The following is a 114,106-nucleotide window of genomic DNA, read 5'->3' as shown; positions in this document are numbered from 1 at the left end:
ACCCTGCCTACTGTTGCGCTTGTAATTTGAATGTCAGAGGCTTCTTGGCTGATAATAACGGCTCCGCTTCCTGTCACTGTACTTGTTGCTGTATCGGGCTTTTGTCCGCCGTATTCTGTCGGATTACGAAATTGGCGTTCTGCCGTCGCATTATGGCTGCTTGTCGCTGCAATGGCTCTATTTGCAAATCCGCCATCAATGAGCGCTGACGCAATGGCAACCGATTCCATTGAAGTCGAGCAGGCCCCAAACAAACAAAGAAACGGGATCTTCAGCTCTCTTGCCACATAGTTTGCAGTGACGTTCTGATTGAGTAAATCTCCAGCCAGCAACAGGTCAATATCGCTTTTTTGCAAATTTGCTTTTGATAAAGCGGTTGATATCGCATCATCCATGAGCTTCCTTTCAGCCATTTCCCAATTCTTTTGATCACAGTGCATTTCATCGTACGTTTTATCGATTAAATGGCCAATCGGGCCTTCTTTTTCTTTCGGTCCTGCAGCAGTTCCTTCTGCATTGACATAAAGCTTGTGCTCAAATACCCAAGATTGTTTACCTGTTAGTTTCACCTTTCATTCCTCCTACGAAAACATCTTTTCAAAGACGTATCGAATGATCCCTACGACATATGCGGAAACGACACCGAACACAATGACGTTCCCAGCGAGTTTAAACATATTTGTGGCAACACCTAAAACAAGCCCTTCACTTTTATGCTCAAGGGCAGCACTTGTCATACTGTTAGCAAAGCCTGTCACCGGTACAGCTGATCCGGCTCCAGCAAACTGGCCGATTCTATCGTAAATACCGATACCCGTTAATAGAGAAGAAATTAAAATGAGGGTTGCTACCGTCGGATTCCCTGCTGTCTTTTCGTTAAAATCAAAAAAATGGATATAGAAATTTTGCAGCCCCTCACCTATCAGACAGATTAAGCCGCCAACTAAAAACGCCTTGATGCAGTTGAGGACATAAGGAGGTTTGGGCTGATATGTTTTCACCTTAGATGGATAGTTCTCTTTTAAACTCGACACGTGTTGTTCCCTCCAATTGATTAAATATAAATAAGCCAATGAAATAGTGAACCAAATACCTTTCCTAAGACGATGGCCATGAGCAGCAAAACAATTTTCCCGTCCATTCCAATTCTTTTCGTTAATATAGGAAGTACATTTAATACTTCAGTGAGTGCAGCTGCAAGCATGCCGACGAAGATGCCTGATAAAAGACCGACCGGCATCGCCAGCCATTTGGTTAAATGAAGATGTATTTGACTTAAGGTGGCCCAGCCGCCAACGACCGCTCCGCTAATGACAGCCGCCTCGTACCCTTGTATAAAGCGCTGCGTTTTGGTTAATTGCATTAAGCGGGGAATGATGCCAAGCACTGTAAGAAAAGCCACAAATCCTGCTCCGACCGTTAAACCGCCGCCAAGTCCAACGAGTACGACAAAAAGCCACTTACCGATCATGGATATCCTTCAATGTTTCTTTATTTTCATTGAGTGCGACATAATGATCGAGATCGAGCTGATATTTAAACATTTCCACTTCGAGCGGACTTGGTTCTTCATTTAAACGCTTTTTAAATACATGATTGAAAAACAAAATCATGCCAAAACCGAGTCCAAAGCTATATGGAATTTGTAATAAATACGGATGCTCAACCGTTTTCCCTGTGATCATTTCATATAGGCGGATATGAACGAGCCGCATACTGACATCCTCGTGGAAATTCATAATGGCAAGCGCCGCTCCAACAAATAATAGGAGCCATACAAACACAAATAAAACGGGAGAAAGCTGGCGTTTGCCTGTATCAATTTCAACAATGGCCTCAGAGCCGCCAACGGTTTGAATGTCGATATCTGGGCACGTTTTTTTGATCGTTTTGACGACATGCATGATATCAAGAACGGCGATGTGACGATCCTTTTTGCTGACATGATACACCGGCATTTTACTAAGCTTTTGCACAGCAAACTCATCACCAGTGATTTGGGCGATATCCTCTAAATAAATGAGCTGATCAATACCGGTCTTGATTCGATGACGCAGCCGAATAAAGATTTGTCCGTCCATCCAAGTCACTTCCTATACGATGGGTTAAAAATAGTATGTGGTGAAAAATGGTTCTCATACTGATAGAACTTGATTTACCGGTAATTACCACACAAAAAAAAGCCAGCCGAATTGGCTAGCTGTCTTTTTGATCCATTTGCATTTGGATTTGTTTTAAAATTTTCTTTTCAAGCCGTGAGACTTGTACTTGTGAAATGCCAAGTCTCTCTGCAACCTCAGATTGTGTCTGGTCTTTATAATACCTTAAATACACAATAAGTTTTTCCCGTTCTTCTAATTCCTTGATCGCTTCTTTCAGTGCGATTTTGTCAAACCATCTTTCCTCAGAATGATCGGCAATTTGATCAAGCAATGTAATCGGATCCCCATCATTTTCATACACCGTTTCATGAATGGATGATGGCGAGCGCACCGCTTCTTGGGCGAGGACGACATCCTCTGGTGTGATATCAAGGTATTCGGCAATTTCCTGAACGGTCGGCATTCTTCCATGAGACTTAGACAATTCATCCCTTGCCCGACGAATTTTATTTCCGAGTTCCTTTAATGACCGGCTGACTTTGACCGTTCCATCATCCCGAATAAATCGCTGAATTTCACCAATGATCATGGGGACGGCGTACGTTGAAAACTTTACATCATATGACAAATCAAATTTATCAACAGATTTCAGCAGTCCAATACAGCCAATCTGAAATAGATCATCTGGTTCATATCCCCTATTTAAAAAGCGCTGAACAACGGACCAAACAAGACGCATGTTTTTTTCTACGAGGAGGTCTCTTGCTTGCTGATCACCGTCTTGGCTTTTTTTGATGAGCTCTTTGACTTCATCATTTGACAGCTGGGCTTTTTTAGCTTGCTTTTTTACCTCCACATCCATATGAGCAGCTCCTTTAATTACAAAGCGCTTTGCTTTTTGATAGATGCTTTGTTAAACGGATGGTCGTGCCCATTTCTGGAGATGAGTCCACCATGACATCATCCATAAAATTCTCCATGATGGTAAAGCCCATTCCAGAGCGCTCTAAGTCTGGTTTTGTGGTGAAAAGCGGCTGTCTTGCTTCCTCAAGATCTGTAATACCCATACCTTCGTCACGGATGGTGAGGTAAACGACATGGTCATCAAGTGTGACATGAATATGCACCTTGCCATCTGGATTACCATCATAGCCATGGATGATGGAGTTGGTCACTGCCTCAGATACAACGGTCTTGATTTCTGTTAATTCATCTAAAGTCGGATCAAGCTGAGCGATAAATGCCGCGACTGTCACCCTCGCAAACGATTCATTTTGGCTTAATGCCGAAAACGTCAGGTTCATTTCATTTCTCATGATGCCACCCCCAATGTTTGCAAAGCCGTTTGCTCAGAAGGCTCCATCCGAATGATTTTAAACAAGCCAGACATATCAAATAACCGGTTCACTGCTGGCGAGATGGCACAGACGACCATTTCCCCGCCAAGCTGCTTAATTTCCTTATATCTTCCTAAAATCACTCCGAGTCCAGAGCTGTCCATAAACGATAAATCAGCCAGATTCAGCACAATGTGGCGAATGTCCTCTGTTTCCAAATAATTCGTCACCTTTTGTCTCAATGTTTCTGCGGAGTGATGATCGAGCTCTCCTGTTAACCGAATGCAAAGTACGCTCTCTTTTACTTGAAAATCAATACCAAGGCTCATTTTTTATTCCTCCTTGCTCTAATTTCGGATAAAGAGTGTTTCTCTTTTATATGAAATAAATCCTTCACCATGACAAAACTAGTGACCATTCGTCACATTTAGATGTTCTTTTCTTTTTCCTCATAGCAAAAAGACTGCCAATTACAGCAGCCTTTCGCCTTTTATTTCCATTTTACAAAATCAGCCATCGCCCGTTTGAAGAAAGTCCAAACGCTTGCCTTTTCCATTCCTTCTTTTGCTTCTACAGGACTTTCATGCAGCACTTTTCCATCTTTTTTCAAGACGATCGTACCAAGTTCCGTTCCTTTTGAAAATGGAGCCTTGACATCATGAGACAATTTGATTTCTTTTTTGATCTGATCCACATTTTCGCCTTTTTTCGTTAAAAGGGAGATCGGTTCAGAAGTAACGAGCTGAATGTTTTTCTTTTTCCCTTTGCTCACTTTGATCTCCGCCACATCTTGCCCTCTTTTGTAAAGCGGATGAGTCGCATATTGACTAAATGCGTAATCTAACATTTTGACTACCTGAGCGTTTCTGTCTTTCGGAGTGCTTGCGCCGAAGACAACCGCAATGACGCGCATGTTGCCTTTTTTAGCAGATGCAGTTAAACAGTATTTTGCTTCACCTGTAAAACCGGTTTTTACCCCATCGACACCTGGATAAAATTTAATCAGACGGTTTGTATTGACAAGCCAGAATTTTTTATCTGTGTTTTGCCGTAGATAGTCTTCGTAGACACCTGTGAATTTGGTGATTTGTTCATATTTCAACAGCTCTTTTGCCATTATTGCCATATCGTGAGCTGTGCTGTAATGGTCTTTTTCAGGAAGTCCTGTTGGGTTTTGAAAGACCGTTGAGGTGAGGCCAAGCTCTTTCGCCCTTTTGTTCATCTGCTCAACGAACTGTTCTTCAGATCCTGCAATATGCTCTGCCATGGCAACTGAAGCATCATTTCCTGACGCAATCGCAATGCCTTTCAGCATTTCTTTCACGGTCATTTCTTCTCCTGGTTCAAGGAAGATTTGTGAGCCTCCCATGGACGCTGCATAGTCGCTCGTTCTGACCTTGTCTGTCATTTTTAGTTTACCCTGATCAATGGCTTCCATGATCAGAAGCATCGTCATGATTTTGGTCATACTTGCGGGTGCAAGCTTTTCATCGCTGTTTTTGTTGTAAAGCACCTTTCCCGTGTCTCGTTCTATTAAGATCGCTGATTTGGCTTCGTGTGCCAATTCTGATGTTTGTTTTTCTCCTGGTTTTTCAATCTTTTCTTTTGCTATCGCTGATGGTGAAACCATTGAGATAAGGATCATTAAAATAAACAATGCACATATATGACGTTTCAAGTGGCAGACCTCCATTATCGTAATCCTTTCTATTTTTTCCTCATACAGGCTGTTTTATTCAGAGATCGTATGATTGCAAATAAAAAAAGCCTTCTGCTCGGGTAGCAGAAGGCTTCTGGACACATGCTATGAAAGTTGTTTGACAATGTCTTTTACTAAATCAAGAAAACTTGCTTTCACTTTTTCCGTTACTTCGATCACTTCATCATGAGACAGCGGCTGATCCAAAATACCAGATGCCGCATTGGAAATGCATGAAATGCCAAGCACTTTCATTCCTGCATGACGCGCAACAATCACTTCTGGAACAGTCGACATTCCAACAGCATCTGCTCCAAGTGTTCTTAAGAAACGAACTTCAGCAGGTGTTTCATATGAAGGGCCTGTCATCCCTGCATAAACCCCTTGCTGTACAGATATACCTAAACGCTGGGCTGTTTCTTCTGCAAGTGCCAGCAATTCTTTATCATACGGTGCAGACATATCAGGGAAACGAACGCCTTGACTGTCATTTGGGCCAATTAATGGATTGGTTCCCATCATATTGATATGATCTGTGATCAGCATGAGATCTCCTGGACGGAACGACGTATTCACACCGCCGGCTGCATTTGTGACAATACATGTGTCAATGCCAATTTCTTTCATCACACGGACAGGAAACGTCACTTGCTTCATATCATATCCTTCATAGAAATGAAAACGTCCTTGCATCGCACAAACGACAGTGCCTTTCAGCGTTCCGATCACGAGCTGCCCTGCATGTCCCTCTACTGTTGAAACAGGGAATCCGGGAATATCTTCATATTTTATTTTGATTGGATTTTCAATCTCATCTGCTAAAATGCCAAGCCCTGATCCTAAAATCAATCCAACTGTTGGTACATATGTCGATGCTTGTTTAATGTATGCCGCCGCTTCTGAAAACTGTGCTCCCACGAGATTTCCCCCTATTTAAGTTTAGATAAAAAGCTTGTTCCGTATTTTGGCATCGCTATCTTGAAATTATCTGCAACGGTTGCCCCAAGATCAGCAAACGTTTTTGCTGTTGGCAGTTCATTTGCTTCCTGATGCTTTTTGCTGTAAGCAATGAGCGGAACATATTCTCTTGTATGATCTGTTCCGTGATGAACCGGGTCATTTCCATGATCTGCTGTGATCACAAGAAGATCATCCTCTTTCAACAGGTCAAACACTTCAGGAAGACGTGCGTCAAATTCCTCTAATGCTTTTCCATAACCCTCTGGATCTCTTCTATGTCCGTAAAGAGCATCAAAATCAACAAGGTTTAAAAAGCTGAGTCCTGTAAAGTCTGTTTTAAGTGTATCGACCAGCTTGTCCATTCCATCCATGTTTGATTTTGTTCTAAGAGATGATGTGATCCCCTCGCCATCATAAATATCAGAGATTTTTCCGATCGCAATGACATCGAGTCCATCATCTTTCAGTTCATTCATGACTGTACGGTCAAATGGTTTTAACGCATAGTCATGACGGTTTGGCGTTCTAACAAATGCGCCAGGCTCTCCGACAAACGGACGAGCGATAATCCGTCCAACCATATATTTTTCATCTAATGTGAGTTCACGGGCAATTTCACAAATACGGTAAAGCTCATCTAATGGCACAACTTCTTCGTGCGCAGCAATTTGCAGCACAGAATCCGCAGATGTATAAACAATTAAATCGCCTGTTTTCATGTGCTCTTCGCCAAGCTCATCTAAAATTTCCGTACCAGACGCTGGTTTATTTCCAATAATACCCCTGCCTGTTTTTTCTTTTAGTTCATTTAATAGTTCATCTGGGAATCCTTCTGGAAAGACTTTGAACGGTGTGTCTATGTAAAGACCCATGATTTCCCAGTGTCCTGTCATTGTGTCTTTACCGTTTGATGCTTCTTGCATTTTTCCATAATACGCAAGCGGTTTTTCATCCGCTGGAATTCCTTTGATTTCTTTAATATGACTCAGCCCAAGCTTCGCCATATTCGGCATATGAAGCCCGTTCATTTTTTCAGCAATATGTCCAAGTGTATCTGCACCTACATCATTAAAATCAGCAGCATCTGGTGCTTCCCCAATTCCTACTGAATCCATGACGACGAGAAAAATGCGTTTATACTGATAATCAGGCATTAAAAAGCGCCTCCTTCAATATTCTTGTCTTTCGACCTTACAAACAGTGAGAGGTCAGACATCTCAAGTATAAACCGTTTACAAGCCAGTTGACAACCATAAACGGTGTAAACATGAAAAAGCATGACACCCATTCACTGTGTCATGCTTTACTTATGCCCTTGGATGGAATTTGTGATACACATCTTTCAGTCTTGTTTTCGTCACATGTGTATAAATTTGTGTTGTTGAGATATCGGCATGTCCGAGCATCTCCTGTACAGCTCTTAAGTCCGCACCGTTTTCAAGCAGGTGTGTAGCAAATGAATGTCTGAGCGTATGAGGCGTCAGTTCCTTTTGAATCCCTGCTTCGATGGCTCGTTTTTTTAAGTTCTTCCAGAAGCCCTGGCGCGACATTTTTTTCCCGTGATGATTGAGAAACAGAGCATCGGACGGCTGTTTTTTTAACAGCTTGCTTCTTCCCTTTTCGAGATATTCTTCAATCGCGCTTGCAGCAGCTTCACCGATTGGCACAATACGCTCTTTTCTTCCTTTTCCAAAACAACGGACAAAGCCCATTGTGAGGTGAACATCGGCAAGGGTCAGATCCAGCATTTCACTGACGCGAATCCCCGTTGCATATAAGAGCTCAAGCATCGCTTTGTCTCGGTAGTCAAAGGGGGTGTGCTGATTTGGTGTATCAAGCAGCTTTTCGACCTCCCCTAATGATAAAACTTTCGGTAAAGTCCGCTCTGTTTTTTGCGTTTCAATGTTCCATGACGGGTCATCCGTTGTCACTTTTTCCCGAAGCAGAAATTGATGAAAGGAACGGATCGATGATAGATGCCGTACAGACGTTTTACTCGATTTCCCTTCCTCTTTTAGCTGCTTTAAATAATGAATGATATGCAGACGCGTGACATCGCTAATATCCGTCAGCTGTTCATGTGTCATTAAAAAAGACAAGTAGTTCTGTAAATCTCTTTTATAAGAAACAATGGTATTTTCAGAGAGTCCTCTCTCTACGGTCATAAAATGAATAAAGTCGGATAATTGATCGTTCAATGATTTCTACTCCCCGTTTTGATAAAAATAAATCAATCGGTCTTGCCAATTGTCTTGATTCGGCTGATCCATTTCCATCACTTTAATTGCTGCACCCTCTGGTTTATCATAACGATGGTAGCTTTCATATTCTGAATTTATCCATATCATAGCATAATAGAACAGGACGGTAAAACCAGTGAACAAGATAAATACTTTGATCACTTCACCTGTTGTTTTGAGCCATTTTCGCATAAACTTCAAGTCCTTTCTCACCTTCTCATTACTTCAGCATATGCCAGGTGGGACAAGGAATATACAGCGAAAATGCAAAAAACCTCTTCATCTTAAATGAAAAGGTTCCAATTCGGATTATTTGCCGGATTCATCATCATGACATCGGTGACAAATACCATGGAATGTCAATCTATGATCCTTAATTTTAAATTTCCAGTCACGTTCAATAATCTCTTCGACATCTTCTAATAAATCATCTTCTATCTCATCGACTGTTCCGCATTCCATGCAGACAAGATGATGATGGAAGTGAGCGGCTCCTTCTTTGCGAAGATCATATCGCGAAACGCCGTCTCCAAAGTTAATTTTATCAACAACTTTCAGTTCAGTGAGCAATTCTAACGTCCGATAAACAGTAGCAAGACCAATTTCAGGAGACTTCTCTTTTACGAGGAGGTATACATCTTCTGCACTTAAATGGTCTTCTTCATTCTCAAGCAGTACTCTTACTGTGGCTTCACGCTGTGGCGTGAGCTTGTAGCTGGAAGAATGAAGCTGTTTCTTAATTCGATCAATCCTATTTTCCATTGACTTTCCCTCCTACGCCACATTACTTGATCATTATATCAAATGATGTGCTGAGAGCCAACTATAATCATTTTAAATTGATAAATAAATTGATTATTAATTAATAACAATTATAAAAGAACACCTGCCAGCTTTTTCATCAGCATGAATGATATGTACGATTCAAAAAAAGACGACAGTGCAGCAAGCGCTAAAATCATCAGCAGAACAGATGCATACCGGCCAAACCACTGGACGGGTGCTTGACTGATGGTTTTTTTCATGAAGAGCTGTCCAATGAGACGGATGGAAAACGCAATCGCACAAGTGCCAATTACTAAATAGGCTGGAATGAGCAAAATGTTTTGCGGAAGCACCGATACGAACGAGAGAAAAAATCCACTCAGCCCCATTTGATTCACGAGAAAACCAACAGTAAACCCAACAACAATTCCTTTTAAAAAGATCATAAGAAAGATAAGCGGCAGACCAACGATGGAGATTCCCAGTATCCACATAAGGCCTAAATATTTCATATGATGCAGGAAGCTTTGTAAAAACATTTCTTTTGATTCAGCTGCTTTCTCATTTGTCAGTTGACCAAAAAATTGATTTAAATAATAGAATAAATCCTCTTTCTGGCTGAATGTCATGCTATTGACAATGATTGCCCCGAAGATCACACCCATTAAAAAGAGTACAGAGACAAATAAATAAATCGAGAGATGATCTTTTACGTGCTGAAGAAGATGCTCCTTCCAAGACTTTTTCCGCATGTGTCTTCCTCCCAAATAGTAAGGTTACTAGATTCTATGAGAGAGATTACGAAACATGACAGTTTTATCGAAAGAAAAAAGAGAAAGCAGCCTGCTCACTGCTTTCTCTTTTTCATTTATCGTGCGGCTTTTTGTACGTTCACAAGCCCGGCACCGTAATAAAAAGGTTCTCCAAGCTTTGTCGCCGTTTTTGACAATCTCTCGCGTACTTCATCGTTTGTCAGATTCGGATGTTTTGATAGAATGACAGCCGCAGCGCCCGCTACATGCGGTGAAGCCATTGACGTTCCGCTCATGTAGCCATATTCATTATGAGGAATGGTGCTCAGCGTTGAAACGCCTGGTGCTGAGACTTCGATTTCCTCGCCAACAGATGAATCAAAGGCTCTTTGCTTTTTTTGGTCAACAGAGGCAACCGCCATCACTGAGCTGTATTTAGCCGGATAGTCAATCGTATTGAGAGAGCCATAGCTTCCTTCATTCCCTGCAGAAGCCACAATGAGAATCCCTTTATCATACGCTCGATCTACCGCTTCTTTCAGCGCCTCAGATTCACTTGCTCCCCCCATACTAATATTGATGACATCCATGTCATTCTCAATGGCCCATTCAATCCCTTTTATGATCCAGCTATAGTAGCCGTCACCATTTTCATCTGCCACCTTGACAGCATAGATAGAAGCTTTTGGCGCAACACCAACGACACCTACCTTATTATCTAATGCGGCAATTGTGCCTGCCACATGCGTTCCATGTTCATGCGGATCAACAAGCGGATCAGACTCTGCCGGTACAAAGCTCACCCCGCCGGTGACATGTAAATCCTCATGTTTACCGTCGATGCCGCTGTCAAGAACGGCTACTTTGACATTCTGTCCAGCGTATCCTTGTTTATGTACCTTTTGTGCTTTGATGCTTTTGATGCCGTATGGAACAGTTTGACCGCTAGTTTTTGCTTTTTGGTCTTCTTCGATGAAGGTCACTTCTTTTGCTTCATTCAGTTTCTTTTTCGAAGTCTCATTCAATGACACTTTCATCATATCTATTTGCTCTATGGATTCTTTCACATGCCCGCCAGCTTCTTTTACAAGCTGTTTTTGTGTTTTGTCTTGAACGGAAGAAGAAAAGCCGATCATGTACTCTTTTTTTGCTTGCTCCTTTGCAGAAATATCTGACGCGCCAAACATGACCAATGCCACAAGCACACTTGCCATACAAAGCCCTGCTCCAAATGACTTGACGTTCACGATACTCACTCTCCCTTTCGTATCTTTTTGTCATTTAACTACATTTTTAGACAAAAAGAAACGACCGTTTGTCCTATTTTTTAAAATTTTTCCATTTATTTGATCTAGTTGTCACAAAAAAGCAAAATAAAAATGCTTATGATCCTCTTGATAGTGATCATAAGCATTTCGTCCTTTATGTTTCTTCATCATGTGCTGCAAGGCTTCTTGTTTTGTTTTTGTCTTCCTTTCGTGTGTGCTAAAATGCGGCATGTTTCCTCTCGACAGTTCTGGATTTCGGCTCTGCTGCCTTTGGATATGCTCTCGTTTTTTCTTTGCTTTGCTTTTTCCCATTTGGCAAAACCCCTTTCGTTGACGTTATGATACACGATGTTACATAAAAAAGATAGACGTAAAAACGTCTATCTCAAATTGTTGACAAAGGGCTAAAATGATCTTTATTTTAACCCTTTGTCTTCTATTCAGCGTGATAGAAAACCTTTGCAGTCTAGGAAGGTCGAGCACTGGAGCGGAGCGAATTTGACATTCGTGAGCACCGGCGCGCAGACCTGACAACGAATGCAAGGGTTTGTCTACACGCTGAGATAGACGTATACACGCCTATCTTTCTGTTTTCACCATATCAAGATGCGGAATCCCATCTTCATCATAAACATCTGAGACGGCCTTGAAACCAAATGATTCGTAAAATGACTTCAGGTAGGCTTGCGCCTGTATTTTGACACTTGTTTCACCTAGTTCACTAAGCTTTTCCAAAGCCTTGATGAGCAGCATCTTTCCATACCCTTTTTTCCGGCCGGCCTGCGTCACAAGAATGCGGCCGATGGACGCCTCTTTGTACATGATCCCGTTTTGGAAAATTCGGCAATAAGCCACAATCGTGCCGTTCTCTTTTGCGATGAGATGAAGCGCTTCTTGGTCCCTGTGATCAATTTCAGGGTAAGGGCATGTTTGTTCTACAACAAACACGTTGACTCTTTCCATGAGAATCAAGTAAAGATCCTCTTTTGACAATTGTTCAAATGTGTGACATGTCCATTTAATGTGACTCATGATTGATATCCACCTTACCGTACACTCCGCCTCCACCAGCGATGAGTCCGACTTCGCCCTTCCTTGCTTTGATGATGTAGCCCGCTGTCTTTTCTGGCAGAACGGCTTTTAGTTCTTGTTCTGTTGCTTGATGTAAAATATTCATCTCTGTGTGAAACACGGCTTTTAGCTTCTCCAGTGTTTTAGGTCCAACCCCCGGAATAAACTGAAGCGGAAGCTGATGAACATAAGGAGGTCTCGTTCTTTTTTCACTTTCTTGGTCAGCAAGCTCTTCTAAACGTTCACTTACTCCTTTTGTCATCCGTGTATGTCCGCATACATGGCACTCTTTTTGATCTGGTGCGTGAGGTCTAACCCCGCATTTCTCGCAGGTCGTATGATAATACTTCCCAAGCCGCGGAGCAAGTCCATAATTTCCTGTGACAGCTCTGCCATCTTTTTCTTCAAGGGCTAGCTTGAATTCGGCAAAAGAGGCATGATCCATTTTGATTTTTGTATATTCTCGCGCGATTTTCCCTAAAGAATGAGCATCTGAATTCGTTAAAAAGGGATACCGGTTCAGCTCACTCAGCTGGGACGCCATTGACGTATCACAGCTAAGACCAAGCTCAACAGCATCAATAAGGTCAGGATCAAATACTTCCGTTAAAGAAGTGTTGACCCCTTTGCCGTATAGACTTTTATGCGGTGTAAAAATATGAGCAGGAATAAACAATCCTCCTAGCTCCTTAACCTTGCGCTGAAGTGTTTTCCCATCAACATAGAGGCGCTGTGAACTCAAATGCACATTTTTCATATGAAGCGAAAGCCATGCGGAAAACTCAGACATTTTGTGTAGTGTGGGCATAAATGCCAGCACATGAATCGGTCCCTTTGAATGGTCATCATTGATTTCTAATTCACTGCCTAAAAGTAGCACTGTCTGTCCAAATGATAGACCGCCGTCATTTAGTTCCGTGTACCTGCCTTCCTCTACACCTTCTATTAATTCTTCTAGGACTTCTGGAGATTGTGCATCAATCACACCAATCATCCCCATCCCTTTACTTTCTGCTGCTTCAATAAGAATTTGGTCAATTGTCAGTGACCTTGCACCTGTAATTTTGACAGCTCTGCCTGTTCTTGTTCTGCCAATATGGATATGGATGTCTGCAAAAAATTCCTTCATTTTGTTGACTCAAGTACCTCTTGCAGTTGTAAGTACTGAATGGCATAGGCTGTTTTTGCATCATAAATATGCTGATCTTCAATGAGGTGCAAGGCTTCTTCTAATGAAACTTCCATGACTTCGACAAATTCATCTTCATCCAGCTCTCTTTTTTCTTCAAGCGGAACTAGCTGATCTGCTAGATAGATGTGAACAATTTCATCTGCAAAACCAGGTGATGTATAAAAGGCCGTTAGCTTTTGAAGCTGCTGAGTTGTATATCCTGTTTCTTCTTCTAATTCTCTTAGTGCTGTATGTGCCGGCTCTTCCCCTTTTTCTAGTTTTCCGGCCGGAATTTCAACGATGGCTCTCTCTAGTGCTTTACGGTATTGTTTGACCAAGATGATTTTATTTTCGTCTGTACGTGCAATGACGGCTACTGCACCAGGATGTTTAATGATTTCGCGTTTGCCTTGTTTTCCGTTAGGCAATTCTACATCTTCAAGAACCAAATCAATGATTTTTCCGTTGTATAATTCTTTCGACGATAATGTTTTTTCTTCAAAGTCCTTCAAATTTGTCAGCTCCTCGTTCTACTTTCACTTTTTACTTCATTTATTTTAACATAGATGATTTAAGAGAAGCGAAAAGCGAAACGCTTGCTTCAATGCGCCATTTGAAATCAACTAGCTTGAATTCCTGATTTTTTTCACTTAATGTGAAAGGATAGGAGTGTGATGGAATTGAAAAAAAGACGAATTGGCACCTCAGATCTCTTAGTGAGCGAGGCGGCACTAGGATGCATGTCTCTTGGGACGGAAAAAGAAAAAGCGCTCTCTTTATTAGATGAGGCCATTGATCTCGGAATTAACTATTTGGATACAGCCGATTTATATGATTTTGGGACAAATGAGGAAATTGTCGGGGAAGCCATTAAAAACAGACGGCAGGATTTGATTTTGGCGACAAAAGGCGGCAACCGCTTTGAAAAAGGCAAACCAGGCTGGGACTGGGATCCTTCAAAAACGTACATAAAGGAAGCAGTAAAACAAAGCCTCAAGCGGCTTCAAACAGATTATATTGATTTATATCAATTGCACGGAGGCACGATTGATGACCCCATTGATGAAACGATTGAGGCTTTTGAAGAATTAGTAGAGGAAGGCGTAATTCGCTATTATGGCATTTCATCTATCCGTCCAAATGTCATTAAAGAATATGCCAAAAAGTCCAATATCGTAAGCGTGATGATGCAATATAGTTTACTCGACCGCCGCCCAGAAGAATGGTTCTCTCTACTTGAAGAACAAAGCATTAGTGTTGTCGCAAGAGGTCCTTTAGCGAAAGGATTATTAACTGAAAAGCCACTTTCTCAAGCAAGTGCAGCGATTCAAAAAAACGGCTATCTTCAATATTCATTTGAAGAGCTTCAGCAGATCATTCCTTCTTTAAAGAAAGTCGCTTATGACCTATCACTCACTGAACTGTCCATTCAGTATATACTGAAGCATTCTGCGGTCAGTTCCGTTGTATTTGGTGCAAGCTCAGTGGATCAGTTAAAAGAAAATATAGCAGCAGCAAATGCACGTTCATTAAGTGACCAAGAAGTCAAAGCATTAACTTACTATACAAAACCATCTGTGTATGAAACGCACCGGTTCAAATAACAAAAAAGATCACATGATGTGATCTCTCAGATTGTAGAAAAACTCATGTTTTTCTACAATCTTTTTATTTTAGCGTATGTAGGATGCTAGTGTTTCTCTATTAAAAATGAGGAGGGGCTAAAAGCCCCGTTGTCCTTATCTTGCACTTTCATAATATGCATAATTTCCAGATTTGCCTTTAAGATAAAATGTAGTACCAAAGCGACTGAAACTATTTGCAAAAGAACCATTATCTGAATACATACATAGTCGATTACTTGCGCCTTTAAAAGGGGTTACAGAACAATCTACAATTGAAGTTGCCTTTGTACTCAAATCAGCATTCGTTAATTCATTTGTAGCAAGAGCTTGTCCAGAAACAGGTAAAAGCAATCCTAAAGATAAAGCGACTCCAGCCATTGTTTTTCTCAATTTCATGTGAATCATCTCCATTACCAAATTTTGTAATACACCTTCATTATAAGGAGAATGATCCTCTACCAAAAGGGTCTTAATGACCATATTTTCAATAAAAAGGAATTTAAATAATTCAATACTCACCTTTTTACTCCTATTTTAAACATAAGTTATGGGATTTCGTTTCGTTTGAGTGTAAAGATCATACTGTCACAATTCTGAAATGAAGTGATGTGAAGGGGGAAGAAGTGCTTTTCTCTTTAAGCACTTCTATGTTTCTGCTGTGGATCTATCTTAAGATGATGGTATGAAAAAAGAGAGCATCATCGCCCTCTTTTTTAGCTTTTATACTTTCTCCAGTCTAAATGGCTTTCATCTAGCAGCTCTGAAAAACTTTTGTTTTTTTCTTTTTCTTTCTGCTGCCGAAGGAGGTCTTGTCGTTTTTGTTCTTCTCTTTTTTCTGTCTCGACGGCAAGGTTCTGCTTCATTTGAAGAAGCTGCTGTTTGACATCATCGTTTATGCCATCCTTTAATTTCGCTTGATCTTGTTTGGTCTTTTTCATTGTGCCTCTCTCCTTTTGACTTAGTGTATCACCCGTTTTATTTTCTGAGCAAGAGGCACGCCAATCTCCCAAGATGTGGTATGATCGTCATAGAAAAAACTCCGGAAAGGAAGAATCGGCTAGATGAAGAAATGGATCGCTATATTTGCCTTCATATTATGTCCACTCGCTGCAATCGGCATTTTTTTCACCAATAAAATGATGTATATTCGAAAATTAACGGATGAAGAGCTCATCAAACGAGAATCAGATGGAGGCCATTATCATCATGAGGAATTTCAACAGCTTAAAAAAGAGAAAGTGTGTATTCCTTCAGCATTTGGTTATGATCTCCATGGCTATTTTGTGCCGTATCCACATACAACACGCACAATCGTCCTTTGCCACGGTGTTACAGTCAGTTTGATTAACTCCGTTAAGTATATGAAATTATTCCAAAAGCTCGGATGGAATGTGATGCTTTATGATCATAGAAGACATGGAATGAGCGGCGGGAAAACCACAAGTTATGGATATTATGAAAAAGAAGATCTAGCAAAGATCGTAAAGTGGCTCAGACAAAAACTCGGAGAAAGTGCCATCATTGGGATACACGGAGAATCAATGGGTGCAGTCACGACCTTGTTATATGCTGCAAAGCCGGAAGCAAACGCCAATTTTTACATAGCAGACTGCCCTTTTGCTTCTTTTGAGGATCAGCTTCTTTATCGATTAAAAACAGACTTTCGCCTTTCAGGAGAGTGGATTCTTCCACTAAGTGATCAAGTGTTAAAATGGCGGGATGGATACCGCATCCGGCAAGTTTCCCCTCTTGATGTGATCGACCAGGTGAAAGAACCTGTACTTTTTATTCATAGCCGCCATGACGACTATATCCCCTGTGAGCAAAGTCAGCAGTTATATGCACGAAAAAAGGGTGACAAACAGTTATTTATTGCGCCACACGGTGCGCATGCAATGTCTTTTAGCGAAAATAAGGAAGCTTATGAGCAAGAAATTCAAGCATTTCTTCAAAGATTTGAATTGAATGAAAATAAAAGAGGAGAATGAACAGCAGTTCGTCCCCTCTTTTTGAGCTAACTTATGCGATAGTCACCACTGTTGTATGGTGTCTGCCCGCAAGCTCCATATGGCTCTCTTCCGATTGCTGCTGACTCATGACCGATAATCCTGCAGTTGCTGCCAATAAAAGAACTATCAAACTCGTTTTCATATAAATGACCCCCATTTTGGATTTTTGATATGGCTTGAATTTTCCTTTCGTAAAACCGGGTAGATACTTCAAACAGTCCAAGCTCATTGTAATAATGAGCCGCATCAAGTGCCAATTCCTCAATATCTGGGTATAAGCGCTTGTCCTCGAGCAGGTCTAATGTATCGTCTATGATTGTTATGTCTGCATCAACATATAATGCTTTTAAGAACTGAAATTTGCAGATGTAAATTTCATCTTCTAATTCACAGGCCTTCATAATACCTTGTTGATAGAGGGTTAACGACTCTTCTATTTGTTTTTGTTTAAACAGGATTTGTGTCAGCATAAATAGTGGGTCTAGAGAGCGATTAAGATGGGTTAAATTCTCCTTTTCAAACACTTCAATAGAGTCTCTCAGATAACGGCTTGCTTCCGCAAGATCGTTCATTTGATAATAACAGTTACCTAAGTTGAAAAGGGCCGAACCTATGACTCGAGGGTTTCCAATTGAGCGTGCTCGCTTTAGAGCATTTTTAAAGTAGGGCAATGCATGTTCATAGCATTTCAAATCATCATAGTTTGCACCAATGACAAATTCACAGTGGATGATTCTCAGCGTGTACGTTCTGTAGGCAGAGTACGTATCTAACGCTTGCAAGGCATAGTGCATCGAAAAGTGGGTTTGTTTCATGTGGTAGTAAATTTCTGCTAATTTAAAGTAAAATTCTGCTCTTTCTATATCATCTGATATGAGATTGAGCTTTTTTTCTGCTGAGCGGTAATAAGCAATGGCACTTAAATAGTTTCTCTGTTCAAATTCAAACATTCCTGTGAAAAAATGAACATAGTATTCAAGCATATCCGTTAATTTCGTTTGTGAATGTTCAATCGTTTCTAGCAAATTCTTAATCTCTTCATCATTCGAGGCTTTCTTTGCCGGTTCAAAATATTCAAGCATCACCTTGTGGCGAAAATCCATCAGCTGGTAAAACAATAACAAGTTTTGATCCTGCTCCATCTCCAGGATTTCCTGCTCGATCTCCGCCTTCAGCTTCTCTGCTTTCATCACATGAAATCCGCAAATCTGCCTATACCATTCGTTTATTTTGATTCCAACCTGAGGCGATGACAGCTTGAGCTTCAATTCACTTTAGCACCTCCCTTCTCATATACGATACATGTTGTATTCTATCACATTTCCTCGAATGGAAGAAATATGAAATGTCATTTTTCGCAAAGTTTTCGGTATCCCGCAATTAACGCTGCAAATGCCTATTTTTCGGCATTTACAGCCATTATTTTTTTATTTCTAGCTTGCTCATTTTGTCGAATTGTTTGTTGAAAAACGGCTTTTTCCGTTCCCAAAAGATCATTTTCCGGATTAGACAGCCATGCGGTTTGATGAGATGATGAACGCACGAAAAAAACCCTTCCGAAAAAGGGCTTTTATAATACATCTGTTACTTGGTCCATATTCTCTTTGATCCAATTGACAGCTAATTCGAGCGTTGGAAATTCTTCTGTTTCAAATGTGACTTCATCTTGAAGAAGCCAAACGTCCTTTTTCACCGAATCCATTCCACCTATTGACCAGTGCAAAAGGCTATAGGGATGATTGTTATTTAAAAACGACACCCATGTTTTATTTTGTGCCGTATTTTGTATCACTTTTAGCTTTTGATCCACTACATTTCCACCTTACTTTACAAGTATACCCATTCTCGGGCTGAGTATTTGTTGAGGACTTTTCAACATGAGTGTGTTGGCTTTTTCGTTAAAATCAATCGTCATTTCCTCGTCAAAAAAGACCTTTTGTGCTGTGTGTATGTACAGCTTAAAGAGCTGATTATGCTTGAGTTCTTCCCATTCGCCTGTTCTTTCACCTGTGAGCCAAATCATTGGGACACCGCTTACCGCACAGCCGCACCCATCTGAATCATATCGAAGGAGCAGTTCTTTTGTTTCATGCCCTGCTTGTTGTTTTGTAAGGAACGCTGCTGCTGGTTCTGTTATATGAATATACATGCCGAACATCCTTTTTTCGTTGATTGTTACATTGTAACATATCAGTCATCAATTAAACATGTTCACGCCCTGTCAGCTCTTATGTCTGATCATTTGCCTTTAGCTGGTCTGACCAATTGTACGCTTCTTGTTCAATTTCTTTAATGAGCTCATCTTTTCCTTTGATATAATTTGCCATATCTTCAGGATAGGTTTTTGCCAATTGACGCTTTTTATCTGCATAGGCTTTGGCACGATCAGGTGCAGCTTTTAAATAATCTCGGAACACCAAATGCCTTTTTACATCATCATGTCCGGCTTCATAGGCGTGAACGTGATGTGTTCGGTTCAAGCCGCCTTTTCTAAAAAAACGTCTTCCCTTGAGTCCATTTTCTCCGAGCGGTTCATATCCAAGCTGGCGAAACAGGTGGTTATACTCATCTAAGGTGCTGATATGCTTCACCTCTAGCAAGATATCAATAATTGGCTTAGCCGCCATTCCTATGACTGACGTACTGCCAATATGGTGGCCATATACCCAGTTGTCGCCAACTATCTTTTTCAGCTTGTTGTGCTCATCTTGAAATTGTTTTGGCCAGCTCGATTGGTATTCAATCACTTCCACCTTTCGAAGCATCAAACGTTCCATCTTTGTTAACATCAGATTGTTTTCCACCTGCAAACGGTCCTTCTGTTTAAACCCTAGTTTTTCATAAAGCTTGATTGCTGGTGTATTTGCCTCTGCTGTTGTGAGCTCGATTGTTTTTTGATGCTGGATAATGGATTGCAGGAGCGCTGTCCCGATTCCTTGATTGACATGATGTGGGTGCACAGCTAACCGGCTGAGGATGATCCGATCGTCATGCAGTTCATATGAAGCGATCCCTAACAAATGCCCCTCTTTTTCAAATCCTATGAAAATCTCATCTGTTTCTATTATGTCTTGAACCGTTTCTTTTAAGGGCGGTAAATCTTGATAGCCAATTTGTTCTGCCTCCCGCTGATATGCGGCTAATTGTATATGTAACAGCTCTTTTGCTATTTCTTTATTTTTTTGATCCAGTCTGATGATCATGCGTTCGCCTCCAGCCTTTTCACAAATAGTACCCGGTCTTCATGAATGCCGTCGTAATCTGAAAAAACTGAAATGCCATCCACTGTTTTATCTCCCTTTTCTATCTGAAAACCGAGCTTTGTATGGTAAGCAATCGAGACTTTATTCACAGGAGCTGTAACGGCCTTAATCGTTGTTCTTCCTTCCTTTTCAGCCGCTTCATAAAACGCTTGATAGAGAATTTTGCCAATCTTTAATTTCCGGTGGTCTGGATGTACCCCAACAAAGTGAATATACGCTTCATCTGAATGCGATTGCGATAAAAAACCGACTAAAAAGCCAATCAGTTCACCTTTTTCAACAACGACAAAACTTGTTTGCTGAAAATGTTCGAAAAATAGCTTTGGCAATTTCGCGCGTAAATCTCTGCCTCCCCACCAGCTTTGAATGACGGATGTGACCGCATAAAAATCTGACGGCTTTACTTGACGTATCATGATGGCCTCGCCCCTTTTTATTTTTAGCTGTACCGTTTCACAAAAATCAACTGTTTCAATAGTCTACCTGTCTGATCAATTGTTTGTAAAGGTGATGTATCAGCCTTTTTTCCCTTCAGCTTTGTTGGTTCTTCGTTCTTTCGCTGTCATCTCCTTTAAAATCTTCACACTTATTTCAAAAAGTTCACTTTTTGTGCGAAAGTTTTATTCTTTTGTTATGTTAAGATGGATCATATAGGAAATGGAACAAACGTTTATTGGAGATGATGATATTGGTTTGGATTGTTACTTCACTTGTTGTGTTTAGTCTTTTAAAGCTGCTTGTCACTTCGCTGCCTTCGGGTGTTGTTGAACGCCTTTTTAGTCGTTATGCGGTGCATGCAAAAGTAACAAGTGATCAAACAACGATGACGTTTCAAGGACGTCCACTCGATGATCAGCAAACATCCGAAATTATTCAACATTTTAATGATGCGATCTTTATTGAACGCTATTATATTTATCCTGGTGACGAAGAGCGTTTTCTTCATCCGCAGGAAGGGCCGGCGCCGCTTACCATGCAAACAAAGCTTGGCAAGCATGATGTAACCCTTTATCTGTATCATTACGATGACCACGTGGATGTGGTGCGGCAGTTTACCCATAAGCCTAAGAAAAAACTAACGGCCTATCGTTTGCGTTCTGAGCCGCTCCAAACATCCAACAACTTGGCACATGCTTAAAACGACTCATTTTCCCCAGATGAGACGAAGTGGAGACACTTCGTCTTTTTTGTATGGATTTACACTCTTCTCTTTGAATGATTTACCAGTATCAATTTCACCTTCGGGCGGTTAAAATGTATACAGAACATACGTTCTAAGAGGTGAAAATCATGAATGAACGAGCCATTCTGCTTGTGGATATGCAGTCGTTTTATGCGTCAGTCGAAAAAGTGGAGGCTCCCCATTTGAAGGATGTGCCGCTCATCGTCTCAGGAGATCCCGAGCGACGGAGCGGGGTCGTACTTGCGGCCTGCCCGCTCGCTAAAAAACGGGGCGTACAAAATGCATCAAGATTATGGGAAGCACAGGAGAAATGCCCTGAAGCCGTCGTCGTACGTCCACGTATGCAGCGCTACCTTGATGTCTCTGTCATGATGACAGAACTGCTTGAACAATACACGGATCTTGTCGAACCCTATTCAATTGATGAACAGTTTCTCGATATTACGGGAAGTGTGACACTACTCGGTTCGCCCCGCGAGATCGCTCAAAATATACAAACGACCATTATGAACCAGACAGGCATTTACGCACGTGTTGGCATTGGTCCTAATAAAGTGCTCGCTAAAATGGCCTGTGATCATTTTGCTAAAAAAAACAAATCTGGCATCTATGAACTTCGTGCAGACCGGGTTGCGGATGATTTATGGCCGCTTCCGATTGGAAAATTATTTGGTGTCGGCAAACGGATGGAGCATCATTTAAAACGAATGGGCATCAGTACCATCGGGACACTTGCTGCTTATCCGTTAGACCGGCTAAAAAAACGCTGGGGAATCAACGGGGAGCTTCTGCAGCGAACAGCTTTAGGACACGATCCCTCCCCGGTCACTCTTCACACACATGATCAGCAAAAAGCGGTTGGGCATCATATGACCCTTCCCCATGATTATGCGTCTTTTGAGGACATCAAAGTCGCCATTCTTGAATTGAGTGAAGAAGTGGCAAGACGTGCGCGCTTTAAGCATTATGTTGGACAAACGGTGGCTGTTGGCATAAGAGGCGCTGATTTTTCTCATCCGACTGGATTTCATAGACAAATCAAGCTCCATTCACCCACACAGTACGGGAGAGATATTGCAGACGCAGCCATTCAGCTATGCCAGCAGCACTGGGACGGCGAGCCCATTCGCAGTGTAGGCATTACTCTCTCGCAGCTGCAGCCTGACAGCCACTATCAGCTGAGTTTATTTGATCACCATTTCAAAAAAGACAGACTCAGCAAAGTATTTGATGCGATCCATATGAAGTATGGACCTGCTGCACTCTTGCACGCCTCGTCACTAACAAGCGCAGGGCAGGCGTATCACCGCGCCGAAAAAATTGGTGGACATTACAAATAACGGAGGCGAACAGCCATGAATCCCAATAAATTAACACCTGGATACAACATCATGTGGGAATCAAGCCGAATGATGCTCCCAGAGCACCGTGAACAGCTGCTTGCTCAAAAACGAAAGAAAAAAGAATACACGCCTCCTTCGCTGAGCACTGATCAGCTAGAGGAAATGAATTTTTTGATCACACAGTCGATTACAGAGGACCAAGCGATTTGCGTGACATATGCTGCAGCAGGTATGAAACAGCAGTTTTGGGGCTGGGTGAAAGCCATTCATTATGAAACCCGGCGCATAAAAATCGTCAATGATGAAGATGTTCTCCACCTGTCCTTGCAGCAAATTGTCGCGATTGATCTTGATTAAATTGTCTTTAAGTGACCATACGAATCAGAAGATCTAAAAGACATAGAAGCATCGGCAGAAAAAACATGCTCTCCAAATTTGCGAGCTATTCTGGCCTCCTCTGTCATATGGCGGATGTCTCCTCCATCAAATTGTGTATTTAATTTGCACAATTTTTCATGTATGATTGGAACATCTTAACACTCAGGGGAGAAACATCATGAAAAATAATTTACGTACTTTACATCCACTTAGTTGGACGATCATCATCGGCACCATATTCGGCCGAATGGCGACGTCCATGAGCATTCCTTTTTTGGCCGTTTATTTGACACAAGTCAAAGGGGCTTCAGCTTCTTCAGCTGGGTTAATCATTGCCGTCAGCTCCCTTATTGGGATCGTGGCGAGTTTTTACGGCGGCTATGTTTCTGACCGAATCGGCAGGAAAAAGGTCATGCTTCTATCCATCTTCGGCTGGACACTTGTCTTTGTTGGCTTTGCGTTTGCAGATGCCATTTGGGTCTTCTTTCTCATGAACGCTTTAAATGGACTGTGCCGGGCACTGTTTGAACCGACGTCTAAGGCACTCTTATCTGATGTCACCCCATCAAGTATTCGGTTGTTTGTTTTTAATTTACGGTATACGGCCATTAATATCGGGGTGATCTTCGGCCCGCTGCTTGGCTTATATCTAGGATCATCGAAAACAACATTTCCATTTCTTGTCGCTGCCTTCATTTATTTGTTATATGGATTAACACTGGCCTGGCAATTTCAGAAGCATCCAGTTGCTGCTCCAGAAAGTACGAAACAAATCAGCGTCAAAAAAGCCCTTTCCATTATCCAAAAAGATACGGTCTTTAGCATCATCCTCATCGGCGTTACCTTATGTTCGTTCGGGTATTCGCATTTAAGCTCAACGCTGCCTCAATACTTATCAGCGTCACCTATGATTGAGGATGGTCCTAAACTGTTTGGATATCTTTTATCTTTAAATGCAGTGGTTGTCATTGTCGTACAATATCCGCTCATCATGATTGCGAAGCGCTACTCCACCATTTTGTCGCTGACCACCGGGAATATTCTTCTTGCCGGCAGTTTGTTTGCCATTGCTTTTTCACAAAGTCTCGGCATGCTTGCTTTCATCATTGTCGTGTTTACGATTGGGGAGGTTCTGCTGTTTGCGATGATGGATCTTTTTGTAGACAATATTGCAAAGCCTGAAGTGAAGGGATCGTACTTTGGGGCGATGGGATTTTCTCAGCTCGGCAGTGTCATCGGACCATTTGTCGGCGGACTGTGCATTGACTATTTTGGCGCAGCCCATCCCCTCTCCATTTTTACGGTCTTGTCAATGATCACCATCGCAGGCGTTCCATTCTTACTCATTGGATATTACCGTCTAAAAAAGCGATCGGCAGCAGCCATAGCTGTTAAAGTAAGTGGAGATCATTAAAAAAACCGCTCTCTCGTTTGAGCGGTTTTTCATTTATACCCGGCGGATGGCGATCTCTTCCACCTTGTGCTGATCCCCTTTTTTCAAAATGAGATCAGCTCGATATTTTGTCGGTAAAATATTTTGATATAAATTAGGGCGGTTCACGGTATTCCAAATGGTGCTTGCCATTTGATCTGCCTCTTCATCCGTCAAATCTTTATATTGATGAAAGAAGGATTCAGGGTCTTGGAAGGCTGTTTCCCTTAGCAAACGAAATCGTTCTTTATACCATGATTGAATTTGCGTTTCAGCGGCGTCTACATAAATCGAAAAATCAAAGAAATCTGATACAAACACACGTGGTTCATCCTTCAAATCATCCAGCGCTGGTGATTGGAGTACATTGATTCCTTCAATAATGACAATATCCGCATCCTCTACTGTTTCATACACCCCTTCAAGCCGGTCATAGGTCAGATGCGAATATACCGGGGCATGCACAGTTTGTTTACCTGATTTTAATTCATTCAAAAAAGACAGCAGGGCTTTGACATCATAGCTTTCCGGGAAGCCTTTCTTTTCCATCAGCCCTCGATCCTTTAATTCTTTTTGAGGATATAAAAAGCCATCTGTTGTTACAAGACTTACCTTCAGCCCATCTCCAAGCCTCGATAAAAGCGTTTCAATGATACGAGCCGTTGTGCTTTTCCCGACAGCTACACTTCCAGCAATCCCAATTAAAAAAGGAATCTTGGCATGATGTGGGTAGTTTAAAAAGGCATTCACATGCTGGTTTTTTTGTTTTTCTGCAAAGACATGTAATGTCAGAAAACGAATAAGCGGTATGTAAATATCTCGAACTTCTTCAAGCGATAAATAGTCATTTAACCCTTGCAGCGCTCTCGCTTCTTCTTCAGAAACAGATACCGGCATATATTCTCCAAGAGCTGCCCAGGCCTCTCTCGTATGGCGCGTGTATAGCGTATTAAAATCTAGTCGCGTGTCACTCAAAGTCTTTCCCACCAATCTTCACTAAACTCGTAACCCAAAAAAGACGATAATCCGATTGTAGCTTAAAATGAAGGCGCTGTCTTTATTTTTCAACGAAAGTTTGCTTGTTTTGCAAAAAAAAGCATTAAAAAAAGGAATATGAGGGTAAATAAGAGTATTCAGTACGATAGATAGAAGGGAGCACACTAAATGAAATATGTGATGATTGGCGGAGACGCAGCTGGAATGAGCTGCGCTATGCAAATATATAGAGAGGATCCAGATGCATACATTGTTGCTTTTGAAAAAGGAGAGATTTTCTCATATGGACAGTGCGGACTCCCCTACTTGATCGGCGGTCTCATTGATGATCACAGAAAGCTGATCGCACGCAGTGCTGAAACCTTTCGTGAGAAATATGGAATTGACGCCAGATGCTTACACGAAGTGACCTCCATTGACCCAGAGCAGAAAACAGTGTCGGGTCATCATACGAAAACAAAGGAACCCTTTACAGAAAGCTACGACCGCCTCTTAATTGCGACAGGAGCAAGCCCTGTCACTCTGAATTTAGACAGCCAGCCATTAGAAGGCGTACACGTATTAAAAACCATCCCGCATGCGCTGTCCATTTTAGAACATTTAGAAAAGGACATCACACATGTCACGATCATTGGAGGTGGATATATCGGCCTTGAAATGGCTGAAAATTTAAAAGCGCTCGGAAAAAACGTACATATCATTCAGCGGGGAGCAGCACTCGGCCCGGGCTTTGACTCCGATATGGCAAAACACCTTAAAGAAGAGGCTGACGCCAAGGGCATTCACGTATCGCTCGGAGAAACGGTACAGCAATTAGAAGGCAAGTCACATGTCACAGCTGTTATCACAGACAAACAAACCATTCAAACAGATATGGTCATCATGGCCATCGGTATCACTCCGCAAACCTCCTTTTTACATCATACCGGAATCAAGCGTCTTCAAAATGGCGCTATTGCAGTAAATCAATACATGCAAACCAATATAAAAGACATTTATGCTGCCGGTGATTGCGCAGCAACCTATCACCGCATCAAAAAATCATTGGATTATATTCCGCTCGGCACAACGGCGAATAAACAAGGGAGAATCGCAGGCTTTCATATGACAGGGACAAACCGGGCGTTTCAAGGCGTGACTGGAACAGCCGTCATGAAATTTATGGACGTGACAGCGGGACGAACAGGCTTATCAGAAAAAGAAGCAAAAGAGGCGGACATTCCTTTCTCCGTCATCACCATTGATAGTACAGATCACGCGAAGTATTACCCAGAAGCGCAGAAAATGAAAGTGAAACTGATTTACAGAAGCGATAACCATACCTTGCTTGGTGCCCAAATCATCGGCAGAAACGGTGTAGATAAACGGATCGATATCGTGGCGGCTGCCCTTTACCAAGAGCTGACCATAACAGATCTTGAAGATTTAGATATTAGCTATGCACCGCCTTTTAACAGTGTATGGGACCCGCTTCAGCAAGCGGCAAGACGGATATAGAAAGTGTCACAATGAAGCCTTACCTCAAAAAAAGAAACCAGTTCAAAACCGGTTTCTTTTTTGTTACTTTTTCATCATCGCTTTTCGTGCTGCTTTTTCAAATAAAAATGGGAATAACTGATACAATTTGCTGCCAGCGTTCATCCAGCCGGGCAGATTAATCTCTCTCTTTTTCGTCATCATGGCAGATACGACCTTCCCTGCCACCTTGTCCGCACTCAGCATCATAAAATCAACGTTCTTCACATATTCACCGCTGCGGTCAGCGATGGTAAAAAAGTCTGTGGCAATCGGTCCTGGGTTGACCGTCGTCACGTGAATGCCTGAGTCTGCCAGCTCCATTCTGAGGCTGTTTGAAAATCCAAGAACGGCATGCTTTGATGCGGAATAAATCGCTGATTTGGGTGTCGCAATCTTTCCTGCCTGGGATGCGATATTGATAATATGTCCCTGCCCTCTTTGTTTCATCTCAGGGATGACCTTTTTCGTGCAGGCGATTAAGCCAAACACATTCACCTCAAACATCGACACCATTTCCTCTATGGAGGCATCTTCGACGAGATCGAATACGCCAAAGCCGGCATTGTTGACCAAAATATCGACCGGCCCCACTTCTTCATACGCGCGATCAATGTCGTCAAGCTTGCTGACATCAAGCTGAGCGATGTGACACACCCCGCCCGCGCTCATAATTTTTTCTTTCACACCAGTAAGCTTTTCCACTCGTCTTGCTGAAATAATGACCTCTGCACCTTCTTCTGCTGCCAAGTACGCCATTTTTTCACCAATGCCCCCAGATGCGCCTGTAATCCAAATCCTTTTTCCTGTCAATCGCCCCATGCGTTTCACTCCTTAGTTTGCTCTGTAATAGACAATTCCGTCTTTTTGCACTTCTTCAATTTGCCCAGCCTCTAAGAGCACATCCAGCTGCCCCACTGTCTCTGACATCGTTAAAAACAAGGCCTCTTCATACATCACTGGAAATAGCTTGCGGCAAAGATGAAAGGCCGTCATTTCTTTTTGTTTAAGCAGCTGATACATCGTATTTGCCCGTTTCTCTTGTTTCTTAAATCTTTCTTCAATCAATTCATGGTGGGACGTGATGAGCTGACCGTGTCCTGGATAAATCGTCTTGATTGGCAGACGCAATAACCGATTGAGTGATGCTTTATATTGAAGCAGTGATTTTTGACGTTCCTCGCCCTCATACGGTGCTTCCATTAACGGATTTGAAGAAATGGTCGTCAAAAGCAGGTCGCCGCCAATAAAATTCCCCGTTCTTTCATCTAAAAAGGAAAGATGAGACTGTGCGTGTCCGGGTGTTTCCATCACAAAGAAGTGTTCATGCCCGCTTAAACGATCACCTTCTTTTATGATCTCATCTACATGTGAAGTACAAGAATATGTATAAGATTGCTTCACCATTTTTTCACACTCATTTTGCCGAAGCGGGACACCTAACTGCTGAAAAAAAGGAATCATAAAGTCCACTTGGCGCTGCTTAAACACTGGATCCTGACTAATATACGGCTCATTTAGCTGGTGTCCGATCACACGGACATGAGGTTTCATCAGATTTAACAGACCGACATGATCTGCATGATGATGGGTCAGCACCACTTGATCAATATCGTCTATCGATAAACGATGTTCCTTTAATTGCGTGACAAAGGCATGCTCTGCCTCTTCTGTCATCGGCCCGCAATCTACTAAGGTGACGGCCTCTCCTTTTAATACATATGCATACACATCCCCAACGGCAAACGGCGTCGGGATGGATAATTGAATGATGTCTTCTTTCACTTTTATACGTCATCTCCTGCTTTTTGACTCATGATTGTGGGACTTAAGCCTTCTTACTTCATTGTATCTTGCAAAAGGCAGACTGTCATGCGGTTTAGATGGGCAATTTTTTAAACTGCCCTATTGACATAAACTTGTCCATCGTTGCATAATGAACAACAAATATATGATGCGCGATGATAAGGATTAGTAAGCAAAATAACGATGCAAGAGAGTGAGGTCCGCCGGCTGAAAGACTTCACCATCCTCTTATTTGCTGAACCTGCCCTTTGAGCTGTTAGGCAAACCTAAACGTTTCCCGCGTTAAGGGACTAGAGCTGAGTATGCATGTTTGCATGCTAATTGAGGGTGGTACCGCGAAAAACCTTTCGTCCTTTTCAGGCGAGAGGTTTTTTTATTTTCTACAAGGAGGAGCAGCTTATGAGTAAAATTGGATTTATCGGTGCAGGCTCAATGGCAGAGTCTATGATCAAAGGTTTATTAAAAAGCGGAATGATGTCGAATGAAGATATCATTGTTACAAACAAAACGAATGAAAAACGATTAGAAGAATTACAGGTACGTTATGGGGTCAAAACGGATTTCGCTCGGTCCTTTATTTATGAAGAAGCGGATATTCTCGTTTTTGCCTTAAAACCGAAGGATGCAGAAAGCGGAATTTCTGAAGTCCAGCCTCATTTACATGGACAGCTGATCATTTCTATTTTAGCTGGTATTTCCATTGAAACGATTCAACACTATGCTGGCGGAAAGACAGCAGTCGTTCGTGCGATGCCAAATACATCAGCGGCGATTCAGCAGTCAGCAACAGGTATTGCCGTAAGTCATGAAGTGACAGAGGAGCAAAAGAAAAAAGCCGTCGAGCTGTTTGAAACAATCGGGCATGTCACAGTATTAGATGAATCGCAGCTAAATGCTGTGACAGCCATCGCAGGCAGCGGCCCAGCCTTCATTTATCAATTGATTGAAGGAATGGAGCGAGGTGCTTCAGAACTTGGAATGGACCAAGCAACTGCGAAATTACTCATTTGCCAAATGATTGCAGGCGCCGCCAATATGCTTCAAGACAGCGGAAAAGAGCCTGCCGAACTGCGCAAGGAAATCACAAGTGAAGGCGGAACAACAGAAGCCGGCCTAAACACACTGGCTGCCTATCAATTTGAAGAGGCCGTTGTCGATTGTGTCAAAACAGCCACTAAACGCGCAGCAGAATTAAACGAAATGTTTTCAGCAAGCACGTATAAATGAATTTGAAAAGCACCTGTTTTGATCCAGGTGCTTATTCACTGCCTCATTGACATGATGGATTTGATTTGATCCAGATGATGTTGTTCATGTAAAGCGATGGTTTCAGCTAATACTTGGACGGTCATCACTCCTTCTTCCGGATGCAGACCTGATTGTTCCCATATATCTTTTTCTAATAGCCGAAGCGTGTTGTCTCTTCTCTCTTTCATCCGTTTGATCAATGCTTTGATATCGTCAGCGTTATACCATTCATACGCTCTTTCTTTCACGTATATTTCAGGATCATACGATTGAAAGGGCGTGTGATGATCTGATATCGCCTGCTCTATCCGCTCGGACCAGACTTCTTCTGTGTCATACAAATGCCCGGCGAGCTGCTTAATTGACCACTTCCCCTCCCCTAAAGATTGATCCAGTGTGTAATCATCACAAGCCTTCACTATCTTCTCTAGTTCACTCATACTTTCCTGAAGTGATGTAACGATGTCTGTTTTTGTTAATTTCCCAGTTTCCATTTAATTCTCTCCCCCTTCAAATAAATGTAAGTCTTCTTTAATATCATTTTCTATTTATTAAATAGAAGCCCTATCATCAAGATAGAGCTCTTCATTACATCTACTTATTTTTTCTCTAATAAAGCATGAATCGTTGATTCTAGTAGTTCTGGCAAAATGCCAAAAGAGAACGGGACGTGCAGCCGTTCTGTCCATTTGTGCGGGTCCTTTCCTAGTGGACCTACGTTGATGACTGGTACGTAAAGGGCTTCCTTTTCTCCTTGCGGTAAAGAATAGCCTTTTTGGTAAAGCGGCATATTGGTTGTATAATGACCTACTTCCTGCTTTTCGAGCTGTAAGTAACTTAAATCAGACAATCCCGGGAAATATTTCACTTCCTCTACTTCAAGTCCATATACCTCTTTTGCCTCTTTTTGAATCTTCTTGAATGTCTTCTGAATATGCGGATCTTCTGTTGAGGACACCGAAGGGTAAAATGGCGGACTATAAAATAGAACAATCAGCGGTCCTTCTTCCTTACATAGCGTCGTCAGCTCCGAGACAATTTTCGTTGAAAAATCACGATCTCCAAGTTCACCTCGGTTGGCGAATGCATAGTTGACAATGCGCTCGACTTCCTGTTCACCAGAGCGTTCTGCGGCTTTTTGATACAGCTCGTGATACGTAAGAACCGTCACCTGAGTGTCAATTGGAGTAAAGTGTTTAAAGCGCTGAAAGTCCGCTGTTTTTTGCTGAAGATTGGCCTCGATTTGGTCTGCTGCTTGTTTCGCAGTTTCATAGAGAAGTCCGTGCAGTTCTTCACTTGAACGTTTCATCATGAGCACATTAAATAAAGATACGGCTGTGTGAGGTGTTTGAACGGAATAGGCTTCTTTCAAGTCCTTTTGCATTAAGTTCGTTGGAGGCGGCGTTACTTCACCATCTACTTCCTCACAATAATCACTATTGAGCTCTAACAGCCGGTTTAGTTCAGATACCATAAAATTCGCATTTAAGCCTGAGAAAGGCTCTCCTACATGTGTTTCAATCCCTTTACAGAAAAATCCGGCTAATACCTTTCCTATACTGCCTGTATACATATAATGATGTTCATCCCCTGGATACTTTTCAAACATCGGCTCACTGTTTAAACACGCGGTATAGTCAAGATCATGTTTTTCTCTAAGCTCTTTTAATTTCGGCACAGCCTCAAGCATTCCTTGTGAATTCACTTCTTCATCAGGAACTGTGACGAGCAGGACATTTCCATCAAATGTTCCTGTCATCGCTCTTTCCAGCATAGAAAGCTGTACGGAGAGACCTGCTTTCATATCCATGGCCCCTCTTCCAAACAGCCAGTCGCCTGAAGCAAGGTCCTCTCTTGCCCTCATTGGAAGAAGCTCACTTTTTTGCGAAAAGGAAGCCATTAACTCTTCAGGCTTGCATGCCATGTTTTGAAATTCGCCATAATCTTCTGTATCGACTACATCAAAGTGACTAAGAAGCAGCACGGTACGCCGCAGCGTACTGCGCTTCACAAGTGCCGTTAAATAATACCGGCCATCTTTCATCGGATGCAAAGCCAAATGATCAGGGTTCTGCTCAAAATAAGGCCGCTCCCTTAGCAAATAATATAAATATTCCGCTAACGCGACTTCTCCTGTTGTACCTGATATGCTTTCATACTGCATAAGAGCTGTCAGGAGCTCCCTTAGTTCACTCTCAGTTTGCCATTTCATCCGTTCTCCCCCTTTGATGTTTCTATCTCTCCATTATACAAAAACGTGTATAAAAGCTATATTCTTTGAGCACCTTTTATGACGAAAGTTTGAATGGCTGTTATAATCGGCTATACAATTCCATGAGGAGGCGAAGGTATTTGGAAACAAAACTCTTTTCACCTTGGACATTAAAAGGTGTTACACTGAAAAACCGCATCGTGATGTCCCCGATGTGTATGTATTCATCCTATGACCGTGATGGGAAATTACAGCCTTTCCACTTCACACATTATATTTCCCGTGCACAAGGTCAGGCTGGTCTCATCATGGTGGAAGCAAGTGCTGTATCTCCTGAGGGAAGAATTAGTGATCAAGACCTCGGTATTTGGAGCGATGAGCACATCGAAGGATTCGCTTCATTAAACGAACAAATCAAAGCGTACGGAACGAAGACAGCCATCCAGCTAGCCCATGCAGGACGTAAGGCTGAACTTGATGGAGACATTCTTGCACCATCAAGCATCCCATTTGATGAAACATCTAAAACCCCTGTCGAGATGTCTGTTGATCAAATCAAAGATACCGTTCAGGCGTTTCAGGATGCAGCTGTACGGGCAAAAAAAGCGGGTTTTGACATCATTGAAATTCATGGTGCACATGGCTATTTGATCAATGAATTTCTTTCACCGCTGGCGAACCACCGAACAGACGACTATGGCGGTTCACCAGAGAACCGTTATCGTTTCTTAAGAGAAGTCGTAGACGCAGTCAACGCCGTATGGGACGGACCTTTATTTGTCCGTGTGTCAGCTTCTGATTACACGACAAAAGGACTTGATATTGCAGATTATATTGGGATTGCCACTTGGCTCAAAGAGCAAGGTGTCGACTTAATTGATGTCAGCTCAGGTGCTGTCGTGCAGGCGAAAATCAACACATTCCCCGGCTACCAAGTAACATTCGCAGAGAAAATAAAAGAAGGTGCCGGCATTCAAACAGCAGCTGTCGGTCTGATTACATCTGGTGTACAGGCAGAGGAGATTTTACAAAATCAGCGTGCGGATTTGATCTTTATTGGCAGAGAATTTTTACGGGATCCATACTTCCCGAAAACAGCTGCTCAAGAGCTCCGTACATCCATCGAAAGCCCGCGTCAATATGATCGCGCTTGGTAAAAGCTCTTAGGAAAAAAGGTGTCTATTTTTCGAAATAGGCATCTTTTTTGTTTTTAAGAGAAACATATCTGCCTTTTGTGCCGTCTTTTAGCTAAAGAACCACTTAGAGGAGATGGAAGAATGAATTCGGCAATGATTGAAAAAATGTATCATATAGATGGACACCACTTTTATACAAAGCATCGTCAAGGCAAAAGGCAAGCCACGATTATCTTTGAAGCAGGCTACGGCATTTCTAGTGATACGTGGTCAAATATGGCACGTGATATTGACCCAGAGCTTGGGGTTTTCTTATACGACCGTTTAGGAACTGGAAAGAGCAGTGAAAGCGGTGAAGGAAGAACCTTGCATGACCTCGCTGATGATTTAGATGCACTGCTGAAAGAAGCCAATATTCAGCCGCCATTTCTTATTGTCGCTCACTCATTTGGCTCTCTTGTCAGCCGGCTATGGGCAAGCCGCAGAGGAGATGATGTCATCGGTATGGTGCTGTTAGACCCGGCAAGTGAGGAGCAAGAGCAGGTGATCCTGCCGCTTTTATCAAAGGAAGAACGCACTTCATATATGGCGCAGTTTACAGCAGAATGTACGCATGAGGACTTTCAGCAAATGCTAAGCACAATCAAAGAGGAGCAAACCCATTATGGAATGATGCCGCTTCTTGTCATTTCATCAGGTAAGAGTCGATTGTTTCACCCAGCTCATGAAGCTTGGCTCAGACTTCATAAACGCATGCTGTCTTTGTCATCCCAAAGCGGATGGATTCAGGCGCAAAACAGCTCGCACTATATTCATCATGATGAACCGCATATTGTGCAGCTTGCTATCTATGATGTATGGTGCGCAGCCAAACAACCTGTCTCCTATTATCAAACTGCTAATTAAAATAAAAAACTCCTTGACCCGTTATGAGTCAAGGAGTTTCTTTTATTTATGCCGTTGGAGCAGATTGACTTTTTTTAGAAAGCAGCTTTTCAATACTGACAAGCTGAACACATAATGTAAAGATGTCAATCGCTTGCTCTAGTTCTTCAAGAGCCGGGAATGTTGGTGCAATGCGAATGTTACGATCAAGCGGATCTTTTCCATATGGGTATGTTGCACCTGCACCTGTCATTGTGACACCTGCTTCTTTTGCTTTCTGCACAACAGCTTTTGCACAATGATCAAGTGTATTTAAACTAATGAAATATCCGCCATTTGGCTTGTGCCATTCAGCAATGTCTTTCCCGCCAAGTTTTTCGTCAAGAATGGAAAGAACGAGATCAAATTTTGGCTTAATGATCGCCGCATGCTTTTTCATATGTTCCTTCAAACCTTCTGGATTTTGGAAGAATCGAAGATGTCTTAGTTGATTAATTTTGTCTGGTCCGATCGTTTGAATCGATAATTGCTTTTGAGTGAAGCTTACATTGTCAGGGCTAGACGCCATCAGTGCAACACCTGAGCCTGGGAATGTAATTTTAGACGTAGACGCAAACATAAACACACGGTTCGGGTATCCTGCCTCTTCAATTGCTTGAAAAATATCTTTTAACGTATCAGGTGTATCCGTTAGATGGTGGACTGCATATGCATCATCCCAAAAAATGCGGAAGTCGTCTGCTTTTGTTTTCATTGAAGCTAGGCGGTCAACGACTTCATCTGAATACGTAATGCCGTCTGGATTGCTATATTTCGGTACACACCAAATGCCTTTAATCGCTTCATCTTCTGCGACCAATTTTTCTACCTGATCCATATCAGGTCCATCAGCCTTCATATCGACCGTGATCATCTCTATGTTAAATAGCTCACAAATGGCAAAATGACGGTCATACCCTGGGCTTGGTGCAAGGAATTTTACCTTTGGCAGCTCTCCCCAAGGTGTTTTGCTGTCACATACGCCGTGAGTCATCGCACGTGCAATGGTATCATGCATCATATTCAGGCTTGAATTACCGCCGATGATGATTTGTTCTGGCTTTAAATTGAGTACTTCTGCAAAAAATTTCTTCGTTTCAGGAAGGCCTGTCAAGCCGCCATAGTTTCGCACATCTGTGCCATCTTCAGCTGTCATTGCATCCTTTGATGTCACAACATCGAGCATGCCCATAGACAAATCGAGCTGTTTTGGTGAAGGCTTCCCTCTAGACATGTCTAAGTGCAAGTTTTTACTTTTGTAAGTTTCATACTCATTTTGTAGTGCCACATATAGGTCATTCAATTCTGCTTCACTTAATGCTGTAAAACCGCTCATTTTTGATTGTGCCTCCCGTATTCTTCATAGTTTAATTCGTCATTTGTTTTTTCTTCACCATTTTACCACTACCTGAAAAAGAGCGTCATCATAAATATCAAAAAAATCACACAACTTTTTTTGACGATTCATCCAATTTTTACAGGGTGCGTTCAATGGGGAAAGAAGAGAAATCATGTGCAGCTTCGGTCAGCGGGAATATATCGCGGGCTTCTTTCAACAGTTGTTTCAGTGCCTCTTCTCCTTGGTAACGTGCACTTATATGGGTCAAAATGAGCCTTTTTGCGCCTGCTTCCTGTGCTGTTTTCGCTGCTTGTTCTGTTGTACTGTGATAATAATTGTAGGCTAAATCTGCATCTTCTTTACCGAATGTTGCTTCATGGACTAACACATCCGCATTTTTGGCAAGCCTTGTTATATTCTCGCACAAACGGGTATCTCCTGAAAATGCAACGATTCTCCCTTTTTTAGGGGGTTCCAAATAATCGGTTCCATCAATGGTTCTTCCATCTTCGAGTGTCACGGTTTCCCCATTTTTCAACTTCTGATACAATGGTCCAGGTTTTACACCGATTTCTTTTAGGTCTTCGGCTTTTAATGAACCAGGCATATCTTTTTCCACAACCCGATAGCCGTAAGCTGGAATCCCGTGAGAGACTCTTCTTGCTTCTACTTGAAAGGTATCGTCTTCAAACACGATCCCTTCATCTATTTCTATGATATGCAGCGGATATGTCAAATGCGTTTGTGTAGCTGAAAGTGCTGCGTTCACAAAGGCTTTAATGCCCTTTGGTCCATAGATCGTCAATTCCCCCTCCCCGCCTTGAAAGGATCTGCTGCCAAGGAGTCCCGGAAGGCCATATACATGATCACCGTGCATATGTGTGATAAATATTTTCTCGATCTTTCTCGGTTTAATCGTTGTATGTAAGATTTGGTGCTGCGTTGCTTCTCCGCAATCAAAAAGCCACACTGCATTTCTTTCTTCTAAAAGCTTTAGCGCTGTGCAAGTGACGTTTCTTGTTTTGGCAGGAATGCCTGCACCTGTTCCTAAAAAGAGCAGTTCCATTACTTTTCCTCCTAAAGCCGGTATACAATATCTTCATTCATATAGAATACATGAAGACAAGGTAAATGTGAATTCAGCGGAATTTTTGAAAAAAGTGAAACGAGAGCAGAAAAAGTCGAATCAAATGTTTGCTTTACGAACAATGAAGCTTTAAAATAAAGAAAATGTACATACATTCTCGGTTTTTACAACAATGCTACGAATAAAGTGAGGTACTTCTCGTGAATACAGAAACTAACAACCCTAAAGCAGTCATTGTCATTTTTGGCGCAACAGGAGACCTTGCCAAACGCAAGCTCTACCCTTCTATACATAGACTTTATCATAGCGGAAAGCTAGGTGATCAATTCGCTGTTGTCGGAGTTGGACGCCGTCCGTGGTCTCATGAGGACCTCAGAGCTGTGGTGAAGGAATCTGTTTCTTCTGATGATGCAGAAGCGAAAACAGAGGAATTCATTTCACATTTCTATTATCACGATTTTGACGTATCAAGCCCTGCTTCCTATCAATCGCTTAACACGCTTTTAACAGGCCTTGAAGATACGTACAGTATTCCAAATAACCGCATGTTCTATTTAGCTATGGCACCGGAATTCTTCGGAACGATTGCGAAGTTCCTAAAGAGTGAGGGCGTATCAGAAACAACCGGCTGGTCACGACTTGTCATTGAAAAGCCATTTGGGCATGATCTGCCAAGTGCCAAAACTTTAAATGAAGAAATTCGTGATGCATTCACAGAAGATCAAATTTATCGTATTGACCACTACCTTGGTAAACAAATGGTTCAAAACATTGAGGTCATCCGCTTTGCGAATGCCATCTTTGAACCGCTTTGGACAAACCGCTATATCTCAAACATTCAAATTACATCCAGTGAGTCATTAGGGGTTGAAGACCGGGCTCGATATTACGAAAATTCTGGTGCACTAAGAGATATGGTCCAAAACCATATGCTTCAAATGGTTGCCCTTTTAGCAATGGAGCCGCCAATTAAACTCAATACAGAGGAAATCCGCAGCGAAAAACGGAAAGTATTGCGCGCTCTTCGTCCTTTTTCTAAAGATGAGGTCGATCAATTCTTTGTCCGTGGACAGTATGATACTGGTACGATTGATGGCAGCGAGGTTCCTTCTTATCTGAAAGAGCAAAATGTTGACCCGAACTCAAACACAGAAACATTTGTGGCAGGGAAACTGCTGATTGATAACTTTAGATGGGCCGGGGTGCCATTTTACATTCGGACAGGAAAACGGTTAGAAAAGAAATCTACTCAAATCGTAGTTCAATTTAAAGACATTCCAATGAACCTGTACTATGGAAACGGGAATGCCATGCATCCAAACTTACTTGTCATTCACATTCAGCCAGATGAAGGCATCACCCTTCACCTGAATGCTCGCAAGCTGGATGGCGGAACGTATGCGAAACCGATTAAGCTCGACTACCAAACAAACTATAACGACATCATGAATACACCAGAAGCATATGAAAAGCTGATTCATGACTGCTTGCTAGGCGATGCAACAAACTTTGCTCACTGGGACGAGGTGGCACTTTCTTGGAACTTCGTTGATCCGATTTCTGAGAAATGGGCAGAAAGCAAAACATTAAAACCAAACTATCCTGCTGGTTCTATGGGACCGAAAGAAGCTGATGAGCTTCTAGAAAAAGATGGATACCATTGGTGGAATATATAAAATCATATGAAAAAAGAGCAGTCTCCCTTGGGGGTTCTGCTCTTTTTTTAACGTCCTGTTTTCGTGATTTCAACCGTTGAAAAGTCAAATTTATCATAGCGATGATGGCTAAATGAGTATTCAAACGGCTGCCCTGCGTTTAAATAAGCAACCTGCTCGACTTCAAGCACAGGATCTGTTGGGTCACACCCTAAATACTGCTGATCCAGCTGATCTGATTTAGCCGCTCTAATTTTCTTGTGCGCTCCTGCTATTTTTAAATGAAGCTGATTTGAAATGTAGCCATAGATAGAACCCAGTAGAACTTCTTCATCTATACCTTTAATGAGATTGACAGGCATAAACGTTTTTTCTAATACATAAGGCTCTTCATCCACGAGACGGAGCCGGATGATATCATAAACAGGTGTGGTTGAGTCAATAGATAGATGGGCTGCCACCTCTTCGCTTGGAAAATGGACATCAAAATGAATGATTTGAGTCGTGACGTTTTTATCCGCCATGACTTTTGTGAACCCTTTATTTTCATGGCCCGATACATTGATTGCCCCTTGATTGAGCGCTGCCTTTACAATAAATGTACCGTGGCCTCTTTTTCTAAAGAGCAGACCTTCTGCAACGAGAAGATCAAGCGCACGTTTCATTGTCATTCTGCTGCATTGAAATTCGGCGGCAAGCGAGTTTTCATCTGGAATGGGTTGATCTTCTGGATAATAGGCTGTTCCTATTCGTTTTCTGATTTCTTCTGAAATGAGTTCGTACTTCTTCATCTCACACCACCAACTGACTTGTTTTTTCATAGCGCTTTATTCTAGAAGGAAATATGGCGTTTTTTAGCCTTCCTCTCATTTTACACTAAGGGATGTGAGCTTAAAAGGTGCCAGCCATTTTTGTTTCATCCACTTACCGTCACATAAGAAAAATACTTGCTCTTTTCAAGGAAAGAGCAAGTATTTTGATTAAAAACCGTTATTCTTTGAAACGGATTGAAACCAGTATCCGCTTTTCTTAATCGTTCGTTTCCCGTCTTTTTGAAGATCAACTGAGACAAATCCATAACGATTTTTATATGCATTCGACCAGGACCAGTTGTCCATAAAGGTCCATAGATGATAGCCTTTCACATTGCTTCCTTCTTGAATGGCTTGATGCACCCATTTGAGATGCTCAGAAATAAAGTCAATGCGGTAATCGTCATGAATCATTCCTTCTTCATCCTTAAACCGCTCTTCCCCTTCGACGCCCATTCCATTTTCAGAAATAAAGCATTCAATATTATCATAGTCTGTTTGGACTTTTTTCAATATGTCGTAAATGCCCTTTTCATAGATTTCCCAGCCTCGATACACATTCATTTTTCTCCCCGGCATCTCAAAAGAATCAAAATAATGGTTCGGCATAAATGGTGCTTGAGGATGCGGCATATGCTCTTTCGCTTTCACTCTTCTTGGCTGATAATAGTTGATGCCTAGAAGATCAATCGTATTCTCTCGAATGAGCTCAAGGTCCCCTTCTTCCATACTTGGCATAAAGCCTTCTTTCTTTAAGACTTCTACTAGCTTTTCCGGGAAATGCCCCTTCACCGCAGGATCTAAGAAGGAACGGTTAAAGAAAGCATCGGCCATCTCTGCTGCTTCTACATCGCGCGGATGCTGGCTTCGCGGGTACGAAGGAGTCAGGTTTAGAATGATGCCAATCTTACCTCCTTGCTGCAGCTTTTTATAAGCCGCAATCGCCTTCGCATTTGATAAAAGTTCATGAAAACCGACCTGTACAGCCTTTTGGAAATCGACTTCGTTTGGATAATGAAAGCTATACATATATCCGCCTTCTACAGGAACAATCGGTTCGTTATGGGTAAACCATTTTTTTACCCGGTCGCCAAATAATTGGAAGCATAATGTTGCATAGCTCACATAATCATCGACCACCTGTCTGTTCACCCAGCCACCTTTCTCCTGCAGCGCCATTGGCATATCGAAATGGTATAGGTTCACAAATGGCTCGATATCATGTGCAATCAGTTCATTGATCACATCATTATAAAAAGACACCGCTTCTTCATTCACAGCACCTGTTCCTTCAGGTAAAAGGCGTGACCATGAAATCGACAGCCGAAATGAATTGTGGCCAATTTCTTTCATGAGACGGATATCCTCTTTATATTTTCGATAAAATTGAGATGTCACGTTCGGCCCTACGCCATCAAAAAAACGAGTCGGCTCTTGTTCAAACCAATGATCCCAAATGTTCGGTCCCTTTCCATCGCCGGGGACGCTCCCTTCTGTTTGCGTCGCAGAAGCAGAAGATCCCCACCAGAAACCTTCTGGAAATGTATATGATTGCTTATTAGTTTCCATCGACATGTATTGAGTCTCCTTCACCTTTGATGTTTGCTGCCTTCGTTTTTTCTGTTGTCGTTATTTTTTCATTTTTCACATTCATACGGTCAATAAATTTCAGGAACGGGAACCAAATGACAAACACAATCATCAGGTTAAACAACTGAAGCAGACCGCCTGCTAGTGAATTTGTTGCCATCATTCCGCTAATAAAGATCGGCACTGTCCATGGGATATTCACGCCTGTCGGCGGCGGTACAATGCCTGATGCCATCGCAAAATAAGTAATACATGTAATGACCATTGGCGCCAAAATCCACGGAATGAGAATAAGCGGATTCATGACAATCGGTAAACCGAAGATAATCGGTTCATTGACGTTAAATAATCCTGGTCCTAAGCCAAGCTTGGCTACTTGTTTTAATTGCTTACTTTTCAGGAAAATTAAAATCGTAAACACAACAGCAAGCGTCATACCGGTTCCACCCATTCCAACCGTATAGATTTCAATAAACTGCTTGCTGATGATATTAGGAACCTCACCTGTTTTTGTGTAGCTCTCTAGGTTTTGAATGGACAATGTATTCCAAATCGGATCCATGACAGAGTTGATAATAATTTGGCCGTGGAGCCCAAAGAACCAAAGAATTTGTATAAAGAAAACCGCGATCAAGGTCGGAATGATACCGCTTCCAAGACCAACAAGCGGCGCCTGAATAGCATGATAAATCAAATCATGCATATTTGTTTTGAAGCCTTGTGTAATGATGATATTAATGAACAAAAAGGTTGTAAGTGTCAAAGTAGCCGGGATCAGTGCAGCAAAAGACTTGGAAACAGCTGGCGGAACCCCTTGCGGCATATTGATCACAAATTTCTTCTGGACAAAATAACGATAAATTTCAGCAGACAAAAAGCCTGTGATCATTCCTAGGAACATCCCCTTTGCACCTAAACGATCAACTGGGATAACGCCTGCAATCGTTGCACCGCCTTCTTGTTCTAGTAAAAACGGAGTTAGAAGCAAGAAAGAGGCTAAAGCAATCACGCCGCCAAAGACAGCTTCTACATCATAGCTTTTTGATAAATAGTAGCCGATCCCAAATACAACAAACACACTCATAATGCTGATGGTCGCACTCGGTGCGATATTCAGTGCAGACTGGACGCCTTCCAGTACGGTTTTACTCATGATTTTATCTAAAAATGGCAAATTCATCAGCACAACCATAATGGAACCAAAGATGGTGAGCGGGAACGCAAGCATAAAGGCATCACGTAATACGCCTAAATAGCGGTTGTTGTTCAATCTCCCAGCAATCGGAACCAAAATGGCACTTATTTTATCAAACATTGGTTTCCCCCCTTGTTTACACCCTTTATTGTTTAAGCGATTGGAATATCGGCAGGAGCTCTCCCACAAGCTCCTTGATGGTAATGGTCGACATTAAATGATCTTCAGCGTGCATGAGCAGTAAGGAAAAGGATGCCCTTTCTCCGCCTGCCTCTTTCTGCACGAGTTGAAAATGGATGTCATGTGCAAGCCGTAAATCTTCTTCCGCTTCTTTCATAAGACCAAAAGCTTCTTCTTCTAGACCTTCTCGATATTGTTTCAGAGCCTGAAGCAATTTGCTGCGTGCATTCCCGCTGTGTAAGATCAATTGAAAGCTCACTTGTTCCTCCGTGAGCCCTTCGAGTGTTTTCTTTTCCATCCTTTAAGATTCCCCCATCAATGTAAGTGCCTGTTCATACGCTTTTTGTCCATCGGCAAGCCCGTATGCCTGCATATCAATGACCTCTACCTCAATCCCGTATTTTGTTGCTTCTTTTTGAAGGTCTCCTTTTAAGAAGCTCATTTGCGGTCCGATTAACACAACATCTGCATTCGCCATTTCTTTTTTTGCTTGATCTTGACCAACTGCCCAAATTTCTGCTTCGTCCCCAATTGAATCGGCATGTGCTTTCATCTTTGTCACTAGTAAACTCGTAGACATTCCCGAACTGCATGCTAATAAAATACGTTTCATTTCTCTCACCCCATTGTTGTAATAAAAGCGCTTCCAATTAATATTATATATTTTTATTTTTAAATGTCTAGACATTTAATTTCATTTGTCTGTATTTAATATAAAAAAAGAGCGTATTGTACGCTCTTTGTCTTCATTGTCTTATCCTTTTCCTGCCTGGAACCCTGGATACTTTGTCATGCCGCCGTCTACATATAACGTCAGGCCTGTGACATAGCTCGCCTCTTTTGATGCCAGCCAGACAGCGCATGCTGCCACTTCTTCTGGCTTTCCAATATAGCCGATTGGAATCAGCTCAATCACGCCTTTTTTCAATGCTGGATCATTGAATTTCTCCGCATTAATCGGAGTATCAATGGCGCCTGGTGCAATGCTGTTTACACGGATTTTTTTAGGGGCATATTCAAGGGCCAATGTTTCTGTCAAAAGCTTGGCGCCTCCTTTACTAGCTGCATAATGCACGAAATGAGGCCAAGGAATTTGCTGATGAACCGACGACATATTAATGATCGAGCCTTCTATCCCATGATCCGTCATATACTTCAGTGCATCACGGCATCCTAGAAACATACCTGTTAAATTGGTAGCCATCACTTTGTTCCAATTATCCAGCGTCATTTCTGTAGAGGGTACTTCATTTTCAATGCCTGCGTTATTAATCATCACATCAAGAATGCCGAATGTATCAACGGCTTTATCAATCATCGCCTGCATATCATCTTCCTTTGATACGTCTCCCTTGATTTTCACAGCCTGTCCGCCATGTTTTTGAATTTCTGCAATGGTATCATCCGGATTTTCTTTATCAGAGAAGTAATTAATCACCACATTGGCTTTTTCTTGTCCAAATCGGCGGGCCATCGCTTGACCAATCCCTGTACCTGCACCTGTAATCAGAACTGTTTTTCCTTCTAAATCTGGATACATTCGTGTAACCTCCTATTTTGTAAAGCCTAGCAGCACACCGCCTGCAATAATCATCAAGCAGCCTGCAATGACAAAGCTTGTTCTAGATGCTTTCTCTTTTAATAAATAAATGCCGCCTAGCGTTGAGATGACAATCCCTGTTTGTGACATCGAAAAGCTTACGGCTACACCGATTAATGGAATGGCCAACAGCAGACCAAGATTTCCTGTTGACCAAACTAGGCCGGCAATGATATTTCTAAACGTATATTTACTAAATGGGTCCTGCTTTAAACTAATCGCTAAGGATGAAAGCAGCATACCGACAGATTGCGGGACAAGTGCAGACCAGCCATCAATATCAAACCATCTTAAAATGACGACATATCCGACGTAGCCAACGGTTGAGATGAGCAGAATAATGATCCCTTTTTTAAAATTGCCTCTCCCATTCCCGCCGCCATTCTTTTTTTGACCGAGCGATGTCATCACAACACCTGCAATGATCAGTAAAATGGCGCAAGAACCAATGAGTATGACCGTCATCGTCTGCCATTCTTTGAAGACCATGACGCCAAATAGCGTTGTGCTCACAAGCTGCATGCCCGTTGATAAAGGAACCGCTTTAGACACACCGAGAAAAGCAACACTTGAAAGCTGATTCATTTGTCCAATACTCCAGAAGATGCCTGAAATGACGGAAACCGCAAAAATAAGCGGTGTCAGCTCTGGCATTTTGATGAAAAAGGCAGCAATCGAAAATAAAAATGCGCCGAGCGTAATGCCGAGGGTTTGTTGATACGCATTCCCGCCTAGTTTGACACTGATGAGAACAATACTTCCCCAAAATATCGCTGGGAGAAGTGCATATAAGATGCCCACTTCTATCCCTACTTTCTTGTCTTTTTTACATAGCATCCCTCTTTTTCGCATTTTTAGCCGAAAAGATGCAAACAAAAAAACCTTACCAAAGGTAAGGTTTTTCAGTCGTTCTTTATTTATTTCATCCATTCAGTATGGAATACACCTTCTTTATCTGTGCGCTCATACGTATGTGCACCGAAATAGTCACGCTGTGCTTGAATTAAATTCGCTGGAAGGACAGCTGTGCGATAGCTATCAAAGTAAGCAAGTGCACTTGAGAATGAAGGAACAGGAACTCCTTGTTCCACTGCAAGTGAAATGACTTTACGAAGTGATGATTGATAGTTTTGAGCAATATCCTTAAAGTATGGATCAAGCAATAGGTTTTTCAGTTCAGGATTACGGTCATATGCTTCTTTAATTTGTTGTAAGAAGGCTGCACGAATGATACATCCGCCGCGGAAGATCATCGCAATTTCACCGTATTTTAAATCCCAGTTATATTCATCAGACGCTGCTTTCATTTGCGCAAAGCCTTGTGCGTAAGAGCAGATTTTACTCATGAATAGGGCTTTTCTAACCGCTTCGATCAGCTCTTGTTTGTTCTCAGCTGATTGCGCCGGCTCTGGACCTTCGATCAATTGACTTGCTTCCACACGCTCATCTTTCATTGCAGAAATGTAGCGCGCAAAAACAGACTCAGTAATGATTGGAAGCGGGACACCTAGATCAAGTGAGCTTTTGCTTGTCCATTTTCCAGTTCCTTTTTGACCAGCTTTATCTAAGATCACATCCACAAGCGGCTGGTTTGTTTCTTCATCCACTTTTGTGAAAATGTCAGCTGTAATTTCGATTAAATAGCTGTCAAGCTCGCCTTTATTCCACTCTGAGAATACTTCATGAAGCTCCCCTGCTGACAAACCAGCAACATGCTTCAAGATAAAGTATGATTCAGAGATCAATTGCATATCTCCGTACTCGATACCGTTATGAACCATTTTGACATAATGTCCTGCTCCATCTGGGCCGATATACGTTGTACAAGGCTCGCCATCTACTTTCGCAGAGATCGCTTCTAAGATTGGTTTCACTAGCTCATGCGCTTCTTTTTGACCGCCTGGCATGATGGAAGGACCTTTTAGCGCACCTTCTTCACCGCCGGAAACACCTGTACCAATGAAGTGAATACCACTTTCTGCAAGCTCTTGGTTACGTCTTTGTGTATCCTTGTAATATGTATTTCCACCATCAATTAAAATGTCACCTTTCTCTAGGTGAGGAAGTAATGATTGAATGGTTGCATCTGTTGCTGCACCAGCTTTTACCATTAAAAGAATTTTACGCGGTGTTTCAAGCGACTGAACAAATTCTTCGATGCTGTATGTGCCAACAACGTTTTTTCCTTCTGCTTCTTGAAGAAACTCTTCTGTTTTGCTGCTAGATCTGTTATAAACGGATACGGAGAAACCGCGGCTTTCAATATTGAGGGCAAGGTTTTTCCCCATAACGGCTAGTCCAACCACACCGATTTGTTGTTTTGACATAATTCTGACGTCCCTTCTAACACACTATATTGATTACTGCTGAAATGATGTACCCTTTGAAATTACCACAACATCACCTCTTTTATCAAGTTTTCAGGCTAGTCATTTCCTCTTTCGTCCTGAAAAAAATCTTTATTAAAACTTGTCCCGCTTGTTTTGCTCTCTTTTTCCTTAATGGTGATCCCTCTTTGTACCAATGATTTTCCATATTTTTCCTTCAATCCATCTAAAATGGTTTGGAGGGGCTCTTCTTTTGCATCTTCTGTATATGAAAATAAATCAAGCTGTTTAACAGCTGCTTTTCGTTCGACAAGGTCTGTCCCCGTCACACCTAAGAGCCTCACTGGCTGGTCATTCCAATGTTTAAGGAATAACTGCTTTGCTGCTTCAAATATATCTTCCTTTCGATCCGTTGGATTTGTGAGCATGACACTTCGCGTGATATTTTTCCAGCTTGCATACCGAATCATGATAAGCAGCCGGTTCGCCATTACTTCTTTTCTCCGTAACCTTGCACTCACAGATTGTGACAGCTTATCAATTAACGTGACAAGTTCATCTGAATCATCCGAATCATGAGGCAGAGTGGATGAATTGCCGACGGATTTAAATTCGTATATTCTTTCTGGGTCTACGATACCGTCATGTTCACCATTCGCCTTTTGCTTTAATCTCGGTCCATTAATGCCAAGCAATTCTTTTAGCGTATACTCATTCGCTTTCGCTAAGTCTTCAATGGTATGAATTCCGATCTTTTTCAATTTATCTGCCGTTTTTTGTCCAACCCCGTGCATGTCACCAGCAGGGAGCGGCCAGAGCATGTTTGGAACATCTCGTTTACGCAATATGGTGATGCCCATTGGCTTTTTCCAATTAGACGCCATTTTCGCTAAAAATTTATTCGGTGCAATGCCGATACTTGAAGGAAGCATCAGTTCCTCTACAAGCCTTGTTTGAATATCATGAGCCGTTTTTACCGCATGCTCGGCATATGGCGTATGCGTTAAATCAATATAGCCCTCATCAATCGATACAGGTTCGACTAAATCACTGTATTCTCTTAGTATTGTAAACATCTCTTGTGAGGAGCTGCGGTACCGGTCAAAGTTCGGTGTGCGGACAATGAGTCCCGGACATAGCCGCTTCGCCTCCCACAAAGGCATCGGGGGCTTCACACCTAGTGCTCTTGCCTCGTAGCTGCACGTCACAACAATCCCTTTACGCTCTTTTGCATTTCCGCTGATGGCTAAAGGTTTCCCTCGCAAAGAAGGATCATACGCCATTTCGACCGATGCATAAAAACTATTCATATCAATATGAAAAATAATTCGACCCTTTCTTTGAGAATCAACCATTTGCCTGCCTCCTACATTTATTGACTATGGTTACTTCATGTTTGTTCCAATAGACATTTCATATAGTGTATAGTACACTGTGAGTAATGAAATGGATGTGATAATCATGATTATTGATACATTCAATGAAGTCTTTTTCCTTGTTGAATTCTTTACGATTATTCTTCCAGCGCTGACGGCCATCGGCATTGCGTTTTTACTAAAAGACTGCCGTATGAACGAACACCTTGGTGGACATCGTTTGGAAGAGTTGGACGCATCTTGCTTGAATCGAACAGACTTTCTGTTTATCATATATGATCGCATTACAACTTGGATTAGTAAAGTCATTCGAATGAAAAGATCATCTAATGATGATGAAGACCATTCGCTTCCTCTCACTAATTAAATTTTTTAATCATGAGGAGGAAACGAATTGAAACGTTTATTGACTGTTTTTACGACTTTATGTTTGATGATGATTGCGTCACCTGCATTTGCAGCGAGTGCGCAAACGAATACGAGCTCTGATGGGTTTTTCCATCATTATTTTGTTCAGCCTTTTTCTGAGCTGATCATTTGGCTTGCGAACTTTTTCCATGATGATTATGGTTTATCCATTATGTTTGTCACCTTGATTGTCCGCCTGCTGATTTTCCCGCTTTTTGCGAATCAATTTAAGAAGCAAAGAGTCATGCAGGAAAAAATGGCACTGGTGAAACCTCAGATTGACCAAATACAAAGCAAATTGAAGAAAACGAAAGATCCTGAAAAACAAAAAGAACTGCAAATGGAAATGATGAAAGTATATAAAGAGAACAATGTGAACCCGCTGGCAATGGGCTGTCTGCCTATGCTGATTCAAATTCCAATTGTTCTTGGCTTTTATTCAGCGATCCGCTCAACACCTGAGATCGCAACTCATACGTTCTTATGGTTTAACTTGGGACAAACCGATTTATTGGTAGCGGTCTTTGCAGGGGCTATGTATTTCTTGCAATTTTATGTCACGCAAAAATATGCGAAGCAATCAGGCACCCAGACAGAAGCTGCGCTGAAGCAAGCGAAAGTAATGGGCATGATTTTCCCAATCATGATGCTGTTTCTTTCAATCAATGCACCCGCTGCTCTTCCTTTATACTGGATGACAAGCGGACTATTACTCACGATTCAAACGATTATTTTAAATGTCATGTACCAAAAATCAAAAACGAAAGCTGCGGCTAACGAACAAGCCAAACCAGCTGCTGAATAAAAATAAACCCCTTATTTAAAGATAAGGGGTTTTTCATTATGCCAATTCTTCTTTCAACCGGTCTGGCAATTGATCGAGGTCCTCAATTTTCCCAAGGAACTTATTTGGGTCCACTTGTAAAATCATTTTGTTTTCTCTCTCCACAACGCCGAAGAAATATTCTGAGGCCTTCGTGTTCATATGAAATGGCTTGATCTCGCTTTGCTCGATATCGATGATATCTTTTGCATCTGAGACAAGACAGCCAATCATTTGATCGTTTACTTCAAATAACAGCACCTTGGACTGCTCGTTCACATCAAGAGGCTTTCCGTGAAGCATCACGCCTGTATCACTGACAGGAATGACCTCTCCTCTTAGTGACATCAGCCCTTTAATTTCTTTTGGAAGGTTCGATACTTCTTGTAAGTAAGGGACCTTCTCAATCGAACGAATATGCTCTACACTGATGCCAAACTCCTCTTGCCCCACCTGAAAAATAATAATCTTTTGCGTGCTCACAGAGTCTCCTGCCTTTACGATGGATTTGTCGTTTCTTCGATAATGGCGAGAACCATTTCAGCTGTTTTGACTAATTCTTCAATCGGCATTTTCTCATTTTTCGTATGAATATCTTCATATCCAACAGCTAGGTTGACAGTTGGGACGCCGTTGCCTGCAATGACGTTTGCATCACTGCCTCCGCCGCTCGTCTGCAGTTCTGAAGGACGGCCAATTTTTGCTGCCGCTTTTTTCGCCACTTCTACGACTTGATCGCCGTGTGAGAATTTGAAGCCTGGATACATGATGTCAATTTGTACATCGGCACTTCCGCCCATTTCTTTAGCGGTTTTTTCAAAGGCTTCTTTCATCTTCGCTACTTGAGCTTCCATTTTTGCTGGTTCTAAAGAGCGTGCTTCCGCCAAAATATCAACTTGGTCGCACACAATATTCGTTTGTGTTCCGCCTTCAAAACGGCCGATATTCGCCGTTGTTTCTTCATCAATCCGGCCAAGCGGCATGCTAGCAATTGCTTTTGATGCAATGGTAATCGCAGACACACCTTTTTCAGGCGCGACACCAGCGTGAGCGGTTTTTCCGTAAATCGTTGCGCGTACTTTTGCCTGTGTTGGTGCAGCTACAATAATCGTACCGACCTTGCCATCTGAATCAAGGGCATAGCCGTATTTCGCTGTCATCAAATTCGGATCTAACGCTTTTGCTCCAACAAGTCCTGATTCCTCGCCTGCTGTGATCACAAATTCAATTGTTCCATGCGGTAAATTTTTCTCTTTCAGTACGCGGATCGCCTCAAACATAGCAGCAAGTCCTGTTTTATCATCAGCACCAAGAATCGTTGTTCCATCTGTTTTCACATAGCCGTCCTCAATGACTGGTTTTACGCCATTCCCTGGTACAACTGTATCCATATGAGAAGTGAAATAAATTGTATCTGCCTCTTGATTCCCTTCTAAAGTACAGACAAGATTGCCTGCACCGTGGCCTGTTGCCGCTTTTGAATCGTCTTCAACCACTTTTAGACCAAGCTGCGAGAATTTTCCTTTTAATACTTCAACAATTTTCTCTTCGTGTTTTGTTTCTGAATCAACCTGAACTAATTCTAAAAATTCGTCTAGTAAGCGTTTTTCATTGATCATGGATGATGCTCCTCCTCTTATAGCGGCATGTTGCCATGCTTTTTTAACGGTCTATCTTCTTCCTTACTGCGAAGCACATCAAATGAGCGGATCAATCGCTCTCTCGTTTCAGTCGGCATGAAAATATCATCTATCAGACCTGCCTGAGCCGCTTTCCATACACTTGGTTTGTTTTCAGACTTGCGCGAAGCAGGATGAACGATTTCGTCTGCGAACGTTTTCCCCATAACATCAATTTCGGCTTCTGGCCATGCATAAACAAAGTCAGCTCCTAAGCCCTTGCTATTCATCGCGACATATGCACCGCCAAACGCCTTTCTTAAAATCACAGTGATTTTTGGAACAGTTGCTTCAGCGTACGCATATAAAAGCTTTGCCCCATGGCGGATAATTCCCGCATGCTCGGCTTTTTCTCCTGGTAAAAAACCAGGAACGTCCACAAGGGTTAAGATCGGAATATGAAACGCATCGCAAAATCGAATAAACCTGGCCGCTTTATCGGCAGCGTCAAGATCAAGGCTGCCTGCCAGCACCTTTGGCTGATTGGCAACAACACCAATGGAGGCTCCTTGTAATCTGGCAAAACCTGTGACAATATTTTTTGAGAAACAAGGCTGCGTTTCAAAGAATGAGTCTGGATCGGTTATCGCTGTCACCACTTGTTTGACATCATAAGTTCGTGAGGGATCCTTTGGCAAAATTCTGCCTGGATCGGCGGTATCATGCTTTCGTGCCCCAGCGTGCATGACATCCTGCTGTTTCGTTTGTATGTACGTTAAAAGAGTTCGAACCGCTTTTAACACGTCCTTCTCATCTTCCCCAGTATAGTGCACATTCCCGCTCGTCTGATGCTGAACACTTGCACCGCCAAGACGGTCAGGACAGACCGTTTCTCCTGTTGCCTTTTCTATTACTTTCGGTCCAGTTAAAAACATATGAGCTGTTTGCTCTGTCATAAAGACAAAATCAGTCAAAGCAGGAGAATAAACTGCTCCTCCAGCACATGAACCTAAAATAACTGATATTTGCGGGATTCGACCAGAGTACAGCACATTCCGTTTAAAAATCTGTCCGTATCCTTCTAATGATACCACACCCTCTTGAATTCTCGCACCACCTGAGTCTTTTAGACCGATGACCGGCATCTGATTTTTAGCTGCCAAATCCATTAAAGAGACAATTTTTTTTGCATGCATTTCGCCTAATGAGCCCCCATATACGGTTGCATCTTGTGCATAAACACAGACAGGCTTACCGTGAATGAGTCCCGTTCCAATGACGACGCCGTCACCAACATGCTCTGACAGACCGCCTGTTGCAAATGACTGAATTTCCATCAAGCTGCCCTCGTCAAGAAGTTCATGCAGCCGCTCTCGAACCGTCAGCTTTCCTTTGCTTCTGTGAGCCGCTGCTCGTTTTTCGCCGCCGCCCATTAACGCTTTATTCCGCCATTCAGACAAGTCATTGAACGATTCATTCATCGCAATATTTCTCTCCTTTCAAGGACCCGCACAATTCAAATAACACACCTGACGTTTCTTTAGGTGAAATAAAGGCAATCTGCTTTCCGCTGGCGCCCATCTGTGCTGTTTTTTGGAGAAGCTGCACGCCAAGGTGATCGAGACGGCTAAGATCCGTTTGAATGTCATCTGACTTTAACGCAATATGATGAAGGCCCTCTCCTCTTTTTGTTAAAAAGGTATGTAGTTTACTGCGGGCTGAGATGGGCTCAATTAATTCAATGTGCAGATTATCAAGTGAAGCGAAGGACGCTTTAATCTCCTGCTCAGGAATCTCTTGTATGTCTGAAAAATGCCAGTTAAATAGCTGATGAAGCGTTTGAGATGTTTCTTTAATAGAAAAGACGGCAATGGCAATATGATCGATTTGGTTCATCCGTTCACTTCCTTTGCTGATCACTTGTCGCATATGAAAAAACCAGATAAAATAAAGACAAGTGCGCTTGTCGCAAAAATCTTCGGTTATAGGGGTGCGATATGTCTCAAAAATTCATGAAATTTATGGTATTGCTTATGATTAGCCTGCTGTTAGTTTCTTCACTTTTAGCAGGAGCAGCAGCCTTTTTATAAGGTTTGAATAAAAGCAGACAAGCAGGTGATTCGCGATATCAACGAATGGCCTGTTTGTCTTTGGCAAGTGTTTCAAAGGAAGCACTTGATTTTGTAATCCATACCTTGGTGCCAATTGGAAGCTGATCAAACAAAAGCTCTACATCTTGATTATGAAGTCTCACACAGCCTGCCGTGATAAATTTCCCAATCGATGTTTCGTCACTCGTTCCATGAATTCCGTAGGTTCTGCCATCTGTTCCTCGTGCATCAAATCCAATCCATCTTCGCCCAAGAGGATTATTCTTCGCACCGCCTTCAATATTCTTTCTTCTGTAATAGGGATCTTTCGCTTTGATCATAATCGTAAATTCACCTTCTGGCGTTAAATCCGCTGTTTTTCCTGTTGAAGCAGGATATACTTTTTGGATTTTTCCTTGATCAATGAAGGCAAGTTCATTCGTTTGTTTATTAATAATGACAAACGGGTCACCTGGAAGCGGGTTTTGTCCAAGCGGCCAGATAGGTGAAAGGGACATGGTCAGTACGGTATAAAATAAAAGACGCATAGGCTCCTCCTTTTTCATTAGATTGACCAATGAAGGAGGAACTCATGCGTCTCTATTCTTTCATCCCTTTAAAATAGCTTTTCAGTACTAAATATTGTTCCATTTCACCAAGGAAATGAAAGAGTGCCGCTCTTGCCTCAAATTCTTCTCTTGTTTGCGGGAGCGGAAGTGCTTCGAACTCTTCTTTCATATCAATGAGACGTCTTAAAAACTTATGCGCTGTGTTCCCTGGGTGAATATGTTCGCGTAAGTCTCTAATGTATTCTGCAATGATTTGTCCATGCTCCGTTGTGACAGAAATCGACGTAATTTTGGGCAGCACACGCTCAATGATTTCAAATTGCTTTTGTCTCATGTTGAAATAATGGTAATACAGGTTTTCATGTCTTAATACATGGTTTTCAACATCACGATATGCAAGAGCTTTCGCTTGTTTGATCAATTGATGTGTCTCTGGTATTTCTTTTCCTGTCCAGTCTTGTTTCCCTGTCATTAAGTATTGCTCGATTTCCTCAAAGATTTTAGCAAAGTTGGCTTCAATCTGTTCGCTGTAGCGTTTGAGTTTTTTATCAACACTTGGCATATAGAGGTTCATAATCAGCGCTACCCCAACACCAATGGTAATCAGCAGCAGTTCATTCCAGATGAGATGCAGGGTAATCCCGCCAGACATGTATAAATGGAGAATGATGACTGAACTTGTGACAATCCCTTCTTTAATTCGAAGCAAAACCGTTGTCGGAATAAAGACAAGCAGCATCAAACCGATCACAAAAGGATGATACCCAATCAGATCGAAAAATAAATAAGAAAATAAAATAGCAAGACTGCATGCTGCAAAGCGGGCTCCCGATGCTAAGAGGGATCTTTTCTTTGTCACCTGAATACACAGGATCGTAATAATCCCGGCAGCTGAATAATTTTGCAAGCCAAGCAATTGTGCAATATAAATAGCGATCGCTGTTCCTAATGCTGTTTTCAGCGTTCGGTAGCCGATTTTAAACATGATGTGATTCACTCTTTTCTGTCTTGTTTCCATTCATTTTTGTGAAATGATGAACTTTTTTTACTTTCCCCATTATAATCAAAAAAAGAAGGAGATGTTAAGTCTCCTTCTCTTATTTCTTTATAATATTTTTTGTAAGAAGTCTTGCGCACGCTGTGAAGACGGTGATTCAAAAAATTGCACAGGGTTTGCATCCTCTACAATTTTCCCATCATCCATAAAGATCACGCGGTCAGCCACTTCTTTTGCAAAGCCCATTTCATGTGTGACGATGACGAGTGTCATTCCAGATTGAGCCAGCTCTTTCATGACTTCTAATACTTCCTTGACCATTTCTGGATCTAGAGCAGACGTTGGTTCGTCAAACAGCATAATGTCTGGTGTCATCGCAAGCGCACGCGCAATCGCCACACGCTGCTTTTGACCGCCGGACAAACGGTTAGGGAAATCATCTTTTTTCTCTAAAAGCCCTACCTTTTTGAGCAGGTCTTCAGCTTGCTTGATACTGTCTTCCTTCGATTGATTCTTCACATTCATTGGCGCATACGTGATATTTTCCAGCACGGTTTTATGCGGGAAGAGATGGAAATGCTGAAACACCATTCCGATGTTCTCACGCACTTTTAGTGCATTCGTTTTTGGATTGGTGATTTCGGTGTCCTTAATTGTAATGACACCAGAAGTCGGCTTTTCAAGTAAATTCATGCAGCGGAGGAACGTCGATTTTCCTGAACCAGATGGTCCAATAACCGCAACAACTTCCCCTTCTTTAATGGTGGTGTCGATCCCCTTTAAAACTTCGTTTTTACCAAAAGATTTTGTGAGTTTCTCTATTTTAATCATTTGATTTTAACTTCCTTTCCACCGATTTGCCGACAAAGGTGAGAACAAGCACGATGACATAATAGATAAGACCCGCAAAAATAAGCGGTTCAAGATAATTATACGTCACGGCCCCTGCTTGATAGGCTCGTCTCATGACATCACCCAGTCCGATGACTGTTACAATCGCTGATTCTTTTGTCAGTGTAATCGTCTCATTCACAAGTGCAGGTGAAATATTTTTAAACGCCTGCGGAAGCAATAAGTCCTTCATCATTTTAGCATAAGGGATGCCTAAAGCAACGGCTGCTTCTTTTTGACCTTTATCAATGGCATTAATACCCGCACGAATAATTTCAGATACGTATGCCGCCGAGTTGAGTGAAAAGGCCGCTACAGCAGCCCAGTATTGGTCGATTTGAAACCCAAGAAGCTGAGGCAGACCAAAATAAATAATGAGCAATTGAAGCACAAGCGGTGTGCCTCGGAAAATTGACGTATAAAAATCTGCAAGCCAAATGAGCGGTTTAAACACACTAATTTTACAAAGCGTTAATAAAATTCCTAAGATAAATCCAAGTAAAAGGGATACCACTACTATAGAAAGCGTGACCTTAAGTCCTTCTAGAATAAAGGGCATCTGAGGTATTACATCTTTAAAATCAAACATGACATTCTCCTTTTTTTTGCCTTCATACAAAACAGGAAAAAAGTTCAACATGAGTTGAACTTTTCAGCGCTTTTCTACTTGATTTTCTGGAATGACGCTGATCCTTTTCCTGACTTACTTTTCATCAGCAAACCATTTTTTAATTAATTTATCAAGTTCGCCATTATCTTTCATTTCTTTTAATGATTTATTAAATTTCGCTGTTAAGTCGCTGTTTTTCTTGAATGCAATGGCTGAACCTTCGTTTGAGCTGTTCAATCCAAATGCTTGGAAGTCTTTTTCCTTTTTCAAGTAACCAGCAGCTACTTTATCTTCAATAATTGCTGCATCAAAACGGCCTGCTTTGATCTCTTGAATGATATCAGAAATTTTATTACGGTCTTCAACTGTTAGGTTATATTTCTTTTGCAGTCCATTTGCTTCATCCTGTTGAATAGAACCTAATTGAACGCCGACTGTTTTGTCTTTTAAATCTTTCTCTGCCTTAATACCGCTAGATTTCTTTGATACAACCAAGTTTTTAGCATTGTAATAAACATCAGAGAAATCAACTTGCTTTTTACGTTTTTCTGTAGGTGTCATTCCTGCAAGGACAATATCAGCTTTGTTTGTTTTGAGGGCTGATACAAGGCTAGCAAAGTCCATATCTTGAATTTCTAGCTTGTAGCCGTTCTTTTTCGCTAGTGCTGTTGCAAGATCTACATCAAAACCGACAATTTTATCTCCGTCTTTTGATTCAAATGGCGGATAATCTGCTGATGTTGCCATCACGAGTGTCTTGTCATCTCCTGATGCGTTTGAATTATTAGAAGAAGTTCCGCAAGCTGCGAGTGCAGCTGCAAGACCAGCTGTCATAAGTAATAATAACCACTTTTTCATATGATGATGCCTCCCAGTATTTAAAATCATGTATTGTTTTGAATATTTATTCACTATAATGTATTTTAAACACTTTCTTTTTAAGATGCAATAGTATTTTGCTAAAATTATTTTGATTCTATTGTCTTATAAAACAAAAAGCAGACCGATCTAAAGACCGGACTGCTTTATATTTATTCATTCAAAAGTCATATGTTAGATTTCTTCGCAATGCTCATCAAAAGCGGCTTGTAGTTTTGACACAACTTCCATTGGCTCATGCCCTTCAATTTCATGACGCTCGACCATTTTAATGATTTTTCCATCTTTTAATAATGCAAAAGATGGTGAAGATGGCGGAAAGCCTTCAAAGTATTCACGGGCTCTTGCCGTTGCCTCTTTGTCCTGTCCAGCAAACACTGTCAGCAATTGATCTGGACGCTTATCGTAATGAACAGAATAGCCGGCAGCTGGTCTTGCAATACCGCCTGCACAGCCGCATACTGAATTCACCATGACAAGTGCCGTTCCTTTTTTAGTCAGTGCTTCGTCTACTTCTTCAGCTGATGTGAGCTCAGTGTAGCCCGCCTGCTTAATTTCTTCTCTCGCTTGTTTCACAATATCATTCATAAATAAATTAAAATCAATATTCATGTCTGTCCACTCCTTTTGCGTACCAAAACCATTTTAACTCCATCATATCAAGGAAAACGCCTGCGGGCAAATGTGTTGTCTTTTCCTTCGCCCCTTTTTCCGCACATCGTTTATGAGCTGTCAAATTGGGGAAAAGTGATGATAAAGAGATGAAAGGGAGAACTGCGTGATGGCACAATTCAAAAAAGCGATGCTCATTTATAATGGAAATGCTGGACAAAAAAACATGGAAAAAACACTCGGTCAAACAGTGCCTCTTCTTTCTCTACATATTGATGAACTCATTTTGAAACCAACAAAGCAGCCAAATGATGCTTATGATTTCTGCCGTCAAATTGATGAGACAGTGGAGTTGCTCATCATATTAGGCGGAGACGGTACCGTGCATGAATGCATGAACGGCATTGGCGGTTTAGAAAAAAGGCCCGCTGTAGCGATATTACCAGGCGGGACATGCAATGATTTTTCTAGAACACTAGGTATTCCTCAACAAATGCAAAAAGCCGCTCAAATGATTGTAGACGGCAAAGAGAAAAAGGTCGACTTAATCAAAGCAGAAGATCGATACGTGTTAAACTTTTGGGGAATTGGGCTGATCGCAGACACGTCCAACAATATTAATGACAAGGAAAAAGCCGTACTTGGCAAAATCAGCTACTTCACAAGTGCGCTGCGCACCCTGCAGCAAACAGATCCTTTTCACGTACGCATTGAGACAGAAGAGGAAAGCTGGGAAGAGGAAGCTGTCATCGTTCTTGTCATGAATGGACATTTTATCGGTACAAATAAAATTGATTTGCCTCATGCAGCCATAGATGATGGAAAAGCAGAAATCTTAATTTGCAGAAATACGAGTTTCTCTGCTTTAAAAGAAATCTTCTCAATGAACCGGGAAGAGCTGGAGGATTTCACCGGCGACCTGTCTCTCATTCAAGCGTCCAGTATTCATATCCACACAAAAGAGGAAATGGATGCTGATACAGATGGTGAGGTTAATATGACGGCCCCCTCTTCTTTAGAAGTGTTAAAACACCATTTGACCTTTATTGTTCCAGCAGAATAAAAAAACGCCCGACATCATTTTGATTCGGGCGTTTTTTTGATATAGCGTCTGTATAAATATTCAAGTGCATATCCGAGAAGCGTTCCGGCGAGAAGTGATATTCCTAAAAAGCTATTGGCTGCTCCTTTAAACCCGCCGACAATCAGCAGACAGTACACGATTTGAATGATTGAAACGATCGATATGATAAGCAGTAATCGTTCAGGATGATTGCGTGATTTAGAAATGTACCGCAGAAAAGCGAACGCAATCGCTGTGATAAACATGAGACCAATCGTGAGAAAAGCAAAAAAATCTAGTCCAGACATATCATCGCTCCTTTCTCCTAGATGTGGAAATCCCCCTCTCATGCCGGGAGGGGGAAAAATATTGTTTTAATAAACAGATGTCTGCTCGTCGATGCCTTCAAGGATTTGTTTAATTCGTTGAAGGAATCTGCCGCATACAAGACCATCTAGTACTCTGTGATCTAATGAGAGACAAAGATTGACCATGTCTCTTGCCGCAATCATTCCGTTTACGATCATTGGACGCTTCACGATCGATTCTACTTGTAAAATCGCCGCTTGCGGATAATTAATGATTCCCATTGATTGTACCGAACCAAATGATCCCGTGTTGTTGACAGTGAAGGTACCGCCTTCCATATCACTTTGCTTGAGCGTTCCTTGTCTCACCTTAGACGCCAGCTCATGAATTTCTTTGGCAATGCCCTTAATGGTCTTTTCATCCGCATCCTTAATGACTGGAACAAATAGAGCGTCATCTGTAGCGACAGCAATCGAAACATTGATCGCTTTCTTCTGCACAATTTTATCTCCGGCCCACATGCTGTTCATTTCAGGGAATTCCTTTAAGGCCTGAGCCACTGCTTTGACAAAGAACGCAAAGAACGTCAAATTAAATCCTTCTTTTGCTTTAAACTGATCCTTCAGCTGATTTCTTCTTGTCACAAGATTTGTCACATCGACTTCCATCATCGTCCATGCATGCGGAATCTCATGTTTGCTTCTCAGCATATTGACCGCGATTGCCTGGCGGATCGGCGTGACTGGCAGCTCAACATCACCAGGCATAGAAGGGACGGCAGGTGCCGCTTTTGCTTGAGATGGCTGCACAGGCTCCGGTTGAACGGCTCGTTCATTGACAGGTGCTGTCTTCTCTTTGACGCCGCCGTTTTCAATGAGCTGCAGCATATCTTTTCTAGTGATTCGGCCGCCTGCTCCTGTACCTTGAACAGCCGCTAAATCAATGCCATGCTCATCTGCTAAACGAAGAACGGCTGGAGAATAACGTTTCTTTTGACTTTGATTCTCCTTTGTTTGATCTGCTTCAGGCGCTTCGCTTTGCTCAGGTGCTGCTTCTTCTTTCACACTCTGCTGCTCGCTTCCTTCGACATCTATTTCACAAAACACTTCTCCTACTTGCAGCGTTTCGCCTTCTTCAGCCGATAGCTTTGTAATCGTTCCTGTAAAAGATGACGGGACTTCTGCGTTCACTTTATCCGTCATGACTTCCGCAATCGGATCGTATTTATTCACATGGTCGCCAGGTGAAACGAGCCATTTGCTAATGGTTCCTTCTGTTACACTTTCACCCAGCTGAGGCATTTTCATTTGTTCAATTGCCACTTTGAAACCCTCCTCTTTCTTAAAACGCCGCTAGCTCTCTCATTTCAGCTTCTACCTTATCCGGATTGACCATGAAGAATTTCTCCATTGTCGGCGCATAAGGCATTGCCGGAATATCTGGTCCTGCCAGGCGTTTGATTGGTGCGTCTAAATCAAATAAGCAATGCTCCGAAATGATTGCCGCAACCTCACTCATGATGCTGCCTTCTTTTGTATCTTCCGTTAACAGAAGCACTTTTCCTGTTTTAGAAGCCGCTTCTATAATCGCTTCCTGATCAAGCGGGTACACAGTTCTCAAATCGAGAATATGAGCGGATATGCCGTCCTTTGCAAGGCGGTCTGCTGCTTGCAGCGCAAAATGGACACAAAGGCCATATGTAATGACCGTGATATCATCGCCTTCACGCTTCACATCTGCTTTTCCAATCGGAAGAGTGTAATCCTCTTCAGGCACTTCTCCTTTAATCAGGCGGTATGCACGTTTATGTTCAAAGAACAATACAGGATCTGGATCACGCACTGCAGCCTTTAAAAGACCTTTGACATCATAAGGTGTAGAAGGCATCACAATCTTCAAACCAGGCTGGTTAGCAAAAATAGCTTCGACCGATTGTGAATGATAAAGTGCCCCGTGTACTCCACCCCCGTAAGGTGCGCGGATGACCATTGGACAGCTCCAATCATTATTTGAACGGTATCTAATTTTTGCAGCCTCTGAAATGATTTGGTTGATTGCAGGCATAATGAAATCAGCAAATTGCATTTCTGCAATTGGGCGCATTCCATACATCGCTGCCCCAATACCTACACCCGCAATGGCTGATTCTGCAAGAGGTGTATCCATGACGCGCGCTTCTCCAAATTGCTCGTAAAGACCCGCTGTCGCTTTAAATACGCCGCCTTTTTTCCCGACATCCTCTCCGAGCACAAACACTTTCGGATCTCGCTCCATTTCTTCTTTCATCGCCAGTGTAATGGCGTCTATATATGACATAACAGGCATTTTTCTTCCCCCTTACTCCGCATACACGTAACGAAGTGCGCTTTCTGCCTCAGCATAAGCTGCGTTTTCCGCTTCATCAGTAGCTTCGTTTACGATTTGCATAATTTCTTTTGTCATCTCTTCTTTCATTTCAGAAGTCATGACGTTTCCTTCGATTAAATACGTTTCATATTGGATGAGCGGATCTTTCTTTCTTGCTTCGAGCACTTCTTCTTTTTCTCGATAGCTTGAATCATCGTCATCACTTGAATGCGCAGTTAAACGGTAAGAGATTGTTTCAATCAATGTCGGACCTTCACCTCTAGCCGCACGGTCTCTCGCTTCTTTGACAGCGGCATATACTTCAAGCGGATCATTTCCATCAACAGTTACGCCAGGCATCCCATATCCAACCGCACGATCTGAAATGCGTTCACAGGCTACTTGTTTATCATATGGCACGGAAATCGCATACTTATTGTTTTCACACATGAAAATAACAGGCAGTTTATGCACAGCAGCAAAGTTAGCACCTTCATGGAAATCACCTTGGTTTGATGAGCCTTCACCGAACGTGACAAAGCTGACAAAGTTTTTCTGCTCTAATCGTCCAGCAAGGGCAATTCCCACCGCGTGTGGAACCTGCGTTGTGACAGGTGACGACCCAGTCACAATTCGATTTGCTCTTTGCCCAAAATGCCCTGGCATTTGTCTTCCGCCTGAGTTTGGATCGTCTTGTTTTGCGAAACCAGACATCATTAAATCTTTTGCTGTCATCCCAAAAGCAAGGACAACCCCCATATCACGATAGTAAGGTAAGACGTAATCTTCTTCTCTATTAAGAGCAAATGCAGCGCCGACTTGCTGCGCTTCCTGCCCTTGACAAGAAATGACGAATGGAATTTTCCCGGAACGGTTTAAAAGCCACATCCGTTCATCGATTTTTCTTGCTAGAAGCATTGTTCTGTATATATCAATTGCTTGTTCATCTGATAATCCTAATTCCTGATGACGCATGTTACTCATCATGTTTCCCTCCTTGATTAAAAATGGATCGCCTTCCCGTCAACAGCAAGGGCTGCCTCGCCAATCGCCTCTGATAAGGTCGGATGCGGGTGTATCGTCTGCCCCACTTCCCACGGGGTTGCATCAAGTACTTTGGCCAATCCGGCTTCAGATATCATATCTGTTACATGAGGACCAATCATATGAATTCCTAAAATATCATCTGTCTTTTGATCGGCAATGATTTTGACGAATCCATCAGACTCCCCGTACACAAGCGCTTTTCCAATCGCCATAAATGGAAATTTCCCTATTTTGACTTCAAAGCCCTGCTTTTTTGCCGCCTGTTCAGTGAGTCCAACACTAGCGGTTTCTGGGTGAGAGTAAACACATTTAGATACGAGCGTTTCATCGAGCGGCTTTGGATCTTTCCCAGCCATATGTTCTACAGCAATCATACCTTCGTGAGAAGCGACATGTGCCAGCTGAAGCCCGCCAATGACATCTCCTATTGCGTAAATATGCGATTCTTTCGTTTGATAATGTTCATTCACGACAATGCCTTGTTTTTCGGTTTGGATGTCCGTGTTTTCAAGACCTATGCCTTCGATATTAGGTACTCTGCCGACTGAAAGAAGGAGTTTTTCCGCTTCAAACGTCTGAATGCCTCCATCCTTTTCCGCTTGAATTGTCACGAGATTTTCCTGCTTTTCTACGCTATCTGGCAGTACCTTCGCATTAGTCACAAAAGTGATGCCTTTTTTAGATAATAGCTTTTCCATTTCTTTAGAAATGTCATGATCCTCTGTTGGCAAAATGCGGTCTGCAAACTCAAGCACAGTGACGTTCACACCAAAATCATTGAGCATGGAAGCCCACTCGATTCCGATCACTCCGCCTCCGACAATTAGCATTGACTGCGGAAGCTCTGGCAGTTCAAGTGCATCATCTGAAGTGAGGATGTGTGTTCCATCTGCTTCAAGCCCTGGCAGCACACGCGGTCTTGATCCTGTCGCGATGATAACCTGCTTTGGAATGAGCATTTCATTTTCCTCTCCATTTGCCATTTCTACGGAGATCGTTCCTGGCATTGGGGAAAAGATAGATGGACCAAGAATACGGCCGATCCCTTCATATACATCAATTTTTCCTTGTTTCATTAAATGTTTGACGCCGCCTGCTAGTTTTTCGACAATCTCTGTTTTTCTTTTTTGCACATTGGCAAATTGCAAGGCAATGCCGTCTGCCTCAACACCAAAATCAGCTGCGCGTTTGACGGTTTGATAAACTTCTGCACTTCTGAGCAGCGCTTTAGACGGGATGCAGCCTTTATGAAGACATGTTCCGCCGAGCTTTTCTTTTTCTACAACTGCTGTTTTCAATCCAAGCTGTGAGGCACGAATGGCCGCTACATAGCCGCCTGTGCCTCCACCAAGAATGACGAGGTCATATTCAGTTGCCATGACTTGTCACTCCTTTCTTTTCCTGTTGATCATTTGGGTATTCTTTCGGTGATTCTTCTTCTTTTAAAATACGAAGCGCACCTTCTGCCAACGATTGCAGCTCATTTTCACCTGGAAACACGACAACATCAGAAATCCAGTCAATATAGCCGCGAATACTTGACGTAATTTGTTTGCTGTACGCAAGTCCGCCTGTTAATACAATGACGTCAACTGCTCCTTTTAAGACAGCGCTAGCCGCTCCAATTTCTTTGGCAATCTGATAGCACATTGCTTCATAAATAAGCGCTGCCCGCTCATCACCCGCTTCAATCATGCGTTCCACTTTCACAGCGTCTGTCGTGCCAAGATAGCCCGCAAGCCCGCCTTCACCAATAATGCGTTTGAGCATTTCCTCTTGGGTATACTCACCCGAAAAACAAAGATTCACAAGATCACCTGTCGGCAGGGTTCCCGCGCGCTCAGGGCTGAAAGGACCTTCGCCATGCAGACCGTTATTGACATCGATGACTTTTCCTTTTTCATGAACACCAATAGTGATACCGCCGCCCATATGAGTAATAATCATGTTCAAATCTTCGTAACTTTTTCCAAAAGAAGCCGCTGTTTTTCTTGCGACTGCTTTTTGATTTAATGCATGAAAGATGCTTTTTCTTTCAATCGTTGGCAGCCCTGAAATACGAGCAATTGGTTTTAGTTCATCCACTACAACTGGATCGACAATAAAAGCTGGGATATTCAGGCCAAGTGCAATTTCTCTCGCGATGATTCCGCCGAGATTGGATGCGTGCTGGCCGGCATATCCTTCTTTTAGGTCTTCCACCATTTGCTCATTGACTTCATATGTGCCTCCTTCAATCGGACGAAGGAGACCGCCCCGCGCGCAAACTGCATCAAACTTTGAGATATTCATCCCCTGTTCATGCAGTGTTTTCAAAATGGTTTCTTTACGGAATGAAAATTGATCAATGATATGAGGAAACTGCTTTAATTCCTCATCTGTATGTCTTAGTGTCGTTTCAAAAATAGAACGTTCATTATGAAACACACCAATTTTTGTTGAAGTAGAGCCAGGATTAATCGTGAGAATACGCCATTCTTTTGTCAGCAAAAACAAAACCTCCGTTTCAACTCATTCTTCAAATTAGCGACGGCTTAAAATATGTTGACCATTTTGCAAGAATTGACTTCTTGATTTGCGCATTCTTTCAATTCTCTCTTCAGCCAATCGGTCTGCCGCTTTATAAGTAGGAATGGCATCACGGTTTGAAATTTCAATCACACGTTCAATATTTTGATAAATGCCTTCGACTTTTTTCATCGCACGATCTGCATTATAGCCATAAAGCTCATCAGCAACGTTAATCACACCGCCTGCATTGATCACATAATCAGGAGCATATACAATCCCCATTTCATGGATAAGGTCACCGTGATGCGTTTCTCTTAGCTGGTTATTTGCAGCACCGGCAATCACCTTTGCTTTTAACTTAGGAATGGTCACATCGTTAATGGTTGCACCAAGTGCGCACGGTGCATAAATATCACATGCTTGATCGTAAATATCGTCAGGGTCGACTGCTTTTGCGCCGAAGTCTTCAACAGCTCGCTTGACAGAGTCTTTGTTGATATCTGTGACAATGAGCTGCGCGCCTTCTTCATGCAGATGTTTACACAGGTTGTAAGCGACATTTCCAACACCTTGGACGGCAATTGTTTTTCCTTCTAATGAATCGGTCCCAAATGCTGCTTTGGCAGCGGCTTTCATCCCTTTGTATACACCGTAAGCAGTGACTGGAGACGGATTTCCGGATGAACCAAATGCAGGAGAAATCCCTGTGACAAAATCTGTTTCTTCATGAATGAGATCCATGTCTTCTACCGTTGTACCGACATCTTCTGCCGTAATATAGCGGCCATTCAGCCCTTGAATGTAACGTCCAAATGCACGGAACATTTCTTCATTTTTGTCTTTTCTCGGATCGCCGATGATGACCGTTTTTCCGCCGCCAAGATTAAGTCCTGCTGCCGCGTTTTTATAAGTCATGCCTCTTGCTAGACGCAGTGCATCCTCAATGGCTGCTTCTTCGTTTTCATACGTCCACATTCTCGTTCCGCCTAGTGCCGGCCCAAGTGTTGTATCATGAATCGCAATAATCGCTTTTAAGCCAGACTGCTCATCCTGACAAAATACAAGCTGTTCATAATCGTATCGTTCCATATATTTAAAAAGTTCCATTGTGTTATTCCTCCTATTACTTCCGCTTAATTTGATGTACAGATGGCAAGCGCAATTGAATAAAGCTTACTTTCGGCTGAATCAGACCGGCTTGTTAAAGCAATCGGCGCCTTCGCTCCTGCCACCACAGCTCCCACCTTTGCATGTGCAAAGTAGATGAGAGATTTATAAAGAATGTTCCCTGCCTCAATTGTTGGCACAAGCAAAATATCTGCATGGCCGGCTACATCACTCGTAATATTTTTATGAGAAGCCGCCGTTTGAGAAATGGCATTGTCTAAAGCAAGAGGCCCATCAATCAGGCAGCCAGAAATTTGCCCCCGCCGATTCATTTGCGCAAGACTTGCCGCAGTCAAAGTTGAATCCATTGCCGGATTCACGACCTCCACCGCAGAGAGCACTGCAACCTTTGGCATATCGTTTCCGACAGCTTGTGCTACTTGAACAGAGTTGATCGTAATCTCTTTCAGCATATTTAAATCGGGCGCGATGTTCATCGCAGAATCCGTGACATAAATAAAGCGGTCAAAGCCCGGTACTTCAAATGCCGCGACATGTGATAGGACACTTGCCGTCCTGAGCCCATATTCTTTATTCAATACCGCTTTTAAAAGAACGGCTGTCGGGACATGCCCCTTCATCAAAATATCTGCATGCTTCTCGCTCACTGCCTGAACGGCAATTTTGGCAGATTCTTCGGGAGAATCTGAATGAATAATATCTATCCAGTCCTCATTGATTTCATGCTGCTTCACTAGCTCCTTCAGGTTGCGTTTGTTCCCAACCAGGAGAAAGCGAGCGACCTTTCGCTTAATTGCCATCTTGATGGCATGAAGCACTTCTTCATCTTCTGCATGAGCCACAGCCGCCGTTTTATTCTGCAGCTGGGCGGCTTTCATAATCAGATCGTCAAGCTTCATATATGCCCACCTTTCCTTGTGCTCGGTTCATGTTTTATATGCAAGTTCCGTGCCAGTTTGAAATGCAGTGAATATGAGGCAATTCGCATGACATTCGTGCAATCTTTTGCAGGTTACATGCATTTTATTGCATGCTATCTTTTGCAAGTTGATATTTGTCCATTTTATAGTAAAGGTTCCGAATGCTGATCCCTAACGTTTTCGCTGTTTTCGTGCGATTGAATTGATGCTTTTCAAGGGTTTGTTTAATCAGCTGCGCTTCAAATGCCTCAACAGCATCCGAAAGCGTCTCTCCCTCAAATTGACTGACAGTCAGTTCCTGCTGCTCTTTTTCTTCCTGATCTTCTGACTCCATGAAAGAAATATGCCCTTCATCAATCCATTCTTCTTGCGGGTTCAAAAAGATCATGGCTCGTCCAAGTACATTTTCAAGCTCTCTTACGTTTCCTGGCCACTTGTATGATCGCAGTCTATTAAGTGCCTGTTCCGTTAACCCGCTCACGTTCCGTCCATAGTCTAAATTGATCTTTTGGATGAGACGTTTACTTAACGAGTCAATATCCTCAAGGCGCTGCCTTAGCGGCGGGATGGAGATCGGATATCTGTTCATCCGATAATATAAGTCCTCTCTGAACTTCCCTTCCGCCATCGCTTTTTCGATATTGACATTCGTTGCCGTGATGACACGAACATCGACCGGTATAGCCTTTGTTCCGCCTACTCTTACAATTTCTTTCTCCTGCATGACGCGCAGCAGCTTGGCCTGTGTACTTGGCGTCATTTCACCAATTTCATCTAAAAAAATGCTGCCTTGGTTCGCCTCTTCAAACAGCCCTTTTTTCCCGCCGCGCCTTGCACCAGAAAACGCTCCTTCTTCATAGCCAAAAAGCTCTGACTCTAAAAGGGTTTCTGATAAGGCCGCACAGTTGACCCGTACAAAGCGATTATATTTCCGGTCACTTTCATTGTGAATGGCATGCGCAAACAGCTCTTTTCCAGTTCCTGATTCTCCCCGGAGTAATATCGTGGCTGGCGTTTTCGCGCCTAGCTTTGCCTGCTCAAGCGCCACAAGCATTTGCTCACTTTCTCCAATGATGTCTTCAAAAGTGTACTTTGCTTCAAGTGTTCGGATGAGCTGTCTTGCTTTATTTAATTCATTCGTGAGTGATTGAATTTCTGATACGTCATGAATGACCCCGACACTGCCTTTTAAAATGCCATCAACGATGACTGGCGCTACGTTGACAATCACATCTTTTTTATTCGGTCCGACTTTCATTCTGACGCCTCGAACGGGTCTCCTTGTTTCAAGTACCTTCAAATGCATGCTTTCTCCTTCAGAAATATCTGCACCTGCTGGTTTCCCCACAACTTCTTTATCTGTTAATCCAGTCATTTTCGTATATGCCCGGTTGATTAAGATCCCTTTTCCCTGCTCATCAACAACTGATATGGCTTCATCCGACGATTGAATGATCGCCTCCAGCATCGTTCGTACTTCTTTAAGATTGGTCACTTCCTCCGCAAGCTCAACGGCATCCGTAATATCTTTAAAGATGGATAAAGCACCTAGCATTCTCCCCGCGTCATCAATAATTGGCAAACGCGTTGTCACAATTTGTATTTGCTGATTCAGAAATTGTTTTTGATTAAATTCTGGCTCTCTCGATCTTAAAATGTCGGGAAGCTTTGTATTTGGGATCACTTCTCGTATATGACGGCCAATCGCATCTTTTTGCGAACATCCAACCATTTTGGCCGCTGATCGATTAAACAGGACGACTTCTTCATCCATGTTTATAAAAATCATCCCGTCGTTCGTTGCATTAAAAATGCGGTCATGCTTATAGGTTTGTTCCTTTAATATTTGGATCAGCTGCTGTTTTTCTGACATTAATTCTGATATAACGTAAGCCATTGAACTTGGCACAATGACTGCGTGCTCTGGCTTTTTTTCAATCAGTTCTTTCAGCACTGCTGAACTGCCTGTTGTTTCAATGATGATATCAATGTCATCTTTTATGTATTCTTTCCAATCCGTTGTCGTATCAATTCCATTCTTTTTCGCTTCTACCATCCCCGGTGCCTCAAGATCAAGGTCGGCGATCGCAATGATTTGAATCGTATTTGTTTTCAGCAATGTTTCAAGCAATGCTGATCCACCTTGTCCTGCACCGACAATCAAGACTCTCTGCATCCCGTTACCCCTTTATATGAAAAAATTTGCACACCATATTTTTCCGTTGCAAAAAATTGCACAACTCTTATATTACCACGTTTTCCTTTCTTGACAAAATATTTTTTGAATTAGACAATGGAAGTAAATGACGTTTAAGGGGACATTTGATGGGGAGAATACTTGCACTAGTGATTATTTTAATACCTGGCGCGCTTGCAGCCCTTGGGATTAAGCTGCTGCGTGACACTGTTTTCGGCATCATCATTGCACCATTTCCATATTTATGGCTGCAAGGAATTGCAGGGTTATTATTTTTAGGGGGAGGTCTTTATGTAGTGGCTGGCTTTATTTTATATAGAGACCGTAAACGAAATAAAGTGACTGCTCGCTTTAAGCAGAGATAAAACGTGAAAAAAGACCCGCTGATTTAGAGCAGGTCTTTATTTCATTTCTTCTCTTATTTTCACGGCTCGGTCAGGAAAATCAGTAAAAATGCCATCGACACCTAAGGAAAACATGTTTTTCATTTGCTTTTCACTATTTACTGTAAACGGCCTGATCACTTGCTGAGATGCATGGAGAGCTGCCACAACCTCTTTGGTCACGCCGGCACCCTTGATATTTGGATGGTAGCCCCTTGCTGGTACTGTTTTTATATACATCTCCGGCTGATGAATCACATCCATTGTGAGAACCGCAAGTTCAACATGCGGCATCAGTTTGTGAAAAAGAGCTAAACTGCCGTGATGAAAAGATGAAACAAGTACACGGTCTTCTATTTGAAAATGCTCGATTTGTTTTTTTACTTTCTCTTCGATACCCGGATATCGATAAATGGAGTTTTTTAGTTCAATATTGATGATGAGTGATGATTGCTGCGTCACTAGCTCTAATACTTCCTCTAAAAGAGGAATGGATACAGCACCGGTTTCTTCGTAGAAAGAGTGACTCGCATCTCCTGCTTTTAATTCTTCATATGTATGGTCTTTCACTAAACCTTTCATGTTCGTTGTTCTGTTCAGTTTCTCATCGTGAATGACAGCAAGCCTGCCGTCTTTTGTCAGCTGAACATCCAGCTCAATTCCGTCAGCTCCCGAATGGAGTGCATGCTCGAAGGCTATCATGGTGTTTTCAGGATAAATGCCTTTAAAGCCTCTGTGTGCAAAAATTTTCGTCATAGGTCACCTCTAAATATGATGCTTCCTTACATTATGACGTGTCTTTTTTCGTTTTTCCAGTTTTGAGCGCATAAAAAAAACCTCTTCTGATTCATACGAAGAGGTTGACAGATAAATTCGATCACGTAATCGCTCTGATGGCTTGCTCTGTCGTCTCTGCGTCAAGAGCAAAAAGGGAAGAAACAACTGCGACTGCTGTAACAACGGTTACACCTAACAACAACTTTTTCATAAGATAACCTCCACTTTCTTTTGAAGTATTTGTGCATCGAATTTCTTTTCAAGAAAACGAATGGCATTTTGATAATCATTTCGTTCCTTGAAGTATTTCGATATTTGTTCAGACAAATCCTCAAGCTCCACATATAATCTATTTTTTTCTATGTAGTCTAATTTTTCTGAGAATACGTCTGCTGCCCCACTATTCTCGCACATCAAATCCAAAATTTCAAATTTTACTATATATTCATTATTTTGGATATCACAACTATACAAAATACCCTCTTTAATATATTCCCTCGCCTCTTGATCTCCTAGATGAACCAAGGCATTCGCCAGAACATATAAAGATTGGATGTAATAATGGCTATTGTCACGGTGAATTTGAATGCCCATCCCTTTTTTGGCATAATGTGCGCTTTTTTCATAATCATGCTTTGCATAATAAAGAACCGCTAAATTGTGATAGCATTTCCCAATCAGCACTTCATTGTTAATGCGCTTACTTTTCTCAAGTGCTTCTTTATACTTTTTCTCTGCTTCATCGAATTGGAACAAATCAATACAATTACTTGCATGTAAAATTAAGCTGTCAATCGCCTGCGCTGTGTACTCTTCATGCGCTTTGAATGTATCGATGGCTTTTTTAATATGATTAATGGATATGAAATTTTGTTTCAGTTCGTAATAGATCGAAGCAACCTTATGGTGAAAAGTTCCTACTTCCAGGTCTTCATTCACACGTTTTAGCCGCTGTTCTGCAATTTTGTAAAAGCTAATGGCTTCATCATACTTTTTCACATATGCAGCATATTGGCCTTTGTAAAAGTAAAAATAAAAATTAATAATGTCATCTGCCTTCTCATCGAGCGTTCCGACACTTTTCATAATTTGATTGGCTTTTTCAATATTTCCAAGTAACATTTCATGTCTGCCGTCAACAAGCTGATAATAAAGGAGAACTTCACGGTCTTCATCTGTATTTTTTAGCAAATTCTGAATTTTCTCTTTATAGACAGCAGATTTTTCTAAGTCATTCTGAGAAATGACCCTCGTCCACTTGCTAATTTCGTTCGCTACCTCAGCAGAGTGGATTTTCAGCTTTCCCATAACCTCACCCTCTTCTTTTCATTATTATAGCATAGTAAAAGAATGTGAAAATTATTAAATTCGACAATGGGAATATTCAGTTCAAATGGCACAATCTCTAAGAAGCCAGTGACTTTAAAACGCCAACCAATCAGGTCAATAGAAATAGAACTTTCGATCTCGTTTGCTTTAATTACCAAATCCATGAGACCTTTTCCTCTCATCCTTTTTCTTACGAATGAGCGTTTTCTTCTTCTATTTTGAAGACTTCATGATCGATTGGCGTAGCTGATTACCACTACTTTATGTCTTTTTTATTTTTTTCATGCTTTATTTTTCATTTTATTCTGAAAATAAAGCAGCCCGTTTGTCCAATTTAAACATTAAGATGATTTTATCAACCTAACCAATTTTTGACAACATGTTTCAAAATAAAAAAACGTCTCAATGAAGAAACGTTTTTTCCTGAAAAAGATACTAGCTTGCTCTATGCTCTAATCGCAAACGATCAGCTACCATGGCAATAAATTCTGAATTGGTTGGTTTCGCTTTTGACATGCTGACAGTATAACCAAAGAGTGAGGAAATGGAATCAATGTTTCCTCTGCTCCAAGCGACTTCAATGGCATGACGAATCGCTCGTTCTACCCTGCTGGCAGTCGTGTTAAATTTCTTTGCAATGTCTGGGTACAACACTTTAGTAATGCTTCCGAGAAGCTCAATGTCATTGTACACCATAGAAATCGCTTCTCTTAAGTATAAATAGCCTTTAATATGAGCGGGCACGCCAATCTCATGAATAATGGTCGTAATGCTCGCATCTAAGTTTTTACGTTTCGGTTCAGGTTTGTTACGAAGAACACTGTTTTGGATTGATGAAGAGCGATGGGTAACTTGTGTGCCGTTTCCACTGACTTGACGAATATGACCGACTAGGTTTTCCATATCAAATGGCTTTAAAATGAAATAGGATGCGCCCAAATCAACTGCTTTTTTCGTGACATCTTCTTGTCCAAATGCCGTTAGCATAATCACACTTGGCTGTTTTGTCATTTCATTGTTTTCACGGAGGCGTTCTAGTACAGCAAGACCGTCTAAATGAGGCATAATAATGTCTAAGAGGAGAACGTCGGGCTCTTTATCTTTAAATAATGTCAGGCATTCCTGACCATTATACGCCACGCCAAGTACTTCCATATCTTCCTGTCCCTCAATGTACTCTGTCAAAAGGCCAACAAGCTCTCGATTGTCATCAGCTACACACACTTTAATTTTCTCCACGTTCTTTCCTCCCCAATGTCGATTCCTTTAGTCTTTTGCATTTCTCTTCTGAGTGTTCAATTCGACAAAACCATGCTATCACCTTTAAAAAACTTTAATTTTCCGAATAATAGAGCATTATCTAGCTTTTTCTACGTTTTTCTTAACGAATCGACGATTATTGCAATTTGACAACAAGCTTTTTTCCATTTTGTCGAAAAATCTCTTTTTCCTTATTTTATAACATGATGGAAGAGAAAGAAAGGGTAGAAAAAAACTGCCGGAAGATTCGCGGCAGTTTGATGATCAGCTTGCTTTTTTGTTTTTTTGATAAAGGTCGATTCCTGCTTCTGACAGCATCCATTCAATGTGTACGCCGTACCCGCTAGTCGGATCATTGACGAATACGTGTGTGACAGCTCCAATGACTTTGCCATTTTGGATGATGGGGCTTCCGCTCATTCCTTGGACGATTCCGCCCGTTTTGCTTAAGAGCCGCTCATCTGTTACCTTCAATACCATTCCTTTGGTTGCTGGGAATTTCTGCGGTGTTGTGCTGACGATTTTAATATCAAACTTCTCCACTTTATCATGATCCACAACGGTTAAAATTTCTGCTGGGCCTTCTTTTACTTCATTTGATAAAGCGACTGGAAGTGGTTTATCTGCTACATGATTTTCAAGCTTTTCGGTTAACGTACCAAAGATACCAAAAGGGCTGTTGCGGGAGATATCTCCTATTGTTTTTCTTTCGGAAGAGAATCTCGCCAATTTTTCTCCAGGATTGCCTCCTGTGCCTTTTTCAATCGATGTCACGGTTGATCTAACAATTTCACCATTGTCGACAACAATTGGTTTTTTTGTATCCATGTCAGAAATCACATGCCCAAGGGCACCATATTTTTTAGATGAAGGTTCAAAAAAGGTCATCGTGCCGATTCCTGCTGCAGAATCACGAATGTAAAGACCAATTCGATAGATGCCTTCACTTGCATCTTTTGCGGGTGTTAATGTTGTTTGAAAGGTTTTATGATCTCTCTTTATGAGCAAACGAAGCGTTTCACCCGTTTTCCCTGCTTTCTGAATAAATGGGGTGAGGTCATTCATTTTCTCCATTTTTTGACCATTGATTTCAATGATCATATCCCCTGATTGAATGCCTGCGGCTTCACCTGGTGATTTTTTGCCGTCTGCTGTTGTGATTTGATGAAAACCTACAACGAGAACTCCTACAGAGTGGAGCTTGACGCCAATGGATTGTCCTCCAGGAATGACTTTTAATTCAGGGAGAACGTCAACTTTTGTTTTCTTAATAGGAAATCCTTTAAAATCATAAACAATTTCGGCTTTTCCCGCCTTTTGTCCTGTAATATCCAGCTGATTCTTTTTCTCTGAAAGGCTAAAGGCTGGTGAAGAAGCATTGGCTGACGCTTCAATCGATGTGTCAATTGAGTGCTTTTGTTTTTCAAATACAGCAACATTTGTTGGAATGCTGATATATTCCTTCACTATGCTCATAAACCCTGTACTTATTAAAGAAACAAGGAGAATCACACCAATGGCTTTTCTCATCTTTTCGGGCATTCATTTTTCACTCTCCTCGCTCCTTACCCACACCAGAACACTCATGTTTTGGCTACATCTTTACTTTTGCCTTCTTCGAGAGGATTTATAACCGGCAGCTTTAGAAAATGATTGGATAAATTGATAAAAGAAAAAGACGATTTTATGGGTATATACGCCGGCTTTTACACAACATAAAAAAAGGCAGCTGATGATTCAGCTACCCTGTTGTTTTGACATCATTTGCTTGGTGCAATAGTTCTTTTGCGTGCTGTTTTGTCAGCTCAGTCACTTCCACACCGGCAATCATCCGCCCAATTTCACTCACTTTTTCTTCATGACTTAATGGTTTGACACTCGTCAGTGTTCTGCCCGCTTTCGAGCGTTTCGAAATGAAGAGATGCGTGTCAGCCATTGCGGCTACTTGAGGCAGGTGTGTAATACAGAGCACTTGTGATCCAGACGCAACTTTGTAAATTTTCTCAGCAATGGCTTGTGCCACTCTACCGCTGACACCTGTATCAACTTCATCGAAAATAATGGATGTGACGTCTTGTTTAGCTGAGAAAATACTCTTCACAGCGAGCATGACACGTGAAATTTCTCCACCTGAGGCTACTTTCGATAAAGATTTCATCGGTTCGCCTGTATTTGTAGAAATGACAAATTGTGCTTGGTCGATTCCATTTTTCCCGAGCTGGACAGGTTTTCCGTCTAATAGCGGACAATCGGTGCTGCCAAATGGCGCATATCGAACAGAAAAAGCTGTGTCAAATGATGACTTCTCCATATACAAATCCTTGAGCTCTGTTTGAATTTGCTTTGCTAGCTTTTTGGCCCATTTTTTACGCAGTTCCGAAACGTTAAGTGCTTCCAGCAGGGCATCACGGCTCATCGCATCTAATTTATTTTTGAGCGTCTGCAGATGGCTGTCTCGATTTTGGATTTGATCTATTTCTTCTTCAATCTTCGCCGCATACTCCAAAATTTCCTCAACGGTTGTACCGTATTTTCGTTTTAGCTGCTTCATTTCATTCAGCCTGGATTCAATAAAATCAAGACGAGCCGGATCGAATTCTAATTGATCCAGCATGCTTCGCATTTGGAAGGTTGAATCCTCTAATAAGTAGTAGGAGTTCGACACTTGTTCAGATAACTTTTTCAAATCATCGTTGATCTCAGACACTTGCTCAAGCTCACTTGAGGACATACCAACCCAATCTAGTCCTCCTTGCTCATTACGCAAAGCGTTATACGCGTTTTGGAGTGAGGAATAGATTTTTTCGTAGTTGCTGATTTGATGTCGCTCTTCCTGAAGCCTCTCATCTTCTCCCGGCTCTAATTGTGCCGCCTCAATCTCCTCTAGCTGAAATTGGAGTAAATCTAAGCGGTGCACCATTTCCTGCTCATTCTCAGACAGCTGCCTGAGCTTTTGAGCCGTCTTCATATATTGATCATATGCTTCTTGATACTGCAAGAGAGCCGGTGCAATTTCTTCTGCTCCAAATTGATCGAGCAAATGCAGATGATTTTCATCTTCCATGAGCAGCTGGTTATCGTGCTGTCCATGTATATCAAGCAAAAGCCGTCCTACTTCCCGTAAAAGTGAGATGGTGACAAGCTTTCCATTAATCCGGCATATGCTTTTCCCGCTGTTGTTAATATCACGGCGGAGGATCATCATTTCATCTGATGCGTCAATTCCCTGCTCTTCGCATAGAGCAAATACAGGGTGATCGGCTGGTACAAGAAAAAGCCCTTCCAGCTCTGCCTTTTTTTCACCGTAGCGGACAAATTCAGAGGACCCTCTTCCTCCCACGAGAAGTGAGACAGCGTCAATCATGATGGATTTTCCAGCACCTGTTTCCCCCGTTAGAACCGTGAGTCCTTTTTCAAATGAAACCGTTAACTCTTCAATGATTGCAAAGTTTTTAATGGTTAGTTCTGCTAACACTCATTTGACACCTCTTTTAGTAAACCTGATTCTTTATAGAAGCTCTAAAATTTTGCTCGAAACTGTCTCTGTATCATCTGGGGTGCGGCAAATGATTAAAATGGTATCATCCCCGCAAATCGTTCCCATAATTTCTTCCCAATCTAAATTATCCATTAAAGCACCAATCGCCTGAGCATTACCCGGCATTGTTTTAAGAACAATTAAATGACTGGCAGCATCCATTTTAATAAATGCATCCATTAGGGAACGCTTCAGCTTTGACAGTGGATTAAACCGCTGATCCGCAGGAAGACTGTATTTATATGTTCCATTGTTCGTCGGAACTTTCACTAAATGTAATTCTTTAATATCTCTAGAAACGGTCGCTTGTGTGATGTTATATCCATCGGCTTTCAAAATATCGACCAATTCATCTTGTGTTTCGATTTCTTGGCTTGCAATGATTTCTCTAATTTTAATATGCCTTTGACCTTTATTCATATTTGACCCCCCTAGGCGTTTCATTCTCAGTTTGTCTTTACGTTCTATGTTATATGATGCACAGTTCAAAAAACAAGCATTACGTGAGATACGGCCAATTCTTGTCTTTTGACCATGTAAAAAGGAATAATAGCGAGCTATTATTCCTTTTGTTTCAATGATTTCATGTGTCAGCCGGCTCAGGGCTGTTTTTCTTTTCTTTCAATACAGAATGGGCTTCCTTCACAACCTTCTCAAGTTCTGAAGCAGGAAGTGCCGCATTTTTTTCTTGATCAGGATGAAGCACTAGATGGAGAAGGAATTCAATATTTCCGTCTCCACCGGTGATAGGCGAAAATGATACATCCTTTACATCATAGCCTTCTTTTGCAGCAAATTGATTCATCTCTTCTAGTACACCAAGGTGGACAGAGGGCTCACGTACGATGCCTTTTTTCCCAACAAGCTCTCTGCCTGCTTCAAATTGAGGCTTGACGAGTGCAATACAGTCACCACCCGGAACAAGAATATGCTTTAAAGCCGGCAGAATGAGTTTAAGTGAAATAAAAGATACATCAATCGATGCCACTTCTGGCAATCCTTCAGTAAAATCAGCTGGGACGGAATGGCGGAAATTAGTGCGCTCCATGACGATGACCCTGTCATCCTGCCTTAATTTCCACGCAAGCTGATTGTAGCCAACGTCTACAGCATATGATTTGACTGCTCCATTTTGAAGAGCACAATCTGTAAATCCGCCTGTTGATGAGCCAATATCAATCAGCAATTTCCCTTCAACTGTCAGATCAAATTCTTTAAGCGCTTTTTCAAGCTTTAACCCGCCGCGGCTTACGTATTTGAGAGGGTTCCCCTTCACTGTAAGCGGCGTATCACGAGCAATTTTCTCTCCTGGTTTATCCAAACGGGTTTCATTTGAGTAAACGATCCCTGCCATGATGGCACGCTTTGCTTTCTCTCTTGTTTCCATTAGTCCTTGTTCGACTAATAAAACGTCAAGTCGTTCTTTCTTTGATGTCATGATCCAATTCCTTTTCTTGGTGCTGCTGGAAGCAGGTCACGTAAAGTCTCAGCAACATGTGCTTTCGTCAGTCCAATTTCTTCAAGCAGGGCATCAACACTTCCATGCTCAATAAATTGATCTGGGATACCCATGCGTTCTACTTTGATATGTGATGCTTTCTTGTCGTGTAGATATTCTAATACACTGCTGCCAAACCCGCCTTGGAGCACAGCTTCTTCAATCGTTAAAATCGGAATCCCTTCAGAAAGAATGTCGTTTAGCATCGCTTCATCAAGCGGCTTAATAAACCGAGCGTTGACGACACGAATTGATTTCCCTTCTTTTTGAAGTTCCTCAGCTGCTTGCAGCGCCATTTTAATCGTCGTACCGAATGTTAAGATGACGGCATCCTTCCCTGGGCGAAGAACCTCCCAAGATCCAATCGGAATGGTTTTGAGCTGTTCATCCATTTTCACGCCAAGCCCATTTCCGCGCGGGAAACGCATGGCAATTGGACCGTCATCATACTGAATGGCTGTATTGACCATGTGCTGGCCTTCATTTTCATCCTTCGGCATCATGAGCACCATATTCGGCATATGACGCATGAAGGCAATATCAAACACACCTTGATGCGTTTCTCCATCAGCACCGACAAGACCCGCACGGTCAATTCCGATAAATACATTGAGGTTTTGGCGGCAAATATCATGCAGCACTTGATCATAAGCTCTTTGCAGGAACGTTGAATAAATCGCTAAAAATGGCTTCATATCCTGCGTCGCAAGCCCAGCTGCCATTGTGGCTGCATGCTGCTCAGCAATCCCTACATCAAACATTCGCTCAGGAAATTCCTTGGCGAAGCCTTCAAGTTTTGAGCCAACAGGCATCGCAGGCGTGATGGCCACAATTCGCTCATCTTTCCGCGCAAGCTTTCTGACTGTTTCACTGACAAGACCACTCCATGACGGTGCAGCTGCAGCTGGTTTTACAAAATCACCTGTATCAATTTTGTATGGACCTGTGCCGTGCCATGTCCCAATTTTATCGGATTCTGCCGGCTGATAGCCTTTTCCTTTTTTCGTGATGACATGTAGCAGAACAGGACCTTTTGTTTTCTTTGCATATTCAAGGTTTTCAAAAAGATCTTCATAAGAATGTCCATCAACAGGACCTAAGTAAGTGAATCCCATTTCCTCAAAAAACATGCCAGACACTAGTAAATACTTGAGGCTGTCTTTAATACGCTCTGCTGTAGCAGCAAGCTTTCCGCCTACAGCTGGGATCCGCTTGAATAAATATTCGAGCTCGTCCTTTACCCATTGGTACTTGCCTGCTGTGCGCAGTCTGCCAAGCATGGTGTGAATTGCACCGACGTTTGGTGCAATACTCATTTCATTATCGTTTAAGATAACGATCATATCTTTCTTTTCATCACCGATATGATTCAGAGCTTCAAGAGCCATACCGCCGGTTAATGCACCATCTCCGATAATCGGCAGGATATATTCATCTGTCCCTTTAATATCCCGCGCCGCCGCCATACCCATCGCGCCAGATAATGACGTTGAGCTGTGGCCTGTTTCCCAAACATCATGCTCACTTTCATTTCGTTTAGGAAAACCGCAAAGTCCTTTATATTGACGAAGTGTATCAAACTCCGCCCCTCTTCCAGTTAACAGCTTGTGAACATAAGACTGATGTCCAACATCCCAAAGGAATTTGTCTTTCGGGCTGTCAAATACTTTATGAAGGGCAACCGTGAGTTCAACGACACCCAGGTTCGGACCGATATGCCCGCCAGAGTTAGCCAAGGACTCAATTAAAAACATGCGAATGTCAGCACTAAGCTCCTCTAATTCTGCATTTGACATTCCTTTTAGAAACGTTGGATTTTTTATTGATAAAAGATCCAATCAGGATCAACTCGCTTTCAACAAAATTTCTATCTACATATATAATGCCTTATTCCTATGAAAACCAAGCGGGAATAAGAGTTGTCTTATCATGATAAACTGTTTACAGTTTACCACAATTGCTCGAAGACCCTCAAATCTAGGCTGTTTTTAATGATCTCTTGAAGCGATCAGATCACATAACTCATGCAGCAATTGCTGCTCTAATTCAAGATTTGAGACAATTTCTTTTGCACGTGTGATGTGCTCGTGCAGCTTTTCTTTTGCTCCTGAAAGCGTTAATAAAGAAGGATATGTCGACTTTTCATTCGCTGTATCAGAGCCGACCCGTTTTCCTATTTTTTCTTCGCTACCTTCGAGGTCTAAAATGTCATCACGGATTTGAAAAGCAATGCCAATATGATAGCTGAATTCTCTTAGTTTTTCGATATCGTCATCTGATGCTCCTGCCAGCATTGCACCTGCTGTGACGCTGAATGTGAGAAGCTTTCCTGTTTTCCGGGCATGAATGGATTCTAGTTCAGCAAGCGGGACTTGTTTTTGCTCTGCTTCCATGTCATCAAATTGACCGCCAACCATTCCTAGTGCACCTGCTGACCTCACAAGCTCATCTACGATTCTAAGCTTTTGGTCAGGAGAGACGCTGCTAGATAGCTGCGATGTAATCAGGCGAAAGCTTTCCGTTAAAAGTGCATCACCAGCGAGAACCGCTGTTGCTTCTCCGTATACTTTATGGTTGGTCGGCTTTCCTCTGCGCAGGTCATCATCGTCCATGCAAGGAAGGTCGTCATGTATCAATGAATACGTATGAATCATTTCTACAGCACAGCCAACCGGAATGCCATCTTCTTCGTTTTTTCCGTAGGCATGTAATAAAGCAAGAACGAGAACAGGGCGAAGTCTTTTCCCTCCAGCTTCAAGTGAGTAAAGCATCGAAGATTTTAGTTCTTCTGGAATCTTCAATTCCTGAACATATGTAAATAAATAATCTTCAATGGCCTGTTTTCTTGTTGTTAAAAAATCCTGCAAATTACTTGTCACCAGCATCTGCCTCCTTCACTGAGAAAGGAGCCAGCTCACCGTCCTCTTTTAAAATGAAATCCATCTGCTTTTCAACGTGCTGTAATTTTTCATGACAAAGCTTTGAAAGTGTCATGCCTTCTTGAAAATAATGAATGGCTTGCTCAAGTGGTACATCTCCTTCTTCGAGCTTCCCAACGATCTCCTCAAGACCTTTCATCGCTTCTTCAAATGTCATTTGTTCTTCTTTTTGTTTATTTGATTCTGTCATGATGATTGCCCCTCCTTCTCAATAACCTCACAAATCAGACGTCCATCCTTCATGGTGATAGCCAGCTGATCCTTCGTATCCACTTGGTTTACACTTTTAATCAGTTCATCGTCTTTATAGGCTAAACTGTAGCCTCTTTCCATCACTTGAAGTGGATTTAATGCATTTAGTTTACCAAGAACAGATTGGAACTGCGAATGAATTGTTTTCATTTGCACATTCATGCTGCGGATGAGCTGTTCTGTTTCATTGGCGTGGCGTTTTTTCGCCTGAAGCAGCTGCTCTTTTGGATGAAGCGGCTTCAGCCTGTATGTCTGGCGGTCTAGTTGACTGCGTTTTTGTTCAATTTGTCTCGTCAGCTGTTTTTGAAAACGGTCAAATACCAAATCGAATTGCTGCTCTTTTTGCTCCTGCAATCGTTTTGGAAAACGGAAGGCATAAGAGGATTGCAGCGCCACAAGACGGTCTTTCGCTTGTGATGTTCGGTTCTTCACGGCCCTTGTAAGCCGTATGTCAATGGATTTGATTCGTTCTATTAAATCGGCTGTGCTTGGAACTGCGAGCTCGGCTGCTCCTGTTGGTGTGGGTGCTCTCATGTCTGCAGTGAAATCACTGATCGTAAAGTCCGTTTCATGCCCCACTGCAGAAATGATTGGAATGTCTGATGCGAAGATCGCTCTTGCGACAGCTTCTTCATTAAAGGCCCAAAGTTCTTCGATCGAACCGCCTCCTCTTCCGACAATCAAGACATCACAGATCTGTTTTTCATTTGCTTCTTTGATCCGCTCTACGATTGAACGGATGGCATTTTCACCTTGGACAAGCGCCGGAAGCACAATGATTTTCGCCTGCTGATAGCGCCGGTTAATCGTTGTGATGACATCTCGAACAGCCGCTCCAGTTGGGGATGTAATCACACCAACAACCTCTGGATATTCAGGAATTGGTTTTTTATAGCGCGCATCAAATAAGCCTTCACTTGCCAGCTTTTTCTTCAGCTCTTCATAAGCGAGATGAAGAGCACCAACACCATCAGGCTGCATTTCTTTTGCATATAATTGATAGTTGCCGCTTGGTTCATATACTTGAATCCCGCCGCGTACAAACACTTTCATTCCGCTTTTTGGTGAAAAAGGCAGCTTTGCTGCGGAACGCTGGAACATGACGGCTTGCATGCGTGCGTTTTCGTCTTTTAAGGTGAAGTACACATGACCTCTTGAATGAATCTTCACATTGGATAACTCACCTTTGATCCAAATATCTTCTAAATGCGGATCAACATCAAATTTTCTTTTTATGTATTTTGTAAGGGCTGTGACCGTCACAAAGGCTTTTTCACTCATGACGTATTCCTCCTCTTCAAAAACGCACATTCATCCACCGGCAGCATGCAGGTGGATGAATGGATAAAGCTTATGCTAATGTACGTTTTGCTGATTTAACCGTATTATGTGCAAGCATCGTAATCGTCATTGGACCGACTCCGCCAGGGACTGGTGTGATGTAAGAAGCTTTTTCTTTTGCTTCTTCAAAATCAACATCCCCAACAAGCTTCCCAGTATCCAAACGATTGACTCCTACATCGATGACAATTGCGCCTTCTTTGATTTGGTCAGCTTTTATAAAGTTTGCTCGACCGACGGCAACAACTAAAATGTCCGCTTTTAACGTATGTTCTGAAATATTCGCCGTTCTTGAATGGCAGTAAGTAACCGTTGCGTTTTCGTTTAACAGTAATTGTCCAACTGGTTTGCCGACAATATTGCTGCGTCCAACAACAACTACTTCTTTTCCAGAAAGACTGACACCCGTTTTGTTCAGTAATTCAACAATGCCTGCTGGTGTACAAGGAAGGAATGTATCCTCTCCAAGCAGCATTTTCCCGATATTTAATGGATGGAAACCATCTACATCTTTCTCAGGTGAAATACGTTCAATGACGGCTTTTTCAGAAATATGTTTTGGCAGTGGAAGTTGAACAAGAATCCCGTGGAATTGATCGTTCGCATTGTACTGATCAATCAGCTGAAGCAATTCTTCTTCTGTTAAAGAAGCATCTAAATGATCAAGCTGAAAATGCATGCCCATTGCTTCTGCTGCTTTTTTCTTCCCACGTACGTAAGAAAGTGAGGCCGGATCATCACCGATTAGAATAACGGCAAGACCAGGTGTGACTCCTTTTTGTTTTAGCTCTTCTACTTCTTTTGCTAATTGTTCACGTTTTTCTTTTGCTGTTTCTTTCCCATCGATGATTGTTGCTGTCATGTCGAATCCTCCTATTGCTGCTTTAGGTCGTTTTTAATGTTCGAAAGTACACCATTTACAAATTTCGGTGCTTTATCATCGCCGAATAATTTGGCGAGTTCAATCGCTTCATTCATTGAGACACTAACTGGGATGTCTTCTTGATACACCATCTCGTACACAGACAGCCTTAAAATGGCTCTGTCTACGTTTGCAATACGATCGAGTTTCCAATTCACTAGATGCTGTGAGATCATGTCATCAAGCTTGTCCTTTTGTTCAAGCACACCGAAAACCAGTTCCTCGAAAAAAGGATCTGATTCTTGTTCATCCAGCGCATGTGTAATGGCCTCTTTCGGATCAATATTGCTCACATCAATTTGAAATAATGTTTGTAGCGCCTTTTCTCTTGCAGTTCTTCTTTTCATTATTTACTCCTTTAACCACTTTATCCGCTTGTCGTTAAGCCATACAGAGATCATAACATATTTTGACCGTGGTCGCACCAAGATCCATGCGAGCTGTGACGAAAAACGAATCAATCAACGCGTCACGTTATCAATATTCGGAAATCACCCAAAAATGGGCTTTAAAAAACCAAAGAGGCAATGCCTCCTTGGTTTCACTTGAACCCCTTTTTTACATTTCTTGATCTACTTCAGCCTCAGGTGCTTTTGTATCAAATTGAATGCCAACGACATGAATGTTAATTTCATTAATCGTTAAGGCAGTCATGTTCAAAAGGGTTTGACGGATATTTTCTTGTACAGCAGTGGATACCTTTGGAATGGATAGGCCAAATTCAACCACACAATACACATCGATTGTGATGCCTTCATCAGAGACATCTACTTTTACACCTTTACGGTGATTTTTCTTTCCAAAGCGTTCTGCTACATCAGCAGCGAAATTGCCGCGCATTTCGGCAATGCCTTCGACTTCTGAAGCGGCGATCCCAGCAATGACTTCAATCACTTCTGGTGCAATTTGCACTTTTCCCAATTGATCTTCATCAAGGTTCATTTCAAGCAAATTGTTTTCTGACACGATCATTCACCTCCGAAAGCTGTGATTATTTCATGATTTGGTATGTTTCTAAAAACTTCGTATTAAAGTTACCGCTCACAAATGTTTCATGCTCGAGCAATCTAAGGTGGAATGGAATCGTTGTGTAGACTCCTTCAATGACGAATTCTTGAAGCGCACGTTTCATTTTTGCAATCGCTTCTTCTCTTGTCTTACCATATGTGATCACTTTTGCAATCATGCTGTCATAATATGGCGGAATCACATAGCCCGGATAAGCGGCAGAATCAACACGTACACCTAAACCGCCAGGCGGAAGATACATTTTAATTTCACCAGCTGAAGGCATGAAGTTTTTCTCTGGGTTCTCTGCATTGATGCGGCATTCAATCGCCCAGCCTTCATATACGACATCCTCTTGTGTAAGAGAAAGCTTCTCACCTGATGCAACCTTGATCTGTTCTTTGATCAAGTCTACACCTGTGACCATTTCTGTCACAGGATGCTCTACTTGGATACGAGTATTCATTTCCATGAAGTAGAACTTCTCTTCATTATAATCATAAATGAATTCGACTGTTCCAGCACCTGTGTATTCAACAGCTTCTGCTGCTTTTACGGCTGCTTTACCCATTTGCTCACGGATGTCTGCATTTAGTGCTGGTGATGGCGTTTCTTCAAGAAGCTTTTGCATTCTTCTTTGGATCGAGCAATCACGCTCTCCTAAATGAATCGTATTGCCATGCTGATCTGCAAGCACTTGAATTTCCACATGTCTAAAGTCTTCAATGAACTTTTCTAAATAGACACCAGGGTTCCCAAAGTTTTGCGCCGCTTCCTGCTGCGTGATGGTGACTCCGTTAATAAGCTCTTCTTCTGTACGAGCCACACGGATCCCTTTACCGCCTCCGCCTGCAGTTGCTTTAATAATCACAGGATACCCAATACTAGCTGCTGTTGAAACAGCATCATCAAGATCTTTTACAATTCCTTGAGAACCAGGGACGATCGGAACGCCTGCATTCTTCATTGTTTCTCTCGCGACATCTTTCGTTCCCATTTTGGAAATCGCTGACGCAGTTGGTCCAACAAAGATTACATTACATTCCTCGCAAAGCTCTGCAAAGTCTGCATTTTCTGCTAAAAAGCCGTATCCTGGATGGATGGCATCTGTTCCTGTTAATTTTGCTACGCTGACAATATTCGTGACATTTAAATAACTATCTTTAGAAGCAGTCGGTCCGATGCAATATGCTTCATCAGCCATTTGTACATGCAACGCATCGCGATCCGCTTCAGAAAATACCGCAACAGTTTCAATTCCAAGCTCTTTACAAGCGCGGATAATTCTAACTGCGATTTCTCCTCTGTTTGCAATTAATAGCTTTTTAATCATGATCGTACTCCTTACTCTGCTTTCACTAGAAAGAGGGGTTGTCCGAATTCTACAAGCTGACCATTTTCAGCTAATACTTCGACGATTTCACCTTTTACTTCTGCTTCGATTTCATTAAACAGTTTCATCGCTTCCACGATACATACAACTGAATTTTCCTTCACCTTAGAGCCTGTTGTCACGTATGGATCTGCTTCTGGTGAAGATGAAGCATAAAATGTGCCAACCATTGGGGATGTGATTTTATGCAGATTTTCAGACGCAGCTGCCTCTTGTGCAGGGGCTTCGGTCTGAGCTGGAGCTTGTGCTGTAGGAGCTTGTTGAGCTGGAGCTGCTTGGACAGGAGCCACTGGTGCTTGTGCCGCAACTTGCTGAACGACTTCTTTATTTTTCTTCAGTTTGATTTTTGCACCTTCATTTTCGTACGTAAACTCATCAATTGTAGAGTCGTCAATTAATTTAATCAGTTCATGAATTTCTTCGATTTTTAACATGGATTTGCACCCCTATGTATGGATTTATCTTTTTATTATAGGCTAGTACTAAAAGTACATACTATAACCATCTTACAGGAGGATTTCAATGAATTCAACTACTATTGTGGCGAAAGGCCTCGCGAAAGCATCTTGGAGGGGGCGTCAAGCCGCATCAAAAAACGCCCTTTTCCGCAAAGGGCGCCAGTTCTTTTTTATTGATTAGTGGGCTCGAAAGTGACAGCTACGTTATCAAGACCTCTCATTTCTTTTGTGACCATATCAATAATATCGGCCGCTTGAGACTTTGATTTTTTATCAGAACGAACCGTGATGCTCACTTTATCCCCTTCAGCACTTACGAGCGCATCTTTATAGCCTTTTGTTTTGATCAAGGTCTCAAGCTGACGCTCAGTTCCTTCTGCTTCACTGAGCGCTGTCATTTGATCGTATGCTTCACTTTTTTCTTGTGCTGTTGCATCGTCACTGGAGACAATTTCATTGTATTCTTCGCGCTGCTTGCTTCGTTTATCTTCAAGCTCTAGTCTGTATGTTGTAAAAAGCTCATCGTCTGTTTGCTCTGACACAGCCTTTCCTTCTTCACCGCTTGTTTCGATATCCTCTTGTTTGCCGTTTGTTTCTTTGTCAGTGGATTTCTTATCAGCGCCTTTTTCCATGCCTTTGTCCGTCCCTTTTTCTGTTTCAACCTTTTTCTCTTCAGTGCCTTTTGATTTCGTATCTTCTACTGTCACTGCATTTTCACCCTGTGGAGACATGATATAGTACACACTTAATACGACAACTAAACTTAGCATCGTTAATAGCCAAACCGTTTGTTTTTTTAACATCATTCCGAATCCTCCTTGATTTTTTTAGGGGCAACAGCCACTCTATGGCTCGGTACATCAAGCACTCGTGTAACCGCTTCAATGATGGTTTTCTTTATTTGAACGTTGTCTACTCCTTGAGCAACAACGAGGACACCTCGGATTTCTGGTTTTTTCGTTTGAACAACGACTGGTGTTTCTTCATTGCCATTTTTGATGATGACGACTTCTTCTTCTTTTGTTTGATCGGTGACACTTCGCACGCCGCCTTCTTTATCTGTTTCCTCGGTCGTTGTACTTTTATTGGATTTGTTTTTTTCAAACACTTTTAAAGACGTTGCATCTACATTGACCACAATTGATACATCCTCAACGCCGATGATGGTCTCTAAAATTTCTTTCAGCTGATTTTCGTATTCTTGCTCCACGTCCTCAATTGAATTTTTTGGTTTACCTGAGGATGCCGGTTTGAATACCTCCTGCTCTTCTGAGGATGTTTTTTTAGAAGCAGGAACCGCAGCTTGTTGTTTGCTTGATGGCGGTGACAAGATCTGACTGACTAACATGAAAGATACGCCGATAATGAATACAAGCAGCAAGTAATGGTGCTTCGTTAATTTGGGTTTCCCTTCACCTTTTTTTGGCGGCTGGAAGAATGATTTCAGCTTTTGTTTCCAGTCCTTGTTATTCATGATCTGCTGCGTCACCTCCCTCAATGTTCAGCGCGATGTGCTCAGGACTCGTATTCCAAACATCAGCAAGTGTCTCTTTCACCCTCGTGATCTCTTTGCTAGAAGATCCAGCGCTTTCCTCCTTTTGCTTGGAGAGATCAATGTCCACCTTTGCCACCGTTTCTACAGCATCACCTGTGAGCGGGGAAAGAACTGCTTTGATGCGAAATTGATCCGCCTCCATATTCTGATCCAGATGCTCCTCATCAGCCAGCACTTCTACGTGTTTCATTACATAGCTCTCCTTCTCCAGTGGCTCCTTTGCGCTTTTTTCTAGTTGGACAGCCATTTGCTTTAAAATATATGCACGCTGAGAGGCTTGTATTTCTTTTTTTTCTAAATTCATCTGATTTTTTATTTCTTCTGACTGCGCTTCTTCCTTCCCTTTCATCAATTCTGAAAAAATTTGATCAGGATCTGCTCGAAATAAAGCAAAAATCGGATTGAGCATGACCACGATTAGCAGCAGGCTGACGACCATTTTTGCATACTTTTGCATGCTCGAATTGGGAAGCAGAAGATCAATAACAATCGCAAATAAAATAAAAAGAATAATACTTGTGATCCATTCCGTGAGAAAACTCAAAAGGTGTCCCCTCCTTACTTCATCATCATGGTCAGGTTACCCGCAGTGATAATGACGGTAATGCTTAAAAAGAACATGAGCGACACAACAGCAAGTGCGGCAAATATATACAGCACACTTTTTGAAATGACATCAAGACAGCTGATGATGGGTCCGCCCCCTAACGGCTGAAGGATGGCAGCAGCAAGCTTGTAGATAAGGGCTAACGAAAGTACTTTAATCGCCGGGAAAGCGGCAATTGAAATCAAAATGGCGACCCCAACTAGTCCGACTGTATTTTTGAGTAAAACAGAGGCGCTGATCACGGTATCGGTCGCATCTGTAAACATTCTGCCTAGGACAGGGATGAAGTTTCCGGTAATGAATTTGGCTGTACGAAGAGCGATTCCATCCGTAACGGCCGCAGATGCACCCTGAACGGAAATGACGCCGAGAAAAACGGTTAAAAAAACGGCAAGCCCGCCAATTGCCACATTTCTTAACAGCTGAGCAAGCTGGGTGACCTTGTATTGTTCGGTCAGCGTACTGATAATGCTCAATATTGCTGATAAAAAGATGAGCGGGAGAACGACATACTGAATGAAAACACCGCTCGTGTTCATTAAAAATAAAATAACGGGATGAAAGAATCCGGCTGAGACAAGTCCGCCTGATGAAGCAATAAGCGCTAGTAAAAGAGGAATAAGAGCAAGAATAAAACTGGTCATCGTTTGAATGGCTTCTGTGGCATAGGAAATCGCCACATGAAAGCTGTTGAGTGCAATAATAATCAGCACCATATAAACAAGAGCATATGCGACTTTGCTGACGGTGCTTTGTTCAAAGGCATTTTGCAAAAGCTGCAAAAGCGAACAAAAGATGGTAAGTAAAATCAGAGTACCTAGGAGCTTTCCGTTTGCAATGATCTCGTGAAATAGATAATGTACAAAGGCTTTCAGCCATGTTTGGGGAGACAGCTCTTTATCGCCGTCAATCATTTCCTTCACTGTGCCCTTCTGGCTTTCTGGCAAAAAGCCGCCATACTCGTCCAAAATGGTTTCCCAAAAGTCACTGATGGAATGAAGCTCAAGTGCATCAGCCTGTCCATTCGCCACTACCTGTGCTGCTGGCTGTTCATTAGATAAAGGTTCTTTTTCTTCTGCCCCTGCATGCGGAGCAATCAGCCAAAAGAAAAGCATCAATCCCATTAAAGCGGTCACCCGTTTCATTGTCATCACCTCTTTTCATTTACGTCATGGACGGGATCATTCCTAAGATCGTCTCAATGATGACTGTTAAAATCGGGACTGCCATCACCAAGATGAGAATCTTGCCGCCTAGCTCTATTTTGGATGCAATGGCCCCTTGTCCAGCATCCTTCGTCAGCTGAGCGCCAAATTCCGCAATATAGGCAATGCCAATGATCTTCAATATGGTTTCAACATACTTCATATTGACGCCGGCACTTGCTGCAATTTTTTCAATCATCGAGATAATGGCATAGATTTGATCAATTAAATAAAGAAAAATCACACATCCGGTAAAAACAACAAGCATAAAGGCGAAGGTTGGCTTTTGTTCTTTGACGATTAATGCTAAAAAAGTAGCGATTAAACCAAGTCCAACAATTTGTATGATTTCGATTTGTAAGCCCTCCCCTATCCTTGAAATAGAAATACGGCTTTAATCTTTTTAAACAAATCGTCTACAATGGTTGCCACCATAAACAAAATGTAGATAAACCCAAGCAGCGTCACCCACTGAGCGTACTCTTTCTTCCCCATTTGGTCTAAAATCGTATGGAGAAAGGCCACGACGATGCCTACTCCGGCAATTTGAAAAATGACGTTTACATCAACGCCCATGCTCTCGACTCCCTTCCTCTCACATCAATAAAAGAATCAGTAGTAATCCGCTTAAAAACCCGAGGCTTCTAACCATTTTTTCATTTTTCGCTTGGGCGATTTCAGCTTCTTTCTCCTCTGATTCCAAATGGCCTAAAGCAAGCTTGATATACTTTTGCTGAGAAGTGACATCATGCTGGCCAAGTGTTTCTCCAAAGTGCTTCAGCGCCTCATATTCGCCTTTTTTCAATACGGTTTTTTTCCAAACATCCTCAAGACTTTCGTTCCATGCATGGCGTGCAGAAAAGGTCCCCACTTTCAGTTTTTCTGCAAATTGTTCAAACAGCTGATTGACAGGAGGACCTACCTGCGCTGCAATTTGCTCTGCCGCCCGCGCTAAAGGGGTTTGACCATACATAATTTCAGCTTCAAGAGACTGGAGAGCAAACCGCAGCTGCCGAATTTGTTTAGGTCTGTCGCTATATCGTTTGGCAAACTCGAATCCTCCCCAAGTCGTGGCCGCGACAATGAAAATAGCGCCAATGAGCTTTAACATACGTCCACTCCCCGCCTCCATTTCATCTCTTGGCCGTCCCCGCCGTACATTCGCCCGATCGTGCCAGGCCCATTGTTTCGATTTAATTCAACATATCGTTCAAACACACGAAGCTCCCATAACGGTTTAAAAGAAGGTCGTTTATATACATCTTCAAGTGAATATCCATGAGCTGAGACGATGATGCTGACTCCGGCATGAATCGCTTCTAAAAGTGCCTCGACATCCTCACTTTTTCCGATTTCATCGACAATCATGACCTCTGGGCTCATAGACCGAATCATCATCATCAATCCTTCAGCCTTTGGACACGCATCGAGTACATCAATCCGGTGGCCAAAATGGTGCTGCGGCACTCCTCTGATACATCCGGCGATTTCAGAACGCTCATCAATAATGCCTGTTTTTCTAGGAGGAATGGTTTTTGTGCCTGTACTAGCAAGACGTGCTATATCCCGGAGCAATGTGGTTTTTCCCGTTTGCGGGGGGCCGATGATGAGTGTATTGTGCCAGTGCTCTTCATATAAATAAGGAAGAAAAGGAAGCGCAATCCCGATTTTTTCTTTGGCAATGCGGATATTAAATGAAGAGATATCTCTTAACCCTTTAACAAATCCGTTTTCAACGATCACCTTTCCAGCAAGTCCTACCCGGTGTCCGCCAGATATAGTGATATAGCCCTGTTTTAGCTCTTCCTCAAGTGTGTACATGCTGTAATTGCTCAGCCTGCCTAATAGCTGAGACGCATCTTCCCAGGTTGTGTGATAAGAAAGGAAACGTGGTTTTCCTCCCTGCATTAATTCAATAGGACGATCCGTGCGAATGCGGATTTCTTCTATTTGCGCCCATTCTGCCTCTTTTAGCAACCTGAGTTCTTGTCCAATCGAGTGCGGGAGAATATCCAACAAACTCCGCAACGAATTCCCCTCCTTTTTTTCTTCTCTAAAATGTATGATGTGAGCCGTTAATTATGCCAAGCCGTTTCACTTATAGATCCCAACAAGAATAAACACGACACCAATGAAAATGAACACGAGCTTTGCATAGGATAGCTGCCCGGCAATTTGATAGATTCCAATCGTCATCGTGATAATAAATATGAGTGGCCCGATGATGGCCAATATACTATTGATGACCACCGCTTTCCGTACATCATTTGTGATTAAAATAAGGATGGCTGCCGTCAGTTCAATGGCGGCGGATAAGAATCTCATGCCTGCCATTGCAGCGACTGACGGGTGTAGACCTGGGAGAAATTGTTTCATATAGAACCTCCAGCTTTTTTTACACTATATGCTTGACCAGCTGGAAGTAGTCTTGTTTTTCAGGAGGGAAGAGAGATGAATGAGAGAATTGAGAGAAGGCCTGCCTTGAGGAGTCATTTTTCCAATAAAAAAGACTGTAAACACGAGGTTTACAGTCTTTTTTCGTTCATTACGCTCTTGAAACGTATGAGCCGTCTGATGTATTAATCACTAGTTTATCTCCTTGGTTCACAAAGAAAGGAACGTTGACGATTAAACCAGTTTCAGTTTTTGCAGGTTTTGAGCCGCCTGATGTTGTGTCACCTTTAATACCAGGCTCTGTTTCTACCACTTCTAGTTCTACTGTGTTTGGAAGTTCTACTCCAAGAGTTTCAGCACCGTACATCACGATTTGAACAGACATATTTTCAAGCAAATATTTCAGCTCATCTTTAATTTGTGCTTCACTTAGTTCAAGCTGCTCATAAGAACTTGTATCCATGAAGACATGCTGATCGCCATTTGCATACAAGTATTGCATTGTTTTTGTTTCGATTTGAGCTTTCGCTACTTTTTCGCCTGCGCGGAATGTTTTTTCTTGAATGGCACCTGTACGCAGGTTACGCAGTTTCGAACGAACAAACGCTGCGCCTTTTCCTGGTTTTACGTGCTGAAAATCCACTACTCGCCAAATACCGCCGTCCACTTCAATTGTCAGGCCAGTACGAAAATCGTTTACTGAAATCATTTTGTCATCCTCCTACATTTCACCATCATAATATGATAAGTTCTTTCGGTGAGTGGGTCAATCGTTTATTGCCGTCAGCTGTCAGGACAATATCATCCTCAATTCTCACGCCGCCGACATCTGGCAAGTAAATCCCCGGCTCAACTGTGACGACCATTCCCTCTTCTAAGACGACCTCTGATCGTAAGGAAAGGCCTGGCGCTTCATGTACTTCCATACCTAGCCCGTGCCCGGTTGAATGCCCGAAGTATTGACCATAGCCATACTTTTCAATGATGTCTCGTGTGATGCGATCAGCTTCTTTTCCTGTTAAGCCTGGCTTGATTCTATCCACACCAGCGTTTTCTGCTTCTAATACGATATGATAAATTTCCTTTAGCTTGTCGCTTGGTGTTCCGACAGCAATCGTTCTTGTCATATCAGAACAATAGCCTTTATAGTAAGCACCGAAATCGAGTGTCACTAAATCACCAGATTCAATCACCTTTTCACTCGCTCTTCCGTGAGGCAGGCTTGAACGAACACCTGAGGCCACTATCATATCGAATGAAGATCCTTCAGCACCTTCTTTTCTCATGAAAAATTCAAGCTCGTTCATGACAGCAATTTCCGTCAGGCCCGGCTTGATGTAAGTGAGAATATGATCAAAGGCGTGATCTGCAATCTTCGCAGCTTCCTCTAATATCTTAATCTCTTCACTAGACTTAATCAAGCGCAACTTTTCAACTGATTCAGAGACTGGAACAAGCTCTATACCGCCTGCTTTGGCTGCGTACTGCTGATACGTGGCAAATGTCATATGGTTTTGTTCGAACCCAAGGCGTTTCACTCCAAATTCCTTTGCCGTTTGAGCAGCCGTTTCCGCAATGTTTCCTTTATGTTCAATGATGTCATAGCCTTTGACTTGATCCTTCGCTTGCTCTGTATAGCGGAAGTCCGTGATAAAAGCTGCCCGGTCCTTTGAAACGACAGCAAGACCGGCTGACCCGGTAAAGCTGGTCATATACTGTAAATTAAAACTGCTTGTAATGACAAGGCCATCGATCTCTAATTCACTTAAAAGTGCTCTTAGTTTTTCAAGTTTCATGATGCTGCTCCCCCTTCACTGACTAAATATCGAATCGCCAATTTATACCCTTCTAAGCCAAGCCCAACGATTTGTCCTTGGCATACTGGAGCAAGTACAGAATGATGGCGGAATTCCTCTCGCTTATGAACATTTGTGATATGTACTTCAATGACTGATAAAGAAATACTTGCAATGGCATCTCTCAGCGCATAGCTGTAGTGGGTAAATGCACCCGGGTTAAACACGACACCATCGTACTGATCTTCTGCTTCATGGAGCGCATCAATCAAATCCCCTTCGTGATTTGATTGAAAGAACGTTAATTGGATGTTTGCTCGTTCTGCGAACTGGAACAAATCCGTCTCTAAATCTGTCAGCGTCTTACTTCCATAAACAGCAGGCTCTCTTTTGCCAAGCCTATTTAAATTGGGTCCATTCAGTACAAGAAAATGAGGCATATGACCACTCCTTCACCCTAATTCAATCTATATCGAGATCTGTTTCTTTTTCCTTAGAAACCTTTCGTTTCCAAAAATATTTTATCATATGAATAGGTGATTTACACTTTATTCTGTCTTTTTCCCGAGTGCCCTCGCAAGCTTCTGACTCGTCAATTCATTATATTCAAACGAAATGCTGTACCCGACAAACATGCCATATAAAATATATAGGCAAAATGTCGTGATAATGGTGCTTTGCTGCAACTCTTGTACTTGCTTTACATCTGGGAAAATGGGATTAAATACGTAAAAAACGAGCAGCCATAAAAGCCCGCCATATACTAAACCCATCCAAAAGCCTTTGATCCTTTTTAAAAGCCCAAAATAAATAAAGGCGGCTCCAATCGATAAAATTCCTAACAGCACAATACTGATAAAAATACCAAGTCCTCCCTTTTTCCATTCTCCAAGCACAAATGGCTGAAGCAGCATATTGGGACTCACCTCTGAAAAATGAAACACATGGGTCAGAAACCCGATAAAGCCCCAAAAAACACCGCCGACAAAGCCTGTAGCAGCCGCTCTTGCCACAAGTGATGTCGTTTGCACGGACTGATTTTTTTCTTCTTGGTTTTTCTTTTCATCACGTTTCATTTGTGAACACCTCCAGCAAGTAGTATGTCCAAAATGTCATGAAAAAAAAGGATTTCCATGCGTGAGTGTAAAATTTTTAAAACAGGGTATACTGGCTAAAAAGAGGTAGATAGAATTCTAGTAGATAATCGACCTGTGAGCTAGTGATTTCCCCTCATTTCCTGTACAATAAAGGTATAAGGAAATGCATGTAAATTACAGGAAACAGGCAGGTTGATGAAATATGTCCAATCAAACAAAACCTCCAGCTTATGGAGGGCAGGCAGTTGTCGAAGGTGTCATGTTCGGAGGTAAGAAGAACTATGTGACAGCGATTCGGCGAAAGGACCAGTCCATTGAGTTTTTGAAGCTTCCCCGGACCTCCAATAAACGAACCGCCTTTCTCAAGAAAATCCCCTTTGTCAGGGGTGTTGCTGCACTTGTTGAAGCAAGCGCAAACGGCAGTAAGCACTTAAACTTCTCCAGTGAGCGATATGACTTAGATCCTTCTGAAGATCATACTCTTGAAAAAGAACAAAAAGGCTCGAAATTATCCATGATCTTCGGCATTGCTGTGATCGGAGTTCTCTCTCTACTCTTTAGTAAATTTGTCTTTACCCTGGTACCTGTCTTTTTAGCAGAGCTTGTGCGCCCCATCTTTTCAGGGAATTTCGCACAAATCGCAGTGGAAACATTCTTCAAATTGGTCCTTTTATTAGGCTATATTTACTTTATTTCCATGACCCCTTTAATTAAAAGAGTATTTCAATATCATGGGGCAGAACATAAAGTCATAAACTGCTATGAACAGAACCTTGACATCACAGTGGAAAATGTCCAAAAGCAATCCCGCCTGCATTATCGATGCGGCAGCAGCTTTATTTTATTCACTGTCATTGTCGGGATGTTCGTCTATTTACTCGTACCGACAGATCCTTTATGGGTGAGAGTTCTGAACCGCTTGGCACTTATTCCGGTTGTTCTGGGCATTTCATTTGAAGTGCTTCAGCTCACGAACAAACTCCGAGAAGTGCCTGTGCTTAAAGTGCTTGGCTATCCTGGCCTTTGGCTGCAATTGCTCACAACAAAAGAACCTTCTGACGATCAAGTCGAGGTAGCCATTGCAAGTTTTAATGAACTTCTTCGTTTAGAGGAAACGTCACTGAAACAAGCGTCAGATTCTGCTCATCAAGTGATCTAACTTATAAATCCGGTAAATTCCTTCGGAGGTGGACAGTTATGAATCGCCGAGTACATCCTGCTTTTACCATTATTTTCGCTTTAGGTGTTTTGGGATTTGTGTACTTACTCACAACGAACCCAGGCAGACTTTTTACCATGCTGCTGTCTGTTGTGATCGTTGGAGCGGCTCTATTTTTCCTATTTAGATGGCTGATGAATCGAAGAACTGGAACAGAGGGCAATCTTTATCGTAAAGCAGTCAAACAATCAAAACGTCGCTACCAGCAGCCTAAACCAAAAACGAAAAGCCAGATGAAAAATCGGGTCACTCATTTGCGAAGCGTGCCGACTGACCACAAGTCTAAGCCCGTCCTTCTCAAAAAGAAAAGCCAAACACATTTGACTGTGATTGAAGGCAAGAAAAACAAAAAGAAGAATCGCGCCTTATTTTAAAATGTCCAGCTTTTTAAAAATTGCTCGGCCTTCTGTCTGCCTAGATCGACGAGCGCCTTTTTCTTTTCTGTCATGAGTTGAAAATCAGTGGCAATGACGTGTTCTACAGGAATAAAAATAATATGACGTTCGTGTTTTGTGGCGATATGTCTTTCGTCATGAGCACCACGCATCGTTTCAAAAAGAGCGCCAAACAGTTCAAACGCATTGCGGATGGAGTGTTGAGGGCGTTCTTTTTCGTTTGGCGTTAATGTGACACCGACGAACGGTCTTTTTTTCTCTTCAGCAAACAGCCAAATTGGAAAATTGCTCAGCACTCCTCCATCTACAATGGTACAAATGCCTTTTGATGACTTCAGTTTGACAGGTTCGAAAAAATACGGCAAGCTGCAGCTCATTCGAATGGCCCTCGCCACGGAAAACCGCTCTGGATTTAAGCCATATGAAGGAAGGTCGTCTGGCAGCACGAGGATTTTTCCATTCGTTAAATCGGACGCAACGATTTTCAGCGAATCTTTTTTGAGGTCTCCAAACACGGTGACCCCTTTTCGTTTTAGCACATCGGTCAGCCATTTTTCCAGCCGGTCTCCTTTATAAAGACCAAGACGCCAGTAAATGGATACCCACCTGAGCATTTTAAACGGGATGAATTGACATCTCCTATCAAGCAATTGATGCTCATCCATTTCATCTAAAAGCGTGCGAATTTCCTGGCTTGTAAAACCTGCTGCGATGAGTGAAGCAATGATTGCTCCAGCACTTGTACCAGCAAGACGGACAAATTGAAATCCTCTTGCTTCAAGCGCTTCATAGGCACCTGCAAGCGCTGCCCCCTTAATGCCTCCACCTGAGAACACACCATCTATCTTCATCAAGGAGCCCCCTTTGATTTCACGCTAATAATAGTGTAGGAGCTTTTGCTTTCAATTAGAACTTTAATCAAAAAGGACACCCATGCTGAGGGTGTCCTTTTTGATTAAGATTCTTGATTTGTTTGTTCGTTTTTCTTTTGAATCGCTTTCAGCTGAACAGATCGCTCATCGTTTTCTTCAAAAAATTGAACGAGATCGCCGATGCGGTCAATGCTGTTCCAGCTGAGATGATGTTCAATGCCTTCTACATCATCATAAATTTTCTCTTCATCTACACCAATGATTCTTAAAAATTGCTCTAGCAGTTCATGTCTGTATACGAGACGTTTTCCAATTTTTTTGCCTTTCGGGGTTAAAATTAGACCACGATACTTCTCATAAATGAGGTATTCATCTTTATCTAGCTTCTGAACCATTTTTGTTACAGAGGAGGGATGGACAGCGAGTGCTTCTGCAATATCAGAGACTCTGGCATATCCTTTATCTTCTATCAGCATATAAATTTGTTCAATGTAATCTTCCATACTAGGTGTAGTCATAAAACCCCTCCATAATGCACCTTTACTTAATAATCAACCCAATTCTACACCATCGTTCATTAAAAAACAAGGCGTGTCCATCGGCTTAACGCTTGTAATTCCAATCATCTGAGGCATATTTCGTTTTTGCAAGATGATGGACAAACGCTAATTCTTCATCTGTCAGCTCATAAGGTTCAAGCTCAATATTTAATCCTTTTTCAAACCCTCTTTTAAACGCAGCACGCGCATCGTCTATTGTACATGTTCGGTCTGAGATTTCATTGATCGCAACCGCTTTGTTTTTAAAGCTTCGCTGCATCCGCTCTCTCACCCGGTCGTTTGGATAAAGGAACAAATCGAACAATTTGTCCTCATCAAGGTCAATTAAAATAGATCCATGCTGGAGAATGACACCTTTTTGTCTCGTCTGAGCACTGCCCGCTACCTTTCTGCCTTCTACAACAAGCTCGTACCAAGAAGGGGCATCAAAGCATACAGATGATCTTGGGTTCTTTAAGCTTTCCTTTTCTTTATCTGTACGAGGAATGGCAAAATACGCATCGAGTCCCAGCTCTTTAAAGCCCTCTAAAATGCCTTCTGAAATAACGCGGTACGCCTCTGTCACCGTCGCTGGCATTTCTGGATGTTCCTCTGACACAATCACGCTGTAGGTCAGCTCCTGGTCATGAAGTACTCCCCGTCCTCCGGTTGGTCTGCGGACAAATCCAAGACCATATCGCTTGACGGCTTCTAGGTTGATTTCTTTTTCAACGTTCTGAAAATACCCAACAGATAATGTCGCCGGATCCCATCCATAAAAGCGGATAACAGGCGGGATGAGCTTCTCGCTATGCCAATAAAGCAAAGCTTCGTCCATTGCCATGTTAAAGGCAGGGTCTTGGTTTCCTGAATCAATGAAACACCATTTCTCTTTTTGCATATAAAATCCCTTCTCTTTTACGTAGTCAATGTTAGATGATGGTGGTGACCACCGGTTTTCTCTCTTCATCAGTCTATCAAATAGGGACGGAATTGAAAATAATTCTTACCATTTATGATGACAAGTTTCTTATGCTTTACTATAATAGTATTTGTCTAAAACGTACCATCAGACAGGCTACTGTGCTGATGCTCAAGAAGGAGTCGAGTTGTATTGTCAATATTCAACTATATCGTCCTCTCACTTTGTGGACTTTTCGTTCTTTATTCCATCGGCAGCTACATTTATCAGCAGCGCATTATGAAAACGCTGACGGAAGAAGAATTTATTAAAGGTTACCGCAAAGCCCAGCTCATTGATGTGAGAGAGCCAAATGAGTTTGAAGGCGGACATATTTTAGGGGCAAGAAATATCCCCCTTTCCCAGCTAAAGCAGCGCAAAAATGAAATACGTCCTGACAAGCCTGTTTATCTCTATTGTCAAAATAATTTTAGAAGCGGAAAAGCAGCCCAAACTTTACGTAAAAACGGCTGCCGTGAGATTTATAATTTAAAAGGCGGCTTTAAAAAATGGGGCGGCCGCATTAAAACGAAAAACTAACAAAAAAGACTCTGGGAACATGATTCCCCCTGAGTCTTTTTTTCTTTATTTTCTTTCAAAAACGAGAACTGGATTTCGGGCGGCCTTTGTTTCGTCCATACGTTTGACGACCGTTGTATGCGGCGCTTCCTGCACCACTTCAGGATTCTCTTCTGCTTCTTTCGCAATTTGAATCATTGCTTCGATGAATGCATCAAGTGTTTCTTTTGATTCTGTTTCAGTCGGTTCAATCATGATACATTCCTCTACATTGAGCGGGAAGTAGATCGTTGGCGGATGATAGCCAAAATCAAGTAATCGTTTGGCAATATCCAGTGTCCGCACACCTAATTTTTTCTGACGTTTACCTGAAAGGACAAATTCATGCTTACAGTGACGATCAAACGGCAAATCATAATGAGCACTTAAGCGGCGCATCATATAGTTCGCATTTAACACGGCATTATCGGTTACAGCCTTTAAACCGTCTGGCCCCATCGAGCGGATGTACGCATAAGCTCTGACGTTAATGCCAAAGTTGCCATAGAATGGCTTCACGCGCCCAATTGATTCTGGACGGTCATGATCAAAGTAAAAACGGCCTTCCTTCTTCACAAGCACCGGCTTTGGCAAATAAGGAATTAATTCCTTTTTAACGCCAACAGGACCTGAGCCAGGACCTCCGCCTCCGTGCGGGCCTGTAAAGGTTTTATGAAGATTTAAGTGGACAACATCAAATCCCATATCTCCTGGTCTTGCTCTGCTTAAAACAGCGTTCAAGTTGGCTCCGTCATAATAAAGCTTACCGCCCGCTCCGTGAACGATTTCAGCCATTTCTAAAATATTTTCTTCAAAGAGGCCTAGTGTATTCGGGTTTGTAAGCATTAAAGCAGCTGTTTCTTCATTAACAACGCGGCGTAAATCTTCTAAATCAACAAGCCCGTTTTCGTCAGATGCGACGGTAATGGTTTCAAATCCAGCGACTGTCGCAGATGCCGGGTTCGTTCCATGAGCAGAATCAGGCACAATGACTTTTGTACGCTGATGATCTCCTCTTGCTTCATGGTACGCACGGATCATCATGAGTCCCGTCCACTCGCCGTGTGCTCCTGCCGCAGGCTGTAATGTCACAGCGTCCATTCCCGTAATTTCTTCAAGATGTTCACCTAGATCGTATAGTAATTCTAATGCACCTTGCACAGTGTCTGCCTCTTGTAGCGGATGAACCTGCGAGAACCCTGCAAGGCGTGCAACCTTTTCATTAATCTTTGGATTATATTTCATCGTGCAAGAGCCAAGAGGATAAAATCCGGAATCAACCCCATGATTGCGTCTTGATAATGCTGTATAATGACGCATAATATCAAGCTCAGATACTTCAGGAAGCTCAGCATCCTCATCACGGATGTACGTCTCATCAAATAAAGACGGGATCTCCTGTTCAGGTACATCTAAATCAGGCAGGCTGTACCCTATTCTTCCTTCTTTAGATAATTCAAAAATAAGCGGCTGATCTTGTTTATTCATGGCGATCCCCCAATTCCTTGATAAACGTATCAATTTCTTCTTTTGTTCTTAACTCTGTCACGGCTACAAGCATGTGCTGCTGAAGCTCTGGGTAGTCTAGCCCTAAGTCGTAGCCGCCGATGATTCCTTTTTCAAGCAATCGTTTATTGGCTTCTTTCACAGGCTCCTGTAACTTGATCACAAATTCATTGAAATGAGCTCCTTCTACATCCGCCTGCAGTCCATATTTTTCTGCCTGCGTCTTGGCATAATGGGCTTTTTGCACGTTTTGATAGGCGATGTCTTTTATGCCTGTTTTCCCTAGTGCCGTCATGGCAACAGAAGCAGCTAACGCATTTAATGCTTGGTTTGAGCAAATATTTGACGTCGCTTTATCTCTTCGAATGTGCTGTTCACGCGCTTGAAGGGTCAGAACAAATCCACGAACACCATTTTCATCTTCTGTCTGCCCGACTAAACGACCTGGCACTTTTCTCATCAACTTTTTCGTCACGGCAAAATATCCGCAGTGAGGTCCGCCAAATGCAGCCGGGATGCCGAACGGCTGCGCATCACCAACGACAATATCTGCCCCGAGTTTTCCAGGAGGCGTCAATAGTCCGAGTGCGAGGGGGTTGCTAGAGACAATGAATAGGCTTTTTCCTTTATGTGCAATGGGTTCAATGTTTTTTAACGGCTCGACTACACCAAAAAAGTTTGGATATTGCACGAGAACTGCTGCTGTATCATCGCAGACCGCCTTTTCCAATGCAGCTAGATCTGTCTGCCCTTTTTTCGCAGGCACTTCAACAACTTCAATGTTTTGTCCTTTGGCGTATGTTTTCAGCACCGCTCTTGATTCAGGGTGAACCGTTTCAGAAACAACCACTTTTTTCTTCTTTGTGTGTCCCGCAGCGAGCATTGCCGCTTCAGCCAGTGCCGTCCCGCCATCATACATCGAGGAGTTGGCAAGATCCATACCAGTCAGCTCAGCAATCATTGTTTGAAATTCAAAGATCGCTTGCAATTCACCTTGCGAAATCTCAGGTTGATAAGGTGTATACGCTGTATAAAATTCAGAGCGTGAGATGACATGATCGACAATGACAGGCTGGTAATGATCATATACACCAGCTCCAAGAAACGATGCATAGGAAACTGTATCCTTATTCTTTGCAGCTAGTCGGGATAATTCCCTGACAAGTGCTGTTTCAGATGCGGCTTCTTTGATGTTGTATGCTCCTTTGAATCTAACTTTCTCTGGGATATCTGAAAAAAGCTCATCAATCGACTGAACGCCGATGACATCCAGCATTTCTTTTTGATCTTGCTCTGTTTGCGGCAAATACCTGTGCTTCATCCTCTATTCCCCCTCGTTATTTGGCTCTTTTATAAAATGGTGTTGCGACGATTTTGGCTTTTAGACGTTTTTTGCGAACTTGTACCTCCACCTCTGCCCCAAGCTCCGCCACTGAGGTTTCGATCAAAGCAAGCCCGACATTTTTCTTTAATGTTGGGGATTGAGTGCCCGTTGTAACAATCCCAACCTGCTTTTCTCCTGAAAAGACTGGATAATCTGTACGCGGTATCCCTTTATCGATCATTTCAATGCCGACAAGCTTTCGTTTCAGTCCCTCTTCTTTTTGTTTTTTAAGTGCAGCTTTTCCGATAAAATCAGCTTCTTTATCCGTTTTGACAGCAAAACCAATGCCGCCTTCTAATGGAGAGATATCCTTTGTCAGCTCCTGGCCATAAAGCGGAAGTCTTGCTTCAAATCTCAAGGTGTCACGTGCACCGAGTCCGCATGGAATGAGTCCTTTTGGCTGCCCCGCTTCTAATAAAGCTGACCAAAGGTGAACCGCATCTTCTGACTGGCAGTAGATTTCAAAGCCGTCTTCCCCTGTGTAGCCTGTTCTGGAAACGAGCACTTCTTTATTTGCGACCTCAGCTTTTGATAAAAACGTAAATGGCTTAAGCGATGTCACCTCTTCATCTGCCACCTCTTTGATGATGTCAGCTGCAAGAGGTCCTTGAAGCGCTAGCAAGGCGGTTTGATCAGAAATATTTTTGATCAATACATCATCCTTCTCTTGGTGCTTCAATAGCCAATCCACATCTTTTTCGATATTTGATGCATTGATGACAAGTAAATAGTGATTCTTTTCTTTTTGGTAGACGAGCAGGTCATCTACCGTTCCGCCATCTTCATAACACATGGCTGTATATAGTGCCTTACCGTCTGTCAGCTTAGACACATCATTGGTTAATAACCTTTGTAAAAATGGAAAAGCATCTTGACCTTTGACGTCCACCTCACCCATGTGAGACACATCAAAAAGCCCTGCTTTTGTTCGAACAGCTTCATGTTCTTCTTTAATGGAAGAAAATTGGACAGGTAATTCCCAGCCCCCGAAGTCAATGGTTTTTGCGCCAAACGTTTCATACGCATGAAAAAGCGGTGTTCGTTTCAACATCAATCGTTTCCCCCTTTTTTCTTACAGTGCAAATGCAAGCTGAATTTTCAGAAAAAAATCACAGCAAAAAAGGACAGAGCGCTCCCTTTTATCAAAAAGAAGTCTCTGTCCTTGCACCTGAAAGTTTACAGCACAATATCATTGTGCGTTTTCCCCTTTGGTGGTTTGCTAAAACCCTTAAGCAAACACTCTCCAGAGTTGCGTCCGGTAAGAGTACTTTTGCCTGAGAGATTCACTGAATCATTCAGCTTGCTCCTTCGGCGCCTGCCAGTGCAAAATAACCGCCAAGTCTCTCCCCATACCATCATCCGCTCATATTTTTCACATTTATTGGACATACTATCAAAATGGGTGACTTATTTTCTAGATCACTTATCAACATCCTACCATTAGAAATGGATGAAGAGCAACAGAAAAATCATTAACATTTTTAAAATAACCTTTCGATATCGTTCGCTTTTATTCATATATCTAGTCTTTTAGAGACCTCTAAAAAAATGAAGCGTTTAAAAACAGAACAATTTTATCAGATCCTACTAGAAAGAAAGGCAGGCGACCACATTGAATATTCAAACGATTTTTGATCAGGAATGGGCAAATGAGTTTCAGCAGCGGCTTTCAGCAGACGGCCCCTGGGCGAACTGGGATATGTATCGTTTAGCGACGCAGGTTCAAAAAGTCACAGCCATTGATTCATTCGAGGGGCTGCAAGCTCCCGCGCACCTGCCTGCGTTCACACCTTTAAAGCACCAGCTCGAAGTAGCCAGAAGAGTCGTAGAAGAAATGAATGGGAAAGCCATTCTAGCAGATGAAGTGGGACTTGGAAAAACCGTAGAAGCAGGACTCATTATCAAAGAATACATGATTCGTGGACTTGCCAAAAAGATTCTCATTCTCGTCCCCGCCTCCCTTGTGTCTCAGTGGGTACAGGAGCTGCGGACGAAATTTTATATTGATGCTGTTGAACAAAAAAAGAGCTATGTGTGGGAGCAGTGTGACGTTGTCGTTTCCTCTATTGACACAGCCAAAAGACAGCCGCATCGAGACACGATTTTATCGATTGCCTACGATATGGTCATTATCGATGAAGCACACAAACTGAAAAACAATAAAACGAAAAACTATGAATTTGTGAGAAACCTGAATAAGAAATTCTGCCTGCTGCTGACAGCGACACCTATTCAAAACCGGATCGGAGAAATATTTAATCTTGTTTCCCTTCTGAAGCCAGGACACCTAGGAAATGAACATCAATTTAAAGATATCTTTGCCAAAAAGGACTTGCAGCTTGAAGACCATGACCGATTAAAACAGCTCGTCAATAAAGTGATGATTCGAAACCGAAGACAAGACACAGGCATCGAGTGGACAAAACGGCATGTCAAAACGATTTCCATTGATTTCTCTCCGACAGAACAAGCATTGTATGATGAAATCTGCAAGCTGAAAGAGAATCCGTCTTATACAAAGCATATGTTTTCCATTATGACCTTGGAACGAGAATGCTGTTCAAGCCGTGAAGCAGTTTATATGACGATTAAAAAAATGCAGGAAGAAGAAAAGCATATTCTCGCATCTTCTGCTATAACGCAAATCATGGAGAAAATCAATCAAGTGGAGCAAAACTCAAAGGCGCTTGAAGTCGTCAAACTCATTCAGCAGTTAAATGAGAAGGTCATTATTTTCACCGAATACCGCGCCACACAAATTTATTTACAATGGTTTCTACAGCAAAATGGCATAAGCTCTGTGCCATTTCGAGGCGGCTTTAAGCGAGGCAAAAAAGATTGGATGAAAGATTTATTCAGAGAACGGGCGCAAGTGTTAATTGCGACAGAAGCTGGCGGCGAAGGGATTAATCTTCAGTTTTGTAACCAAATCATTAACTACGACCTCCCGTGGAACCCGATGCGTTTAGAACAGAGAATTGGACGTATCCACCGACTTGGCCAAGAGCGAGATGTCCACATTTACAATATGTCAACAAACGGAACAGTTGAAGAGCATATTTTAAAGCTTTTATATGAGAAAATTCAGCTGTTTGAAAACGTCATAGGCGATTTAGATGATATTTTAACGAGGATTGATATTGAAGATGTCGAAACAAAGTTGCATCAAATCCTCTTCCAGCATGAACCGGACGGAGACATGAAAAAGAAATTAACCCAGTTTGCTTCTTATTTAACTGAAGCACAAACACCACTTTTAGAAAAAAGACAGCAAGGCTCATAAAGGAGAGTTGATCAATGGAGCAGCATGACATTCACACCTTTCTTCTCCGTTTTTTCAAGGCGAATCAATGCAGCATATTAGAAGAAAGTGCAGGACATATGACCGTACAGCTGACAATCGAAATGGATAAATTGATTATGAACCGTCCTTTTTATTGGCACTGGCTTGAAAAAACTGGCGGTGTACCTGAACCGCGGCAATTGACATTCATCACAGATCAAAAAAAAGCGGGTGATACGACCAATGGTGAATTTATCCATTTCGGCTCCCCCCGGTTATTTCAAATATTTGAGGCGGTCAAACAACAGGGCCGTTTTATCCGGCTTTATGAACGAGTCAGCCCGCTCACGAACAACCAGATCGCCCTTGAGCCATGGCTTGGTCTCAATGTAAAAATTTCTTATCTTGCAGACCGGAAGAAGGATAAGCTTTTATCATTAGGCCTTCATCTCATTCGCGGAGAAGTCATTGAACAATTTCAAGAAAAGCTGGAAGCTCGTGAGCTGTCGTCTCAAATTCCCGATTATTGCTTTACAATGAGTACAATGATTAAGCCAGAAAGCGGAATCAAACGGCTCTACAGCCTCATGGAGCGTTATGCCCATGAGGAGCCGGACGACTGGGCAGTGCGAGCCGTTCAAAAATGGAAGGAAGACTCCGAACTTTTAAACCAATTTTATGAAGGGACTTCAGACACATCTGTAGAATATGAAATAGAAAGACAAGCACTTAAAACTTTATATGAACCAAAAATCAGTCTTACGATTGAAAATGGCGGACTTTTTTACTTACAGCAAAAAAGAGGAGGTTGACTCATGGTCCCCCTCCCCTTTTATGTGACATACAATTTTCGATCAGTCTAAAGCTAAGTTTGTCTGTTTGTATTGGGCGGAAACATGACGCAAGCAAACTATGAGGTCTTACCACCTATGTCTTTCCATTTCATGCGTTAAGTGCCTGAAATACATGATTCAGTATTTTAGGAGGGTATTTGTATGGAAAAGAAAACGAACAAATTAGACAGTGAATGGATTCAATTATTACGCGAAGCTCGCAAGGCAGGACTAACAGTTGAAGAAGTCCGTCATTTCCTCAAATCATATGAAAAGTCCTCTGAGTCTCCCCCTCTGGTAAGAAGTCATTCTATCAAACCTTTCTGAATGTGCTATAATATCGAAAGGAAGGTGATGACATTGATTGGCCAGCGTATTAAACAATACCGCAATGAAAAAGGCTACTCACTATCAGAACTGGCCGAAAAGGCTGGGGTAGCGAAGTCTTATTTAAGCTCAATAGAAAGAAACTTGCAAACAAACCCCTCCATTCAATTTCTTGAAAAAATCTCCGCTGTTCTGGACGTCTCGGTTCATACACTTTTAAACGAAAAAGATGAAACCGAATACGATGGTCAATTAGATAGTGAATGGGAAAAACTAGTTCGAGATGCAATGACATCAGGGGTTTCGAAAAAGCAATTTCGTGAATTTTTAGATTATCAAATCTGGAGAAAAAAGCAAGAAGAGGAGTAAAGCGCACGTTTTAGCGCATACTCCTCCAATTGCTATGCAGACCTTGATATCAGCCTAAAGACTGGCTTTATTTTTTATCTTCGCTGTGTGCTTTTTCGTTTTCTTTCACGTAGCCTTTTTCATCCGTATGCTTTTTTGGATTGATCGTTAAACCATTCCACTGAGTCGCTTCGAAGGAAAGATCAATTTGAATCGCATCGCCTTGGTATTTATTTTGGATATAGTGACCAGCTTTATCCTTCGTCTGGTCATTGATAAATTCAATGATCATTTCCACTTTATCGTAATCAAACGGATTCTTTGGAATGCCGTCATACTCTGGAGCCACTGTTCCATCAACAGTTGCTACATTAATTTTCCCACTTTCATGTAAAAACTTCTCATCGACGGCATGACGAAGCTTTTCAAATGCGGTCTGATCCTGTTTTGACGTTAATTGATGCAAGTCAAGCAGGTTTGCATGGTCTAAAATAATATTTTTCGGATAACCATTTCCACCTTCGGCTCCAACCGTAAGAACACTCACCTGAAACTGGCTGAGAAATTCTTCAGCTGTATTTTTACCGCCATTCTTCGCGGAAGATCCATCAGTAAACTGGCTATAATCAAGACTCATCAGCACTTGGTTTATCGCTAGGGATCCCTTATTATCAAAATGAAATTCTTTCTTGATCCGATCACCAGGTTTTAAGTTCGAAAGGTTGATGGCGTCGGAGTTCTCTTTAGCAGATAAATCCAGCTCTCCTGTCGAGTAGACCGCGTTTGCCTTTTCAATATCATTAAACGCCGCCCATGTTCCCCCGCCAATTAATGCAAGACCTAAAGCCCCTGATAATACACCTAAACGAATTGATTTCTTCATTGCCATGAATAATAAACCCCCTAATTTATTGTTTTATTGAAACCTGATTAGGTTACAAACGATTTAAGCTTGTTCCTCTTTCATATGTACATCAGCCGTGTGTCTACGATGTTTCGCTGCGCCCACAAAATGAATGGTTGAATAAACGAGCAGCATGACACCTGGTATGATAAGGAGCAAAGCAGTTCCAGCAGATGTCCCTGCATACGAAAGAAGCTTTCCTGCATAGGGAATATTCACTCCCATATACTGCGCAGTTACCTGATCCGCTTTTACCAGCGTGCCGTCCTGATACATATTATTGTCACCCTTCGTCTCAAACGCTTTATTTGCACCCTTTCCCTTCACCCCAACAATTCGATGGGTCACAAAGGACTGATCCTGCTTTGTTTGAAACGTAACAATATCTCCTTTTTTGAGCGTCTCAGGTGAGGCGACCTGTTTTACGACAATCAGTGACCCAGCTGAAAATTCTGGTTCCATCGAACCTGATAATACTTGCTTCAATTGATAACCGAAGATCTGAGGTTCTCCTCCTGTTGTTCTTGATGACAACACGACAATAATAGAGGCTATCATCACCGTGAACACCATCACATAAAGAATACTCCCAGACATCTTCATCCATTTTTTCATAACCCCTTCTCCCCTTCGCCTATCATTTTTTCACTTTAAAAGACAGCTCCATTTAGGACGCCTTTTCTTGACACTTTGAGAGCACCATCGGTTTAGACCAAAAGTACGCCTGATCAGATGCGCCAAACCCTTTAGGATAATAGATTTTAAATGCATAGCTGCCATTTGTTTTTGTTTTATCTGTCGTGACAGTCGCTGTTTCTTGCGACAACAGGGACTTTATGAAGCCCTTCTCAAGAATATGACCATCTTGTAATGGCTTCTGACCATTTCCTATTTTATGTAATTCCCACTTCCATTCAGAGTACGCAATAGGCTGTCCACTATTTTTTAGTGTCATGCTCAGCTTTTGAGGTGCGCAGACTGTTCCTTCGATCATCGTTTGATCGATAAGCTCCAATTGACTTTGATCCCATTTTTTAGGCTGACAATGCTGATCTGTCTGTTCAAAATTTTCACATGTTTTCATGACAAAGCTTTTGTGCTCGACATCGTTAAAAGAAGCATTCGTTGGTGTCATAATGGAAGATGTCAAAATCAAACAAATGGCACAAAAGAGTACAAAGAGCGACTGTTTCATTCATTCCTTCAACTCCTTGAACTTTTGTTCTTTAAAAAGAACGATTATATACAGTATAAGGAAATACCTATAAAACCCAAAACGTCAAATTAGTCCATTTTGTTCTTAAACAAGAACCATTACGAGAAAATTCTCCCATTTTCTCATTTTTTCACCATATTCAATATTTTTTTGTGTGACATTTGTACTTCTTAAAACTTACATAAAAATGCAGGATTTGGTCAGGATATGAAGAAGGTGAGGTGATGTTAAGTGAAATATGGAAAAAGCATAATCATGCTCAGTTTACTGCTGAGTCCTATGATTCTAGAGGACAAACCCCTTGATGCGAGAGGTTTGACTGCCGCCGCAGATCAATGGGAAACGCGGGCAGTCAAAGAAGCAAAAAAAAGATACCCGCTAACGCAAGTATTATTTAAACAAAAAGTATGGGACCGCCACCGCGATAAGGAATCTGTGAAACAGTATCATATTACGTTAAAAGACCATACAAAGGAATTTGGGGTGTTCGTCACCATTTCCTATAACCCTTACTCAAACAAGGTGAATAAAGTGATTGTTGTGGAGGAATACAGCTAAAGTGGCATAAAAAAACCGCCTGCTGGCGGCTTTTTACTTTCGTCGATGGCGCTGGCGTTTTTTAAGCATCATGGAGAAGCCAAACGGCAGAACCCCAAATAAACGCTGTGAAAACGGCGGTTTCGTTTCCATTTTTTCTTGTTTGTGTTCCTTCCGTTCGTCACGTGGTGTATTCATATATTTAATGATTTCCTGCGTCATATATTTTACATAGTCATTTGTTTTCAAGCACATTCACCTCTTCTTCCTTCAAGTGTTACCAGGAAGAGGATGATTTTATACACTGGCTAATCAGGATTTGCCCATCTCATGATTTCACCGGTCTTCCAATCCAGCATCAGTTCACGCTCATCGGATAAACCATCTTTTGTTTTCACCTTCACCAAAACAAGGACAAGTTTTTTCTTTAAATCGCATTTCATCCGCTTCAGTGTCACACGGCCTTCTTCAGTATCAATATGGGTTTTCTGTTTCGCACAAATACGTTCTACTGTGCTGGCAGCTTCACTCACACCCACCCTAAAAAGCTGCTGTTTTTTATAAAAAGAAATCGTCAGCTCTGCACTTTTCAGTTCTTTTTGAAACCCCATCGTTACCGCCCCTAGGATCAAGAGAAAAAATAAAATTGCCGCAAGTACATGCGGATAGATAAACCCTTCCTCTCTTTTCACGATTTACGAACCACTCCTTTATATGTGAAAAAAACGGCTTCATACACTTTACCAGATCCATCTGTGACTTTAAGAATCGCTCTATGCTGACTCGTTCTCACGTGAAATTGTTTCACCTTATGCAATAAAGGAAGATGTCCAGCTTGATCCGTTCGTTTTCGAAGCATCTCTTGGTATGGCTCAATCGTTACCACTCGCCCTTGATCGGAAATATACTCTAACACTTTTCCTCCTTTCACCGATTTGACAGCAGCTGCACGACTTAATTCCTCATCTAATTGCAGGACAGTCTGTTTCCACTCCATTTGGGAAAATCGATTGATGTCTTCAAATGGACGAGCTTTCTCAGCTGCTGAAAAGATCAGCACACAGCCAAAAGAAAGAAATAGAAATAGCTGCAATTGCCACAAAGCTTGTAAAAGGGTAAAAGCTTGGTCATCGCTCCACATGCCGAAAGCATATGGTCTCTTTTTTTTGTACTTTGTATGAAACACATCCCTTCTGTTTACGCCAATTGAAAACATACGTGATCTCGCCTCTCTTCTTTTTGATGGAAGATGTTGTCCCATTTATGAACGCTTCATTCATCTGTTCATGTAAAACCTGATAAGCTTCAAGCTTGGCTCTCACTTCCTTTTTCCCCATCATGAGTTTTTCATAGGCTGGCATGAGCACTAGGGCAGCAAATAGAAAGAGATGACAAGCAAACAGCGTTTCAAACGTACTAAATCCTCTATTGTTTTTGAACATGGATTCGCCCGCTTCCTAAATAAATCGTCAGTTTATACGATTGACTGCCAAATTCGACAATGAGAGATCCACCGCTGCTTGGATGTCCCTTTGCATTAAAATAGATACCTTGCGAGAATGTAGTAGTTTTGATGCTGCCCTTTTTATGCTGATAAGAAGCCATGACTTCGTTACTCTTTTGGTCTATTACCTGATAAGATACATGAGGCGGATCGATCCCAACATGTACACGTGTTTTTTTGATAAATGCAGTATATGATGCCAATTGAAGATCTTGTTTCATGATGTTTACTTGTCTTTTGGCTTCAGCGCTCTCTATTATATTTGGGATTTTCCATCCCATGATCGACAAAACAATCGATAAAACAAGTAAAATCAACAGCTGTTCAATCAGGGTAAAACCCTTCTCATGTAAAAATAATTTATTCATGCTTCACGTTGCCGTTTTGAATGACAATCGCTTTTCCATTAGGACAAGTTAACCCCTTTTTGACATAACCTTCTTTTTCTAATTCAGCTAAAGATGGCGTCTTCCCATCATGCTCCAATTCATATGCCATCACTTGTGTGCTGACCATTGATTTAAGCCCTTCACAGCCCTTTGCCTGAATAGCTTGGTGATGACGTGTGATATTTGGTATGGTAATGAGTAAAAGAATGGATATTACGAGCATGACTATTAACATTTCTAACAGGGTAAATCCTTTATCATTCATGTCTCTGTCCTCCTTCTTACACTTGCTCCATTAGTTGATACATTGGTAAAAGAATAGATAAATACACGATGAGTATAAGAAGTGCTGTTACCCCATAAATAACTGGCTGCAGCCAAGAAATCCATTTTTCAATTTTTAGCTCTGCATTCTCTAATAGAAATTGGCTGTACGTGTACATTTCTCTCGCAAGCATTCCGCTGGCTTCACCATGCTTGATAATGGCTGCAAAATGTTTTTCGAAAAAAGGAGACACGCTTACTTGATGGGCCATGCTTTCTCCTTTTCTTAACTCTTCCATCATTTGTTCACCTATTTCTTGAAGAAAAGGCAGGTAGCTTTGCTGTTTAAAAGCTTGCAAACCTTCGTACATCGATAATCCAGCTTGAAGCAGTCCACTTAGCTGAAGAGAAAAAAGGTACGTATGCATCAGCTGCATCCCTTTATATAAAAAAGGCAGCTTACTCATCACCCTCAGTTTCTCAAGGGTCGACTTTTTCCTAAAAAAAACAGCATAATATCCAATAAGACAGATACACAGACAACTAGTGATGAGCAGAAAAGCATGAAGGAATTGAAATAGTCCAAACATCCCTTGAATCAGCCAAGACATGCGGGTATCCATCGATGAGTACAAAACAGAAAATTGAGGAATGATCATTTGCTGAACGAGTACCAGCACGACCAAAACCGTGAAGATGAGGAAAAGCGGGTAACGTAACATACGTTTAAACGTGTCTAACTGTTTGATTTTCTTCTCTAAAAAACGGGCGCTTTGTTCTAAAGCACGGGCTAGACTGCCATGCTTCTCAGAAAAACATAGTATAGCGATGACTTCCCGCTGAAAATGGAGTCTTTCCAGCACTACATAAAAAGGCTCGCCTTCGTGCAGCCACTGAATACCTAGTTTTAATTGCTGCCGCTGTTGTTTCGATAACTGGATATTCACCATCACTAATGCCTCAATCAATGTATATCCAGCCTGAATTAATTGAGCCAGTTTTGATAGGCATTCAGCTTGATCCTTTTTAGACCATACTTTAGAGGCTCGCTTCTTCATAAACCCAGCGGTGATATGTGTTTTTCGATAAATAGCCTAGTGCCACTCCTTTACGAATTAATTTTTGCAATGTTTCATATGACGAATGAGCATATTCTCCTTTTGCCTCTTTCATACACTCACCAAGCTCTTTTCCGAAAAGCAATTCAAATACATTTGTTCGTCTGAAAGGCCGATTTAATTTACAGTAAAGCTGACATGTTTCTCCGCAAAAAGGACATATGAGCTCAATTAATCGCTGGGCAGCAATCGCAACCATGGTTTGTTCGAGTTCATTCATCGTGACACCAAATTCAAGCATGCGGTAAAGGGCTCCTTTTGCATTTTTTGCATGGAGCGTACTCAATACTAAATGGCCTGTCAGTGCTGCTCTAATCGCCGTTCTCGCCGTTTCAGCATCTCTTATTTCTCCTAGCACAATCACATCTGGATCATGTCTTAAAATAGCGCGTAATCCAGCGGCATACGTGATGCCGGCTTTTTCATTCACTTGAACCTGCAGCACTTCTTCATTCCTTGTTTCGACAGGATCTTCAAGGGTAATAATATTTCGGTTAAAATTCTTTTTTGCAAACTGGATCAATGAATATAGTGTTGTCGTTTTCCCTGAATTTGTTGGCCCAGTAAATAAAATGAGTCCATGCGAGTGGTTTAAAAAGGATAATAATCTGGCTGAGGCTTTCGGAAATAATGATAGATGTTTTATTTTCGGAACATGATCCTGCGGTAAAATTCTAATCACTAAGCTCTCATCATTCACTGTCGGCAAGGTAGACATCCGAATAAATACTTGACCTTTTCTTAGCATCACAGCTAGTGAGCCATTTTGCGGCCTCCTTTTTTCCCCGATATCCATAGAAGATAAAAACTTAAAATGTGCAATAAGCCTCTCTCCGCTTTTTTTATCAATCGTTCGCTGCTGGATTAAATCTGAATCAACACGAAATGACACTGAAGCTTCCTTTTCTTTTGGCACAATATGCACATCAGAAGCCCTCATGCGGCATGCTTCTTCTAGCAGCTCTTGCCTTAAATATTCAATTCCATACAAGTGGATCACTCCTTTCTCTGATCACATTGTAGAATGGCGGAACGTGAATGACAAAAGAGCAATTTATCATTTTCATGACTAATAAATGATGAAAACCCTCAACTCACGATGCATTACATCATTTTTTAGAAAAGAGCATATAAAAAAACCTGACTTTTACAAGTACAGGTTTTTTGGTCATGATGTGGCTTCTTGCGGCTGCTCTTCAAAGATACGAAATCCTCTTTTTTCTAACGCTTTTGCAAGGCTATGCTCAGTATTTACTTTTGAGAAATCAATGCCCAGTTTCACTACAGTTTGAGCGATCTCTGGGCGGATGCCTGAAATAATCGTCTCAATTCCTAGCAGCTTCGCACTATCGACCACTTTAAACAGCTGATAGGCCACCATCGTATCAACAACGGGAACACCAGAAATATCAATAAATAAGTGCGTTAGACGCAGTCTTGAAGCCTGTTCTAGTACGGATTCCAGAATGATTTTGGCCCGGTACGTATCGATCTCTCCAATCAGCGGCAAAATCCCAATTTCCTTTGATACTGGAATAACAGGTGCACTCAGTTCTTGAATCATCTCTCTTTGTGCATTCAG

134 protein-coding genes, 2 riboswitches and 1 other annotated feature (2 of these 137 running past the window's edge) are annotated in these 114,106 nt (G+C 42.1%); of the genes, 24 read left to right on the top strand and 110 right to left on the bottom strand.

The window, feature by feature from the left end; translation table 11 throughout:
- The 19 genes from spoVAD to BAE31_RS17220 form a co-directional block, all read right to left on the bottom strand.
- Positions 1-569: the 5' portion of a stage V sporulation protein AD gene (gene spoVAD / locus BAE31_RS17315; protein WP_076840997.1), read on the bottom strand. Its footprint begins 448 nt before the window's first position; the window shows 569 of its 1,017 coding nt (coding positions 1-569); the start codon lies at positions 567-569; its stop codon lies beyond the left edge, outside the window.
- A 12-nt stretch (positions 570-581) separates the two neighbouring features.
- Positions 582-1,034: a stage V sporulation protein AC gene (spoVAC, locus tag BAE31_RS17310; protein WP_041109674.1), complete on the bottom strand. Its 453-nt coding sequence runs from the start codon at positions 1,032-1,034 to the stop codon at positions 582-584.
- A gap of 20 nt (positions 1,035-1,054) precedes the next feature.
- Positions 1,055-1,471 (bottom strand): stage V sporulation protein AB, encoded by a 417-nt coding sequence (locus BAE31_RS17305; protein WP_024422862.1) that lies wholly within the window; start codon positions 1,469-1,471, stop codon positions 1,055-1,057.
- Entirely contained in the window at positions 1,461-2,081 is a 621-nt protein-coding gene (locus BAE31_RS17300) for a stage V sporulation protein AA (protein ID WP_076840996.1), read from the bottom strand. The genes BAE31_RS17305 and BAE31_RS17300 overlap by 11 nt, the downstream gene beginning before the upstream one ends.
- 115 nt (positions 2,082-2,196) lie before the next feature.
- Positions 2,197-2,964 (bottom strand): RNA polymerase sporulation sigma factor SigF, encoded by a 768-nt coding sequence (gene sigF, locus BAE31_RS17295; protein WP_024422864.1) that lies wholly within the window; start codon positions 2,962-2,964, stop codon positions 2,197-2,199.
- A 13-nt stretch (positions 2,965-2,977) separates the two neighbouring features.
- Positions 2,978-3,418, bottom strand: coding sequence for an anti-sigma F factor (gene spoIIAB / locus BAE31_RS17290; protein WP_024422865.1), 441 nt, complete (start codon positions 3,416-3,418; stop codon positions 2,978-2,980).
- A complete protein-coding gene (gene spoIIAA, locus BAE31_RS17285) occupies positions 3,415-3,768 on the bottom strand; it encodes an anti-sigma F factor antagonist (RefSeq protein ID WP_024422866.1) in 354 nt (117 codons plus the stop codon). Before spoIIAA ends, spoIIAB begins: the two co-directional genes overlap by 4 nt.
- 161 nt (positions 3,769-3,929) lie before the next feature.
- Positions 3,930-5,084, bottom strand: a complete 1,155-nt coding sequence (locus BAE31_RS17280; RefSeq protein WP_481747487.1) for a D-alanyl-D-alanine carboxypeptidase family protein — start codon at positions 5,082-5,084, stop codon at positions 3,930-3,932.
- A 159-nt stretch (positions 5,085-5,243) separates the two neighbouring features.
- Positions 5,244-6,056 (bottom strand): purine-nucleoside phosphorylase, encoded by an 813-nt coding sequence (locus BAE31_RS17275; RefSeq protein ID WP_056767204.1) that lies wholly within the window; start codon positions 6,054-6,056, stop codon positions 5,244-5,246.
- A gap of 11 nt (positions 6,057-6,067) precedes the next feature.
- Complete coding sequence (gene deoB / locus BAE31_RS17270) at positions 6,068-7,252, bottom strand: phosphopentomutase (protein WP_024422869.1); 1,185 nt, start codon at positions 7,250-7,252, stop codon at positions 6,068-6,070.
- A 153-nt stretch (positions 7,253-7,405) separates the two neighbouring features.
- A complete protein-coding gene (gene xerD / locus BAE31_RS17265; RefSeq protein ID WP_041109682.1) occupies positions 7,406-8,296 on the bottom strand; it encodes a site-specific tyrosine recombinase XerD in 891 nt (296 codons plus the stop codon).
- A gap of 6 nt (positions 8,297-8,302) precedes the next feature.
- Positions 8,303-8,530 carry a YqzK family protein gene (locus BAE31_RS17260; RefSeq protein ID WP_024428058.1) on the bottom strand — a complete coding sequence of 76 codons (228 nt, stop codon included), beginning with the start codon at positions 8,528-8,530 and terminating at the stop codon, positions 8,303-8,305.
- Between the two features lie 117 nt (positions 8,531-8,647).
- Entirely contained in the window at positions 8,648-9,100 is a 453-nt protein-coding gene (gene fur / locus BAE31_RS17255; RefSeq protein ID WP_003215577.1) for a ferric iron uptake transcriptional regulator, read from the bottom strand.
- A 110-nt stretch (positions 9,101-9,210) separates the two neighbouring features.
- The gene (gene spoIIM, locus BAE31_RS17250) at positions 9,211-9,855 is read right to left on the bottom strand and encodes a stage II sporulation protein M (RefSeq protein WP_024422873.1); all 645 of its coding nucleotides are present in this window, start codon (positions 9,853-9,855) and stop codon (positions 9,211-9,213) included.
- Between the two features lie 116 nt (positions 9,856-9,971).
- Complete coding sequence (locus BAE31_RS17245; RefSeq protein WP_080769557.1) at positions 9,972-11,102, bottom strand: S8 family peptidase; 1,131 nt, start codon at positions 11,100-11,102, stop codon at positions 9,972-9,974.
- A gap of 111 nt (positions 11,103-11,213) precedes the next feature.
- On the bottom strand, positions 11,214-11,435 hold the full coding sequence (locus BAE31_RS17240) for a hypothetical protein (RefSeq protein WP_034280349.1): 222 nt from the start codon (positions 11,433-11,435) through the stop codon (positions 11,214-11,216).
- A 267-nt stretch (positions 11,436-11,702) separates the two neighbouring features.
- The gene (locus BAE31_RS17230) at positions 11,703-12,155 is read right to left on the bottom strand and encodes a GNAT family N-acetyltransferase (protein WP_041109686.1); all 453 of its coding nucleotides are present in this window, start codon (positions 12,153-12,155) and stop codon (positions 11,703-11,705) included.
- A complete protein-coding gene (locus tag BAE31_RS17225) occupies positions 12,142-13,323 on the bottom strand; it encodes a TIGR00375 family protein (RefSeq protein WP_041109688.1) in 1,182 nt (393 codons plus the stop codon). The genes BAE31_RS17230 and BAE31_RS17225 overlap by 14 nt, the downstream gene beginning before the upstream one ends.
- Entirely contained in the window at positions 13,320-13,877 is a 558-nt protein-coding gene (locus BAE31_RS17220; RefSeq protein WP_039179704.1) for an NUDIX hydrolase, read from the bottom strand. Before BAE31_RS17220 ends, BAE31_RS17225 begins: the two co-directional genes overlap by 4 nt.
- A 168-nt stretch (positions 13,878-14,045) precedes the next feature.
- Between BAE31_RS17220 and BAE31_RS17215 the strand changes: the two genes are divergently transcribed.
- Positions 14,046-14,969, top strand: a complete 924-nt coding sequence (locus BAE31_RS17215; RefSeq protein WP_041109803.1) for an aldo/keto reductase — start codon at positions 14,046-14,048, stop codon at positions 14,967-14,969.
- A gap of 135 nt (positions 14,970-15,104) precedes the next feature.
- Here the strand turns inward: BAE31_RS17215 and BAE31_RS17210 are convergent, their stop codons facing one another.
- The gene (locus tag BAE31_RS17210) at positions 15,105-15,509 is read right to left on the bottom strand and encodes an antimicrobial peptide LCI (RefSeq protein WP_241770518.1); all 405 of its coding nucleotides are present in this window, start codon (positions 15,507-15,509) and stop codon (positions 15,105-15,107) included.
- A gap of 194 nt (positions 15,510-15,703) precedes the next feature.
- Entirely contained in the window at positions 15,704-15,928 is a 225-nt protein-coding gene (locus tag BAE31_RS17205) for a YqkE family protein (RefSeq protein ID WP_024422881.1), read from the bottom strand.
- Positions 15,929-16,051: 123 nt separating this feature from the next.
- Here BAE31_RS17205 and BAE31_RS17200 point away from each other — a divergent pair, with 123 nt between their 5' ends.
- A complete protein-coding gene (locus BAE31_RS17200) occupies positions 16,052-16,978 on the top strand; it encodes an alpha/beta hydrolase (protein ID WP_025093023.1) in 927 nt (308 codons plus the stop codon).
- A gap of 26 nt (positions 16,979-17,004) precedes the next feature.
- Here BAE31_RS17200 and BAE31_RS17195 read toward each other — a convergent pair whose 3' ends face one another.
- The 6 genes from BAE31_RS17195 to BAE31_RS17175 form a co-directional block, all read right to left on the bottom strand.
- On the bottom strand, positions 17,005-18,267 hold the full coding sequence (locus tag BAE31_RS17195) for a response regulator aspartate phosphatase (protein WP_041109690.1): 1,263 nt from the start codon (positions 18,265-18,267) through the stop codon (positions 17,005-17,007).
- A 128-nt stretch (positions 18,268-18,395) separates the two neighbouring features.
- The gene (locus tag BAE31_RS19790; RefSeq protein WP_170871309.1) at positions 18,396-18,542 is read right to left on the bottom strand and encodes a hypothetical protein; all 147 of its coding nucleotides are present in this window, start codon (positions 18,540-18,542) and stop codon (positions 18,396-18,398) included.
- A gap of 27 nt (positions 18,543-18,569) precedes the next feature.
- Entirely contained in the window at positions 18,570-18,809 is a 240-nt protein-coding gene (locus tag BAE31_RS17190) for a YqkC family protein (RefSeq protein WP_024422884.1), read from the bottom strand.
- 12 nt (positions 18,810-18,821) lie between these two features.
- Complete coding sequence (locus BAE31_RS17185; protein ID WP_024428050.1) at positions 18,822-19,148, bottom strand: iron-sulfur cluster biosynthesis family protein; 327 nt, start codon at positions 19,146-19,148, stop codon at positions 18,822-18,824.
- Positions 19,149-19,227: 79 nt separating this feature from the next.
- Positions 19,228-20,202: a GNAT family N-acetyltransferase gene (locus tag BAE31_RS17180; protein ID WP_041109692.1), complete on the bottom strand. Its 975-nt coding sequence runs from the start codon at positions 20,200-20,202 to the stop codon at positions 19,228-19,230.
- The gene (locus BAE31_RS17175) at positions 20,199-20,678 is read right to left on the bottom strand and encodes a GNAT family N-acetyltransferase (RefSeq protein WP_041109694.1); all 480 of its coding nucleotides are present in this window, start codon (positions 20,676-20,678) and stop codon (positions 20,199-20,201) included. The genes BAE31_RS17180 and BAE31_RS17175 overlap by 4 nt, the downstream gene beginning before the upstream one ends.
- Before the next feature lie 272 nt (positions 20,679-20,950).
- On the opposite strand from BAE31_RS17175, the gene BAE31_RS17170 reads away from it, so the two are divergent.
- From BAE31_RS17170 to BAE31_RS17155, 4 genes are all read left to right on the top strand, one after another.
- Positions 20,951-21,400, top strand: a complete 450-nt coding sequence (locus BAE31_RS17170; RefSeq protein WP_024422888.1) for a YfmQ family protein — start codon at positions 20,951-20,953, stop codon at positions 21,398-21,400.
- A gap of 152 nt (positions 21,401-21,552) precedes the next feature.
- On the top strand, positions 21,553-22,785 hold the full coding sequence (locus BAE31_RS17165; protein ID WP_041109696.1) for a DNA polymerase IV: 1,233 nt from the start codon (positions 21,553-21,555) through the stop codon (positions 22,783-22,785).
- A gap of 15 nt (positions 22,786-22,800) precedes the next feature.
- Positions 22,801-23,145: a YolD-like family protein gene (locus BAE31_RS17160; RefSeq protein ID WP_041109698.1), complete on the top strand. Its 345-nt coding sequence runs from the start codon at positions 22,801-22,803 to the stop codon at positions 23,143-23,145.
- Between the two features lie 199 nt (positions 23,146-23,344).
- Positions 23,345-24,580, top strand: a complete 1,236-nt coding sequence (locus BAE31_RS17155; RefSeq protein ID WP_024428045.1) for an MDR family MFS transporter — start codon at positions 23,345-23,347, stop codon at positions 24,578-24,580.
- Positions 24,581-24,613: 33 nt separating this feature from the next.
- Here BAE31_RS17155 and coaA read toward each other — a convergent pair whose 3' ends face one another.
- On the bottom strand, positions 24,614-25,573 hold the full coding sequence (gene coaA, locus BAE31_RS17150; RefSeq protein WP_024428044.1) for a type I pantothenate kinase: 960 nt from the start codon (positions 25,571-25,573) through the stop codon (positions 24,614-24,616).
- Positions 25,574-25,762: 189 nt separating this feature from the next.
- On the opposite strand from coaA, the gene BAE31_RS17145 reads away from it, so the two are divergent.
- Positions 25,763-27,091, top strand: coding sequence for a CoA-disulfide reductase (locus tag BAE31_RS17145; RefSeq protein WP_041109700.1), 1,329 nt, complete (start codon positions 25,763-25,765; stop codon positions 27,089-27,091).
- 63 nt (positions 27,092-27,154) lie between these two features.
- On the opposite strand, the gene BAE31_RS17140 is transcribed toward BAE31_RS17145, so the two are convergent.
- Entirely contained in the window at positions 27,155-27,931 is a 777-nt protein-coding gene (locus BAE31_RS17140) for an SDR family NAD(P)-dependent oxidoreductase (RefSeq protein ID WP_076840994.1), read from the bottom strand.
- 12 nt (positions 27,932-27,943) lie between these two features.
- Entirely contained in the window at positions 27,944-28,894 is a 951-nt protein-coding gene (locus tag BAE31_RS17135) for an MBL fold metallo-hydrolase (RefSeq protein ID WP_076840993.1), read from the bottom strand.
- A gap of 167 nt (positions 28,895-29,061) precedes the next feature.
- Positions 29,062-29,273: a binding site (T-box leader), on the top strand.
- 41 nt (positions 29,274-29,314) lie between these two features.
- On the opposite strand from BAE31_RS17135, the gene proC reads away from it, so the two are divergent.
- Positions 29,315-30,142: a pyrroline-5-carboxylate reductase gene (proC, locus tag BAE31_RS17130; RefSeq protein WP_076840992.1), complete on the top strand. Its 828-nt coding sequence runs from the start codon at positions 29,315-29,317 to the stop codon at positions 30,140-30,142.
- A 35-nt stretch (positions 30,143-30,177) separates the two neighbouring features.
- On the opposite strand, the gene BAE31_RS17125 is transcribed toward proC, so the two are convergent.
- Entirely contained in the window at positions 30,178-30,657 is a 480-nt protein-coding gene (locus tag BAE31_RS17125) for a DinB family protein (protein WP_076840991.1), read from the bottom strand.
- 104 nt (positions 30,658-30,761) lie between these two features.
- Entirely contained in the window at positions 30,762-32,375 is a 1,614-nt protein-coding gene (locus BAE31_RS17120) for a M20/M25/M40 family metallo-hydrolase (RefSeq protein ID WP_076840990.1), read from the bottom strand.
- A 140-nt stretch (positions 32,376-32,515) separates the two neighbouring features.
- On the opposite strand from BAE31_RS17120, the gene namA reads away from it, so the two are divergent.
- Both namA and BAE31_RS17110 read left to right on the top strand, forming a co-directional pair.
- Positions 32,516-33,532 carry an NADPH dehydrogenase NamA gene (namA, locus tag BAE31_RS17115; RefSeq protein ID WP_080708051.1) on the top strand — a complete coding sequence of 339 codons (1,017 nt, stop codon included), beginning with the start codon at positions 32,516-32,518 and terminating at the stop codon, positions 33,530-33,532.
- A gap of 120 nt (positions 33,533-33,652) precedes the next feature.
- Entirely contained in the window at positions 33,653-34,417 is a 765-nt protein-coding gene (locus BAE31_RS17110; protein ID WP_041109719.1) for an alpha/beta fold hydrolase, read from the top strand.
- A gap of 46 nt (positions 34,418-34,463) precedes the next feature.
- On the opposite strand, the gene BAE31_RS17105 is transcribed toward BAE31_RS17110, so the two are convergent.
- Both BAE31_RS17105 and rnz read right to left on the bottom strand, forming a co-directional pair.
- Positions 34,464-35,771 carry an aspartate aminotransferase type Ic gene (locus tag BAE31_RS17105; protein WP_076840989.1) on the bottom strand — a complete coding sequence of 436 codons (1,308 nt, stop codon included), beginning with the start codon at positions 35,769-35,771 and terminating at the stop codon, positions 34,464-34,466.
- 139 nt (positions 35,772-35,910) lie between these two features.
- Complete coding sequence (rnz, locus tag BAE31_RS17100) at positions 35,911-36,840, bottom strand: ribonuclease Z (RefSeq protein ID WP_076840988.1); 930 nt, start codon at positions 36,838-36,840, stop codon at positions 35,911-35,913.
- 221 nt (positions 36,841-37,061) lie between these two features.
- Here rnz and zwf point away from each other — a divergent pair, with 221 nt between their 5' ends.
- Entirely contained in the window at positions 37,062-38,537 is a 1,476-nt protein-coding gene (gene zwf / locus BAE31_RS17095; RefSeq protein WP_024428033.1) for a glucose-6-phosphate dehydrogenase, read from the top strand.
- A gap of 47 nt (positions 38,538-38,584) precedes the next feature.
- Here zwf and BAE31_RS17090 read toward each other — a convergent pair whose 3' ends face one another.
- The 9 genes from BAE31_RS17090 to BAE31_RS17050 all read right to left on the bottom strand — a co-directional run bounded on the left by BAE31_RS17090 (position 38,585) and on the right by BAE31_RS17050 (position 47,575).
- On the bottom strand, positions 38,585-39,307 hold the full coding sequence (locus tag BAE31_RS17090; RefSeq protein ID WP_024422902.1) for a GntR family transcriptional regulator: 723 nt from the start codon (positions 39,305-39,307) through the stop codon (positions 38,585-38,587).
- Between the two features lie 189 nt (positions 39,308-39,496).
- Positions 39,497-40,903 (bottom strand): glycoside hydrolase family 1 protein, encoded by a 1,407-nt coding sequence (locus tag BAE31_RS17085; protein WP_041109727.1) that lies wholly within the window; start codon positions 40,901-40,903, stop codon positions 39,497-39,499.
- Entirely contained in the window at positions 40,887-42,233 is a 1,347-nt protein-coding gene (gene celB, locus BAE31_RS17080) for a PTS cellobiose transporter subunit IIC (RefSeq protein ID WP_034280299.1), read from the bottom strand. Before celB ends, BAE31_RS17085 begins: the two co-directional genes overlap by 17 nt.
- Before the next feature lie 25 nt (positions 42,234-42,258).
- Positions 42,259-42,591, bottom strand: coding sequence for a PTS sugar transporter subunit IIA (locus tag BAE31_RS17075; RefSeq protein WP_041109730.1), 333 nt, complete (start codon positions 42,589-42,591; stop codon positions 42,259-42,261).
- Positions 42,592-42,594: 3 nt separating this feature from the next.
- A complete protein-coding gene (locus BAE31_RS17070) occupies positions 42,595-42,906 on the bottom strand; it encodes a PTS sugar transporter subunit IIB (protein WP_024422905.1) in 312 nt (103 codons plus the stop codon).
- 141 nt (positions 42,907-43,047) lie between these two features.
- A complete protein-coding gene (locus BAE31_RS17065; protein WP_076840987.1) occupies positions 43,048-43,833 on the bottom strand; it encodes a glucose 1-dehydrogenase in 786 nt (261 codons plus the stop codon).
- 12 nt (positions 43,834-43,845) lie between these two features.
- Positions 43,846-44,694, bottom strand: a complete 849-nt coding sequence (locus tag BAE31_RS17060; RefSeq protein WP_025093008.1) for a GRP family sugar transporter — start codon at positions 44,692-44,694, stop codon at positions 43,846-43,848.
- A gap of 116 nt (positions 44,695-44,810) precedes the next feature.
- Positions 44,811-46,220 carry an NADP-dependent phosphogluconate dehydrogenase gene (gene gndA, locus BAE31_RS17055; protein ID WP_024428028.1) on the bottom strand — a complete coding sequence of 470 codons (1,410 nt, stop codon included), beginning with the start codon at positions 46,218-46,220 and terminating at the stop codon, positions 44,811-44,813.
- Positions 46,221-46,318: 98 nt separating this feature from the next.
- Positions 46,319-47,575 carry a DNA polymerase IV gene (locus BAE31_RS17050; protein WP_041106801.1) on the bottom strand — a complete coding sequence of 419 codons (1,257 nt, stop codon included), beginning with the start codon at positions 47,573-47,575 and terminating at the stop codon, positions 46,319-46,321.
- 106 nt (positions 47,576-47,681) lie between these two features.
- Here BAE31_RS17050 and BAE31_RS17045 point away from each other — a divergent pair, with 106 nt between their 5' ends.
- On the top strand, positions 47,682-47,963 hold the full coding sequence (locus tag BAE31_RS17045) for a hypothetical protein (RefSeq protein WP_024422910.1): 282 nt from the start codon (positions 47,682-47,684) through the stop codon (positions 47,961-47,963).
- Positions 47,964-47,990: 27 nt separating this feature from the next.
- Positions 47,991-48,809: a membrane protein insertase YidC gene (locus BAE31_RS17040; RefSeq protein WP_025093006.1), complete on the top strand. Its 819-nt coding sequence runs from the start codon at positions 47,991-47,993 to the stop codon at positions 48,807-48,809.
- 36 nt (positions 48,810-48,845) lie between these two features.
- On the opposite strand, the gene BAE31_RS17035 is transcribed toward BAE31_RS17040, so the two are convergent.
- From BAE31_RS17035 to mce, 4 genes are read right to left on the bottom strand one after another with little or no spacing between them, the layout of a single operon-like run.
- Positions 48,846-49,310, bottom strand: coding sequence for a chemotaxis protein CheW (locus BAE31_RS17035; RefSeq protein WP_024422912.1), 465 nt, complete (start codon positions 49,308-49,310; stop codon positions 48,846-48,848).
- 14 nt (positions 49,311-49,324) lie between these two features.
- Positions 49,325-50,446 (bottom strand): M20/M25/M40 family metallo-hydrolase, encoded by a 1,122-nt coding sequence (locus tag BAE31_RS17030; RefSeq protein WP_041106803.1) that lies wholly within the window; start codon positions 50,444-50,446, stop codon positions 49,325-49,327.
- A 17-nt stretch (positions 50,447-50,463) separates the two neighbouring features.
- Positions 50,464-51,927, bottom strand: a complete 1,464-nt coding sequence (locus BAE31_RS17025; protein WP_080769498.1) for an acyl-CoA carboxylase subunit beta — start codon at positions 51,925-51,927, stop codon at positions 50,464-50,466.
- The gene (gene mce, locus BAE31_RS17020) at positions 51,920-52,342 is read right to left on the bottom strand and encodes a methylmalonyl-CoA epimerase (RefSeq protein WP_041106807.1); all 423 of its coding nucleotides are present in this window, start codon (positions 52,340-52,342) and stop codon (positions 51,920-51,922) included. The genes BAE31_RS17025 and mce overlap by 8 nt, the downstream gene beginning before the upstream one ends.
- A gap of 101 nt (positions 52,343-52,443) precedes the next feature.
- Here mce and prli42 point away from each other — a divergent pair, with 101 nt between their 5' ends.
- Complete coding sequence (gene prli42, locus BAE31_RS20060; RefSeq protein ID WP_149126490.1) at positions 52,444-52,536, top strand: stressosome-associated protein Prli42; 93 nt, start codon at positions 52,444-52,446, stop codon at positions 52,534-52,536.
- 38 nt (positions 52,537-52,574) lie between these two features.
- On the opposite strand, the gene BAE31_RS17015 is transcribed toward prli42, so the two are convergent.
- From BAE31_RS17015 to BAE31_RS16990, 6 genes are all read right to left on the bottom strand, one after another.
- A complete protein-coding gene (locus BAE31_RS17015) occupies positions 52,575-53,084 on the bottom strand; it encodes a L,D-transpeptidase (RefSeq protein ID WP_041106809.1) in 510 nt (169 codons plus the stop codon).
- Between the two features lie 52 nt (positions 53,085-53,136).
- A complete protein-coding gene (locus tag BAE31_RS17010) occupies positions 53,137-54,090 on the bottom strand; it encodes an aromatic acid exporter family protein (protein WP_041106811.1) in 954 nt (317 codons plus the stop codon).
- 120 nt (positions 54,091-54,210) lie between these two features.
- On the bottom strand, positions 54,211-54,933 hold the full coding sequence (gene artM, locus BAE31_RS17005) for an arginine ABC transporter ATP-binding protein ArtM (RefSeq protein ID WP_041106813.1): 723 nt from the start codon (positions 54,931-54,933) through the stop codon (positions 54,211-54,213).
- The gene (gene artQ, locus BAE31_RS17000) at positions 54,926-55,582 is read right to left on the bottom strand and encodes an arginine ABC transporter permease ArtQ (RefSeq protein WP_024422919.1); all 657 of its coding nucleotides are present in this window, start codon (positions 55,580-55,582) and stop codon (positions 54,926-54,928) included. The genes artM and artQ overlap by 8 nt, the downstream gene beginning before the upstream one ends.
- Before the next feature lie 114 nt (positions 55,583-55,696).
- Positions 55,697-56,461 carry a transporter substrate-binding domain-containing protein gene (locus BAE31_RS16995; protein ID WP_024422920.1) on the bottom strand — a complete coding sequence of 255 codons (765 nt, stop codon included), beginning with the start codon at positions 56,459-56,461 and terminating at the stop codon, positions 55,697-55,699.
- A gap of 195 nt (positions 56,462-56,656) precedes the next feature.
- Entirely contained in the window at positions 56,657-57,094 is a 438-nt protein-coding gene (locus tag BAE31_RS16990) for a BrxA/BrxB family bacilliredoxin (RefSeq protein WP_024428021.1), read from the bottom strand.
- Between the two features lie 169 nt (positions 57,095-57,263).
- On the opposite strand from BAE31_RS16990, the gene BAE31_RS16985 reads away from it, so the two are divergent.
- Positions 57,264-58,157: a YegS/Rv2252/BmrU family lipid kinase gene (locus tag BAE31_RS16985; RefSeq protein ID WP_076840986.1), complete on the top strand. Its 894-nt coding sequence runs from the start codon at positions 57,264-57,266 to the stop codon at positions 58,155-58,157.
- A 14-nt stretch (positions 58,158-58,171) separates the two neighbouring features.
- Here the strand turns inward: BAE31_RS16985 and BAE31_RS16980 are convergent, their stop codons facing one another.
- From BAE31_RS16980 to BAE31_RS16940, 9 genes are all read right to left on the bottom strand, one after another.
- Positions 58,172-58,465, bottom strand: coding sequence for a YesK family protein (locus BAE31_RS16980; RefSeq protein WP_024428019.1), 294 nt, complete (start codon positions 58,463-58,465; stop codon positions 58,172-58,174).
- Positions 58,466-58,531: 66 nt separating this feature from the next.
- Positions 58,532-59,788: a dihydrolipoamide acetyltransferase family protein gene (locus BAE31_RS16975; RefSeq protein WP_076840985.1), complete on the bottom strand. Its 1,257-nt coding sequence runs from the start codon at positions 59,786-59,788 to the stop codon at positions 58,532-58,534.
- A 19-nt stretch (positions 59,789-59,807) separates the two neighbouring features.
- Positions 59,808-60,791, bottom strand: a complete 984-nt coding sequence (locus BAE31_RS16970; RefSeq protein WP_024422925.1) for an alpha-ketoacid dehydrogenase subunit beta — start codon at positions 60,789-60,791, stop codon at positions 59,808-59,810.
- A 12-nt stretch (positions 60,792-60,803) separates the two neighbouring features.
- Entirely contained in the window at positions 60,804-61,796 is a 993-nt protein-coding gene (locus BAE31_RS16965; RefSeq protein ID WP_041106816.1) for a thiamine pyrophosphate-dependent dehydrogenase E1 component subunit alpha, read from the bottom strand.
- Positions 61,797-61,813: 17 nt separating this feature from the next.
- A complete protein-coding gene (gene lpdA / locus BAE31_RS16960) occupies positions 61,814-63,238 on the bottom strand; it encodes a dihydrolipoyl dehydrogenase (protein ID WP_076840984.1) in 1,425 nt (474 codons plus the stop codon).
- Positions 63,228-64,349, bottom strand: coding sequence for a butyrate kinase (buk, locus tag BAE31_RS16955; protein WP_024428016.1), 1,122 nt, complete (start codon positions 64,347-64,349; stop codon positions 63,228-63,230). The genes lpdA and buk overlap by 11 nt, the downstream gene beginning before the upstream one ends.
- A 33-nt stretch (positions 64,350-64,382) precedes the next feature.
- Positions 64,383-65,477, bottom strand: coding sequence for a branched-chain amino acid dehydrogenase (bcd, locus tag BAE31_RS16950; protein WP_003215658.1), 1,095 nt, complete (start codon positions 65,475-65,477; stop codon positions 64,383-64,385).
- A gap of 26 nt (positions 65,478-65,503) precedes the next feature.
- Positions 65,504-66,397: a phosphate butyryltransferase gene (gene yqiS / locus BAE31_RS16945; RefSeq protein WP_041106819.1), complete on the bottom strand. Its 894-nt coding sequence runs from the start codon at positions 66,395-66,397 to the stop codon at positions 65,504-65,506.
- A 124-nt stretch (positions 66,398-66,521) separates the two neighbouring features.
- Entirely contained in the window at positions 66,522-68,594 is a 2,073-nt protein-coding gene (locus BAE31_RS16940; protein WP_076840983.1) for a sigma-54 interaction domain-containing protein, read from the bottom strand.
- Between the two features lie 149 nt (positions 68,595-68,743).
- Between BAE31_RS16940 and BAE31_RS16935 the strand changes: the two genes are divergently transcribed.
- Positions 68,744-68,980, top strand: a complete 237-nt coding sequence (locus BAE31_RS16935; RefSeq protein ID WP_024422931.1) for a DUF2627 domain-containing protein — start codon at positions 68,744-68,746, stop codon at positions 68,978-68,980.
- A 36-nt stretch (positions 68,981-69,016) separates the two neighbouring features.
- On the opposite strand, the gene BAE31_RS16930 is transcribed toward BAE31_RS16935, so the two are convergent.
- The 30 genes from BAE31_RS16930 to BAE31_RS16785 all read right to left on the bottom strand — a co-directional run bounded on the left by BAE31_RS16930 (position 69,017) and on the right by BAE31_RS16785 (position 94,346).
- Complete coding sequence (locus BAE31_RS16930) at positions 69,017-69,754, bottom strand: glycerophosphodiester phosphodiesterase (RefSeq protein ID WP_024422932.1); 738 nt, start codon at positions 69,752-69,754, stop codon at positions 69,017-69,019.
- Positions 69,755-69,982: 228 nt separating this feature from the next.
- Positions 69,983-71,083, bottom strand: coding sequence for a Rap family tetratricopeptide repeat protein (locus BAE31_RS16925; protein ID WP_024422933.1), 1,101 nt, complete (start codon positions 71,081-71,083; stop codon positions 69,983-69,985).
- Positions 71,071-71,268 (bottom strand): hypothetical protein, encoded by a 198-nt coding sequence (locus tag BAE31_RS16920; RefSeq protein WP_024422934.1) that lies wholly within the window; start codon positions 71,266-71,268, stop codon positions 71,071-71,073. The genes BAE31_RS16925 and BAE31_RS16920 overlap by 13 nt, the downstream gene beginning before the upstream one ends.
- A 271-nt stretch (positions 71,269-71,539) precedes the next feature.
- Complete coding sequence (gene spo0A, locus BAE31_RS16915) at positions 71,540-72,343, bottom strand: sporulation transcription factor Spo0A (RefSeq protein ID WP_024422935.1); 804 nt, start codon at positions 72,341-72,343, stop codon at positions 71,540-71,542.
- A gap of 285 nt (positions 72,344-72,628) precedes the next feature.
- Positions 72,629-73,906, bottom strand: coding sequence for a SpoIVB peptidase (gene spoIVB, locus BAE31_RS16910; RefSeq protein WP_025092993.1), 1,278 nt, complete (start codon positions 73,904-73,906; stop codon positions 72,629-72,631).
- Between the two features lie 199 nt (positions 73,907-74,105).
- Complete coding sequence (gene recN / locus BAE31_RS16905; RefSeq protein WP_034280267.1) at positions 74,106-75,839, bottom strand: DNA repair protein RecN; 1,734 nt, start codon at positions 75,837-75,839, stop codon at positions 74,106-74,108.
- Positions 75,840-75,872: 33 nt separating this feature from the next.
- A complete protein-coding gene (ahrC, locus tag BAE31_RS16900) occupies positions 75,873-76,322 on the bottom strand; it encodes a transcriptional regulator AhrC/ArgR (RefSeq protein WP_024422938.1) in 450 nt (149 codons plus the stop codon).
- Between the two features lie 163 nt (positions 76,323-76,485).
- Positions 76,486-77,340, bottom strand: coding sequence for a TlyA family RNA methyltransferase (locus BAE31_RS16895; RefSeq protein WP_041106824.1), 855 nt, complete (start codon positions 77,338-77,340; stop codon positions 76,486-76,488).
- Positions 77,337-79,238, bottom strand: coding sequence for a 1-deoxy-D-xylulose-5-phosphate synthase (gene dxs / locus BAE31_RS16890; protein ID WP_034280265.1), 1,902 nt, complete (start codon positions 79,236-79,238; stop codon positions 77,337-77,339). Before dxs ends, BAE31_RS16895 begins: the two co-directional genes overlap by 4 nt.
- A gap of 150 nt (positions 79,239-79,388) precedes the next feature.
- Positions 79,389-80,285 carry a polyprenyl synthetase family protein gene (locus tag BAE31_RS16885; protein WP_237727613.1) on the bottom strand — a complete coding sequence of 299 codons (897 nt, stop codon included), beginning with the start codon at positions 80,283-80,285 and terminating at the stop codon, positions 79,389-79,391.
- The gene (locus BAE31_RS16880) at positions 80,269-80,529 is read right to left on the bottom strand and encodes an exodeoxyribonuclease VII small subunit (protein ID WP_003215880.1); all 261 of its coding nucleotides are present in this window, start codon (positions 80,527-80,529) and stop codon (positions 80,269-80,271) included. Before BAE31_RS16880 ends, BAE31_RS16885 begins: the two co-directional genes overlap by 17 nt.
- Positions 80,526-81,872, bottom strand: coding sequence for an exodeoxyribonuclease VII large subunit (gene xseA, locus BAE31_RS16875; RefSeq protein WP_041106829.1), 1,347 nt, complete (start codon positions 81,870-81,872; stop codon positions 80,526-80,528). The genes BAE31_RS16880 and xseA overlap by 4 nt, the downstream gene beginning before the upstream one ends.
- Before the next feature lie 70 nt (positions 81,873-81,942).
- On the bottom strand, positions 81,943-82,794 hold the full coding sequence (gene folD / locus BAE31_RS16870) for a bifunctional methylenetetrahydrofolate dehydrogenase/methenyltetrahydrofolate cyclohydrolase FolD (protein ID WP_024422943.1): 852 nt from the start codon (positions 82,792-82,794) through the stop codon (positions 81,943-81,945).
- Positions 82,795-82,805: 11 nt separating this feature from the next.
- Positions 82,806-83,201 carry a transcription antitermination factor NusB gene (nusB, locus tag BAE31_RS16865; protein ID WP_012010530.1) on the bottom strand — a complete coding sequence of 132 codons (396 nt, stop codon included), beginning with the start codon at positions 83,199-83,201 and terminating at the stop codon, positions 82,806-82,808.
- A 211-nt stretch (positions 83,202-83,412) separates the two neighbouring features.
- On the bottom strand, positions 83,413-83,820 hold the full coding sequence (locus BAE31_RS16860; RefSeq protein WP_034280262.1) for an Asp23/Gls24 family envelope stress response protein: 408 nt from the start codon (positions 83,818-83,820) through the stop codon (positions 83,413-83,415).
- A 25-nt stretch (positions 83,821-83,845) separates the two neighbouring features.
- Positions 83,846-85,195, bottom strand: a complete 1,350-nt coding sequence (gene accC, locus BAE31_RS16855; protein ID WP_041106830.1) for an acetyl-CoA carboxylase biotin carboxylase subunit — start codon at positions 85,193-85,195, stop codon at positions 83,846-83,848.
- Positions 85,196-85,206: 11 nt separating this feature from the next.
- On the bottom strand, positions 85,207-85,689 hold the full coding sequence (gene accB, locus BAE31_RS16850; protein WP_061109343.1) for an acetyl-CoA carboxylase biotin carboxyl carrier protein: 483 nt from the start codon (positions 85,687-85,689) through the stop codon (positions 85,207-85,209).
- Between the two features lie 194 nt (positions 85,690-85,883).
- Positions 85,884-86,516 (bottom strand): SpoIIIAH-like family protein, encoded by a 633-nt coding sequence (locus tag BAE31_RS16845; protein ID WP_024428006.1) that lies wholly within the window; start codon positions 86,514-86,516, stop codon positions 85,884-85,886.
- Positions 86,516-87,187 (bottom strand): stage III sporulation protein AG, encoded by a 672-nt coding sequence (spoIIIAG, locus tag BAE31_RS16840; protein WP_041106832.1) that lies wholly within the window; start codon positions 87,185-87,187, stop codon positions 86,516-86,518. The genes BAE31_RS16845 and spoIIIAG overlap by 1 nt, the downstream gene beginning before the upstream one ends.
- Positions 87,180-87,812 carry a stage III sporulation protein AF gene (spoIIIAF, locus tag BAE31_RS16835; protein WP_024422949.1) on the bottom strand — a complete coding sequence of 211 codons (633 nt, stop codon included), beginning with the start codon at positions 87,810-87,812 and terminating at the stop codon, positions 87,180-87,182. The genes spoIIIAG and spoIIIAF overlap by 8 nt, the downstream gene beginning before the upstream one ends.
- Positions 87,813-87,826: 14 nt before the next feature.
- Positions 87,827-89,020 carry a stage III sporulation protein AE gene (spoIIIAE, locus tag BAE31_RS16830; RefSeq protein WP_041106833.1) on the bottom strand — a complete coding sequence of 398 codons (1,194 nt, stop codon included), beginning with the start codon at positions 89,018-89,020 and terminating at the stop codon, positions 87,827-87,829.
- 19 nt (positions 89,021-89,039) lie between these two features.
- Positions 89,040-89,453, bottom strand: coding sequence for a stage III sporulation protein AD (gene spoIIIAD, locus BAE31_RS16825; RefSeq protein ID WP_087978339.1), 414 nt, complete (start codon positions 89,451-89,453; stop codon positions 89,040-89,042).
- Positions 89,450-89,656 (bottom strand): stage III sporulation protein AC, encoded by a 207-nt coding sequence (spoIIIAC, locus tag BAE31_RS16820; protein WP_003153142.1) that lies wholly within the window; start codon positions 89,654-89,656, stop codon positions 89,450-89,452. Before spoIIIAC ends, spoIIIAD begins: the two co-directional genes overlap by 4 nt.
- A 19-nt stretch (positions 89,657-89,675) precedes the next feature.
- Positions 89,676-90,191, bottom strand: coding sequence for a stage III sporulation protein SpoIIIAB (spoIIIAB, locus tag BAE31_RS16815; RefSeq protein WP_024428003.1), 516 nt, complete (start codon positions 90,189-90,191; stop codon positions 89,676-89,678).
- The gene (gene spoIIIAA / locus BAE31_RS16810; protein ID WP_034280251.1) at positions 90,185-91,108 is read right to left on the bottom strand and encodes a stage III sporulation protein AA; all 924 of its coding nucleotides are present in this window, start codon (positions 91,106-91,108) and stop codon (positions 90,185-90,187) included. Before spoIIIAA ends, spoIIIAB begins: the two co-directional genes overlap by 7 nt.
- Before the next feature lie 66 nt (positions 91,109-91,174).
- Complete coding sequence (locus tag BAE31_RS16805) at positions 91,175-91,456, bottom strand: YqhV family protein (RefSeq protein WP_024422953.1); 282 nt, start codon at positions 91,454-91,456, stop codon at positions 91,175-91,177.
- Between the two features lie 169 nt (positions 91,457-91,625).
- Positions 91,626-92,183, bottom strand: a complete 558-nt coding sequence (gene efp / locus BAE31_RS16800) for an elongation factor P (protein ID WP_024422954.1) — start codon at positions 92,181-92,183, stop codon at positions 91,626-91,628.
- A 25-nt stretch (positions 92,184-92,208) separates the two neighbouring features.
- Complete coding sequence (locus BAE31_RS16795) at positions 92,209-93,270, bottom strand: M24 family metallopeptidase (protein ID WP_076840982.1); 1,062 nt, start codon at positions 93,268-93,270, stop codon at positions 92,209-92,211.
- Complete coding sequence (aroQ, locus tag BAE31_RS16790; RefSeq protein WP_041106837.1) at positions 93,267-93,710, bottom strand: type II 3-dehydroquinate dehydratase; 444 nt, start codon at positions 93,708-93,710, stop codon at positions 93,267-93,269. The genes BAE31_RS16795 and aroQ overlap by 4 nt, the downstream gene beginning before the upstream one ends.
- A gap of 108 nt (positions 93,711-93,818) precedes the next feature.
- Complete coding sequence (locus BAE31_RS16785) at positions 93,819-94,346, bottom strand: YqhR family membrane protein (protein WP_076840981.1); 528 nt, start codon at positions 94,344-94,346, stop codon at positions 93,819-93,821.
- 223 nt (positions 94,347-94,569) lie between these two features.
- Between BAE31_RS16785 and BAE31_RS16780 the strand changes: the two genes are divergently transcribed.
- On the top strand, positions 94,570-95,526 hold the full coding sequence (locus BAE31_RS16780) for a DUF1385 domain-containing protein (RefSeq protein ID WP_076840980.1): 957 nt from the start codon (positions 94,570-94,572) through the stop codon (positions 95,524-95,526).
- Positions 95,527-95,564: 38 nt separating this feature from the next.
- On the top strand, positions 95,565-95,960 hold the full coding sequence (locus tag BAE31_RS16775; protein ID WP_034280242.1) for an SA1362 family protein: 396 nt from the start codon (positions 95,565-95,567) through the stop codon (positions 95,958-95,960).
- Here the strand turns inward: BAE31_RS16775 and BAE31_RS16770 are convergent.
- The 3 genes from BAE31_RS16770 to BAE31_RS16760 all read right to left on the bottom strand — a co-directional run bounded on the left by BAE31_RS16770 (position 95,957) and on the right by BAE31_RS16760 (position 98,293).
- Positions 95,957-96,832 (bottom strand): patatin-like phospholipase family protein, encoded by an 876-nt coding sequence (locus BAE31_RS16770; protein ID WP_024422960.1) that lies wholly within the window; start codon positions 96,830-96,832, stop codon positions 95,957-95,959. The two genes, BAE31_RS16775 and BAE31_RS16770, sit on opposite strands and share 4 nt — an antisense overlap.
- A 104-nt stretch (positions 96,833-96,936) precedes the next feature.
- Positions 96,937-97,371 carry a transcriptional regulator MntR gene (gene mntR / locus BAE31_RS16765; RefSeq protein ID WP_024422961.1) on the bottom strand — a complete coding sequence of 145 codons (435 nt, stop codon included), beginning with the start codon at positions 97,369-97,371 and terminating at the stop codon, positions 96,937-96,939.
- A gap of 85 nt (positions 97,372-97,456) precedes the next feature.
- Positions 97,457-98,293: a lipoate--protein ligase family protein gene (locus BAE31_RS16760; RefSeq protein WP_034280239.1), complete on the bottom strand. Its 837-nt coding sequence runs from the start codon at positions 98,291-98,293 to the stop codon at positions 97,457-97,459.
- A 219-nt stretch (positions 98,294-98,512) separates the two neighbouring features.
- Between BAE31_RS16760 and BAE31_RS16755 the strand changes: the two genes are divergently transcribed.
- Positions 98,513-98,893, top strand: a complete 381-nt coding sequence (locus BAE31_RS16755; protein ID WP_024422963.1) for a rhodanese-like domain-containing protein — start codon at positions 98,513-98,515, stop codon at positions 98,891-98,893.
- 45 nt (positions 98,894-98,938) lie between these two features.
- Here BAE31_RS16755 and gcvPB read toward each other — a convergent pair whose 3' ends face one another.
- Genes gcvPB through gcvT form a run of 3 tightly spaced genes read right to left on the bottom strand, consistent with a single transcriptional unit; the run spans position 98,939 to position 102,852 of the window.
- Positions 98,939-100,399 (bottom strand): aminomethyl-transferring glycine dehydrogenase subunit GcvPB, encoded by a 1,461-nt coding sequence (gene gcvPB / locus BAE31_RS16750; RefSeq protein ID WP_041106844.1) that lies wholly within the window; start codon positions 100,397-100,399, stop codon positions 98,939-98,941.
- A complete protein-coding gene (gene gcvPA, locus BAE31_RS16745; RefSeq protein ID WP_076840979.1) occupies positions 100,392-101,738 on the bottom strand; it encodes an aminomethyl-transferring glycine dehydrogenase subunit GcvPA in 1,347 nt (448 codons plus the stop codon). The genes gcvPB and gcvPA overlap by 8 nt, the downstream gene beginning before the upstream one ends.
- A gap of 16 nt (positions 101,739-101,754) precedes the next feature.
- Positions 101,755-102,852 carry a glycine cleavage system aminomethyltransferase GcvT gene (gene gcvT, locus BAE31_RS16740; RefSeq protein ID WP_076840978.1) on the bottom strand — a complete coding sequence of 366 codons (1,098 nt, stop codon included), beginning with the start codon at positions 102,850-102,852 and terminating at the stop codon, positions 101,755-101,757.
- A gap of 103 nt (positions 102,853-102,955) precedes the next feature.
- A riboswitch (glycine riboswitch) is annotated at positions 102,956-103,050 on the bottom strand.
- Positions 103,051-103,053: 3 nt separating this feature from the next.
- A riboswitch (glycine riboswitch) is annotated at positions 103,054-103,160 on the bottom strand.
- Positions 103,161-103,413: 253 nt separating this feature from the next.
- On the opposite strand from gcvT, the gene BAE31_RS16735 reads away from it, so the two are divergent.
- From BAE31_RS16735 to sinR, 4 genes are all read left to right on the top strand, one after another.
- Positions 103,414-105,084: a DEAD/DEAH box helicase gene (locus tag BAE31_RS16735; RefSeq protein WP_041106847.1), complete on the top strand. Its 1,671-nt coding sequence runs from the start codon at positions 103,414-103,416 to the stop codon at positions 105,082-105,084.
- A 14-nt stretch (positions 105,085-105,098) separates the two neighbouring features.
- Entirely contained in the window at positions 105,099-105,896 is a 798-nt protein-coding gene (locus BAE31_RS16730; protein WP_041106849.1) for a YqhG family protein, read from the top strand.
- A gap of 183 nt (positions 105,897-106,079) precedes the next feature.
- Complete coding sequence (locus BAE31_RS16725) at positions 106,080-106,244, top strand: anti-repressor SinI family protein (protein WP_076840977.1); 165 nt, start codon at positions 106,080-106,082, stop codon at positions 106,242-106,244.
- Between the two features lie 33 nt (positions 106,245-106,277).
- A complete protein-coding gene (sinR, locus tag BAE31_RS16720) occupies positions 106,278-106,613 on the top strand; it encodes a transcriptional regulator SinR (protein ID WP_087975811.1) in 336 nt (111 codons plus the stop codon).
- 67 nt (positions 106,614-106,680) lie between these two features.
- Here the strand turns inward: sinR and tasA are convergent, their stop codons facing one another.
- From tasA to tapA, 3 genes are read right to left on the bottom strand one after another with little or no spacing between them, the layout of a single operon-like run.
- Complete coding sequence (tasA, locus tag BAE31_RS16715) at positions 106,681-107,481, bottom strand: biofilm matrix protein TasA (protein ID WP_076840976.1); 801 nt, start codon at positions 107,479-107,481, stop codon at positions 106,681-106,683.
- A 57-nt stretch (positions 107,482-107,538) separates the two neighbouring features.
- On the bottom strand, positions 107,539-108,111 hold the full coding sequence (gene sipW, locus BAE31_RS16710; protein ID WP_041106855.1) for a signal peptidase I SipW: 573 nt from the start codon (positions 108,109-108,111) through the stop codon (positions 107,539-107,541).
- 52 nt (positions 108,112-108,163) lie between these two features.
- Positions 108,164-108,691: an amyloid fiber anchoring/assembly protein TapA gene (gene tapA, locus BAE31_RS16705; RefSeq protein WP_076840975.1), complete on the bottom strand. Its 528-nt coding sequence runs from the start codon at positions 108,689-108,691 to the stop codon at positions 108,164-108,166.
- Between the two features lie 300 nt (positions 108,692-108,991).
- Between tapA and BAE31_RS16700 the strand changes: the two genes are divergently transcribed.
- Positions 108,992-109,270: a DUF3889 domain-containing protein gene (locus BAE31_RS16700; protein WP_249895874.1), complete on the top strand. Its 279-nt coding sequence runs from the start codon at positions 108,992-108,994 to the stop codon at positions 109,268-109,270.
- Between the two features lie 33 nt (positions 109,271-109,303).
- On the opposite strand, the gene BAE31_RS16695 is transcribed toward BAE31_RS16700, so the two are convergent.
- The 9 genes from BAE31_RS16695 to BAE31_RS16655 all read right to left on the bottom strand — a co-directional run.
- On the bottom strand, positions 109,304-109,498 hold the full coding sequence (locus tag BAE31_RS16695) for a YqzE family protein (protein WP_024718846.1): 195 nt from the start codon (positions 109,496-109,498) through the stop codon (positions 109,304-109,306).
- 59 nt (positions 109,499-109,557) lie between these two features.
- On the bottom strand, positions 109,558-109,941 hold the full coding sequence (locus BAE31_RS16690; protein WP_076840974.1) for a competence type IV pilus minor pilin ComGG: 384 nt from the start codon (positions 109,939-109,941) through the stop codon (positions 109,558-109,560).
- Complete coding sequence (gene comGF, locus BAE31_RS16685; RefSeq protein WP_170871312.1) at positions 109,938-110,390, bottom strand: competence type IV pilus minor pilin ComGF; 453 nt, start codon at positions 110,388-110,390, stop codon at positions 109,938-109,940. The genes BAE31_RS16690 and comGF overlap by 4 nt, the downstream gene beginning before the upstream one ends.
- Positions 110,377-110,691, bottom strand: coding sequence for a competence type IV pilus minor pilin ComGE (gene comGE / locus BAE31_RS20055; protein ID WP_041106865.1), 315 nt, complete (start codon positions 110,689-110,691; stop codon positions 110,377-110,379). Before comGE ends, comGF begins: the two co-directional genes overlap by 14 nt.
- Positions 110,675-111,121 carry a competence type IV pilus minor pilin ComGD gene (gene comGD / locus BAE31_RS16675; RefSeq protein ID WP_041106867.1) on the bottom strand — a complete coding sequence of 149 codons (447 nt, stop codon included), beginning with the start codon at positions 111,119-111,121 and terminating at the stop codon, positions 110,675-110,677. The genes comGE and comGD overlap by 17 nt, the downstream gene beginning before the upstream one ends.
- On the bottom strand, positions 111,114-111,407 hold the full coding sequence (comGC, locus tag BAE31_RS16670; protein ID WP_024422977.1) for a competence type IV pilus major pilin ComGC: 294 nt from the start codon (positions 111,405-111,407) through the stop codon (positions 111,114-111,116). Before comGC ends, comGD begins: the two co-directional genes overlap by 8 nt.
- A gap of 16 nt (positions 111,408-111,423) precedes the next feature.
- Entirely contained in the window at positions 111,424-112,464 is a 1,041-nt protein-coding gene (gene comGB, locus BAE31_RS16665; protein WP_034280202.1) for a competence type IV pilus assembly protein ComGB, read from the bottom strand.
- Entirely contained in the window at positions 112,445-113,515 is a 1,071-nt protein-coding gene (gene comGA, locus BAE31_RS16660) for a competence type IV pilus ATPase ComGA (RefSeq protein WP_076840973.1), read from the bottom strand. Before comGA ends, comGB begins: the two co-directional genes overlap by 20 nt.
- Before the next feature lie 177 nt (positions 113,516-113,692).
- Positions 113,693-114,106, bottom strand: the final stretch of a protein-coding gene (locus BAE31_RS16655; protein ID WP_056767330.1) for an STAS domain-containing protein. Its footprint extends 462 nt past the window's final position; only the last 414 of its 876 coding nucleotides appear in the window; its start codon lies beyond the right edge, outside the window; the stop codon is at positions 113,693-113,695.

The organism is Bacillus sp. I-2 (genome assembly GCF_001974945.1).
In the GTDB taxonomy this organism is placed as follows: domain Bacteria; phylum Bacillota; class Bacilli; order Bacillales; family Bacillaceae; genus Bacillus; species Bacillus safensis.
This window is presented reverse-complemented; position numbering and strand designations above follow the sequence as displayed.

Coding starts and splice junctions, on each gene's coding strand:
- BAE31_RS17025 (WP_080769498.1), bottom strand. CDS start 51,927: ATGAATGAATCGTTCAATGACTTGTCTGAATGGCGGAATAAAGCGTTA.
- artQ (WP_024422919.1), bottom strand. CDS start 55,582: ATGTTTGATTTTAAAGATGTAATACCTCAGATGCCCTTTATTCTAGAA.
- gndA (WP_024428028.1), bottom strand. CDS start 46,220: ATGTCAAAACAACAAATCGGTGTGGTTGGACTAGCCGTTATGGGGAAA.
- BAE31_RS17075 (WP_041109730.1), bottom strand. CDS start 42,591: ATGGAAAAGAAAACACTCGAAGGGCTCACGGAGGAACAAGTGAGCTTT.
- BAE31_RS16785 (WP_076840981.1), bottom strand. CDS start 94,346: ATGAAACGTGATGAAAAGAAAAACCAAGAAGAAAAAAATCAGTCCGTG.
- BAE31_RS17015 (WP_041106809.1), bottom strand. CDS start 53,084: ATGCGTCTTTTATTTTATACCGTACTGACCATGTCCCTTTCACCTATC.
- BAE31_RS16985 (WP_076840986.1), top strand. CDS start 57,264: ATGGCACAATTCAAAAAAGCGATGCTCATTTATAATGGAAATGCTGGA.
- BAE31_RS17065 (WP_076840987.1), bottom strand. CDS start 43,833: ATGTATCCAGATTTAGAAGGAAAAACAGTTCTGATTACAGGTGCAGGT.
- BAE31_RS16725 (WP_076840977.1), top strand. CDS start 106,080: ATGGAAAAGAAAACGAACAAATTAGACAGTGAATGGATTCAATTATTA.
- sipW (WP_041106855.1), bottom strand. CDS start 108,111: ATGAAAAAATGGATGAAGATGTCTGGGAGTATTCTTTATGTGATGGTG.
- efp (WP_024422954.1), bottom strand. CDS start 92,183: ATGATTTCAGTAAACGATTTTCGTACTGGCCTGACAATTGAAGTGGAC.
- BAE31_RS16930 (WP_024422932.1), bottom strand. CDS start 69,754: ATGACGAAAATTTTTGCACACAGAGGCTTTAAAGGCATTTATCCTGAA.
- BAE31_RS17240 (WP_034280349.1), bottom strand. CDS start 11,435: ATGGGAAAAAGCAAAGCAAAGAAAAAACGAGAGCATATCCAAAGGCAG.
- nusB (WP_012010530.1), bottom strand. CDS start 83,201: ATGAAAAGAAGAACTGCAAGAGAAAAGGCGCTACAAACATTATTTCAA.
- BAE31_RS16880 (WP_003215880.1), bottom strand. CDS start 80,529: ATGACAGAATCAAATAAACAAAAAGAAGAACAAATGACATTTGAAGAA.
- BAE31_RS17225 (WP_041109688.1), bottom strand. CDS start 13,323: ATGAAGGAATTTTTTGCAGACATCCATATCCATATTGGCAGAACAAGA.
- BAE31_RS17165 (WP_041109696.1), top strand. CDS start 21,553: ATGAATGAACGAGCCATTCTGCTTGTGGATATGCAGTCGTTTTATGCG.
- spoIIIAB (WP_024428003.1), bottom strand. CDS start 90,191: ATGTTAAAGCTCATTGGCGCTATTTTCATTGTCGCGGCCACGACTTGG.
- rnz (WP_076840988.1), bottom strand. CDS start 36,840: ATGGAACTGCTCTTTTTAGGAACAGGTGCAGGCATTCCTGCCAAAACA.
- spoIVB (WP_025092993.1), bottom strand. CDS start 73,906: ATGCCCGAAAAGATGAGAAAAGCCATTGGTGTGATTCTCCTTGTTTCT.
- BAE31_RS16700 (WP_249895874.1), top strand. CDS start 108,992: ATGATTCTAGAGGACAAACCCCTTGATGCGAGAGGTTTGACTGCCGCC.
- BAE31_RS17200 (WP_025093023.1), top strand. CDS start 16,052: ATGAAGAAATGGATCGCTATATTTGCCTTCATATTATGTCCACTCGCT.
- comGB (WP_034280202.1), bottom strand. CDS start 112,464: ATGAAGAAGCGAGCCTCTAAAGTATGGTCTAAAAAGGATCAAGCTGAA.
- BAE31_RS17085 (WP_041109727.1), bottom strand. CDS start 40,903: ATGTCGATGGAAACTAATAAGCAATCATATACATTTCCAGAAGGTTTC.
- comGC (WP_024422977.1), bottom strand. CDS start 111,407: ATGAATGATAAAGGATTTACCCTGTTAGAAATGTTAATAGTCATGCTC.
- tasA (WP_076840976.1), bottom strand. CDS start 107,481: ATGGCAATGAAGAAATCAATTCGTTTAGGTGTATTATCAGGGGCTTTA.
- BAE31_RS17145 (WP_041109700.1), top strand. CDS start 25,763: ATGAAATATGTGATGATTGGCGGAGACGCAGCTGGAATGAGCTGCGCT.
- bcd (WP_003215658.1), bottom strand. CDS start 65,477: ATGGAACTTTTTAAATATATGGAACGATACGATTATGAACAGCTTGTA.
- BAE31_RS17160 (WP_041109698.1), top strand. CDS start 22,801: ATGAATCCCAATAAATTAACACCTGGATACAACATCATGTGGGAATCA.
- spoIIAA (WP_024422866.1), bottom strand. CDS start 3,768: ATGAGCCTTGGTATTGATTTTCAAGTAAAAGAGAGCGTACTTTGCATT.
- tapA (WP_076840975.1), bottom strand. CDS start 108,691: ATGAAACAGTCGCTCTTTGTACTCTTTTGTGCCATTTGTTTGATTTTG.
- BAE31_RS17010 (WP_041106811.1), bottom strand. CDS start 54,090: ATGTTTAAAATCGGCTACCGAACGCTGAAAACAGCATTAGGAACAGCG.
- fur (WP_003215577.1), bottom strand. CDS start 9,100: ATGGAAAATAGGATTGATCGAATTAAGAAACAGCTTCATTCTTCCAGC.
- BAE31_RS17175 (WP_041109694.1), bottom strand. CDS start 20,678: ATGATACGTCAAGTAAAGCCGTCAGATTTTTATGCGGTCACATCCGTC.
- BAE31_RS17180 (WP_041109692.1), bottom strand. CDS start 20,202: ATGATCATCAGACTGGATCAAAAAAATAAAGAAATAGCAAAAGAGCTG.
- BAE31_RS16965 (WP_041106816.1), bottom strand. CDS start 61,796: ATGAGTAACATGCGTCATCAGGAATTAGGATTATCAGATGAACAAGCA.
- BAE31_RS16775 (WP_034280242.1), top strand. CDS start 95,565: ATGAATCGCCGAGTACATCCTGCTTTTACCATTATTTTCGCTTTAGGT.
- yqiS (WP_041106819.1), bottom strand. CDS start 66,397: ATGAAGCTTGACGATCTGATTATGAAAGCCGCCCAGCTGCAGAATAAA.
- mce (WP_041106807.1), bottom strand. CDS start 52,342: ATGAACCAAATCGATCATATTGCCATTGCCGTCTTTTCTATTAAAGAA.
- BAE31_RS16940 (WP_076840983.1), bottom strand. CDS start 68,594: ATGCAGAGAGTCTTGATTGTCGGTGCAGGACAAGGTGGATCAGCATTG.
- BAE31_RS16730 (WP_041106849.1), top strand. CDS start 105,099: ATGGAGCAGCATGACATTCACACCTTTCTTCTCCGTTTTTTCAAGGCG.
- spoIIIAG (WP_041106832.1), bottom strand. CDS start 87,187: ATGAATAACAAGGACTGGAAACAAAAGCTGAAATCATTCTTCCAGCCG.
- comGD (WP_041106867.1), bottom strand. CDS start 111,121: ATGAATAAATTATTTTTACATGAGAAGGGTTTTACCCTGATTGAACAG.
- BAE31_RS16935 (WP_024422931.1), top strand. CDS start 68,744: ATGGGGAGAATACTTGCACTAGTGATTATTTTAATACCTGGCGCGCTT.
- BAE31_RS17030 (WP_041106803.1), bottom strand. CDS start 50,446: ATGATCAATGAAAAACGCTTACTAGACGAATTTTTAGAATTAGTTCAG.
- BAE31_RS17205 (WP_024422881.1), bottom strand. CDS start 15,928: ATGAAAAAGACCAAACAAGATCAAGCGAAATTAAAGGATGGCATAAAC.
- celB (WP_034280299.1), bottom strand. CDS start 42,233: ATGTTTGATAAAATAAGTGCCATTTTGGTTCCGATTGCTGGGAGATTG.
- accB (WP_061109343.1), bottom strand. CDS start 85,689: ATGTTAAAAATCGAAGAAATTCATGAACTGATTAAATTAATTGACGAC.
- comGE (WP_041106865.1), bottom strand. CDS start 110,691: ATGTTCAAAAACAATAGAGGATTTAGTACGTTTGAAACGCTGTTTGCT.
- spoIIM (WP_024422873.1), bottom strand. CDS start 9,855: ATGCGGAAAAAGTCTTGGAAGGAGCATCTTCTTCAGCACGTAAAAGAT.
- BAE31_RS17230 (WP_041109686.1), bottom strand. CDS start 12,155: ATGAGTCACATTAAATGGACATGTCACACATTTGAACAATTGTCAAAA.
- BAE31_RS16990 (WP_024428021.1), bottom strand. CDS start 57,094: ATGAATATTGATTTTAATTTATTTATGAATGATATTGTGAAACAAGCG.
- BAE31_RS16760 (WP_034280239.1), bottom strand. CDS start 98,293: ATGCAAAAAGAGAAATGGTGTTTCATTGATTCAGGAAACCAAGACCCT.
- xseA (WP_041106829.1), bottom strand. CDS start 81,872: ATGAGTGAAAAAGCCTTTGTGACGGTCACAGCCCTTACAAAATACATA.
- BAE31_RS17125 (WP_076840991.1), bottom strand. CDS start 30,657: ATGGAAACTGGGAAATTAACAAAAACAGACATCGTTACATCACTTCAG.
- BAE31_RS17155 (WP_024428045.1), top strand. CDS start 23,345: ATGAAAAATAATTTACGTACTTTACATCCACTTAGTTGGACGATCATC.
- aroQ (WP_041106837.1), bottom strand. CDS start 93,710: ATGCCTCATTTTCTTGTACTGAATGGACCCAATTTAAATAGGCTTGGC.
- BAE31_RS16920 (WP_024422934.1), bottom strand. CDS start 71,268: ATGGATTTGGTAATTAAAGCAAACGAGATCGAAAGTTCTATTTCTATT.
- BAE31_RS17280 (WP_481747487.1), bottom strand. CDS start 5,084: ATGATCCTTATCTCAATGGTTTCACCATCAGCGATAGCAAAAGAAAAG.
- spoIIAB (WP_024422865.1), bottom strand. CDS start 3,418: ATGAGAAATGAAATGAACCTGACGTTTTCGGCATTAAGCCAAAATGAA.
- BAE31_RS16780 (WP_076840980.1), top strand. CDS start 94,570: ATGTCCAATCAAACAAAACCTCCAGCTTATGGAGGGCAGGCAGTTGTC.
- BAE31_RS16980 (WP_024428019.1), bottom strand. CDS start 58,465: ATGTCTGGACTAGATTTTTTTGCTTTTCTCACGATTGGTCTCATGTTT.
- mntR (WP_024422961.1), bottom strand. CDS start 97,371: ATGACTACACCTAGTATGGAAGATTACATTGAACAAATTTATATGCTG.
- proC (WP_076840992.1), top strand. CDS start 29,315: ATGAGTAAAATTGGATTTATCGGTGCAGGCTCAATGGCAGAGTCTATG.
- spoIIIAE (WP_041106833.1), bottom strand. CDS start 89,020: ATGAAACGGGTGACCGCTTTAATGGGATTGATGCTTTTCTTTTGGCTG.
- BAE31_RS17090 (WP_024422902.1), bottom strand. CDS start 39,307: ATGAAGAAGTACGAACTCATTTCAGAAGAAATCAGAAAACGAATAGGA.
- prli42 (WP_149126490.1), top strand. CDS start 52,444: ATGTCTCAAAAATTCATGAAATTTATGGTATTGCTTATGATTAGCCTG.
- lpdA (WP_076840984.1), bottom strand. CDS start 63,238: ATGGCAACTGAATATGACCTCGTCATTCTTGGTGGAGGCACAGGCGGC.
- folD (WP_024422943.1), bottom strand. CDS start 82,794: ATGACAGCAACAATCATCGATGGGAAAGAAACAGCAAAAGAAAAACGT.
- BAE31_RS16770 (WP_024422960.1), bottom strand. CDS start 96,832: ATGAAGATAGATGGTGTGTTCTCAGGTGGAGGCATTAAGGGGGCAGCG.
- BAE31_RS16845 (WP_024428006.1), bottom strand. CDS start 86,516: ATGTTAAAAAAACAAACGGTTTGGCTATTAACGATGCTAAGTTTAGTT.
- comGF (WP_170871312.1), bottom strand. CDS start 110,390: ATGTGGAGCGATGACCAAGCTTTTACCCTTTTACAAGCTTTGTGGCAA.
- BAE31_RS16925 (WP_024422933.1), bottom strand. CDS start 71,083: ATGGGAAAGCTGAAAATCCACTCTGCTGAGGTAGCGAACGAAATTAGC.
- deoB (WP_024422869.1), bottom strand. CDS start 7,252: ATGCCTGATTATCAGTATAAACGCATTTTTCTCGTCGTCATGGATTCA.
- gcvPB (WP_041106844.1), bottom strand. CDS start 100,399: ATGAATAAACAAGATCAGCCGCTTATTTTTGAATTATCTAAAGAAGGA.
- BAE31_RS17070 (WP_024422905.1), bottom strand. CDS start 42,906: ATGAAACGTATTTTATTAGCATGCAGTTCGGGAATGTCTACGAGTTTA.
- BAE31_RS17120 (WP_076840990.1), bottom strand. CDS start 32,375: ATGAAATGGCAAACTGAGAGTGAACTAAGGGAGCTCCTGACAGCTCTT.
- accC (WP_041106830.1), bottom strand. CDS start 85,195: ATGATTAAAAAGCTATTAATTGCAAACAGAGGAGAAATCGCAGTTAGA.
- BAE31_RS17045 (WP_024422910.1), top strand. CDS start 47,682: ATGATTATTGATACATTCAATGAAGTCTTTTTCCTTGTTGAATTCTTT.
- BAE31_RS16895 (WP_041106824.1), bottom strand. CDS start 77,340: ATGACATCAAAGAAAGAACGACTTGACGTTTTATTAGTCGAACAAGGA.
- ahrC (WP_024422938.1), bottom strand. CDS start 76,322: ATGAATAAAGGTCAAAGGCATATTAAAATTAGAGAAATCATTGCAAGC.
- BAE31_RS17185 (WP_024428050.1), bottom strand. CDS start 19,148: ATGTATATTCATATAACAGAACCAGCAGCAGCGTTCCTTACAAAACAA.
- BAE31_RS16995 (WP_024422920.1), bottom strand. CDS start 56,461: ATGAAAAAGTGGTTATTATTACTTATGACAGCTGGTCTTGCAGCTGCA.
- BAE31_RS17260 (WP_024428058.1), bottom strand. CDS start 8,530: ATGCGAAAATGGCTCAAAACAACAGGTGAAGTGATCAAAGTATTTATC.
- BAE31_RS17140 (WP_076840994.1), bottom strand. CDS start 27,931: ATGGGGCGATTGACAGGAAAAAGGATTTGGATTACAGGCGCATCTGGG.
- BAE31_RS16795 (WP_076840982.1), bottom strand. CDS start 93,270: ATGAAACTTGAAAAACTAAGAGCACTTTTAAGTGAATTAGAGATCGAT.
- BAE31_RS17305 (WP_024422862.1), bottom strand. CDS start 1,471: ATGATCGGTAAGTGGCTTTTTGTCGTACTCGTTGGACTTGGCGGCGGT.
- BAE31_RS17050 (WP_041106801.1), bottom strand. CDS start 47,575: ATGGTTGATTCTCAAAGAAAGGGTCGAATTATTTTTCATATTGATATG.
- BAE31_RS17110 (WP_041109719.1), top strand. CDS start 33,653: ATGAATTCGGCAATGATTGAAAAAATGTATCATATAGATGGACACCAC.
- BAE31_RS16805 (WP_024422953.1), bottom strand. CDS start 91,456: ATGAAACAATTTCTCCCAGGTCTACACCCGTCAGTCGCTGCAATGGCA.
- BAE31_RS17300 (WP_076840996.1), bottom strand. CDS start 2,081: ATGGACGGACAAATCTTTATTCGGCTGCGTCATCGAATCAAGACCGGT.
- gcvT (WP_076840978.1), bottom strand. CDS start 102,852: ATGTTGAAACGAACACCGCTTTTTCATGCGTATGAAACGTTTGGCGCA.
- BAE31_RS16970 (WP_024422925.1), bottom strand. CDS start 60,791: ATGCCTGTTATGTCATATATAGACGCCATTACACTGGCGATGAAAGAA.
- BAE31_RS17105 (WP_076840989.1), bottom strand. CDS start 35,771: ATGAGCGGTTTTACAGCATTAAGTGAAGCAGAATTGAATGACCTATAT.
- spoIIIAC (WP_003153142.1), bottom strand. CDS start 89,656: ATGGGCGTTGATGTAAACGTCATTTTTCAAATTGCCGGAGTAGGCATC.
- artM (WP_041106813.1), bottom strand. CDS start 54,933: ATGATTAAAATAGAGAAACTCACAAAATCTTTTGGTAAAAACGAAGTT.
- BAE31_RS16885 (WP_237727613.1), bottom strand. CDS start 80,285: ATGCTGGTGACAAGTAATTTGCAGGATTTTTTAACAACAAGAAAACAG.
- gcvPA (WP_076840979.1), bottom strand. CDS start 101,738: ATGAAGCACAGGTATTTGCCGCAAACAGAGCAAGATCAAAAAGAAATG.
- sigF (WP_024422864.1), bottom strand. CDS start 2,964: ATGGATGTGGAGGTAAAAAAGCAAGCTAAAAAAGCCCAGCTGTCAAAT.